Source organism: Halioglobus sp. D3-4 (assembly GCF_055809315.1).
Genome location: NZ_CM147907.1, coordinates 5,007,818 through 5,106,006 on the forward strand (window position 1 = coordinate 5,007,818; position 98,189 = coordinate 5,106,006).

79 protein-coding genes, 1 other RNA gene and 1 pseudogene (1 of these 81 cut by a window edge) are annotated in these 98,189 nt (G+C 54.5%); 53 read left to right on the top strand and 28 right to left on the bottom strand.

The genetic code is table 11. The features are described 5' to 3' along the window. Positions 1 to 882, top strand: the 3' portion of a protein-coding gene (locus AC0L6S_RS22125) for a DMT family transporter (protein ID WP_473426273.1). Its footprint begins 39 nt before the window's first position; only the last 882 of its 921 coding nucleotides appear in the window; the start codon falls outside the window, past its left edge; it ends in the stop codon at positions 880 to 882. A gap of 49 nt (positions 883 to 931) precedes the next feature. Here the strand turns inward: AC0L6S_RS22125 and AC0L6S_RS22130 are convergent, their stop codons facing one another. Together AC0L6S_RS22130 and AC0L6S_RS22135 are read right to left on the bottom strand one after the other, a co-directional pair. Beyond that, the gene (locus AC0L6S_RS22130) at positions 932 to 1,786 is read right to left on the bottom strand and encodes a glutaminyl-peptide cyclotransferase (RefSeq protein WP_473426274.1); all 855 of its coding nucleotides are present in this window, start codon (positions 1,784 to 1,786) and stop codon (positions 932 to 934) included. A 109-nt stretch (positions 1,787 to 1,895) separates the two neighbouring features. Beyond that, a complete protein-coding gene (locus tag AC0L6S_RS22135) occupies positions 1,896 to 2,744 on the bottom strand; it encodes a GNAT family N-acetyltransferase (protein ID WP_473426275.1) in 849 nt (282 codons plus the stop codon). 261 nt (positions 2,745 to 3,005) lie between these two features. Between AC0L6S_RS22135 and AC0L6S_RS22140 the strand changes: the two genes are divergently transcribed. Next, positions 3,006 to 4,100: a nucleoside hydrolase gene (locus tag AC0L6S_RS22140; RefSeq protein ID WP_473426276.1), complete on the top strand. Its 1,095-nt coding sequence runs from the start codon at positions 3,006 to 3,008 to the stop codon at positions 4,098 to 4,100. A 16-nt stretch (positions 4,101 to 4,116) separates the two neighbouring features. Here AC0L6S_RS22140 and AC0L6S_RS22145 read toward each other — a convergent pair whose 3' ends face one another. Continuing rightward, entirely contained in the window at positions 4,117 to 5,778 is a 1,662-nt protein-coding gene (locus AC0L6S_RS22145; RefSeq protein ID WP_473426277.1) for a c-type cytochrome, read from the bottom strand. 452 nt (positions 5,779 to 6,230) lie between these two features. Here AC0L6S_RS22145 and AC0L6S_RS22150 point away from each other — a divergent pair, with 452 nt between their 5' ends. Together AC0L6S_RS22150 and AC0L6S_RS22155 are read left to right on the top strand one after the other, a co-directional pair. Further along, the gene (locus tag AC0L6S_RS22150) at positions 6,231 to 7,310 is read left to right on the top strand and encodes a phytanoyl-CoA dioxygenase family protein (protein ID WP_473426278.1); all 1,080 of its coding nucleotides are present in this window, start codon (positions 6,231 to 6,233) and stop codon (positions 7,308 to 7,310) included. A gap of 335 nt (positions 7,311 to 7,645) precedes the next feature. Further along, a complete protein-coding gene (locus AC0L6S_RS22155) occupies positions 7,646 to 8,830 on the top strand; it encodes a Fic family protein (protein WP_473426279.1) in 1,185 nt (394 codons plus the stop codon). 114 nt (positions 8,831 to 8,944) lie between these two features. On the opposite strand, the gene AC0L6S_RS22160 is transcribed toward AC0L6S_RS22155, so the two are convergent. From AC0L6S_RS22160 to AC0L6S_RS22180, 5 genes and pseudogenes are all read right to left on the bottom strand, one after another. After that, entirely contained in the window at positions 8,945 to 10,153 is a 1,209-nt protein-coding gene (locus tag AC0L6S_RS22160) for an IS256 family transposase (protein WP_473424331.1), read from the bottom strand. Positions 10,154 to 10,266: 113 nt separating this feature from the next. Further along, positions 10,267 to 12,930, bottom strand: coding sequence for a type I restriction endonuclease (locus AC0L6S_RS22165; RefSeq protein ID WP_473426280.1), 2,664 nt, complete (start codon positions 12,928 to 12,930; stop codon positions 10,267 to 10,269). A gap of 31 nt (positions 12,931 to 12,961) precedes the next feature. Continuing rightward, positions 12,962 to 13,858 (bottom strand): tyrosine-type recombinase/integrase, encoded by an 897-nt coding sequence (locus AC0L6S_RS22170; RefSeq protein WP_473428678.1) that lies wholly within the window; start codon positions 13,856 to 13,858, stop codon positions 12,962 to 12,964. A gap of 39 nt (positions 13,859 to 13,897) precedes the next feature. Further along, positions 13,898 to 14,044, bottom strand: a pseudogene (locus AC0L6S_RS22175) (Arm DNA-binding domain-containing protein); the annotation flags it as partial. After that, entirely contained in the window at positions 14,020 to 14,199 is a 180-nt protein-coding gene (locus AC0L6S_RS22180; protein ID WP_473426281.1) for a hypothetical protein, read from the bottom strand. The pseudogene AC0L6S_RS22175 and the gene AC0L6S_RS22180, both read right to left, overlap by 25 nt. Before the next feature lie 130 nt (positions 14,200 to 14,329). On the opposite strand from AC0L6S_RS22180, the gene AC0L6S_RS22185 reads away from it, so the two are divergent. Further along, positions 14,330 to 15,319 carry a hypothetical protein gene (locus AC0L6S_RS22185; RefSeq protein ID WP_473426282.1) on the top strand — a complete coding sequence of 330 codons (990 nt, stop codon included), beginning with the start codon at positions 14,330 to 14,332 and terminating at the stop codon, positions 15,317 to 15,319. 366 nt (positions 15,320 to 15,685) lie between these two features. Here AC0L6S_RS22185 and AC0L6S_RS22190 read toward each other — a convergent pair whose 3' ends face one another. The 5 genes from AC0L6S_RS22190 to smpB form a co-directional block, all read right to left on the bottom strand. Beyond that, entirely contained in the window at positions 15,686 to 15,949 is a 264-nt protein-coding gene (locus AC0L6S_RS22190; RefSeq protein WP_473426283.1) for a hypothetical protein, read from the bottom strand. A gap of 89 nt (positions 15,950 to 16,038) precedes the next feature. Then, the gene (locus tag AC0L6S_RS22195; protein WP_473426284.1) at positions 16,039 to 17,361 is read right to left on the bottom strand and encodes a replication endonuclease; all 1,323 of its coding nucleotides are present in this window, start codon (positions 17,359 to 17,361) and stop codon (positions 16,039 to 16,041) included. Between the two features lie 440 nt (positions 17,362 to 17,801). After that, positions 17,802 to 18,193, bottom strand: a transfer-messenger RNA (tmRNA) gene (ssrA, locus tag AC0L6S_RS22200). A gap of 41 nt (positions 18,194 to 18,234) precedes the next feature. Further along, positions 18,235 to 22,011 carry an AsmA family protein gene (locus tag AC0L6S_RS22205; RefSeq protein ID WP_473426285.1) on the bottom strand — a complete coding sequence of 1,259 codons (3,777 nt, stop codon included), beginning with the start codon at positions 22,009 to 22,011 and terminating at the stop codon, positions 18,235 to 18,237. Positions 22,012 to 22,481: 470 nt separating this feature from the next. Next, positions 22,482 to 22,964, bottom strand: a complete 483-nt coding sequence (gene smpB / locus AC0L6S_RS22210; RefSeq protein WP_473426286.1) for an SsrA-binding protein SmpB — start codon at positions 22,962 to 22,964, stop codon at positions 22,482 to 22,484. Between the two features lie 120 nt (positions 22,965 to 23,084). Between smpB and AC0L6S_RS22215 the strand changes: the two genes are divergently transcribed. From AC0L6S_RS22215 to AC0L6S_RS22225, 3 genes are read left to right on the top strand one after another with little or no spacing between them, the layout of a single operon-like run. Then, on the top strand, positions 23,085 to 24,437 hold the full coding sequence (locus AC0L6S_RS22215; RefSeq protein ID WP_473426287.1) for a sodium-dependent transporter: 1,353 nt from the start codon (positions 23,085 to 23,087) through the stop codon (positions 24,435 to 24,437). Positions 24,438 to 24,461: 24 nt separating this feature from the next. Further along, positions 24,462 to 24,893, top strand: a complete 432-nt coding sequence (locus AC0L6S_RS22220) for a type II toxin-antitoxin system RatA family toxin (RefSeq protein WP_473426288.1) — start codon at positions 24,462 to 24,464, stop codon at positions 24,891 to 24,893. 4 nt (positions 24,894 to 24,897) lie between these two features. Then, positions 24,898 to 25,215: an RnfH family protein gene (locus AC0L6S_RS22225; protein WP_473426289.1), complete on the top strand. Its 318-nt coding sequence runs from the start codon at positions 24,898 to 24,900 to the stop codon at positions 25,213 to 25,215. Between the two features lie 25 nt (positions 25,216 to 25,240). On the opposite strand, the gene AC0L6S_RS22230 is transcribed toward AC0L6S_RS22225, so the two are convergent. Next, positions 25,241 to 25,648 (bottom strand): outer membrane protein assembly factor BamE, encoded by a 408-nt coding sequence (locus AC0L6S_RS22230; RefSeq protein WP_473426290.1) that lies wholly within the window; start codon positions 25,646 to 25,648, stop codon positions 25,241 to 25,243. Between the two features lie 74 nt (positions 25,649 to 25,722). Here AC0L6S_RS22230 and fur point away from each other — a divergent pair, with 74 nt between their 5' ends. Continuing rightward, complete coding sequence (fur, locus tag AC0L6S_RS22235) at positions 25,723 to 26,148, top strand: ferric iron uptake transcriptional regulator (RefSeq protein ID WP_473426291.1); 426 nt, start codon at positions 25,723 to 25,725, stop codon at positions 26,146 to 26,148. An 89-nt stretch (positions 26,149 to 26,237) separates the two neighbouring features. Here fur and recN read toward each other — a convergent pair whose 3' ends face one another. Beyond that, positions 26,238 to 27,887, bottom strand: coding sequence for a DNA repair protein RecN (gene recN / locus AC0L6S_RS22240; protein WP_473426292.1), 1,650 nt, complete (start codon positions 27,885 to 27,887; stop codon positions 26,238 to 26,240). A gap of 148 nt (positions 27,888 to 28,035) precedes the next feature. Here recN and hrcA point away from each other — a divergent pair, with 148 nt between their 5' ends. From hrcA to AC0L6S_RS22290, 10 genes are all read left to right on the top strand, one after another. Then, positions 28,036 to 29,073 (top strand): heat-inducible transcriptional repressor HrcA, encoded by a 1,038-nt coding sequence (gene hrcA / locus AC0L6S_RS22245; RefSeq protein ID WP_473426293.1) that lies wholly within the window; start codon positions 28,036 to 28,038, stop codon positions 29,071 to 29,073. 148 nt (positions 29,074 to 29,221) lie between these two features. Continuing rightward, positions 29,222 to 29,833 (top strand): nucleotide exchange factor GrpE, encoded by a 612-nt coding sequence (gene grpE, locus AC0L6S_RS22250; protein ID WP_473426294.1) that lies wholly within the window; start codon positions 29,222 to 29,224, stop codon positions 29,831 to 29,833. Between the two features lie 168 nt (positions 29,834 to 30,001). Next, the gene (gene dnaK / locus AC0L6S_RS22255) at positions 30,002 to 31,933 is read left to right on the top strand and encodes a molecular chaperone DnaK (RefSeq protein WP_473426296.1); all 1,932 of its coding nucleotides are present in this window, start codon (positions 30,002 to 30,004) and stop codon (positions 31,931 to 31,933) included. A gap of 115 nt (positions 31,934 to 32,048) precedes the next feature. Continuing rightward, a complete protein-coding gene (gene dnaJ, locus AC0L6S_RS22260; RefSeq protein WP_473426298.1) occupies positions 32,049 to 33,179 on the top strand; it encodes a molecular chaperone DnaJ in 1,131 nt (376 codons plus the stop codon). Beyond that, positions 33,176 to 33,979 carry a 4-hydroxy-tetrahydrodipicolinate reductase gene (gene dapB / locus AC0L6S_RS22265; protein WP_473426299.1) on the top strand — a complete coding sequence of 268 codons (804 nt, stop codon included), beginning with the start codon at positions 33,176 to 33,178 and terminating at the stop codon, positions 33,977 to 33,979. The genes dnaJ and dapB overlap by 4 nt, the downstream gene beginning before the upstream one ends. 199 nt (positions 33,980 to 34,178) lie before the next feature. After that, positions 34,179 to 35,033 (top strand): thioredoxin, encoded by an 855-nt coding sequence (gene trxA, locus AC0L6S_RS22270; protein ID WP_473426300.1) that lies wholly within the window; start codon positions 34,179 to 34,181, stop codon positions 35,031 to 35,033. 194 nt (positions 35,034 to 35,227) lie between these two features. Further along, the gene (locus AC0L6S_RS22275; RefSeq protein ID WP_473426301.1) at positions 35,228 to 36,268 is read left to right on the top strand and encodes an LLM class F420-dependent oxidoreductase; all 1,041 of its coding nucleotides are present in this window, start codon (positions 35,228 to 35,230) and stop codon (positions 36,266 to 36,268) included. Positions 36,269 to 36,286: 18 nt separating this feature from the next. Then, positions 36,287 to 38,077, top strand: coding sequence for a bifunctional isocitrate dehydrogenase kinase/phosphatase (gene aceK / locus AC0L6S_RS22280; RefSeq protein ID WP_473426302.1), 1,791 nt, complete (start codon positions 36,287 to 36,289; stop codon positions 38,075 to 38,077). Continuing rightward, positions 38,077 to 38,784 carry a histidine phosphatase family protein gene (locus AC0L6S_RS22285; protein WP_473426303.1) on the top strand — a complete coding sequence of 236 codons (708 nt, stop codon included), beginning with the start codon at positions 38,077 to 38,079 and terminating at the stop codon, positions 38,782 to 38,784. The genes aceK and AC0L6S_RS22285 overlap by 1 nt, the downstream gene beginning before the upstream one ends. A 17-nt stretch (positions 38,785 to 38,801) precedes the next feature. Continuing rightward, positions 38,802 to 39,353: a histidine phosphatase family protein gene (locus AC0L6S_RS22290; protein WP_473426305.1), complete on the top strand. Its 552-nt coding sequence runs from the start codon at positions 38,802 to 38,804 to the stop codon at positions 39,351 to 39,353. Here the strand turns inward: AC0L6S_RS22290 and AC0L6S_RS22295 are convergent. The 4 genes from AC0L6S_RS22295 to AC0L6S_RS22310 all read right to left on the bottom strand — a co-directional run bounded on the left by AC0L6S_RS22295 (position 39,350) and on the right by AC0L6S_RS22310 (position 43,618). Continuing rightward, entirely contained in the window at positions 39,350 to 40,207 is an 858-nt protein-coding gene (locus AC0L6S_RS22295; protein ID WP_473426306.1) for an acyl-CoA thioesterase, read from the bottom strand. The genes AC0L6S_RS22290 and AC0L6S_RS22295 overlap by 4 nt on opposite strands. 15 nt (positions 40,208 to 40,222) lie before the next feature. Continuing rightward, the gene (locus AC0L6S_RS22300) at positions 40,223 to 41,527 is read right to left on the bottom strand and encodes a TetR/AcrR family transcriptional regulator (RefSeq protein WP_473426307.1); all 1,305 of its coding nucleotides are present in this window, start codon (positions 41,525 to 41,527) and stop codon (positions 40,223 to 40,225) included. Between the two features lie 105 nt (positions 41,528 to 41,632). Continuing rightward, positions 41,633 to 42,991: an MATE family efflux transporter gene (locus AC0L6S_RS22305; protein ID WP_473426309.1), complete on the bottom strand. Its 1,359-nt coding sequence runs from the start codon at positions 42,989 to 42,991 to the stop codon at positions 41,633 to 41,635. 54 nt (positions 42,992 to 43,045) lie between these two features. Further along, a complete protein-coding gene (locus tag AC0L6S_RS22310; protein ID WP_473426310.1) occupies positions 43,046 to 43,618 on the bottom strand; it encodes a DNA-3-methyladenine glycosylase I in 573 nt (190 codons plus the stop codon). A gap of 174 nt (positions 43,619 to 43,792) precedes the next feature. Here AC0L6S_RS22310 and AC0L6S_RS22315 point away from each other — a divergent pair, with 174 nt between their 5' ends. Then, entirely contained in the window at positions 43,793 to 44,551 is a 759-nt protein-coding gene (locus tag AC0L6S_RS22315) for an enoyl-CoA hydratase/isomerase family protein (RefSeq protein WP_473426313.1), read from the top strand. 5 nt (positions 44,552 to 44,556) lie between these two features. Here the strand turns inward: AC0L6S_RS22315 and AC0L6S_RS22320 are convergent, their stop codons facing one another. From AC0L6S_RS22320 to AC0L6S_RS22330, 3 genes are all read right to left on the bottom strand, one after another. After that, entirely contained in the window at positions 44,557 to 45,459 is a 903-nt protein-coding gene (locus AC0L6S_RS22320) for an FAD:protein FMN transferase (protein WP_473426314.1), read from the bottom strand. Positions 45,460 to 45,576: 117 nt separating this feature from the next. Continuing rightward, positions 45,577 to 48,666 carry a ligand-binding sensor domain-containing protein gene (locus AC0L6S_RS22325; protein WP_473426316.1) on the bottom strand — a complete coding sequence of 1,030 codons (3,090 nt, stop codon included), beginning with the start codon at positions 48,664 to 48,666 and terminating at the stop codon, positions 45,577 to 45,579. A 216-nt stretch (positions 48,667 to 48,882) separates the two neighbouring features. Next, positions 48,883 to 53,382: a two-component regulator propeller domain-containing protein gene (locus tag AC0L6S_RS22330; protein WP_473426317.1), complete on the bottom strand. Its 4,500-nt coding sequence runs from the start codon at positions 53,380 to 53,382 to the stop codon at positions 48,883 to 48,885. A gap of 278 nt (positions 53,383 to 53,660) precedes the next feature. Here AC0L6S_RS22330 and AC0L6S_RS22335 point away from each other — a divergent pair, with 278 nt between their 5' ends. Both AC0L6S_RS22335 and AC0L6S_RS22340 read left to right on the top strand, forming a co-directional pair. Further along, positions 53,661 to 54,584, top strand: coding sequence for a glycosyltransferase family 2 protein (locus tag AC0L6S_RS22335; RefSeq protein ID WP_473426318.1), 924 nt, complete (start codon positions 53,661 to 53,663; stop codon positions 54,582 to 54,584). A gap of 160 nt (positions 54,585 to 54,744) precedes the next feature. Next, positions 54,745 to 55,635, top strand: a complete 891-nt coding sequence (locus AC0L6S_RS22340; RefSeq protein ID WP_473426320.1) for a glycosyltransferase family 2 protein — start codon at positions 54,745 to 54,747, stop codon at positions 55,633 to 55,635. Positions 55,636 to 55,665: 30 nt separating this feature from the next. Here AC0L6S_RS22340 and AC0L6S_RS22345 read toward each other — a convergent pair whose 3' ends face one another. Further along, positions 55,666 to 55,980, bottom strand: coding sequence for an MGMT family protein (locus AC0L6S_RS22345; protein ID WP_473426321.1), 315 nt, complete (start codon positions 55,978 to 55,980; stop codon positions 55,666 to 55,668). A gap of 128 nt (positions 55,981 to 56,108) precedes the next feature. Here AC0L6S_RS22345 and AC0L6S_RS22350 point away from each other — a divergent pair, with 128 nt between their 5' ends. The 21 genes from AC0L6S_RS22350 to AC0L6S_RS22450 all read left to right on the top strand — a co-directional run bounded on the left by AC0L6S_RS22350 (position 56,109) and on the right by AC0L6S_RS22450 (position 79,304). Further along, complete coding sequence (locus AC0L6S_RS22350; protein WP_473426322.1) at positions 56,109 to 56,537, top strand: FxsA family protein; 429 nt, start codon at positions 56,109 to 56,111, stop codon at positions 56,535 to 56,537. Between the two features lie 210 nt (positions 56,538 to 56,747). Continuing rightward, the gene (locus AC0L6S_RS22355; protein ID WP_473426323.1) at positions 56,748 to 57,038 is read left to right on the top strand and encodes a co-chaperone GroES; all 291 of its coding nucleotides are present in this window, start codon (positions 56,748 to 56,750) and stop codon (positions 57,036 to 57,038) included. Between the two features lie 63 nt (positions 57,039 to 57,101). Continuing rightward, the gene (gene groL / locus AC0L6S_RS22360; RefSeq protein WP_473426324.1) at positions 57,102 to 58,775 is read left to right on the top strand and encodes a chaperonin GroEL; all 1,674 of its coding nucleotides are present in this window, start codon (positions 57,102 to 57,104) and stop codon (positions 58,773 to 58,775) included. Positions 58,776 to 58,924: 149 nt separating this feature from the next. Continuing rightward, complete coding sequence (locus tag AC0L6S_RS22365; protein WP_473426325.1) at positions 58,925 to 59,545, top strand: urate hydroxylase PuuD; 621 nt, start codon at positions 58,925 to 58,927, stop codon at positions 59,543 to 59,545. A 106-nt stretch (positions 59,546 to 59,651) separates the two neighbouring features. Then, on the top strand, positions 59,652 to 60,434 hold the full coding sequence (locus AC0L6S_RS22370; protein ID WP_473426327.1) for a hypothetical protein: 783 nt from the start codon (positions 59,652 to 59,654) through the stop codon (positions 60,432 to 60,434). 105 nt (positions 60,435 to 60,539) lie between these two features. Beyond that, positions 60,540 to 62,063, top strand: a complete 1,524-nt coding sequence (locus tag AC0L6S_RS22375; RefSeq protein WP_473426328.1) for a fumarate hydratase — start codon at positions 60,540 to 60,542, stop codon at positions 62,061 to 62,063. Beyond that, entirely contained in the window at positions 62,056 to 63,504 is a 1,449-nt protein-coding gene (gene sbcB, locus AC0L6S_RS22380; protein ID WP_473426329.1) for an exodeoxyribonuclease I, read from the top strand. The genes AC0L6S_RS22375 and sbcB overlap by 8 nt, the downstream gene beginning before the upstream one ends. 107 nt (positions 63,505 to 63,611) lie before the next feature. Next, entirely contained in the window at positions 63,612 to 64,625 is a 1,014-nt protein-coding gene (locus AC0L6S_RS22385) for an aspartate carbamoyltransferase (RefSeq protein WP_473426330.1), read from the top strand. Further along, a complete protein-coding gene (locus AC0L6S_RS22390; protein ID WP_473426331.1) occupies positions 64,622 to 65,242 on the top strand; it encodes an NUDIX domain-containing protein in 621 nt (206 codons plus the stop codon). Before AC0L6S_RS22385 ends, AC0L6S_RS22390 begins: the two co-directional genes overlap by 4 nt. A gap of 23 nt (positions 65,243 to 65,265) precedes the next feature. Next, positions 65,266 to 66,861 (top strand): murein biosynthesis integral membrane protein MurJ, encoded by a 1,596-nt coding sequence (murJ, locus tag AC0L6S_RS22395; RefSeq protein WP_473426332.1) that lies wholly within the window; start codon positions 65,266 to 65,268, stop codon positions 66,859 to 66,861. A 110-nt stretch (positions 66,862 to 66,971) separates the two neighbouring features. After that, complete coding sequence (ribF, locus tag AC0L6S_RS22400) at positions 66,972 to 67,904, top strand: bifunctional riboflavin kinase/FAD synthetase (protein ID WP_473426333.1); 933 nt, start codon at positions 66,972 to 66,974, stop codon at positions 67,902 to 67,904. A 17-nt stretch (positions 67,905 to 67,921) separates the two neighbouring features. Continuing rightward, positions 67,922 to 70,723, top strand: a complete 2,802-nt coding sequence (gene ileS, locus AC0L6S_RS22405; protein ID WP_473426334.1) for an isoleucine--tRNA ligase — start codon at positions 67,922 to 67,924, stop codon at positions 70,721 to 70,723. Beyond that, the gene (gene lspA, locus AC0L6S_RS22410) at positions 70,716 to 71,222 is read left to right on the top strand and encodes a signal peptidase II (RefSeq protein WP_473426335.1); all 507 of its coding nucleotides are present in this window, start codon (positions 70,716 to 70,718) and stop codon (positions 71,220 to 71,222) included. The genes ileS and lspA overlap by 8 nt, the downstream gene beginning before the upstream one ends. Further along, the gene (locus AC0L6S_RS22415) at positions 71,222 to 71,671 is read left to right on the top strand and encodes an FKBP-type peptidyl-prolyl cis-trans isomerase (RefSeq protein ID WP_473426337.1); all 450 of its coding nucleotides are present in this window, start codon (positions 71,222 to 71,224) and stop codon (positions 71,669 to 71,671) included. Before lspA ends, AC0L6S_RS22415 begins: the two co-directional genes overlap by 1 nt. 61 nt (positions 71,672 to 71,732) lie before the next feature. After that, positions 71,733 to 72,683 carry a 4-hydroxy-3-methylbut-2-enyl diphosphate reductase gene (ispH, locus tag AC0L6S_RS22420; RefSeq protein WP_473426338.1) on the top strand — a complete coding sequence of 317 codons (951 nt, stop codon included), beginning with the start codon at positions 71,733 to 71,735 and terminating at the stop codon, positions 72,681 to 72,683. Between the two features lie 123 nt (positions 72,684 to 72,806). Beyond that, positions 72,807 to 73,370: a GspH/FimT family pseudopilin gene (locus tag AC0L6S_RS22425; RefSeq protein ID WP_473426339.1), complete on the top strand. Its 564-nt coding sequence runs from the start codon at positions 72,807 to 72,809 to the stop codon at positions 73,368 to 73,370. Further along, positions 73,355 to 73,996, top strand: coding sequence for a type IV pilus modification protein PilV (gene pilV / locus AC0L6S_RS22430; protein WP_473426340.1), 642 nt, complete (start codon positions 73,355 to 73,357; stop codon positions 73,994 to 73,996). Before AC0L6S_RS22425 ends, pilV begins: the two co-directional genes overlap by 16 nt. Next, a complete protein-coding gene (locus AC0L6S_RS22435) occupies positions 73,996 to 75,003 on the top strand; it encodes a PilW family protein (RefSeq protein WP_473426341.1) in 1,008 nt (335 codons plus the stop codon). The genes pilV and AC0L6S_RS22435 overlap by 1 nt, the downstream gene beginning before the upstream one ends. 3 nt (positions 75,004 to 75,006) lie before the next feature. Then, positions 75,007 to 75,552: a PilX N-terminal domain-containing pilus assembly protein gene (locus tag AC0L6S_RS22440; protein ID WP_473426342.1), complete on the top strand. Its 546-nt coding sequence runs from the start codon at positions 75,007 to 75,009 to the stop codon at positions 75,550 to 75,552. Positions 75,553 to 75,566: 14 nt separating this feature from the next. Continuing rightward, positions 75,567 to 78,824, top strand: a complete 3,258-nt coding sequence (locus tag AC0L6S_RS22445; RefSeq protein WP_473426343.1) for a pilus assembly protein — start codon at positions 75,567 to 75,569, stop codon at positions 78,822 to 78,824. Positions 78,825 to 78,860: 36 nt separating this feature from the next. Beyond that, the gene (locus AC0L6S_RS22450) at positions 78,861 to 79,304 is read left to right on the top strand and encodes a type IV pilin protein (protein WP_473426344.1); all 444 of its coding nucleotides are present in this window, start codon (positions 78,861 to 78,863) and stop codon (positions 79,302 to 79,304) included. 80 nt (positions 79,305 to 79,384) lie between these two features. Here AC0L6S_RS22450 and AC0L6S_RS22455 read toward each other — a convergent pair whose 3' ends face one another. Together AC0L6S_RS22455 and AC0L6S_RS22460 are read right to left on the bottom strand one after the other, a co-directional pair. Next, a complete protein-coding gene (locus AC0L6S_RS22455; RefSeq protein ID WP_473426346.1) occupies positions 79,385 to 80,767 on the bottom strand; it encodes a sigma-54-dependent transcriptional regulator in 1,383 nt (460 codons plus the stop codon). Further along, on the bottom strand, positions 80,767 to 82,392 hold the full coding sequence (locus tag AC0L6S_RS22460; protein WP_473426348.1) for a sensor histidine kinase: 1,626 nt from the start codon (positions 82,390 to 82,392) through the stop codon (positions 80,767 to 80,769). The genes AC0L6S_RS22455 and AC0L6S_RS22460 overlap by 1 nt, the downstream gene beginning before the upstream one ends. Before the next feature lie 137 nt (positions 82,393 to 82,529). Here AC0L6S_RS22460 and AC0L6S_RS22465 point away from each other — a divergent pair, with 137 nt between their 5' ends. Then, a complete protein-coding gene (locus tag AC0L6S_RS22465; protein WP_473426349.1) occupies positions 82,530 to 84,161 on the top strand; it encodes an NAD+ synthase in 1,632 nt (543 codons plus the stop codon). A gap of 28 nt (positions 84,162 to 84,189) precedes the next feature. On the opposite strand, the gene AC0L6S_RS22470 is transcribed toward AC0L6S_RS22465, so the two are convergent. Then, positions 84,190 to 85,059 (bottom strand): outer membrane protein assembly factor BamD, encoded by an 870-nt coding sequence (locus AC0L6S_RS22470; RefSeq protein ID WP_473426350.1) that lies wholly within the window; start codon positions 85,057 to 85,059, stop codon positions 84,190 to 84,192. A 106-nt stretch (positions 85,060 to 85,165) separates the two neighbouring features. Here AC0L6S_RS22470 and rluD point away from each other — a divergent pair, with 106 nt between their 5' ends. From rluD to clpB, 3 genes are all read left to right on the top strand, one after another. Next, positions 85,166 to 86,146 (top strand): 23S rRNA pseudouridine(1911/1915/1917) synthase RluD, encoded by a 981-nt coding sequence (gene rluD / locus AC0L6S_RS22475; protein WP_473426352.1) that lies wholly within the window; start codon positions 85,166 to 85,168, stop codon positions 86,144 to 86,146. Next, complete coding sequence (pgeF, locus tag AC0L6S_RS22480; protein ID WP_473428680.1) at positions 86,127 to 86,882, top strand: peptidoglycan editing factor PgeF; 756 nt, start codon at positions 86,127 to 86,129, stop codon at positions 86,880 to 86,882. The genes rluD and pgeF overlap by 20 nt, the downstream gene beginning before the upstream one ends. 111 nt (positions 86,883 to 86,993) lie before the next feature. Beyond that, a complete protein-coding gene (gene clpB, locus AC0L6S_RS22485) occupies positions 86,994 to 89,579 on the top strand; it encodes an ATP-dependent chaperone ClpB (RefSeq protein WP_473426353.1) in 2,586 nt (861 codons plus the stop codon). A 68-nt stretch (positions 89,580 to 89,647) separates the two neighbouring features. Here the strand turns inward: clpB and AC0L6S_RS22490 are convergent, their stop codons facing one another. Next, positions 89,648 to 90,103, bottom strand: a complete 456-nt coding sequence (locus AC0L6S_RS22490; RefSeq protein ID WP_473426355.1) for a DUF4124 domain-containing protein — start codon at positions 90,101 to 90,103, stop codon at positions 89,648 to 89,650. A gap of 481 nt (positions 90,104 to 90,584) precedes the next feature. On the opposite strand from AC0L6S_RS22490, the gene AC0L6S_RS22495 reads away from it, so the two are divergent. Both AC0L6S_RS22495 and ilvN read left to right on the top strand, forming a co-directional pair. Beyond that, positions 90,585 to 92,330 carry an acetolactate synthase 3 large subunit gene (locus tag AC0L6S_RS22495; protein WP_473426356.1) on the top strand — a complete coding sequence of 582 codons (1,746 nt, stop codon included), beginning with the start codon at positions 90,585 to 90,587 and terminating at the stop codon, positions 92,328 to 92,330. Between the two features lies 1 nt (position 92,331). Next, complete coding sequence (gene ilvN / locus AC0L6S_RS22500) at positions 92,332 to 92,823, top strand: acetolactate synthase small subunit (RefSeq protein WP_473426357.1); 492 nt, start codon at positions 92,332 to 92,334, stop codon at positions 92,821 to 92,823. Between the two features lie 133 nt (positions 92,824 to 92,956). Here ilvN and ilvC read toward each other — a convergent pair whose 3' ends face one another. After that, positions 92,957 to 94,429, bottom strand: coding sequence for a ketol-acid reductoisomerase (ilvC, locus tag AC0L6S_RS22505; RefSeq protein WP_473426358.1), 1,473 nt, complete (start codon positions 94,427 to 94,429; stop codon positions 92,957 to 92,959). Between the two features lie 119 nt (positions 94,430 to 94,548). On the opposite strand from ilvC, the gene ilvY reads away from it, so the two are divergent. The 4 genes from ilvY (at position 94,549) to AC0L6S_RS22525 (ending at position 98,032) form a co-directional block, all read left to right on the top strand. Continuing rightward, the gene (gene ilvY / locus AC0L6S_RS22510; protein ID WP_473426359.1) at positions 94,549 to 95,457 is read left to right on the top strand and encodes an HTH-type transcriptional activator IlvY; all 909 of its coding nucleotides are present in this window, start codon (positions 94,549 to 94,551) and stop codon (positions 95,455 to 95,457) included. Positions 95,458 to 95,493: 36 nt separating this feature from the next. Continuing rightward, positions 95,494 to 96,357 carry a CDP-diacylglycerol--serine O-phosphatidyltransferase gene (pssA, locus tag AC0L6S_RS22515; protein ID WP_473426360.1) on the top strand — a complete coding sequence of 288 codons (864 nt, stop codon included), beginning with the start codon at positions 95,494 to 95,496 and terminating at the stop codon, positions 96,355 to 96,357. An 86-nt stretch (positions 96,358 to 96,443) separates the two neighbouring features. Next, positions 96,444 to 97,430, top strand: coding sequence for a protein-methionine-sulfoxide reductase catalytic subunit MsrP (gene msrP / locus AC0L6S_RS22520; RefSeq protein WP_473426361.1), 987 nt, complete (start codon positions 96,444 to 96,446; stop codon positions 97,428 to 97,430). A 2-nt stretch (positions 97,431 to 97,432) separates the two neighbouring features. After that, positions 97,433 to 98,032 carry a protein-methionine-sulfoxide reductase heme-binding subunit MsrQ gene (locus AC0L6S_RS22525; protein WP_473426362.1) on the top strand — a complete coding sequence of 200 codons (600 nt, stop codon included), beginning with the start codon at positions 97,433 to 97,435 and terminating at the stop codon, positions 98,030 to 98,032. The last annotated feature ends 157 nt before the right edge of the window (positions 98,033 to 98,189 follow it).

Here is a 98,189-nt window from a genome sequence, read left to right on the forward strand (position 1 = left end):
GGCAACTTCTTTCTGGCCAGCAACTTTGTGGTTGGAGATTTTGCATCATCATTGATGCCACCATGGCAACTGGCATTCGCGCGCTTCTCAATTGCCGCATTGGTACTTATCCCATTTTCCTGGCACCTTTTCAGGACGCATGCGAGGCAGCTCTATGAGTTGCGCTGGCCGCTTTTCTTCCAGGCCTTCTTTGGCGTCACGCTTTCGGCAGGTTTTGCGTTTGAAGCACTGGATTCGATCACCGCTATTACTGGCGGATTCATTTTTGCGATGGCGCCGATGGTCACAATGATTATGGCGCACTTCTTTTTGCGCGATCACCTCAGTCCCATTCAAGTTGTTGGAATACTTGTCAGTATCGTTGGTGTGATGGGGATTGTGTCGCAAGGTAACCCCGCGAATCTGCTGAAATTGGCATTCCCGGTGGGTGTCTGGTGGATGGTTGCCAATGTCTTCAGCTATGCCATTTTTATGATACTGGTAAAGAAATACTACACCAACCTGCCTTCGCTACTGGTGATTAATACTATCCTGATGATTGGCGCCATACTGCTGGTGGCACCTGCGACACTGGAGTATCTGTTTGGATACCACGCGGAAAATACCCTGAAACTGGACCTGACGATTCTCTATGCGGGTGTTGTAACGGGAGCACTGGCATACGGGCTTATCATACGCGGTACGCATTTATCAGGAGCCAGGTTATCCGGCCTGTTCATATATTCACTGCCGGTGTTTTCAACCTTGCAAGCGGCTGCTGTTCTGGGAAGAAAGCTCTACGGCTATGACTACATCAGTATCGCTATCATTTGCATCGGCATGGTGTTGTGCTTGCTGCCGATGCTCGGCAAGCAGCAAGAGCAGGCGCACGAGGCGGCCTGATCAGTTCCATCTTGCATTGTCGTCTGCGATTGAACCTGCAGTCCTGTTGTTATTGATTGGATGCTGCCACATTTCTGTCAGGCACCAGTTCAATTTCAAATAACAACGGCCAACACTTTCCGGCGACAATCAGGTTTCCCGTATCGCTGTTATACGTGATGCCGTTAAGTACGTAAGGGTATATCAATGTCTGTGGATCGGGGTTGATGCCCGTCAGGTCGATCCATGCGGTCACCTTGCCTGTCTGTGGAGAAATTCTTGCGATCAGGTCAGTCTGCCAGACGTTTGCAAATATTTCCCCGTCGACATAGACAAGGTCATTCAGGAAGCCGACTTCGCCGTAGTTGTCGCTAACGGTGATATAGCGCGTTTGCTCCAGTGTGTCTGGGTTCATGAAAATCAATGCTGCAGAGCCATCACTCATGATTAACTCATTGCCATCGGTTGTCAGTCCCCAGCCCTGGGCCGGATACGAGAATGTTTTCTCAAGCTTGAAACTCTGGCTGTCGTACACAAAGCCGATATTAGACTTGTAGGTGAGCTGAAATATCCGGCCCCCAAGTATCGCCAGGCCTTCACCAAAATAGTCCGGGCTCAGGCTGTGCTCCTGAATGATGCGTCCGGACTGCATATCCGTCTTCAGCAATTTGGATTGGTTGTAACGACCGGTACTTTCATACAGATAGCCATCGTGCAACTGCAGGCCCTCGGTATACGAGCTTACGTTGTGAGGGAAGGCGTTGATAACCTTGTAGCGGTACACCGGAATGCTCTGCTGAGCCAGTACCTGCTCTCTACTCACCTGCTGTCGGTTGCGGGGTGAATCCGCCCGCTTGATAGTGTCCGCCGCACAACTGGCTAAAACCAGCAGCGACAAGCCAGCAGCAAATAATCTATTCAACATACTCCTTCCCCGAATTGCCCAGAAAAAACGCCCAAGTGGCAATGTCCCGTGGCTCGGTTCCGCCCGGGAGAGTGATCATAGCGCCCCGAAAACTGCACTTGGCAGCGCGTTAACCCAATTCAAATGTTGTAATGCCGAAGACTTTTTCATCCGCCATGACAGGCTGTTCTTTCTGGTACATTCGAGCTGTCGCAAACACTTTTTTCATGTTGTAGTGTTTTGCGATATCAAGGGCCGGGGAATTGATCTCAGGAACATCAAGAAGAACCGCTTCACCGATGATATCGGATTGGATGCCGCGCAGTAGTTGATCTGCAATGTCGGCATTGTCAGCAAAGAGCGGACCAATTTTGTGACCATCAACACAACGACGGCGCAGTACAAAGCCCCTTAACTCGCCATCATCCACACAGGCCAGAAAGCGAGAATCCGGCTGATGTATCCAGTTGTACAAAAAATCCGATCTTATGGCCGGAAAGCACTGCTGGTCATAGCGATCAATGTCTTCAAAATCGAGGTTGTCCAGCGTTACCAGGTTCGACTCTTCATACGACAATGGAGCAGCCTCAAACTGATACCGGTGATTCTCATAGTAGGGGATGTATCCGATATTTTGGTAGATCCCGACATTCTCCAGTACACCGTCAATCCCCACGTTCCTGTCGCCGCAGTAGGCTAGCCGCGCCCGGGTCAATTCAAGCCCATAGCCCTGGCCGCGGTGCTCCGGGGCAACAATGTATAGTCCACAGAAGGCGAAATTGGCACCGTAAGTAACGGCGCTTCCAACCGCCACGATTTCACCATTTAAAACGCCTTTGAAAAATCCATTAGGGTGAGCACTGTAAAACAATGCCGCATCATGCAAGCCCGGGTTCCAACCCTCTCTCCTGGCCCACTCGATGGCCAGCGCGGCATCTTCCTGAGACATCTGGCTTATTAACAAATCACTCTCAGGCATATCATCCTCGGCAGTTATATCGACGGTTGGACATCAGAAGCAGGTGGCCTTTGGCAAAATAGAAATCTGGAAGGTATTTGTCAACACTGGCCAGTATTTGCACTTCCGCCGGAAGCCCGAGGTTGTTGTGGCGAAACACACTGTCAGCGATCAAGTTCTAAAGCGCGGCAATACACTGCCAGCCACTTGCGGCTTGGGCGTGAAATTGCTGTGTGGTATCGTATTTCGTTGAGTCTGCCACTAGTTTTGGAGCCTAATAATATGAAGCAACTACTCGCGAGCTTGACCCTGTCACTCGTTGCAATTGTCACGACAGGGTGCAGTTCTTCCAATGGCGCCGGCCCGGGCGATGTGCTGCTGTTTTCTACCGACTATGGTCTTGGGCTCATCAATGGCGCTACCAATGGGCCTGATAGCCACGCGGCGGATGTTGATGACGCGTACGCAGTGACACTGGCGCTTGATGGCAATCTGGATGTCCAGGGTATCGTGACACTGTTTGGCAACGACAAAGCCAAACCCTCTCACGAATCTGCTTATCGGGGCTTGAGTGCACTTGGTTACACCGCGGACATTCTGGCACTGGGCGCTCAGGGCTTTCTGGATGCTGAGGCTGTCCAGTTCGACCCGCCCGGGGAGGAACTCCCACCCTTTTGTATCAATGATGGTGTGCAATTGATGAAGGATGTACTGGACCGCAACGCCAGTGACACCGTAACACTCTTTGCCCTGGGGCCCTTCACGGACATTGCCTGCCTGTTGAGAGCGTACCCAGACAGCTTCAACAAGCTGAAGCAGATCATCGGCCTGGTGGGCTCCGGGGATGGCAAACCGGTGCTGCAGGGTATAGATGTGGTCGATTTCAATTTCGCCATGGACCCGACCGCGCTGGGGCTGGTGATCCAACAGGAGCAGGTGCCCTTTGTGGCGATAATGTTTGAAGTCTCCCAGCTCGGGACATTGGCCAATGATGTAATCGATAGCTGGGTGAGTTCAGGTACGCCCGAACAACAATACTATGGCCAGGCAACACAGCAGCATGCAGCCTACTGGGATGCCATCTTTACGGAGACAGACGGGCAGGCGCTGTTCGACGCCCACACGGTTTACTACTTTCTCAACCCCCAGCTTTATGACTGTGCCGACCATATGGTTGCCACGGCGATTGTAGGTGGTTATCCCGATACCAGTGCGTCCACCACAAAGAACTTTTTTACAGTAACAGCATCGCCAGTAACGCCGCCCGAGGGGGCGACGGTCTATACCGGGTCGGTCCGCGGTTGCTCCGGCTTTGTGGATGTCGATTCAGTGAACTCGCTGGAAGAAACTGTGCAAGCGAGTATCCGTCGTTACTAGCAATGCCGGTTTATAGCTATAGCGTCTTCAGATACGCCAGCAGATCCCACAGGGCGTCTTCGTCTTCACCCCAGTCGTAGCCGCCGTTGTACACAAGGCCAGTGTGACCGCTGTTGCCGTATCCGGCTTTGCGGGTGTCATAGAGCATGGCCCTGTCGGTATCCACTGCGCGGTCCCACACGAAGCCCACATAGTCTTGATCGTAGGCAAAGTTGCCTCGATAGAAGGTCTCGGGGCGATCGCCTGTGAGTAGGTGATACAGAGTAGGCACAGAGCCGTTGTGCAGGTAGGGCGCCGATGCCCATATGCCATTCAGAGGCAGAGCGGCATAGCCACCGGTGGGGCTCACGATCTCGTCATCTGGATAGGGGGAGCCATCACTTTGGTAACATTCCGGCTCACCAGTACATGCATCGCGCAGCTGGGTAATCAGCGAACTGACTGTAAAATCGGTCAGGACCTCGGCGCGGTTTGGATCTGTCCCAACCTCTACTGGGTCTACTACAGCCGTGTTTCCCGCAAAGTGACAGCTTGCACACGCCTGCTGGTAGATGGCTTCACCACGTTGATAACGCTCCTCAGAAACATCAAACGGATACGGGTAGGCGGGCAGGTCATTGGTAAAGGGCGCTGCCTCCAGCACGTTATCCATATTGACAGCCGTTGGGTCGCCACCGCTTACCGTCAAGGATGCTGCGACTTCGCGGTAATACAGATTCACAATGCTGAAATCCCACTGATAGCGATAGTGGTCAGACATTTGCCAGACAGAGGGGATATCAGCCGGTGCCGGTGCAGGAGGTAGCGCTTCTTCCAGTGTGGGATCTGTCGTTGTGCTCAAATTCGCGGCTGATGCACTTGTGGCAGACGCGAAAGAGAAGACATCCAGTGACCCCGGCATGCCTGACAGTAGTCCAGGATCCGGCACGTTATAGGTGTAAAGATCGACAGTTTCTTCAAGGATTTTTTCTACAGCCTGAGCTGGAATGGATATTTGTTCCATGAAGAACTCAGTCAATGCGGTGCTCTTGTAATATTCGCGTTCCTGAATCTCCTGCTCCAGATAGTCCGGATCGAAGCCGTAAAACCAACCTAGCGGTTTCGCCTCGATGGCGGCCTGAATATTGGCTGCGGTAAATGCTGCATCATTCACGGTGTCCAGCGTAGACTGTGAAAACATCGTCTGGGGAGTGGGTGCACCGATCATTCGCAGCAGTTCACCGTTGTTATCGGTGACGCCACCGGTATGGCACCCCATGCAACTCAAGGTGACATAATTCGCACTGGGGTCAGCAAACCCTGTAGCAGGCAGTGAAAAGGCAAAACCCAGTGGCAGGAAATTGTCGGGGTCGTAAGGATCGGGCCCGAGACCAAAGCGACTGAACTGTTCATCTGCTGTGCCCCAGTACTGCGGAAACAGTTCCGGCAGTAGACGGAAAATTAGCATCTGGTAACCGACGAAATTGGTCAGGTCATGCTTGATCGCCAGCGGCGCGAGCCTGAAGGACTCAAACTCAGCCGCGTTGTCGCTGAGAAAAGTATCGAGCGCCTCCATACGCTGGCTCCGCTCCTGCTGCCACCAGAAGTAATCACTCTTGTTACTGCTATCGGTGTCACTGCATGCAGCGATTACGGTAACCGTTGCCGCCAACAGTGTGTTCCTTCCTAAAGCGATCACAATCTGCCCCCTTGTCCTATATTTATATTATGCCGGTGTTACAGCTGTATGCTGGTCGGGGTTTCAGGTGCTGTGATCTTTGTCCCGGAGCATTATCGCTGTGTGGTTATCCTCAATATCGTAGCGCAGAACTTACGTGTATTCCGTGAAAAAGTGCTGATATGTGAAACGTGTCAATCTCAGGGGTTTCCTGGGCTAAGGAATAGATTTGTTAGCCTGGGCGGCCTGGGTATACTACGCCGATACTCGTTTTCTAGTCGCTCTGCATATCAAATCTTTGTCAGGGCTGTCAATCTGGAACGGCGTGATCCTTTCAATGGGCTCGTCGAGGAACATTCCAGCATGCCGATTGGCTCCAATCCGTTGGAAATGTTGCCTTCATCCCGCTTATACTTAGACTGCCCTGTATACTCCCGCGACTGTAAAGACCAGCGCTCAAAGACAGTTACTTTATGAATTTTGTCTCACGCATCCAGACATCCCGCGTACTGAGTCGCGCTAGAAAACTTGCTGCTAATGGCCGCACAGACGAGGCTCTGCACCAGCTGAGCCAGCTCGTCCGTCAGCGGGACAACCCCGTTTTAGAGCGCGCACTGGTCGATCTTCGCCTGCAAAACCGCTATGGGCGTGAGGCTGTTATCAGTGAGGTCGGAGAGTCTGGGGGCGATATCTCGGGCAATGTGGAGATCCGCGAAGGCATCATCCCGGAAGTCCATGTCGCCGATTTCTCGGTGCCGTTGCTTAGGCGTGCAATCAGTGAAGCGGGCTACCTGATCGTACGCGGTTTTTTTGACCAGCAAGATGCCGCCGAGTTGCGTGGCTGCGTCGACGCATCGCTGAATGCCCGCGTCGAAATCGAGTCTGATAACGAGGCCAAGCCAGCCGACAATCCCTGGTACTATCCATCGCCTCATTTCCCTGGCAAGCACGTCTCGTTTGCCGGCGAAGTTAGCAAAAAAACCTATATGCGTACCGGTTCGATCAGGGTCATCGATTCTCCACGGGGTTCCTTCAAGGTGTTGGATATCTATCGAAAACATCGCATGAAAGCGATCGTCGACGCCTACTTCGGCGAGCCAGCAGTGCTGGCTACGCGCAAGTGGGTGTTCCGGCTGATCACCTCTCGCGACGATGTTGGCAAAGGTATCGGTGGAGGTTGGCACCAGGATGGACGTTTTATGGGCAAAGACATCCGCGCACTGAATATGTGGGTTGCGTTGAGTGATTGTGGTGACGGGACGGCCGCGCCAGGCATGGCGATAATACCCAAGCGTATCTCGACCATACTGGAAACAGGTACACGCGAAGCGCAGTTTAACTGGGTGGTGCCGCCGTCGCTTGTCGAAGAAATAGCGCAGACCGCGCCACTCAAAAAGCCACACTTCGCGGCTGGAGATGCCCTGTTCTTTGACCACTACAGCCTGCACCGTTCTGGCCACGATGAAGGCCAGAGCGAGAACCGCTACGCGCTGGAATCCTGGTTCTACGCCAGCTCAGCCACTGCTGATAATGCGGTAATCGATTTAGTTTAAGGCGGGTTGCGATTACACCAGCAAGGCGTCCCAGCCTCTCCATTGGCAATAGAATTGCGCGTGCATCAATCTTGCCATGCGAGACATGAGTGCTTATGCAATACGGAGGTATACCACCCGCCAGGCGTGGTGGATCCAGACAACCAGGCGTTACTTGTTTCCTGCAATATTCGTAATAAGGTATATAAAACCGGGTGTAAATTGAAAAGAGGTCATTAAAGTGGCCAAAATATTGGTAATAGTTTCTTTTTGGTCTATCTTAAATTGCTGATTATATTGAATAATATCTGCTCTTGGATGTGGCCAAATATGTGGCCATAAAAGTGGCCAGAAATATGGATAGAGACGAAGATACAGCGTTAATGGAACCCATGAAGGTTTCTTCTGGAACTGCCGGATATATGGAGTTGGTCGATCTGGCGATGGACTTGGCTAGAAAGTCCGAGGGGTTCAAGCGAAGCATGCCGGATGGGATGGTCAGGGCCCTGTCAGATATGGTCCGGTCGATGAATTGCTATTACAGCAACCTGATAGAGGGTCACGACACACATCCGGTAGACATAGAGCGAGCGCTCGACGCTGACTACAGCGAAGATGCACAGGAGCGTGAGCTGCAATTGGAGGCCAGGGCGCATATCGAGGTACAGCAATGGATTGATACGGGTGGGCTGGCGGGGCGCGCCGCTTCGTTGGATGGTATTCGAGAGATGCATAAGCGCTTCTGTGAGCAGTTGCCGGAGTCGTTGCTATGGGTGAAGAATTCTTCTTCGGATGAACGAATATCGGTGGTGCCAGGAGAGCTTAGAAAAAGGGATGTAAAAGTCGGGCAGCACGTTGCGATCAGCCCTGGCGCAGTCCCGCGCTTTCTCAATTACTTTGAAACCTCATATAGGGGGCTGGGGAAAACGGAAGCGCTCATTTCTCTCGCGGCCTCCCACCATCGTCTATTGTGGATCCACCCGTTTGTTGACGGCAATGGCCGAGTAGCGCGTTTGATGTCTCACGCGCTGCTACTGGATTTACTAGACACCGGGGGGGTGTGGTCTGCGGCCCGGGGCCTTGCCAGATCATCGCAAGAATACAAAGTTAAACTGCAGAACTGTGATTCTGAGCGAAGAGGCGACCTTGATGGTCGTGGCACTTTGAGCCAGTCGGCCCTGATAGACTTCACGCGATACTTTTTGTCTACGTGTATCGATCAGGTTGAGTTCATGGAGGGATTGGTTAGCCCGGGTAAAGTTCGAGATCGAACTCAAGTATGGTGTAGGGCGCAGATTGAAAAGGGAGCCCTACACAAGAAATCTCCAATATTGTTGGATTCAGTGCTATTTCAGGGAGAAGTGAAAAGAGCTTCGGTTGAAGATATATTGCAAGTGGCTCCCCGCACGGCCAGGAGAGTTGTATCGGATTTGCTCGGAGCTGGAATATTGGCATCTGATGGCGTGAGAGCGCCATTGAGAATGGCGTTTCCGGCAAAGTTGGCATCAGAGATTATGCCCGGTTTGTTTCCTGAAGTTTGATTGCAGGAAACATACCGGAAGTTTTGAATTGGTGGAGGCGGCGGGAGTTGAACCCGCATCTTTGCTAATATTTTCAGGCATGACCCTGTAAATAATTCTGTGTAACTGCCAGGGTTAAATGTAATCCGCCAAGCGCTCTTCGAACTCGATCATAAATCTATTCAGTGCCAGTTTCCAATTACGGATCGGCATAGTCCATTTTTTCGACGCCTGCTGGATTGCCAGGTAGATCACTTTCAGTGCCGAGTCATCAGTCGGAAACAGCTTCCGCTTTTTGACAGCCTTTCGTATGACACTGTTGAACGACTCGATGGCGTTCGTCGTGTAGATGGCTTTGCGGATGTCTTCCGGGTAGCTGAACAATGTGTTGAGATTGTGCCAGTGTGAGCGCCACGACTTGCTGATTTGTGGGTATTTTTCATCCCAGCGCTCGGCAAACTGATCCAGTGCCAGCAATGCCTCATCCTCGGTCGTCGACTGGTATATGCGCTTCAGGTCGGCAGTGACCGGCTTGTAGTCTTTCCAGGGTACGTACTTCACGGAGTTGCGTACCATGTGGACGATGCAGAGCTGGATCTGGGTGTCCGGGAAGGCGGTGCTGATGGCGTCCGGAAAGCCCTTCAGGCCATCAACGCAGGCAATCAGAATATCCTTCACACCGCGATTCTGGAGCTCTGTGAGTACGTTAAGCCAGAACTTGGCACCCTCATTTTCCGATAGCCAGAGCCCTAACAGTTCCTTGTGGCCCTCCATGTTCACACCCAGGGCGAGGTAAACGGCTTTGTTGATTACCTTCTTATCCTGCCGGATTTTGATGACAATACAGTCCAGATAGACGATGGGGTAAATGGCATCCAGAGGCCGGGATTGCCACTCGACAACCTGCTCTATAACCGCATCAGTGACCTTGGAGATCAGGGCTGCCGACACATCGGCCCCGTACATTTCCTTGAAGGTGGTGACGATCTCGCGAGTAGTCATGCCCTGGGCATACAGGAACAGGATCTTGTCATCCATTGAAGTGAATCTGCGCTGGTGCTTTTTGACGAGCTTGGGCTCGAAGCTCCCGGCCCTGTCGCGTGGAGTGTCTAACTCGAACTGGCCATCTTCGGTTTGCAGGGTCTTGCTGGTATAGCCGTTGCGGTTATTATCCCCGCTGGAAGGTGCGTGCTTGTCGAAGCCAAGATGATCATCCAGTTCTGCGTTCAACGCCGTTTCGACGGTGATCTTCGTTAGCATCTGGCGGAACTCATTGAGATCCGCTTCCGTCTTGATATTTTTGGCAGCTGCCTGAGCAATCGCCTGTAGTTCTTTCTTGTTCATAGTGCCTATCCTCTCCCAATGGTTGGGTTTATAATAGGCAGTTACACAGATTTAGTTACAGTCTCTCAGGCATATAAGACTACTTGTGTCATCTCTGTGATATTCAATGCAACTTAGATTTCAATTAACTTCAACCCGAACCTATTGTGATCGAGGTGATACTGTATAACTTCAACGATAACACTGTCACCTACTTCCATTTTATCCAACACTCTGTCAGGAACGTTGCCATAATTTGACTTGTGTATCAAACCAGTTCCCTTTAAGCCAAATTGCACGAAGAAACCATAACGTTTGATAGATACTATAGTCGCATCAATTTGATAACCAGGAGGGTAATCTTGCTGGAGAGAGGCGGCGTTGAAATACCTTGGATCATTTTCAGCTGCAGTTTGAATATAATTCTTTAGTGTTTCGATGTCGACTAGACTCTGTAGCTGTCTTGAATCAATAGCCTCATTGGTTTCCGGAAAGTATTCGTCATGATACTTGTCCATGTATTCTATAAGTAGTTCACAAGTTCTGATGGCTGCAGCCCGACTGCCAACCTGAAATGCACCTTCTCCAGTCAAATTTTTTGCTATCTGTTTGGCGTAATCAGGTTCTCTAAAAAGCGTATCCTCGGCGACTGCGGATAGGTATTCAATATTTCTGAGTAAATCGAGATGGACAAAACCACCAGAAGAAATAGATAGTAAGTCCATTTCGTCAAATGTATCTAGTTGGCTCTCAGTGACGATACAACCTGCTTGTATCAAGGTTGTGAGTTCTAGTTTTATTCTATCTTCAGAATGACCTAATGCTTGTAGATCTTTCAAAAGATCTTCTACTTGGTGGTATCCTTTCGCCCTATTTGGACCGAGTTCCCTAAATCGCATTTTCAACCAATTTAGAATTGAAATTCTGACGAATGGGTCTGGGAGTGCATCGCCCTGGTCGGAGAAGAATAGATTTTTTATGTTGGCAGAAGTATCGTCATAATACCTCCGCTTTGAACGCAATAGTATCTTGTAAATTATCTGCTTTTGTAATCTGTAGCTGCCGCTGGAAGCACGTATTTGAAAAATTTCGTCGTCAGTAATGTAGCCGCTTTTGCAAAAATCCAAAAATATCTCTAAGCCCTTTCGAATGTTTCTTCCAGCGAGTCCCTTTATCAGGCGGCTAAAAATCTGTTCTTGAAAGAGAGAGGTATTAATACTTCTGAGGTAGCTTTCGACTTCATGCGGAGAACAATCAACCCTCATACCATTAGATAGAGTGTATCGAAATGACCTATCGATGGTTGTAATTTGTCTGGAGAGATAGTTTAGCCTTGCTTGTATCACTGACTCCAAAAGTGGGGGGTCAATTCGAAATACCAAATCTTTGATGACTGTGTCTAGCGGCGGTTCAGAATGAAATAGGTCGTAAGTTGTATCTCTTAAAGGAAGAAATATTACGCATGTAAAAGTATCTTTGATCCACGTGGCAACCTGAAACATCAAAAGCTGGTCATCTCTGTTTCTTTTGTCGCAATTATCCAAAACAAGAATCGGTAATTTGCTCTCAGTTTGATAGATGTATTCGAATCGCGACTGAAGACGCCTAATCTCGTCAGACTCAAGTTCATTCAACTTATTGAAAATTATTTCAGCATACTTTTCAGAACCCTCCTCGAACAGCGCGGCAGGCCCCTTACTTAGCTCGGCCAATTCTCTCCCGTATATGCTCTTGAGTTTTTGCAAACTGCTAAAATCAATTTCCGGATGATTTTCTTCTAATTGTTTTGTAGCTTGCCGGACTACCCATGAATAGATTAAGTCATTACTCATTGGAGCATTATTCAAGTTTATATTGAACCAATCAGTGGATGCCTTAATGTCGTCTGATAGCGCTATTGATTTCAGGTAATCAGTAAATGTGGATTTCCCGGAACCGACGCTTCCCACTAACAGAATGATCTCGTTCTTTATGTTTTCAAGCTCACTGAGCTGACTTAATATTTCTGACGGTCTTCTCGTGTCTTTGAGCTGAGTTGCATCAACCATATTTGGAGGCATAGCTGCTCGTATAATTTTATCTATAGGAGCGATATGGGATTGCTTTCGCTTGGAAAACACGTATGCATTTTCGGCAATGGATTTTCGGTCCTCTTTACTATCTGGATTAAATACATACTTGAATTCAAGAGACAAATTTGAACCGAATGAGTTTTCGCCAACAGTTTCTTGTATTACAGTTTTTCCTCCTAGCATATGCACAGGCTTGAAGTATCTTGCATTCCCTCCCCGAACCGTGGTTAATGCTTTGGCATAGTTTTTGAGTGTATATCTACCCGCAAACTCTATAAATTCAGAAAATTTCGGCGATAAGGGGTCCAGGTCGCATTGCTCCAATTCTAGTTCTGCTTGGTCTTGATCCCAATAGCCAACTAGAAACCTGGCGCCATCAGTGGAGATAATTTTTTTGCATGGGTTATAGCCTTCAGGGTATTTTGAGTTTAGCTCGGCAGCATATAGCCTCGCTTCTCTTAAAGCCTCAGAAATATTCTCTCCAGGGGACTTCGCTTCAATAATTAAACAGGGGATGCCATCCAAAACTATAGCGTAATCAGGGTAGTACAGCTTTCCGCCTGAACCTTTGTCAATTGGGAGTTTTCGGATGTCGTGTTTAGTTCGAACATCAGTAGGATTGAATCCCAAGCCAAAAGGCTCCGCACTGGTTAGGATTGGAAACACTAATTTTTGCTCTACATCACTTTCATTATGTAGCTCAAGATCTGCATATGGGTTTGACATATATCATCCGATTCTAATGTAGAATATTTTTTCAGTCGCCGTCGATCCAGCGACCATAAACTTTTCTTATCATGCCCCAATCTTTATGTCCAAGCTGCTTGGCGACCCACATTGGATTGCGGTTCCGCATCAGCATAGTAGATGCGTAAGTATGGCGCATTTGGTACTGTTCGCGATATGTTACACCTGCATTTTTCAGGGCCGGTATCCAAACTCTTTTACGAATAGGTTGATCAGATTTCCAGTGCCTAAGGTATTTGGGATCGAGGAACACATGTTTATCGAATCGATTAAGTGATCTTTGAAGTCTTAGAATTCTAATCCCCTCTTCGTCTAGTTCAACTACTCGGGTGCTAGCATGGGTTTTCGGTTGTTTCGCTTTTCCTTTGACAATAGCTTTGCTCACATGAATTCGGCTTGTATCGAAATCTATGTCTTCCCATTCTAGAGCAATAAGTTCCGAGGTCCTCAGTCCAGAGCAAAAGCCGAAGTGAATGAGCGTTTTATATTGTCCCTCAAGTGAGTTCAGTATTTTCTTAACCTCCTCCTTCGAAAATGGTCTCGGTTGTCTAGGTGTGATTTTGAGATTCCGTACTCGATCCATAATATTGTGTTCGATGTCTCCGGACAAAAAGGCTTCCCTATAAACCATTCGGAGCGGCGTTAGCACATTATTTATTCTTTTGTGGGAAATTGATTGATCGCAGATCCAGTCGTCAATTTTCTTTTTAGTAAGCTGACTCAAAGGAATACATCCGAAGTTGGGGATCAGATGTGTATTTATCGCCGAAATGTAATCCTTTAGTGTACTATGAGACCATCTTTTTTCGTTGTTTTTAATCCAGAAGGCCAGAGCCTGCTCGATGGTTACACGGTCTCCCGCAGCACCATATTTCCTGCCTCTGGTGCTGTTGGGGAAGTGATCCAAGTACTTGAATCTACCGAGATCTATATCACGCAGTGCGGAACAGCGCGACTCCCATGCTAGCCTTAGGTCCGAGTTTGTTGGATTTCTACCACACCGTATATATTCTCTGTGCCTAGTGCCTTTGTATGTAAAAGCTATTTGAATTCCGTTTCCTCTAATGGTTACCCCTGGATACTTTCTACCCATTTCTCAATCTCCTCAATGTTGATCAAAATTCGACCATCTGGTGCTTTGCGAAAATGCACCTTGTATTTCCAAACACCCTTTTTGGTTTTTGCTCTCACTGCCTCCTCCGAATAACCGGATAGCTCAGCGAAACGTCTTATCGTGACCCACTTCATAGTTCCTCCTAATTGGTCCACATTGGGTTGGCCCGGTCCCAATAGTTGGCTAGTCTCTGTCCATCAAACAGCCGACCTACCCGGTAGATACCCGGTAGATTGATCAAAAAATGAGCGGTTCTGGTGAGATATGATTGAGAAAACTGCGATTCAGCCAGATGCTGATGAAATTGTGCGAGCCTCTGAGGTGCTGCTCGACCAACTGAAGCAGTCAGAAATAGGTAGTCAGGTGTGTGTTTCGCTGTTTGAAGAGTTGCTAAGCGCTACGCGCGAGTACTTGGAGAACGGGGTGGCTGTTGAAAATGCGCAGTACACAGCCGTTGAGTGGGCGCAGCGCTATGATCGGACTACCGAGCCTGCCAAGTCCTCGGGTTACATCAGGAGGCATCTGAAGGTTTTCCGGGCCTACCTAGACAGCCACGCAGCAGAACTGGATGAAGCTTTTAAAGAGTCGGGTTGTCGGTATCGTATAAAAATTGCCAACACGCCAACAAAGGGCCGCCATCAAACTTACTATTATCTAGAGTTGAATTCTTTTGAATCGGGGGAGGATCTGTCGAACCAGGTGCCGGGGTCGAATGTAAGGTATCGAGTCAGTCACTTCGAGAAGCCTCTTCCATGGGCCAAGCCTCTACTCAGTATCGACCTCCAGGGATTTCGGTTCCTGCTTCCTTTGGCGATCCTGCTTTCGGGAGTGGCCATGATTGCCGGTCTCATTTCGCTGATCGTTGCCGGAGCTTCTACCCCCGTTTTGATACTGGCTGCTGTGGTTGCGATGCCTGTTAGTAATTTGTCCTGGGCTCTTTGGAGAATGTTGGAGGATGGGATTGCCCCTGCGCCAACGTGGCTATACGGTCTTCACCACCCCACTGCCTTTTTTGAGCTTCGGCCTACCGAACGGAAACGGGCTAATGGAACCAGCATCAAACAGATGCGACTGGTCGCCTACAAGGGTGAATGTAACGTATGTGGCTCGGCTCTTGAGATCGTGCCCGGAAAGCGTGAACTCAGAGGACGACTGATAGGCAAATGTCACCGGTCAGGCCTCGAGCATCTTTTCAGCTTTGATCATGTTTCGAAGCAGGGTGTACCGTTACGCGATACCGCGCAATACAGATAGGTTTCGCTTGCGTAAGAAGGCACCGCCCTCCGGAAAGATATTGGAGGGCGATACAATAACCAAATTGTTAAAAATCAGCTTTAAGCGGGTAGCCAAAGCTTTTCGTGATTCGCAACAATCTCGATGTTTTGTTTCACGAGGTCTCCCGTCTTCAGGGAATACAAATTACAGAGAAAGCGGTGGTGCCAGGTGTTTGTCTCTTGGCTGAGATATACCTCGACTGGGAACCATTGCTTAGGCGGTAACGTGCCTACAAAATAGCCGTAGCTGATGACTTCGACCTTATAATGTACGGGGCGCCAGTTCGTGACGAAAAAACCAAACTGGCAGTCGTTGCTCTCATAAAGCTCGAATATGGAGTAGCAATCATCCATCGCTGGGAATGACCAGGTAGTTGCCGACAAATTCCGATTTACCGACCTGCTCCAGAGCGTTGTGGAATTTGAGAAGTATCTCGACTTCGTCGTTCAAGGTGATGACTCCCGCGACAAACCCAATCGTTTCGACAGCGTGTTCATCATTCAGGTGCTCTTTGCGAATGACATGACAATTCAGCATCTTTGTAGCTTCGTGCAGGACAAAGCAGTTCGTGGAATCGGAATTTCCAATCTGATGTATGTTTACTTTCACGTTGCTCTCTCGTTGGTCAGTTCGTTGTTTTTCATTTCCGTACAGTTATTTACACAAGTCCAAGGCGGGTGCTTCGCACCCTTTACCACTCAACCGGGTCGGATTTCAGGCAGCGCCTGCGGCGATGCCTGAAACCCTCGCCGGCAGAGCGGTGAGATTGGGGGGCTGTGTGACCAGATTCGGGTTCGGGTGATAAACGTGCGGCCATCGAATACGAGACCCTTGATCTTCTCCGATGTCGTTTGGATGATCTCGCCAGTGGCAGGATCAACAGATTCTGTCTGGACTTTGTACGCCTTGATGGGGCGTAGTCTCCGGGGTAGGTGGAAGCCGCCCATGAACCTGACGTAGTCCCGCCATTCACCCTGATCGGCAGCAACCCGCGCAAGCTCCAGATCGTCTGTCAATTCCTCACGAAGCCTCCGGAGTTCCCGGTAGACTGTCACACTCGGTTGGCCTATCGCTGTGAACTGCCTGATGCGCCACAAGCTCGCCCATGCGCGAATCCGTCTAGAGGATTCTCCTGCATCCTGCCCGTAAAGGTCTGTCTCCAGGTGACGGCCATCGATATTCTTGGAGATATATTTGGCTATATACCCGGCAGCAGAGCCCTTAGCTGGGTCAATCTCCTCCATTTTCAAGCCGTGCTTGATGTAATGTCGGCCCTCACCTCTAAAGAGGTATTTCTTGAATATCTGTTTTAGATCCCCCAGCTGCCCCCGTGGAACGAATAGCAATAGGTGCCAGTGTGGGGTGCCGTCGTGGTGAGGCTCTACAATGCGAAAGCCGTAAGGCGCTATGGACTGCTTACCGTAGGCACTGCGAATCAGTCTCCAACGATGGTTCAGGAACGCTTGGGCATCGGCTGGTGAGCTACTATCGAATTTGGGATTGGGTTTAGCTTTGGTATTGTAAGCGTGAAATCGCGATGGCGTAGTCATCGTAATAAAAAGGCCGGTATGACCAAGGGCTTGGCTTTCTTCCTCCACACCGCGAATCCTTACCATCAATTCTGTTCGCCGAATTGCAGGGTTGGAAACACTTGTCTCATAGAGCTGAAGCAGTGAATACGATTCGCCTGAATCGTTGTAGATCTTCTTCTCCGAAAGGTACTGCATTGATGAGACTTGGCGTAGATCGAACAGTCTGGCTGCTCGCTCAGAGCAATATCGGCCATTTTTCAGATTGACCGAACCAACTTGGCGTAGGGTGTTCTCTATTGTCTGATTTTTTAGTCGGACCAGTTGGCTAGTCCACCAGCGCTCCTGCGTCAGTCGAGCGAGCTCGGTCTCTGCGTATTTTCCGCCACGCAGAGTGACATTCAGTCGGTGTTCAGTAGCCAGGTCATTGCTCATATGCCATGCGGCTAAGTTGTCTCCCCGGTGGCGTGCAGCTTCACATTGCTTCGCCATATTTTTGGCGTACCGTTGTACAGATTTAAGGCTTCCGGTCAGTTTGAGCTTTCCTGCGTATAGCTCCTCATTCTTTTCGCGTAGCCAGGTGTTCGCTGCAATGTGGTTCTGGCGCGTAGCTATCGAGGCGTAGTGCCGTCCAAGCGTTTCTGCGAGGCTGGGGTGCCGATGAAAGATGCCGTATCGGAACGCAGCACATTCACGAGTACCAAACCTGAGCGTCCGCTGGCAGGCATTCTGAACTGAATCGTGAGGGAGTGGAGCAGGGAGGTCGCACGGGGTCTGTGTCCGTGCTGTGTCATTCTGGTGCCCAAATGGAGCCCCATCAGGACCATTGGAGACCAATTCAGCAGGTGCAGCTAACCCGGGGAAAGTGCCCCTAAGTTGCTGTTTATCATGGTGATTATTGGGTCTCCGTGGGTCTGGAGATCCATGCAGCTTGGTGGAGGCGGCGGGAGTTGAACCCGCGTCCGCCAGTACTCTGCCTTCGGCTCTACATGCTTAGATTCCGTTTACTAATTTAACCGCACACAGCCCAACGGGCAGGACGTGTTTGGCGAGCTCTGTAAGTTTTTAGCAGCTTGGCCCAGAACATACCTCGCAGCGATCCAGTTCTATATGACAGTCAGTAGCGCGGGGCTGGCACCTTGCTAGAGACCGCTGGTGGACGAATCCGCCAGAAGTGCTTCACTTGGCTGCTTACGCAGCTAGTTGAGCACCATAGTTGTCGTCATTGGCAACTAATAGTTTGCAGCTTTTGATTAACGTGATTGGCTACCATCACGGCATGCACCTCAGGGTTCGCAACCGTCGTCGAATCCAAATCGCCCCCGTTAGTGGCGCGGAGTATACCGCAAATTCCAAAAAAAATCCTTAGGAGGGGCAAACCAGGGGCGAGGAAGCCGCAATCGTGTTGGTGGGGCACACCTCCTTACTGATTAGCTTTTCGATGGACTTGCAGGGGTTTTCGCTGGCCAACACACGTTTGAGCAAGCTTTCACCCAGCACGGACAGGCCGCCTGTCATCACTGCGGCCCAGCCCCGCCACAGCAGGCCGGTGGCATCGGGAACGATGCCGGGGTCGCTGAGCGGACCCTTGATCTGTACCGTGTTGGAGAACACGCTGCCCACCGAAATCCCCACGCCTTCGCGGCCCCTGGAGTCGAAGCTCATTTGCATGGTCTCCTTGGCGAGATCCACATGTAGCTGGCCCAGCAGGTTGGCCTGGTTGGTGCGAGCGGCGAATCCGTAGGGGGTAACGCCCTTGCCGTCCTGGAACAGCGCCAGCGCCACGCCGCATTGCACTTCCTGCTTTTTCTTCTCGATACCGGGTATCAGGGTCTGGAACACGGTGGAGGCCAAATTGGCGGTCAGAAGCACGGAGTTGGCGTAGTCGAAGGGCCCCTTGCCCAACTTCAGGAAGACGAGGCCGCTGGTGGTGGCTGCCAGTGCCGCCTCGCTGTCACCCTGGCCCTCCAGCGAGACAAAGCCGCTGCGGGGATAGGTGTTTTTACTGGAGAGTCCGTGCACATTTTCGAACGTGCTGGTCAGTTTGAGGGAGGGTGGTGCAGTTTTGGCATTGAAGGCGATTTCGACGTCGCCGCTGCCTTGATTCAGTTCGCCGCTGCTGGCCTTGAGGTTTAGCTCCCCCGCGGCGAGATCGCCTGTCAGTGTTATGTTCTTGGCGGTAACGGCTGTACTTAGCAGCGAGTCCAGCTTGGCAGATACTTTTGCATCGAAGCTTTCCAGCGCATCCAGCGGCAGAGGGTCGCTGCTGAATATTTTGTCCCCGGGCTTGGTGGTATCTTCGTCATCCGACAGGAATCGCAGGGGGGCAAGCAGCACATCGCCGACATAATCTGCGCTGGTTTTTGCGACGGAGGTGAGTGTTGATGATGTAGAGGTTTTTTTCTTCGTCTTGTCCTTTTTGTCTTCCTCCAGATAGGCATTTTCCCAGGGTAGCAGCGATAGCGTGCCACTGTGTATGCTCACGTCCAGCATCGGCGGAGTGCTCTTATAGTAGCGCACAGTGCCGGTCAGCTCTGTCTCGCCCCATTGCAAACTGCTGATGTCGGCCTCCATGCCGTTGGAGAGCCGAGTGGCCTTCATGGTCAGTTGGCGGCGTGCCTGCGGTGAGCTGTTCTTTGTCGCATTGACGGCCTGCAGGTTGATATAGCCGGTGAGGTTGCTCACTAGTTCTCCAATATTGCGACCTTCACTACTCAGCTTTGCCGAGCCGGAGACAGGCACGTGGGCTTTGTCGTCGCTGTGAATCAGGAACTGGTCCAGATCGATATTGGCGACTTGTGCGGTGCCCTCCAGCTTCGCATTACCGTCCTTCCAGCTGATTTCCCCCTGGCTTGTCAGACTGCCGTTATTGGAGTTGAAATTCATTTTTTTGAGGTCGATGAGGTCACTGCCGGAGACAACCTCCACCTCAACATCTGTCAGTGGCAGTTCAAACAAGTTCAAGGCTTTGACACTGAGAGTGGCTTGCGCATCGCCGAGTTTTTCCAGCGTGGGTTGCAGCGTGGTGTCCTTGCTTTCCTCGGTGGATTCCGGGAGTAGCGCTATCAGGCTGTCGACATCCAGTTTGTCCGATTCCAGCGTGGCTACGAACCAGGGTGTGCGCCCGGCCACGAGGGAGAGGTTGCCGGTCAAATCCTGCTCGATAGAGTCGATGTCGAGTTTCTCAATTTCAACACCCACGATGCGATCATTCTCAACCACCAGACGCGAGCTACCGGTGAACTCCAGCTTTTCTACCGCGTTTGGCTGTCGTTTCCAGTTATTGTCCGGGCGGACATCTACCGAGACTTTTGCCGCTCCACGCATCGCAGTAAATACCTCCTTCATGCCATCGCCCTGGCTGCTGAAGTTCAAAGTGCCGGAACTGCGACTGTAAAACAGGCCCTGCTGGCGGAACATGTCGGGGATATCGAGTTTGCTGAATTGTGCCTTCAGTTCAAAGTTGGAAGGCTCGTTGGGCGATGCCTGGGCCTGCAGGGTCAGGTTTAGGACGCCGTCGTCGGTACCCTTTCCGGTGGCGACCAGCTTGCCGCCGGCCGAGGTGCGTTCCAGTGTGGCGGTTGCCTCGCGCAGTTTCAGGGCGGGTGATTGCAGATCTTCAATATTAAGTGCTACGGCCAGTTGCAACTCAGGCAGTATATTCAGGTACTCCGGTAATGCGAGCCCGGGAAGGGGCTCGGAGTCCGGTCTGTCAAAAAGAAACCCCAGGTCGAGGTGGGAGCCTTTCAGGTCGATGCTGAGCTTGCGCTGCTCCTCGCCGGACAGCACGACAGAGCCGCTGAGCTGGCCCTTGCCGAGAGAAATAGCCAGCTTTTCCAGTGCAAATTGGCCGGGACGCTTGTCCAGTTCGGCGGTGACGGCGATCGGTACATCGGTGGTGCCGTGATGGTGCCCCGCCAGTGCGGCATTCCCCTGCAGTGAGTTGAGCAGTGTGTCCCAGGTATCTCCCTGTCCCTTGAGCGTGGCGTGCCCACTACTCAACAGCCATTCGGTGCCGGTGTACTGAGGCACGATAGCGCCGCCTGATTCGCGGGCTTTCAGGGCGGCGTCGACATTCACGCCCCAGCCCTGCGCGTCGCTGACAATGCCGAGTTGCCCCGTCAGGATGCCTGCGGTGCCATAACTGGTAAGGTCGGTAACCTGCACACCCTGCGCGCCAGTGGTGAAATTGAAGCTGGAGTCCTTGTCGATCAGGTCCAGAAGGTGCAGTTCATCAATCGCCACATGGCCGTTGTGTGCTGGCAGGTCCAGTCGCGGCGGGGCCGATGCCAGCAGTGTGGCGAGATCGGTTTTGTCATCGGTATCGCGATAGCTGTCGAACAGGGGCTCCAGTCTCGCGGCATCCAGCAGGGGAATAGATGTTTCTGAGGTCTCCGGCAGTGTCCAGTTGCTCGTTCCGGTGGCGGTTGTCTGCGCGGTCATACCGGCGGCATTCAGTGTGATATCCATGACATAGCCGGACGTTTTGCCCGGCTGGATTTTGGCCTTCATTGCAATGGCGGAATCCGCCTTGCCATCCACGCCGATGTCCAATTCAACGTTCAGTGGTGCGAGTTGCAGAAGGTTGTTCAGTGACGCCACCTGCAGCTGCAGTGTGATGTCACCGGCACCGCGTTTTTCCACCCAGGCGGCACTGGCGCCGCCGAGAAGATGGCGTTCCCATTGGAACTGGTTGACGGGGTAGTCCTCGCCGCTGTTGCTGACGTAGCGCCCCGTCTCGAACACAAGGTTTCTGGGTAGATAGGGGTCGAGAAACTCATAGCTGTCCGGTAGCGGGGAATCGCTGCTGGGCCATTTGGAGGGGCGCACCATCAGGTCGTCGGCACTGGCATATACCAGCCGGACATCGCCGCGCAACAAGGAGGGCCAGGACAGCGTGACCACCACTGAGGTCGCTACCACTGCAGGGTCTTTCGGGTCGCCCATCACCAACTTGTCGCTGCTGGCTTTCAGCTGCAGTATGCCGGCCTTGATCGGCGCGAGTTGCACGGGTAGTCCGAGCTGCTTGCTCAGCAGTGGTGCGAGTTCTGCATCGAGAGTGCGCGCGAGAATGCGGTCACCCCAGATCATCAGAACTCCGGCGATGACAATCACTACAGCGGCAAAAATTAATCGTTTCACAGGCACGGCCGACCAACAGTATAGGGAATGCTATGGTATCAGTGGGATGCGCTGCTTGCTACGCGCCCGGCATGTTGCGATCGGTTGATGGGTTATCTCCTGTGGGGGGAGTCGCAGGTACTAATTCATGTATTGAAAAAGCCGCCTCCGACTGGCGAATACCAGTCGATTGCGGCCTGTCGGTATGAGCCCGGTGGTGCGGGAACGCATCGCGCAGTTCCCTGCATCGGGCACTTTCCTTCATGGGAAAGTATGGCGGTATTAAACCGTATACCAATGTGCAAATGACTGTATGTCAGGCCATGTCTGGTGTGCTGACATTCAGCGCATCGGCTGCAGCCACTCGCACTATTACTATGGTATCGAATGCACAAAAGCGCAAACGGGTTTTTAGACTTTGTGCTTCTATTAAAGGCTTTTTTTGGTTGTTGTGGTGTTCGTGGTTGCTGTATTTGAGCGCGGAAGTACGCCTACTGCTTGACGTTGTCGCGTATGATGCGCTGCTTCTGGCGCACCCAGTCGCGGTCTTTTTCGGTATCGCGTTTGTCGTGTGCTTTTTTACCGGAGGCGAGCGCGATTCTGGCCTTCACCAGATGGTTTTTCCAGTACAACTGTGTGCACACACAGGTTAGGCCTTTCTGTGAGGTGGCCTCCAGAATCTTTGCCAGCTCCTTTTTGTGTAGCAGCAATTTGCGGGTGCGGGTCGGGTCGGTCACATAGTGTGTTGAAGCAGTGTCCAGCGGCAGAATATGGGTACCCAGCAGCCACGCTTCGCCGTCTTTCATCAGCACATAGGAATCCGTCAGGTCGCCTTTCCCCATGCGCAGGCTTTTTACTTCCCAACCGCTGAGGGCAACGCCCGCTTCAAAGGTGTCCAGCAGGTGATAATCGAAGCTGGCGCGCTTGTTTCGCGCGATCACATTGCTGTTTTTGTCTACTTTCTTTTTGGCCATGGCGCGCATTATACGGAGAAGGCCACGTGGGGAAAGCGAATCCTGCGCTTTTCAGGCTTGTCAGGCTCTCTGGGCTGCGGCACTCTTGAGCAATGACAATCCGCTATCTCTGCACTGCCCGTGGCTGAAGCCGACACCTCAGGCCGGTGGCTGCACCGCACCACCTTTGTGCTGGCGTTGTCGGCCTCGGCGGTGGGGCTTGCCAACCTCTGGCGTTTTTCCTATCTCACCGGCGAGTACGGCGGCGGTGCCTTTGTTATCACCTATGTGTTGTGTCTGTTGCTGATCGCCGCGCCAGTGATGGTGGCCGAGGTGGTATTGGGCCGTTACGGCGGCCCCAGCCCGGTGGCGGCGATACGGCGGGTGTGTGACGGTTCGCTGCGGTCGCGGGGGTGGATGCTGGTCGGTGCACTGGCCTGCCTCACGGGCGTGCTGGTGTTGTCGTTTTATATTGTGGTGGCCGGTTGGGGGCTGGCCTACGCCGGCTTCATGCAGGACGGGTTGTTCTCCGCCGCGCGCCCCGCCGAAGTGGGGGCGCACTTTGCGCAGTTTCTGGCCGAGCCGATGCAGCAGGTGTACTGGCAGAGCCTGTTTCTGCTGGTGACGGCGGGTATCGTGGTGCTGGGCGTGCGCCGTGGCTTGGGTGCGCTGGTCTGGCTGGCGGTTCCCGCGTTGCTCGCGCTGCTGGCTTTTCTGGTGAAGTACGCATTCGATTATGGCGATATGACGGCTACGCGAAATTTCCTGTTCTCCACGCGGCTGGTGGATTTTTCGTTTGAGTCGGCGCTGGTTGCGCTCGGCCATGCCCTGTTTACACTGGGGGTGGGCGTCGGGACTGGTATCAGTTACGGTGCTTATGCGCCGCAACGCCTCCCCATCGCACGCTCGATTATGGCGGTAGCGGTGTTCGATACGGTGATTGCACTGCTGGCCGGGCTCGCCATTTTCCCCATTGTGTTTGCCAACAATATCGAGCCCAATGCGGGGCCGGGTCTGTTATTTATCAGCCTGCCGTACGCGTTCGGCAATTTGATGCAGGGCGAGTTGGCCGGTACGGTGTTTTTCGTGCTGATGGTGCTGGCGGCACTGGGGTCAGCCGTGGCCCTGATGGAGCCTGCGGTGGCCATGGTGATGCGAGCGGCGAACCTGGCGCGCTTTACCGCTGCGCTGATAGTGGGTGGCGTGGTCTGGCTGCTGGGCCTGGCGGTAGTCTCGTCGTTTCAGCCGCACTCGGGTTTAGCGTGGTTCGGCAATCAGAACTTACTGGGGTTTTTGGACGCGCTCACTGCGCGAGTGCTGCTGCCTCTGGTAGCATTGCTTACCACATTGCTGGTGGGGTGGCGCTTGCGGCCGGAAACGCTGCGCCTGGAACTGGCGCGCGAGTCTGAGTTGTTTTTCTCGCTCTGGCGCTTTCTGTTGCGCTATATTGCGCCGCTGGCGATAGCGCTGCTGATTTTGGCGCCGCTCGTCTAGATTGCCACAGGATAACAGGGAACCATGACAGTCATTAACCGCAGCGCCTTGCTGCCCTACAGCGCGCGACAGTTGTTCGATCTGGTAAGCGATGTGGAGTCCTATCCCAGCTTTATGGAGGGCTGCGTGGGCGCGAGCATTCTACGCAGTGATGAATATGTACAGGAGGCGCGCCTCGATCTCGCTCGTGGCGGTATTAAACAGAGTTTCAGTACCCGCAATCGCCTGAGCGACGCGCGGGAGATCACGCTGGAATTGCTCGACGGCCCATTTGAGAAATTTGCCGGGCACTGGGATTTTCACGCGTTGGGAGACTCCGCCTGCAAAATGAGCCTGTATCTGGAGTTTAAATTCAACAGTAAATTGCTGGGCGTTGCGGCGTCCCGCTTGTTCGATAAAGTAACCAATAATCTGGTGGACGCCGTCAGTCGTCGCGCCACGCAATTGTATGGCTGATCCAATGAGCAATGAAACTATGATAACGGTGGAGGTCGCCTATGCGCTGCCTCACAAACAGGCCCTGTTGAAAGTTGAACTGCCGGCCGGCGCAACGGCGCTGGAGGCGGCGCAGCGATCGGGTATTGCCGAGAAATTTGACGGGCTGGATCTGGATAACGCGAAGCTGGGTATTTTTGGTCAGGTCGTCGGGCCTACGCAGGAATTACGTGATGGCGACAGGGTGGAAGTTTACCGGCCCCTGATTGCCGATCCCAAAGAAGTGCGCAAGGCCCGCGCGGCGCGCGCGAAAGAGCGGCGCGCTGGCGACAACACAGGGTAGGGTGATTTCGTAGAGATACCCTGACTCAGGGTGCGGGTATTCCCGGTGTGGGCTCACTGGGCTGCGCTGGCGCGGCAGACGGTTGCTCTGCGGCCTTTTCGGCACCCCAGTCAGACGGTGCCAGATCGCCCGACACGTTGGCTAGATAATCGCCGTCGAACTCGACAGTGAGTCGCGACTCACTCAGTATCTTGGTGCCATTGCGCTTGGAATACAGGTAATCCCAGCGATTTTTGTCAAAAGTGTCTTCCACCAGTGGCGTGCCCAGAATGAATTTTACCTGGCGGCGGGTCATTCCCGGTTTGAGCTGAGCGGCCATTTCGGGCGTGACGATATTGCCCTGCTCGACATTAATTTTGTACACACCGGGGAAGCCGACGAAGCCGCAGGCGCTAAGTGTGGCAATTGCCAGAGAGATAAAAAAAATCCGCATGGGATATAACTTCCACTTGCTCTATTGGGGTGGCATCATACATCCACTGGACAGTACAGAGAAGCCCTATAGCTATGCCTGAACAAAATCAGGAACTACGAAAAGCCGGATTGAAGATCACGTTGCCGCGCGTGAAGATTCTGGAAATCCTGGAATCTTCCGGCGACGGGCCGCAGCATATGAGCGCTGAGGATGTCTATCGCGCACTACTTTCTGCGGGTGAAGATGTCGGTCTGGCCACGGTGTACCGCGTGTTGACGCAGTTCGAGACGGCCGGCCTGGTGACGCGTCACAACTTCGAGACGGGCCATTCCGTGTTTGAACTGGCCACCGGTGAGCACCATGACCACATGGTTTGTGTGAGTTCTGGTGAGGTCGTGGAGTTTACTGATCCCGTGATTGAGCAGCGTCAGCGCGAGATTGCCAAGGAACACGGCTTTGAGCTGATGGACCACTCGCTGGTGCTCTATGTGCGCAAGAAGGACGAGGCATCGGATTAGGCCCACGTTGTCGGCTCGGCGGCCGCACAGCTGCTTCAGCGCGGCCTCGCTAGCTGCCCTCGTTTAGCAGAGCAGCTTTATCAAGACGATCAGCTTTCCAGCATTTCCCGCGCGTGTGCCAGCGTCTGCGGCGTGATTTTGACGCCACCTAGCATGCGCGCTATCTCCTGCACCTTTTCTTCGGTATCCAGGCGGGACAACCGCGTTTCCACGGATTTGTCGCGGCTGGTTTTGCTGACCTGCAGGTGATGCGTGCCCTGTGCCGCCACCTGTGCGAGGTGGGTCACGCACAGTATCTGGGCGCGCTCCGACAGTGTGCGCAGCAACTTGCCCACCACTTCGGCCACCGCGCCGCCGATGCCCACGTCAACCTCGTCGAACACCATGCTCGGTGCCGTGGCCGTATTGGCAGTCACCACGCTGATGGCGAGACTGATGCGCGAGAGTTCACCGCCGGAGGCGATTTTGCCGAGCGGCCGCGGCGGTGCGCCTGGGTTGGTGCTGATGAGGAATTCGACTTCCTCACTGCCGTGGGGGTGCGGGTCATCACTTTTGAGCGCTGTAAGCCCGATTTCAAACTGACAGCCCTCCATGGCCAGTGATGCCAGTACCTCGGAGGTATTCTTGACCAGTTTTTTCGCGGCGCTGCGCCGTTTTTTGCTCAACTGCGTGGCATCGGCAGCGTACTGCTGCGCCAGCGCAGTCATTTCCTCTTCCAATTGGTCGATACGCTGGCCGCCGTTTGTCAGGCCCAGCAGCTCTTCGCTCAATGCTGAATGCAGGGTGGGCAGTTCCTCCGGCAGCACCCGGTGTTTGCGGGCGACATCATAGATGCTCTCCAGTCGCTTCTGGACATCGGCCAGGCGCTCCGGGTCCACCTGTACGCTGTCGATATGCCGCTGAATTTCGCTGTGGGCCTCGTTCAGGGCGATGGCGGCGGAATCGAGCAATTCCCGGGCGCTGTTGGCGGCGGGGGTGGCGTGAACGTCCGCGTTCAGTAATTTCAGCGCCTGGTAGGCACCCCTCTCGTGTTCCTCACTCAGTTCGAGTGCGCGGTGTGCGGCGGTGAGAATGTCCTCGGCGTTGGAGAGCAATACCTGTTCCTGCTCCAGTTCCGCGAGTTCGCGCTCCTGCAGGTTCAGGGTATCCAGTTCCTCCACCTGATAGGCCAGCAATTGCAGGCGGCTGGTGTGCTCGTCCCTCGAGCCGGCCAGCAATTCCAGCTCGCGTCGTTTGCGCAGCCAATCGGAGGCGTGTTGTTCCACGGCCCGGGTGAGGGCCTTGTGGCCGGCGTAGGCGTCCAGCAGGTCGCGCTGTGTCGGTTTGCGCAGTAGCGACTGGTGGGCGTGCTGGCTGTGAATGTCGATCAACAGGGCGCCCAGCTCCGCGCAGTCCTGCAGGGTGCTGAGGCTGCCGTTGATATAGGCGCGGCTGCGTCCGTCGGCGCTAATTACTCGCCGCAGCAGGCACTCATTCCCGGTCTGCAGATCGCGGCTCTGCAGCCAGGCGACCGCCTGCGGTATCGCGGCAATATCGAAACAGGCAGTAATCTCGGCGCGGTCACTGCCGTGGCGGATGGCTTTGGGGTCGGCGCGGTCGCCCAGACAGAGCCCCAGCGCATCCAGCATGATGGATTTGCCCGCCCCGGTCTCGCCGGTGATCACCGTCATCCCCTCGGAAAACTCCATGTCCAGAGCGGACACGATGGTGTAGTTGCTGATAGTGATCTGGGCGAGCATGGACATCTACCTTGGATTTCGTCTTTTATACCCCAGAAGTGTAATGCGATAAACACCCTTGGCGCCAAAGGAATATGTAGCTGCTGCGACTTTGTAATTATTCGCGGCTGTGATAAAACCGTAGGCTCATCAATACGGGTTGGAGGCAATGGGGACAGGAGAAATATCAGAGCGTGCCAGTATCTTGCTGAAGACGCTGGTCGAGCACCATATACGCGACGGACAGCCTGTGGGCTCCAGCACCCTGATGCGATCATCCGGCCTGCCCGTCAGCGCGGCTACGATTCGCAATGTGATGTCGGATCTGGAAGAGCGGGGGTATCTGCACTCGCCGCATATCTCTTCGGGCCGTGTGCCCACCGCGCAGGGGTATCGCCTGTTTGTCGACTCCCTGCTGCAAGTGCAGCCGCTGGAAGAACAGGCGATATCCACGCTGCGCGCGGAGCTGAACCCGGATAAATCCTCGACCGAACTGGTACAGGCGGCATCCCTGTTACTGTCCAATATCACCGCTCAGGCCGGTCTGGTCACGGTGCCGCGTCAGGATGCGCATCAACTGCGGCAGGTGGAGTTCCTGCCGTTGTCTGGTGAGCGCGTACTGGTGATACTGGTGGTTAATGAGCGCGAGGTGCAGAACCGCATCATCCACACGCGGCGCGCATTTACCGAGGCTGAGCTGCGCGCGGCTGCGGCCATGGTGAATCAGCGCTATGCTGGTCAGCCACTGAATCAGGTGAAGGGCCGAATACTGCGTGAGATGGAAGAGGCGCGCAGCCAGATAGACAGCTATATGGAGGCCGCTCTGGATCTGGCCAACCGCGCGTTGGAACAGGACGATAAAAAAGAAGACGAGTACGTGATGGCGGGTGAGTCCCGTCTGCTCGGTGGGGCCACGGTTGAGGAGATGGACCGGTTGCGCGAACTGTTTGATACTTTCGAGCAGAAAAAGGATCTGCTCCACCTGCTGGAGCGCAGCACGCGCGCCGAGGGCGTGCAGATATTTATCGGCGAGGAGTCCGGTTTTGAGGTGTTTGGCAACTACAGTGTGGTCACCGCGCCCTATAGCGACGGTGCGAAAACGCTGGGCGTGCTGGGCGTGATCGGCCCCACCCGCATGGCCTATGCCGAAGTGATTCCCATCGTTGATGTCACGGCCCGCATGTTGAGTTCGGCGCTGTCTGCCTAGCGGTGCCGCGTAAGCCCGGGCGGTGCGCCCGGCCCAGGTGATCAATCACCGCCAATTTCATTCGCACAGGCCTTGAAATAGTCCGTGATGGCCCCATATCCGCCTGAAGATCGGGATAGCGCGCCTGCTAGCAGGCCGCGCGTGAAGAATGCACACACGAATATGGAGTCCTAGCGTGGCCAAGCAAGACAACAAGCAGCCTGAGTCGAACGAACAAACTGAAGCCGTAGAAAACCGGCCGGATGAGGCGATGCAGGCGGCACCAGACGAAGCTGCTGAGCAGACTGAAGCGACCGGGGAGGTCACACTGGAAAGCCTGCAGGAGGAGCTGAAACTCGCCAAGGAGGACGCGCTGCGTGCCCAGGCTGACGCGCAGAACGTTATGCGTCGGGCTGAGCAGGATGTCGAGAAAGCCCGCAAATTCGCGCTGGAGCGTTTCTGTGCGGAACTGCTGCCGGTGGTGGACAATCTGGAGCGCGCGCTGGAGGCCTCTTCCGGGGACGACGAAGTCGTCAAACCGATAGCTGAGGGTGTGCAGCTGACACTCAAAAGCTTTCTGGACGCGCTGAAGAAGTTTCACATTGAGGCGATCGACCCCGTCGGCGAGCCTTTTGATCCGCAATTGCACCAGGCCATGAGTATGGTGGAAAACCCCGATGTGGAGCCCAATACGGTGACGATGGTGATGCAGAAAGGTTACACCCTCAGCGGGCGTCTGGTGCGACCGGCGATGGTAATGGTCAGCAAGAGCCCCGGTTGAGGGGCCACAGCCCAATCAGGGCTTAGGCGGCAGCCCGCCGCAGGGTGGGCATTAATTGGCGCAGAGTGACAAATATGCCCTTGAAATCAGTCAAATAGGGCCAATATACAGAACAACGAACAATGGTAACCGTGGGTACGGCCCGCGAACAAAAACTGGAGAAAGAGAATGGGTAAGATAATCGGAATCGACTTGGGCACGACCAACTCTTGCGTATCCGTAATGGAAGGCGGCAAGCCCAAGGTCATCGAGAATGCAGAGGGCGATCGCACGACTCCCTCTATCGTCGGCTACAGCGAGGACGGAGAGATCCTGGTTGGCCAGAGCGCCAAGCGTCAGGCAGTGACCAACCCGCACAACACAGTGTTCGCGGTGAAGCGCCTGATCGGCCGTAAGTTCAAGGATGATGTGGTACAAAAAGACATCTCCATGGTGCCTTATAAAATTATCGCAGCAGAAAACGGCGACGCCTGGGTACAGGTGAAAGACGACAAGATGGCGCCTCCTCAGGTGTCAGCTGAAGTGCTGCGCAAAATGAAAAAGACTGCTGAGGAATACCTCGGCGAGCCGGTAACCGAAGCGGTTATCACGGTACCTGCCTACTTCAACGATTCACAGCGCCAGGCGACCAAGGACGCCGGTAAAATCGCCGGTCTGGAAGTTAAGCGTATCATCAACGAGCCGACAGCAGCTGCGCTGGCCTATGGCATGGACAAAGCAAAGGGCGATCACACTATCGCGGTGTATGACCTCGGTGGTGGTACCTTTGATATATCCATCATCGAGATCGCCGAAGTGGATGGCGAGCACCAGTTTGAAGTGCTTTCCACCAACGGTGACACCTTCCTCGGCGGTGAAGATTTTGACATGCGGTTGATCGAATACCTCGCCGCAGAGTTCAAGAAAGAGAGCAGTATCGACCTGCACAATGACCCGCTGGCATTGCAGCGTCTCAAGGAAGCGGCAGAAAAAGCCAAGATCGAGTTGTCCAGCTCGCAGCAGACTGAGGTCAACCTGCCGTATATCACGGCTGACGCTACCGGGCCCAAGCACCTTGTGGTCAAACTGAGTCGCGCCAAGCTGGAATCGCTGGTGGAAGATCTGGTGACCCGCTCTATGGAGCCGGTGAAGCTGGCATTGAAAGATGCAGGACTCAGCCCCAGCGAAATCAACGAAGTCATCCTGGTAGGTGGTCAGACCCGTATGCCAATGGTGCAGAAAGTGGTCGCGGATTATTTCGGCAAAGAGCCACGCAGGGATGTGAACCCCGACGAGGCCGTAGCTGTGGGTGCTTCCATCCAGGGTGCAGTGCTGGCCGGCGACGTGAAGGACGTATTGCTGCTGGATGTCACACCCCTGACTCTGGGTATTGAAACCATGGGTGGCGTGGCGACACCGCTGATCGAGAAGAACACCACGATTCCGACCAAGAAATCGCAGATATTCTCCACCGCGGAAGACAACCAGACTGCTGTGACCATTCACGTGGTACAGGGCGAGCGCAAGCAAGCCTCTGGCAATAAATCGCTGGGCCGTTTTGACCTGGCCGATATACCGCCGGCGCAACGTGGTATGCCGCAGATAGAGGTAACCTTCGATCTGGACGCCAACGGTATCCTGAATGTGTCAGCCAAAGACAAGGCGACTGGTAAGGAACAGTCTATCCGCATTACTGCTTCAGGCGGTCTGAGTGACGAAGACATCGAGAAGATGATTTCCGATGCCGAGGCCAATGCCGAGAGCGATGCCAAGTTCGAGGAGCTGGTAAGCGCACGCAATACCTGTGATGGTCTGGTGCACGCAGCCCGCAAGACGCTCGAAGAAGCAGGCGAACACGGCACCGATGAAGAAAAAGCCGCGATTGAATCAGCGATAACAGAGGCCGAAGAGGCGCTGAAAGCTGACGACAAAGAGGCTATCGATGCCGCTGCCGCCAAGCTGACCGAAGTGACCGGCGTGGTAGCGCAGAAGATCTTTGCTGCGCAGGCGGCCCAGGATGAGGCCGCTGCCGGTGGCGCGGAAGACGCTGACGCCAAAGCTTCCGGTGGTGACGATGTGGTCGACGCTGAGTTCGAGGAAGTGAAAGACGATAAAAAGTAAGGCTGGCGTTCTGCGCCAGCGGGATGGAGGTTTTCTCCATCCCATACCATGATCAGGACTACGCGGGACTTCAGAGCCCGCGTAGTCATTTACGGAAGAGCTGTAAAAAAGGCCTATGTCAAAACGCGATTACTACGAAGTTCTCGGTGTCAGTAAGGATGCCGACGAAAGAGACATCAAGAAGGCGTATCGCCGGGAGGCGATGAAGCACCACCCCGATCGCAACCCCGACGATCCGGCCGCCGAGGGTAAGTTCAAGGAGGCCACCGAGGCCTACGACATCTTGATGGACAGCCGCAAGCGGGCAGCCTACGACCAATACGGCCATGCCGGTGTAGACCAGAGCATGGGCGGAGGAGGCGGCTTCGGCGGCGAAAACTTCAGCGATATCTTTGGCGATGTGTTCGGCGATATTTTCGGCGGTGGCGGCGGTCGCGGTCGCGGCGGTCCACAGCGTGGGTCCGACCTGCGTTACACGCTGGATATTTCGCTGGAAAATGCCGTCAAGGGCACCACAGTTGAAATTCGCGTGCCATCGCTGAGTAGTTGTGATGCCTGTGATGGGTCCGGTGCAAAAGAGGGTACCTCTGCTACAACCTGCGGTACCTGCGGCGGCGCCGGTCAGGTTCGCATGCAGCAGGGCTTCTTCCAGGTGCAACAGACCTGCCCGGCGTGTCGTGGTCGCGGTAAGACGATTACCGATCCTTGCGGCACTTGTCGTGGCCAGGGTCGCGTCGAGAAGACCAAGACACTGTCGGTCAAAGTGCCGCCAGGCGTGGATACCGGTGACCGGATTCGTCTTTCTGGTGAAGGTGAGGCCGGTCCAGAGGGTGGGCCTCCCGGCGACCTGTTCGTGCAAATGTCTGTTCGCCAGCACCCCATCTTTGAGCGCGATGGCAAAAACCTTTATTGCGAGGTGCCCATCACCTTTGTCGATGCCGCGCTCGGCGGTGATCTGGATGTGCCGACGCTCGATGGCCGCGTTAAATTGAAAATTCCGCCGGAGACACAGACCGGCAAACTGTTCCGACTGCGTGGCAAGGGCGTTAAACCTGTGCGCGGTGGCGGCGTCGGTGATTTACTGTGCCGCGTTGTGGTAGAAACGCCGGTAAAACTCAATAAGGAGCAAAAGACCCTGCTAGAGGAATTGCGCAATACCCTTGGTGAGGGTGGCAAATCGCAATCGCCGCGCCAGACCAGTTGGTTCGAAGGTGTAAAGAACTTCTTTGACGAGTTAAAGCCATGACAGTACGAATTGGTATTACCGGCGCAGCCGGGCGCATGGGGCGCACCCTGATAGAGGCGATTAGCCAGGCACAGGGCATGACCCTCACCGCCGCGATAGAACGCCCTGAAAGCACCTTGCTGGGCGCAGACGCAGGCGAACTGGCCGGGCAGGGCAAGAACGGCGTCGCGGTTGTGGATACACTGGCGACAGCGATTGATAACATCGATGTGTTGATTGATTTCTCCGTACCAGATGCCACGCTGGCCAATCTCGCCGTGTGCCGCGAGCACAACACCGCGATCGTGATAGGTACCACCGGGTTTACCCCTGAACAGCAGGGCGAGATCGACAGTGCGGCGAAGGTGATTTCCATCTGCAAAGCCTCCAATTTCAGCACCGGCGTCAACCTGTGCTTTAAACTGCTGGATATGGCCGCGCGTGTGCTGGGAGACGACGTCGACATCGAAGTCTATGAGGCGCACCACCGGCACAAAATTGACGCGCCTTCTGGTACTGCCCTGAGCATGGGTAAGGTCGTTGCCGATGCACTGGGGCGCGATCTCGATAAAGTGGCGGTATACGGCCGCGAGGGACAGACCGGCGCAAGAGCGCGAGACACCATCGGCTTTGCAACTGTGCGCGCCGGTGACATCGTCGGCGACCACACGGTAACATTCGCCGCCGATGGTGAGCGCGTAGAGATTACCCATAAGGCGTCCAGCCGAATGTCCTTCGCCAGAGGCGCCGTGCGCGCCGCCGGTTGGCTGAAGGCGCAGGACGCGGGCCTTTACGACATGCAGGACGTCCTCGGCCTGTAAACAACGTAATGAAGCGAGCCTGCAGTACCCGCCGAGGGTGTGCAGGACCGTCGGCGGCCATGGATGGCCGCCGTCGAGCCTACATGGACGTACTTGTGGCGTGTCCAGCACACCCTCGGCGGGTGCTGCAGGCGGGGTCCTGGGGATAGCTATCCCCAGACACAGTGAACGCCGAACTGATTAGTCACAGGGGGAGCCAGTGACCGACTACATAGTCAACATCGACGAAACCAACGCCTCCGCACTCCTCATCGAGGAATCGCACAAACGCCCCGTAGTCGTAGACTTCTGGGCCGAGTGGTGCGAGCCCTGTAAAACCCTTATGCCGCTGCTGGAGAAAATCGCCCAGGAATACCAAGGGGCGTTTCTATTGGCCAAGGTAAATGCCGATGAGCAGCAGGGCATCGCCCAGCAACTGGGCGTGCGCAGTTTGCCCACTGTGATGGTCATTCAGGGTGGGCAGCCCGTGGACGGTTTCGCCGGTGCCCAGACGGAATCGTTTGTGCGCGAAATGCTGGAAAAATACCTCCCCAAACCATGGGATGGGCTGTTGCAACAGGGGCTGGCTGCGATGGAGCGAGGTGAGTTCAACGAGGCCTTGACGCCGCTGCGACAGGCCTGGCAGGACTCCAAGCAGCAGCATGATATAACGCTCTCCTATGCGCACGCGCTGATTGAGGCACTGCGTCTGGATGAGGCGGAAGCCCTGCTGGACGGCGTTCGCATGGCCGATCAGGACGCTGGTTACGAACAGCTGCGCGCGCAGTTGGAGATCAAGCGCGAGGCGGCCAAATCGCCCGAAATTACGGCGCTGGAAGAGCAGTTGGCGGCGAACCCGGACGATTTGGACTTGCGCTATCAATTGGGTGTGCAGTACACCAATGCCGGACAATTTCGGGAAGCGATGGAGCAACTTGTTACGATTTTGCGCAGCGATGTCGACCACGGCGATGGTGCTACCAAGCGCATGCTGCTGGACTCTATCGCCTCACTGGGCAAGGGCGACCCACTCGCGGTTGAATACCAGCGCAAACTCTACAGTCTGCTGTATTGAGCTTGTACCTGGTTGGACAGGCAGGGGCTATATCGCCCCATCTGTCGGTTGGTTGGGCCGCGGGCGCTTGCTCTGCGGCGACAATTTTTTTGGTAATACCGTCTGGCATCAGGCAGAATTCACCGCATGGCGCACCCACGCGCTGAACCTTTTCACACGGGCCGTGTTGGCCCTGTAAGTACTGGAGATTATCTATGAAACTGGGCTTTCTGCTGGGCTACTCCGGCAAGCAAATTCATCTGCCAATGGAGCTGATTCATCAGGCGGAATCCATGGGTTTCGATTCAGTCTGGACAGCCGAGGCATATGGCAATGATGCTGTCTCCAGTGCGTCCTGGATACTCGCCCAGACCAAAAAAATCCGAGTGGGCACTGCGATTATGCAGATGCCGGCGCGTTCTCCGGCAATGTGTGCGATGACGTCCATGTCGTTGCACCAGTTGTCGGGCGGACGTTTTATCGCCGGGCTCGGTGCGTCCGGTCCCCAGGTCGTCGAGGGTTGGCACGGTGTGCCCTACGGCAAGCCTGTCACGCGCACCCGCGAGTATATCCAGATCATGCGCAAGATTATGGAGCGCGATGGTCCGGTTGAGTTCGACGGCAAAGTCTACCAGTTGCCCAATAAAGGCGAGGGTACGACAGGGCTTGGCAAACCGCTGAAGTCCATTCTGGAGGGCTGCCCTGAGCTGCCTATTTACACCGCCTCCATTACACCGGCAGGTTTGTCCTGTGCCGGTGAGGTCGCCGACGGTGTGTTTCCAGTGTGGATGGACCCAAACAAATATAGCATTCTGGGTGAACACCTCGAAAAAGGGTTTGCCAAAGCGGGTAACGGCAAGAGCCTGAAAGACTTTGACGTGGCGCCTTTCGTGATGGTGTCACCGAACGATGATCTGGCCGCCGCGTTTGATGGGCTGCGACCCTGGTTGGCGCTGTACATCGGTGGCATGGGTGCCAAGGGCAAGAACTTCTACCACGACTACGCTACGCGTCTGGGCTATGGCGATGTCGCTACCCGGATACAGGATCTGTACCTGGAAGGCAAAAAGGACGAGGCTACCGCACTGGTTCCCAATGAGTTGCTCGATGAAGTGGCACTGGTGGGTTCACATGGTCGCATTGTCGAACGGCTGGCACCGTGGAAGGAGGCCGGTAAGCGCGGCGAGGTTGGCTCCATGTTATTGAACATCGCTAATCCCGCTATTCTGGAGCTGTTTGCCAAGGAATTGCTGTGAGGCAAAATGCAGTCGCCGATGGGCAGTAGCAATTCGGAGATCGATAGCGAAGCTTCAGTAGCACAGGTTGATGTGCGTGAGCGCTTCGCTCGCGCCATACTGAATGGCTTTGAATCCTACTTTGCGGAATTCCAGAATATAACGCTGGCAGCCAAGACCCGTTTTGAAAATGCCGACTGGCAGGGCATCCGGCAGGCCTCGATTCAGCGTATTGATCTGTACAAGGTCAAAACGAAGAAGGTCTTCGAATACGTTGAACTGATAGCCGGTGATGAACTGCGCGACCTCAATTTCTGGCGGGAGGCACGCCAGATCTACGCGCAGTTGATCGACGGGCACAATAATTTTGAGATTGCCGAAACCTTCTTCAATTCCGTCTACTGTACGGTATTCAAGCACCGCAAAATTCGCGATGAATACGTGTTTGTGTTCTCGCCACATGGGGATATGCCGCCGGCGGATGTCAGTAAGGTCTACCGTACCTATCGGCTTGAGGGCTCCCTGAATACCCTGCTGGAGAACCTGCTCACAGACTTTGCATTTTCGATTCCCTATGAGGATCTACTGCGCGATATCAACAATATCCGCGATGCGATCATCGACAGGCTGGCGCTGCAGTTTGATCTGAACCACGACGACACCCAGTTCCAGATTCTCGGGCACCACTTTTTCCGCAACAAGGGGGCGTACCTTGTCGGACGTATTCTGTCCGGTGGACAGTCCATGCCTATCGTCCTACCCATCCTGCACAACGAGCGGGGTGCTGTTTACGTCGATACGATACTGTTCGGTTCGGATATGGTTAGCGTGCTGTTCAGTTTTACCCGCTCCTATTTTCTGGTGGATGCCACCATCCCGGCCCAATGCGTCTTGTTTTTGCAGCAGCTGATGCCGGCCAAGCCGATCTCGGAAATCTACAGTGCAATGGGGCATAACAAGCACGGCAAGACGTATTATCACCGCTGCGCGTTTCGCCATATGACGAGCACCAACGACCAGTTCAATATCGCGCCAGGTATCAAAGGGATGGTCATGACGGTATTTACCCTGCCGTCCTACGATTTTGTGTTCAAGGTGATCAAGGACAAATTCACGCCGCCCAAGGATATGACGCGCGAGCAGGTGAAAGCCAAATACACTCTGGTGAAGCGTTGGGACCGCGCCGGACGCATGGCCGATACACAGGAGTTTAACAATCTGGCGTTTGCCAGAGCGCGTTTCTCCGATGAACTTATGGAGGAACTGCGCAAGGTGGCACCCTCTGTTCTGGAGGAGCACGGCAAGACGCTGATTATCAAACACGTGTATGTCGAGCGCCGCATGACACCGCTGAACCTCTATTTACGCAACGCCACCGATGAGCAGGTGGCGGCGGTGATGGATGAGTATGGCAACGCCATTAAACAGCTGGCGGCAGCGAATATTTTTCCGGGCGATATGTTGCTGAAAAATTTTGGTGTTACCCGACACGGCCGTGTCGTTTTCTATGACTATGACGAAATCGTCCCGCTGATGGACTGTAATTTTCGCACCATACCCAAGCCCCGCTCTGAGGAGGAAGAGATGTCCAGCAAGCCTTGGTACACGGTTGCCCCCAATGATATTTTTCCCGAGGAGTTTGCGCTCTTTTTTTCCGGCAACCAGCGCGCGCGCGAGGTGTTTGACACCTTGCACAGCGATATCTACGAGGCCTCCTTCTGGCAAGGTCTACAGGAAAAAATAGCTGCCGGCCATGTAGAAGACTTTTTCCCCTATCGGCGCGAACTGCGATTCGACCGTGACAACGACACTGTAATACGGAGCGCCTGATGGCTACGATTTATTTGGTCCGCCATGGACAGGCTTCTTTTGGCGCTGAAAATTACGACAAACTCTCTGAGTTGGGTTGTCGACAAGCTACAGTCACCGGCGAGTATTTTCGCGATTGTAGAATTCAGTTTGATGCGGTATATAGCGGTGATTTGTCGCGCCAGCGGGAGACGGCCCGCCTGGCGATTGCCAGTCAGGCGGACGGCATTCCACATCATATAGACCCGCGTTTCAATGAGATCCAGAATGAGGAGCAATTGACCTGCCTGTTGCCAGAGGTGACAAAGCAAAACCCGGCAGTGCAGGCGCTGGTTGATAAAGGTCTCAGTGCGAGCAAGGATTACCAGAAAGTCATCGATGCCGTGTTCAACTACTGGGTGTCTCCGGCCTGTGATGATGCGCGCATCCAGAGTTGGGCGGACTATTCCGGCAATGTGCGCCAGGCCTTGGCCGATGTTATGCAGGAGCAGGGCAGTGGCAAAACAGTAGGTATATTCACCTCCGGTGGTACGCTGGCGACCATTGTCGCTCAAGCACTGGGACTTGGCGGCGACCAGACTTATCAACTCTATGAACCTGTTTTTAATTGCTCCATTACGCAGTTGTTTTACAGTGGGTCGAAAGTTTCGCTTTCGTCTTTTAATGACAGCTGCCATCTCAGGTTGCTTGGCGCGCAGCGCGGCGAGAACCTGCTGAGCTACCGGTAGGCGCTGCCGCCCGGCCCATGGATATTTTTCTGGTCAGGCATGGTGAAGCTGCCGCCAGCTGGGGGCAATCACCCGATCCGGGACTCAGTGAGTTGGGGCGTCAACAGGCGCAGTCTGCGGCGCAGGAACTCAGCCAGCAGTTGGGCGACGGTGATGCGCTGTTGGTCAGTAGCCCGCTGCAGCGCGCCATTGAGACGGCAGTACCGCTTTCGACATTGTTGCAGCAGAGCGTTCAGGTAGACGCCGCGTTTCGTGAAATCCCCTCGCCGGTACCGCTGGCACAGCGTCAGCCGTGGCTTAGGCAGTTCATGCAGCAGCAATGGCACGAGCAGGCGGATGAACTCAAGACATGGCGTAACAACGCGTTACAGCAATTGTTGGGGCTGCGCCAAAGTGCCGCTATTTTTACCCATTTTCTGGTGATAAACGCCGTCGTAGGCCAGTTGCTTGAGCGCTCCGAGACGCTGTGTTTCTGGCCTGCCAATGGTTCAATAACGCATCTGCGCCACAATGGTAACGCTCTGGAACTGGTCGCCCTCGGTGAGGAACTGCAGACGACGGTAAATTAATTATTGCGCAGGCGAATAAGCGATTCCTGTGCCGTAGAGGCAACCAGCACACCGTCGCGTGTATAAAAGCTACCGCGACTGAAACCGCGACCTCCGCCGGAGATTGGGCTGTCCAGACAGTACAGGAGGTGCTCGTCGGCCCGAAACGGCTGGTGGAACCACAACGCATGATCCAGACTCGCCGATTGCAGAGCTTTATCCATGCCTGTATGCGGGTGCGGCAGCAGTGCGGAACCGAGCAATCCAAAATCTGACATGAACGCCAGCAGGGTCTGGTGTATTCCCAGATCATCGCCCAGATCCCCCTGTGCACGGAACCATATCTGCTGTTGTGGCTCCTGCGGCTGCGGGTTGAGATGATCTCGCGGTTGTACCGCCTTGCGCTCAATTGGGTTTGAGACAGGCGGATCGATATTCTTGTCGGGGTTTTCTTTAGCGATGCGAGTCCATCGATCGAAATCGGATTCCAGTTCTTCCGGTGGGGGAACCTGCATCATGTCAAACTGGTGTTCAAGTCCCGGTTCCTCGATATGAAAGGATATCGAGGAACTGAAGATAGCAATACCATCCTGCTTGGCGATGACGTTGCGGGTAGTAAAGCTTTTGCCGTCGCGAATGGGGTCGACCTCATAGACAATCTGTTTACTGGGATTTCCCGGCCGCAGAAAATAGGCATGCATGGAGTGCGTGATACGCGTTTCGTCCACCGTGCGAATGGCTGCATTCAGAGCCTGCGCGAGAACCTGCCCACCGAACACCCGCGAGGGGCGTTTCGGGCTGCGCCCGCTGAACAGGTACTTGTCTATCTGGTGGACCTCTAGCAGCTTGACGAGTTTTTCTATATCACTGGCCACGAAGTTACTCCTAAATTAGGTTTTCTGCCCATTTGCGCGCGGCAACAGGCCGTTGAAGAAAATATCGAAGTAGTCAATGGCCGCGCTGTCGATGTTGTCGACTTTTCGCCACTGCTTTAGATTCATCGCGGCGTTGATGGCACCGGCGACGAGTTGCTGGGCAACATAAATGTTGATCGGGCGCACACTGCCATCGGCGATACCGGCATTCAGGAAATTTCCGAACTCATCATTGGCTTTATCAGTGCGTTTGAGAATCTCGCGCCTGCGCGCCATCGGCAGGGCGGTGATAGTGTTGTAGCGAATCAGCGGGCCGACTTCGGAGTTTTGCACATAGAAGGTGCGGCGACAGGTCATCTCGGCCTTTTGCAGACCACTACCCGTGGATTGTGCCGCCTGCTCGTGAATGTTTTCCATGATCTCAAGCGAATGGCCATAGCAGCGGAACAGCAGGTCTTCCTTGTTGTTGATGTGGTAGTAGAACGCGCCTTTGGAGACATTGAGGTGTTCTGCGATCTCGTCCAGTGACGTGCCGTTGAACCCCTGTCGGTTAAAAAACAGCGTGCCAGTCTTCAGGAAGGCGATCTGCTTGAGGCGATTTTGTTCAGCGCGGTCAAAGCCTCGCAACAGCGCGACCTGTTCGTTCTCGTGACTGATATCGGCTGGCACATAGTCGTCTTCTCCGGCAAAAATACCGTGCGCGATAATATCCCAAGCCTCCTGTGCGGTGGCATTGACTGCATCCAGAGGGATGTTGTGCAGCCAGGAGAACGTCCAGTCTACCGAGCCCAAAATGGCGCGAGTGGTGGCACTGGGTTCGCAGGGTTGCATGGAGCCATCGGCAATGCCCTGGCGGATGTATTCCCGCAGGCGCTTGAACATCTCCACATAACGCGCCTCGACTTCTTGGCGATGCGTACCTTTTAGCGCTGCTATTTCAAGCAGTGCCGCAATATGCGGCCCCCTGTGTTCCTGCGCGGCCAGCCAGTTTTCAAAATGCTGCAGGAAAAAAGCCGATGCACGCTCCATGGGCTGGGAGTGCGTGGCCTCGATCTTGTCCAGATTCTGGTGGTGCTGGTCCAGCGCCGCCATATAGCACTGGTAGATCAGGTCTTCCTTGGTTTTGACATAGTAGTAGAGGCTGGTTTTGGTCAAGCCCAGGCTCTCCGCGATATCTTTTAACGTGGTCGCTCTCGAGCCCTTGTAGTTAAACAGCTTGGCAGCCTGCGACAGAATCGCAGCCCGTTTGGCATCGTGCTGGACCGTGCGGTTAAACGGTGACGCATCCCGGCCTGTAATGGTCGTATTATCTGCTGGCATGAGAGGTGGCTCCTGTCTGTGGAGCGGATGACCTACTGGCAATTCTATAATTTCAACTTTAAGTATTTATTTTGTCGCTGTCTACAGCAAGCAGGCAGAAAATTGTCAGTCGGCTGCGTTGAACTGGATGTGGCACCACTTTCGGGAGCGAAAACGGCGGAAGAGAATGGCTGCCTTGATGATGTAATCGAGGAGCATTACCGAGAAGATCCAGTAGACGGAGAGCCCCAGCCAGAGAAAAACCAGGGCTGGAATCAGTCGCCCCATAATGATGCCGCAAAAGGTGGCGACCAGTGGAAATCGCGTATCACCGGCACCGCGAAGCGCGCCACCGAGGGTAAATTCAAACGCCATGAATGGCTGCGCCACCGCTATGATGTACATAAATACGACTGTGAGGTGAATAACCTCCGGGTCGTCGATCATGAAGCGAGCGAGATCTTCTGCGAACCAGGCCAGTGTGATCGAAAGGCTGATCATGGCAATCAGCGCCATGCGCAGCGAACGCGAAGCTGCCAGCACCGCCAGCTCCACCTTGCCCGCACCCAACTGCTGGCCGACAAGGGTGGCTGTTGCAATACCGAAGCCAAACCCGATCACGATGGGGAACGCCACGAGGGTGATTCCAATACCGTAGGCGGCATAGGCGACTGTCCCGTAATGCGCCACGATGGTGAAAAAGGCCAGAAAGGCGACCTGTACGATGCCCTGTTCAAGGACAGCGGGCCCGCCGATCGACAGGATCTGGCGACACAGGCGCCAGTCCACGGCAAGCGATTTGGCCGGCTGAAGGTTAAAATGGCCGCGCCACCACACGACGACGAACAGGATGGTGATCAGAGCCGCACCCACACTGCCTCCCAGCGCGACACCGGCAACGCCGGACTGTGGGATAGGCCCAATGCCGAAAGCCAGTAGATAGGAGAACAGAACGTTCAGCACGGAACTGAAAAGCAGGTACCACAGTGGTGTGATCACATCCCCGGTGGCCCGCAACGCAGTTCCCAGCATCATATTGATGGCCGCGAAAACATTGAACAGGGCCATCCAGAAGATGTAGCTTGCGGCGAGGCTGGTGGTTTCCTCATCGAGACCGAATATGCCGGCAATTGCCCGGGGGGCAAGAAGGACGGGTATGCTGACTACAACAGCCAACACCACCGACATGGTGAGGGCAGTCCAGGAGACGATTTCGGCCTTCCTGTAATCCTGGGCGCCCCAACTCCTGGCAATCAGTGCGGTGGCGGCGACTGATACCCCCATCAGCAGGGCTTGAACCAGAAAGAATATTCGCTGCCCGGTGGTTACGGCCGCAACGGAACTGGTACCCAACTGCGCAACAATTTTGATCTGCATGAAACCGACTGTAGTGAACAGCAGGTTGGAGATAATGGTCGGCCACGCCAGCCGCCATACATGACGGCTGGTAGAAGCAGGTTTTTCCGGGGCGGTGGTGGTGGACAAGTGACTTTCTCGCAGAACGGCAGCGTATGTTAGCACTTCAGGCCATGGAAGGGGTTAGCCCAGCGCGGCGCATGCCTTGTGTCGAAAGCAGTCCGTTGTGTGATCGTTTACCATGCCGGTGGCCTGCATATGGGCGTACAGGATCGTGGAGCCGACAAATGTAAAGCCACGCTTTTTCATATCTTTGCTCAGGCTGTCTGAGATCGGGCTTGTGGCCGGCACTTGAGCCATGGACTTCCAGCGGTTCTGGATGGGTTTGTGATCGACGAAGCCCCAGATATAGTCAGAAAAAGTGCCGTACTCCTCCTGCACGTCCAGAAACGCGCGGGCGTTTTTACGGGCCCCGTATACCTTCAGCCGGTTTCGAATGATTTGCGGGTTTGAAAGCAATTTATCCAGCTTTTTGTCGCTGTAGCGGACGATTTTTTGCGCGTCGAAATTATCGAACAGCTTGCGGTAGCCTTCGCGTTTGCGCAGGATGGTAATCCACGACAGCCCCGCCTGTGCGCCCTCCAGAATCAGGAATTCGAACAAGGTTTGGTCGTCGCGTACAGGTACTCCCCACTCCTCGTCATGGTACTCAACATAGAGGGGATCATCCCCGCACCAGGTGCATCGCTTTGTCATCTTGTGAGTCTCCTTGTCGCTGGGGTATGCTGCCCGCGAAAACAGTAAGTGTCCAGCCCGCTCAAGCTTTGCCGAAAGGCAGGGTGAGTGAAGCCGGTTGACACCCGGATGTGTTGGTAGCGGTTTCTCAGCTGCAGTACGGCACGGTAAGCGATCATTGACGATGGGTATCCGATGACAGATACAATCCTTTACAGCCGCACAGACCACATCGGCTGTCTCACTTTGAATAACCCCGAGCGACACAACTCACTTGGCCGGGAGCAGTTGCAGGGCATTCATGCCGTGCTTGATCAGGTTGCCGCTGATCCAGATGTACGTGTGCTCGTCGTCACCGGAGCCGGCGACAAGACGTTCTGCGCGGGAGCAGCACTGCAGGAGTTAAGTAGCGGTGAAATAGGTGATGATGCTTTCCAAAAGATGACAGCTCAGCTCGCTGACCTGGCGATCCCCACGATCTGCGCGATGAATGGCAATGTCTTTGGTGGCGGTGTAGAACTGGCCGTCAGTTGTGACTTTCGAGTGGGAATTGAAGGCTCCCGTATGCGTGTTCCGGCGGCAGCAATCGGGCTTTGCTACCCGCTAGCGGGCATCAATCGCTTCATCGAGTGTCTGGGCGTTAATCTGACGAAGCGCATTCTGGTGGCATCAGAAGAGTTTCACGCCGATGCATTGCTGGCAATCGGCTTTCTGGATCATCTTGTGCCGACGCAGGATCTGGAGCGGTTTACGCGCGGCTATGCGGAGCACATAGCCACACTCGCACCCTTGTCGGTGCAGTCAATGAAGCAGATTTTACGGCAGGCGGCAGCGGGGGGGGTAGACCAGCAACTGGCGGCAGAACTGGTGGAAAAATGCCTGCAATCTGACGATCTGCGTGAAGGATTTGCCGCCAAGCAGGAGAAGCGCGCTGCCAGTTTCGAGGGGCGATGAGATGATCAATGCGCGGGTGCCAGCGGGCCGTGGCAACTGAGTTGTCGATCGATGGCCATCCAGGGCAGACCAAGTTTCTCCAGCCATTTGATGCCTGTGGCTTCGGTTTTCAGGCGCGCTATGCTGGCGGCACTGCAGGCGGTGAGGCAGTTTTCAGCAATCACGGTAACACTCAGCAGTCCGGGTAGCGGTTGTCCGTCTATTGGGCTTAACGCGCGGCCAAACCGCTCGCCGTTTTGGAGTGCGGCCTTCTCGAAGTCGCCACGCACTGCAAACCCCTGATGATTTACTTTAAGTCGAACGATAGCGGCCCGTGAGCCTTTTGGGATTCTTACCCCAGTCAGCCAGTTTGCACCATCCGGTTGTTTGCCGATAGATGTCGCATCCTGCCCCATCTCAATATACGCATTGCTGACGCCGTGGCCCAGTAGCAGTTTACGAAGTGAGTCCAGCGCATAGGGGCGCACGCAGCTATTTAGGTCGATCAACATACCTTTGTTTTCCAGGTGTGCGCCTGAATCTGCTAGCGCCAGCTTGCCCCAGCCGACCAATTTGAGCATTCTGTGCAGTTGTTCGTGGGAGGCTGTCAGATTGCCAGAGGCATCGTAGCAATCCTGCAAAATTCGGGTTGTGGGATCGAAGAGGTGATTACTTTCTTTCCAAAGTGCGCTGACAAAAGTGAAGAGACTGCGGGTCTCCGCGTCTAGAGGTACCGTGCATCCCGTTCCGGCTCCCTGATTAATTCGGCTAGTGATACTTTCGAACTGGTAGGAACAGAATTTTTGCTCCAGCCTCGACAGCTCCTGCTGGCAAAGGGATAACAGGTCCTCTCCCCGGTCATCGGCATCCGCGATAACCAGATGGCAGGCGCTGCCAAAGGCATTCAGGCGTAGTTCACTTTTCTCCACTATCTGCGGCCAGTAATCATTATTCTCAAAATTGTCTTTGCTGAAATGTCGATATCGAGTGCAGCCGATTATCCCGCGTACCAGTCGGATAATGTACCACTGAGCAAGCAGCAGTGACTAGTAGGTCTCACCATCATAGGGAATAGTAATAGTCACGCGGGTGCCTGTAGCCCCGGAGAATTCCAGTGTCCCTTCAAGCCTGGTAATAATGGAGCCTACAATGTAAATGCCTGACCCTTCATTGGTTAGCTCCTCAATGTCGTCAGGAACGCCTATCCCGTTATCACTGAAAACCATCTCGAGAATATTCTCAGAAGATTTCTTATCCGTCGCGAGAGATAGCGACACCTGAATGTAGTTGGCTGGCGAATTCTTGTCGAACGCATGTTGAACACTATTCTCTAGTATCTCGTAGATGATAAGAGCAATGTGAGATGCCAGCTCGACCGGCAGACCCATTGATGACACCTGATTGATGGTGACTATTGTTTCGGGATTCACTGGTGCGAACTGAAGTAGATCGGCAAAAATGCTGTCAGTGTACTTTTGCAAATTGGCTACAGGTGTACCTGCATGGAAGCTCAGGCATTCTTCCAGGTGGGCTAGTGCCGATATGCGCCTGACGCTGCTCTCTGTAACATTTGATTTCAGTTCGTCCGTGAGGTTGATACCTTTCGACGAGATGAAGTCGCTTACCAGTGACAGTGTTGTCAAGCTGTGTTTATAGGACGAGAAAACAATTTCATCCTGAATTTCCATCTGCTCCTGTAAATCGTCGTCGGCCCTGTTCTCCGCTTCGAACATTTCCTTGGCGAGTTCAGTTGATCTCCTTTCCACTACATAGCTTCGATAAACGCGCAGTGAAGCCCAAGCGAGTATTATCAGCCCGACGCAATAGGTCAGATAGGCCCACCATGTACTCCAGGGAGCAGGAAGCATCTCAACATTGAGGGTGATACCTTCCCGATTCCATATTCCTGCTGAATTTGCGCCCTGTACACGAAGAACATACTTTTCAGGGGGCAAATTCGTATAGGTCGCAGTGTTTCGGGTGCCATTCTCAATCCATCCATTATCGAAACCTTCGAGTTTAAAGCGATACTGGTTTTTCTCAGCATCGATAAAGTCGAGCACACTGAATTGAAAAGTAACGGAATAATCCTTGTGCGTTAACTGCAATGATGTGAGCTTGGAAAACTCTCCCAAATGCCGGCTGTGCTGTCCGGGTAAACTTATGTCAGTTAGCCTCATGGGCGACGCAGTGTTATCGATCTCGACCAGCGTTGGATCAAACCTGTTGTATCCGTTCATTCCTCCAAAGTAGATGAGGCCTGATTTACTGGTGAAGGATGCGCCAAATGAAAAGTCGCTGCCTTGAAGTCCGTCTGCTAAAGTAAACTTCTTAACGAGTTGGCCGCTAGAATTCAGTTTGAAAATACCACTTTGGCTTGAGCACCATAAATTTCCTGACAGATCAGAAGCGATTCCATAAATCGTTGAGTACTCTATTTCGGTATCTTTACCTATCCGAATTGGATGGAAGTTTCCTGAAACCTGATAAGAGATTGGCCACAGGAATAATCCATGGTCTTTCGTTCCAAACCATATATCGCCATTTTCTAGTTCAAGCACACTGAAGACAGAAGTTTTATCCGCGCCAAACCCAAAATCTATAGGCAAAATCGAAAAGCTATCACTACCAAAATCATACTCATACACTCTGTTTGTGGTAGATACAATGAGTAGGGAATGTGCCCTTCTGTGCACGAGTATAATTCCTTCCTCCAGCAGGGACTTGTCTTCGTAGTAGTTGTACGTTTTGTCTGGAGTGACTCGAATGAGGCCATGCTCTTGTGTCGCAACCCACACACCCATGCTTTCATTATCAACCAAGATATTCATCGAGAATATTTCGTTACCATTTTCGATATAGGGGATACTAGAGGCACCAGTCTTGGTGTCCATTACTTGAACTCCTCCACGAGCAAAACCGATCCAAAGTTTATCCTTGAATGTCGCTAGTGAGGTAATTCGCCTGTCTATGAGGTGAAAATTTTCGAAATGCCTATCTGAACTTGTATGAGTGTTGGTTGATTCGTCATAAATGAACAGACCATTGAAAGTACCTACCCAGATATTGCCTTCTTCGTCCTGCTCAATGGATAGAACGTCGTTGTGTACTCCGCTATTTCTACTATTGAACAATTCGAAGGGAGCCGAGGATAGTATGTCCAATCCATTGTATGTACCTACCCAAACAAGATCGTCATCCAGATTGAGGCTAAGCACATCACTGCTAGATAGCCCAGCACCTTGATGACTTATATCTTCTATACTTGAGAGGTCTGTTCTAGCTAGGTATAACCCGCTGTCTGTAGCTATAACGAGTTTTTCATCGTATAACGAGAACGCTGATATAGTTTTTGAGTGATCTCCATCTAGAACTACTTGGCTGATAACTCTGCCTTCAGGGATCTCCAGAACAGCAATAGTCGCAGTATCGGTTCCAATAATTAGATTGCCCTGGTTATCCATCGCGAGGGCAGTGACGCCAAAACTTTGGGCATCGTCCAAGTCAGAAAGATCATACTTATTTATTGTTCTATTGCTTGTCGAAACTTTTGAAAGACCTAGGTTGCTTCCTACAAAGAGCTCGCCAGGCATAGGTTCAAGAAAGGCATAGGGCTTACCGATTGCCTCCGTAAATATCGGTGAAGAGAGCCAATTTCCTACCTCTTTGTTAAAGCCATCGTAGAGTACAACTTTTTCTTTGGTGCCAATCCATACATTGCCCTGTTCGGCAGCGTAGATTGTTGTAAGTTGAGGATTGCCTGTTGAATCGAAATTTGGAGCAGAAGCAAATACTTGAGACTGGGGGTCCCATTCTAAAAGGCCACCTCCATATGTCGCGACAAGGATGTTGCCTTCAGCGTCCTCCGTTATTCCCCGTATATTGGATGCCGGTATCCAGTTTTTGTTATTTCCGTCTGAATTGAATACAACAAGATTTGCCCCGTCAAATTTATAGAGCCCTTCTTGAGTCCCCACCCACAAAAGTCCCATTTTGTCGCGAAGAACAGCTGAAATAACGGGCTGTGCTATCAGCTTAGAAAGCGGAGAGCTGGATACTCGTGGTTGAGCACCCCAGAGAGGTGGTGAGATGGCAATGCAAAATACAAGAAAATGGGCTTTCAACGCGGGTGTCATTTGTATTGTCCCATTTTGGCTGTCGACATAGCTTGCTAGTCTAATTTGGTTGAGCAACTGGCGGAGCTGACGGGATTACATTTTTCTTTCTGTATCCTCTGTCCTTTACCGGCCGAGATGGGAAAAAAGTTTGGCCTCGACTAATGTCTAATAGTAGAGCATTCGCGACTAGTTTAGCGTTGGTATTGCTGGCCGTTTAGAGTGCATAATTCTTTGCTAACTAGTAAGGCTGTGGTCAAACTCGATCAAAAATTCCTGATAGGCCATGGTGAGCGTATTCAAGGTGTCTGATAATCCCGACATATCGTTGTCTCTACCCCGTTTTTCAATTTGCGCGCTGATAGTGCGAACCTTCTCTGCGCCAATGTTAGCACTCATTGATTTTATAGCGTGGGCTGTGCGGTAGACGGATGTACTATTCTGGCTACGAAGGTCTCGTTCAATTTCGTGAAGCTTTTCTTCCATTTGGGCGACATATCCTTCAAATATGGCAGGAAGCAATGGTTTTCCCGTTTGCCGTTCTATTTCCCTAATGTTCTCAATCGCTGTTAGGTCTAGCACGTCAGATTCAAAATTACTGTGGTCGCTCTTTGTACTGCCGCGACTTCTAAGCTCAAGTTGAGCTACCGGTCGACTGTCGAAGGGGCTAAGGTGGAGGTGTTTTTCGATATGCTTTTGAATATCTGAAATCGAAAAAGGTTTGGTCAGGTAGCCATCCATGCCTGCTTCACGGCACCGGTCTTTATCATCCATGTCGGAACCAGCTGTCAGAGCGATAATTGGTGTGCGTTCGATATTTTGCTCCAACTCGATTCTGCGTATCATTCTGGTAGCTGTATATCCGTCTACCACCGGCATTTGACAGTCCATAAAGATAAGGGAATATTCCCCTGAGCTGCATTTATCGATTGCGATTTGGCCATTGTTGGCAATCTCTACGTCGTGACCAAGCATTCCTATCATCTCAACGACGATTTGTTGATTAGTGATCACATCCTCCGCAACTAGTATTTTCTTTTTCGTTGAGCTAGTAGCTTTGGTCGTATCTTCGTCAATGCTCTGGGGTGGTTTGGGTTGATCGAACTTATCGCTTATTGCTTCCTGGAGAGCGTTTGATGTGATCGGTTTCGATACCGCTGTCCAGCCGGGGAATGCAGCCACAGGGTCAGTTTCGATTAGAGGTGTCAAGTAAATGCAGACTCTCGCCTTGACCGAGTCTAGTCTCGATTTGAGTTCAGGGGAGAGTGTGTCGCTATCATAATCGAATACCAGTATATCCATGTGCAAGCTTGAGTCAGCACTGATATCCTCTTCTACAACAGGAAAAGAAGTAATCCCCAGACGTGACAGATGACTGGAAATCATCTGATAGACGCTAGTGTTTGAAGTCAGTATTCCTGCTGTCAAGCAGTTGAGTGGTCCATCTGGGCGATCTGCATTTGGGTCAAAGTCCATTGGGATGGATAGTGTTATCTTGGTTCCTTCTCCAGGCGCTGAGTAAATTGCGATATCCCCACCCATGATATCTATGTAATGCCGGGATATAGTTAGACCCAGCCCCGTTCCTCCGTATTCTCTTGTTGTACTGGTATCTGCCTGTGTAAATGGCTCGAAAACTCGTTGCTGCGTTGCTTCATCCATGCCAATACCTTCGTCTTCCACGCAGATATGGACGAGCGTTTTTCCTATATTGTTTGGACTAAACTTTGGCTCAACTCGAATATTGATGTTTCCGCTGTGTGTGAATTTAATAGAGTTACTGACTAAGTTCATTACAACCTGACGGATCTTCGTAGGGTCACCGATTAGAATCTCTGGGGTTTGTGGATGGCAGATATTGTTTAGCTGTAATCCTTTCCTGTTAGCAGGCTCCCCCTGGAGATAACATATATCGTCGATAAGTTCGGTGAGATTAAAACCGATTTGTTCTAACTCAACCTTCGAAGCTTCGACTTTTGAAAAATCCAAAATTTCGTTAATGAGATTGAGTAGTGACTCCCCACTGTTGCGGGCGGCAAGTGCGAACTGCTGCTGTTGACCGTTGAGCGTGGTGTGCAGAAGCAACTCTGTCATTCCTATAATCCCATGCATTGGCGTGCGAATTTCATGGCTCATGGTGGCCAAAAACTCTGACTTGGCCTTGGTGGCTTCTTCCGCTACTTTTCTAGCAGCCTCAAGGTCCCGTGTTCGCTCTTCCACACGACTTTCTAGTTCTCGCTGACGGAGTAAGGAAATACGTCTTTGCTCAGCTTGGCGATAAAAGTAGAAAGCGATCATCGCGCCTGCCAGCACGATATATGCGCCGTAGGCCAACGGACTTAACCAAGGTGGCGGTGCCACTACCACAGGTATGCTTAGCGCATCCCAGTTCCAAGTGCCATCTGGAGTGGCTGCCGCCAACTTCAAATTATAAGTACCTGGAGGCAAAGTTGTGAATGATGCGATCCGCGCGTCTGGTGATACTACCCAGTCCGGGTTTACTCCCTCGAGTTTATATGCGTAGTTTATAAGGTCTGGGTTAGAAAAATCTGCTGCAAAAAACTCTACTGAGAGCATTCTGTCTTGATACCCAAGTTCTATAGACTTCAGGGCATGGTAAGGCACATCAAATTCGCGTCTTACGTTCATAACCTTTATCTGTGAAATCGCAACTTTGGGGGAGACTTTATCTATCGTCAAAAAGTTTGGCTTGATTGCGTTGAACCCATTAATGCCGCCGAAATATATCATTCCATCCTTAGATTTAAACGACGCACCGAGCGTAAACTCCTTCGCTTGTAATCCATCTCGTACTCCATACTGTCTTGATTCTAGTGTTTGTGGATTAATTCTTGTTAATCCTGAATTGTGCGACACCCAAACCCAGCCAGTGTCATCGCCCTGTATTCCGTAGATGTTTGAGCTGGGAAGCGAGATGGTGTTGGAGAAATGCTTGATATTTACATTCCCCACTAGCCTATCTTCTGCGGTCCACAAATTTAGACCTCCACCGGCAGTCCCAATCCACAGGGTTCCCTGCGCATCCTCAAAGAAGCACATTGTCATGTCACTGGAAAAACTATTTGCGTTATCTCTGTCGACGAAGTACCGCTCGAACTTGAGCGTGCGAGGATAAAATCGATTCAGCCCCTTCTCGGTTCCCACCCAAACAAAACCTAGAGAGTCTTCATAGAGTGACAACACCATATTATTACTGATAGTTGAGGCGTCATTGGGGTCATGGCTGAGATTGGTAAAGTCATCACTTGAGTCATCATAGATACTGAGACCCCCTCCGTAAGTGCCTATCAATAACTTGCCTGAAGAGAGCCGAAGAATCGATGTTATGCCGTTCGCTGCAATGCTCGATTTTTGAAGGTTGTCACGACGGTAATGTGTTATCTCGTCGGAGGCTAAATGAATTTTACTCACTCCATCCTCAAATGTTCCAACCCACAGTTTATCCCCATCGCTGAATAGGCTCATTATCTTAGGGTTAGAAATTGCGGGTACTGAGGATTCGTTTATCCACTCGAAATCTTCAGTGCCAGGGCGAAGCCGATTCAAACCATCATCAGTTCCCACCCATAAGCTACCATCTTCTGTTTCTGAAAATGCATTAACGGAGTCGTTAGAAAGGTTAACCTTTGTGCGGTCAAATTTTTGAAAGTCAGTTTTCATTCCTGATGCAAGGGCCGATAGGGTGCCAACCCAATATTTACCCTCCCGGCTCTGGTAGACACTGATGACTAAGTTTTCAGGTAAGCCGGAGTTGTAGCTGGTATAGCGGACAAAACCATCACTTTTAGTTACAAAAAGGTTAAGCCCTTCAGATGTTGTAATCCAAATCTGGCCGTCGTTGTCTTCATAAACATCGGAGGTCTGATTCGAGGATAGGGAACTCGCATCTGATTCTATGTGCTTAAAATTCATGGATCTATGGGTGATTGGGTCGAAACGGCTCACGCCAGCATCGGCCGTAGCCACCCAAATAAAGCCCTCTTGGTCTGTTGTTATGCTCCATATCCAGTTTGAGGAAATAGTCTCTTCGTCATCAGCCCTATGCGAGTGAATGCTTATTTTGCCTGTAGCGACTTCTATTCCGATGAGCCCAGCTTCTTGGGTTGCGGCCCAAATCTTTCCATCTGGCGTTTGAGTAAAGCTGCTAATTCTCCCGGTAAAAGGAATATCTGCAGACCCGGAAATATAATGATGGAATTTGAGTTCTTTCGGATCGAAGCGACTAAATGCATTGGCATAACCGAGCCACAATGCCCCGTCTTCAGCTGTAAAAATAGTGCTGATCTCATTGGAGTATGGCGTATCTGGATTATTAGGGTCAGAAATCAGTGATTTGAAGTTGTCTGAAACTGCGTTATATAGCACGAGGCCGCCACCGCGAGTCGACAACCAGAGGTTGCCAGCATGATCTTCAGTTATTCGAGTGATGCTGTCTGTAGGTAGAGACGTGGAGTCATTCTCTGTAGATCTGTAGTTTTGAAGCTCATAGCCATTATAACGATTGAGGCCTTCATGGGTTACGAACCACAGCGCACCTCTGGAATCCTGATACGATTGTCTGACACTTTGTTGAGTGAGTTTTTCAGAAAATACAGATCGATCAAAGTTTATGCTCAAAAGCTCAATATCCGCACCATAAGCCCCCCCTCCCTCACAAAGAAGGAACACGACAGCAAATGCCCAGGCACTCAAAGATTTGCGGTATTGTGTGAACATTGCGCTCAACTCTACTGGATATGTATGCTCTTAGCTAGAAAGAGGTCGACATTTCCGCTTATAATTCAGTGACATAACTCCGCAGTGGTGGCTTGTTATTTACGGAGCATAGCGGCCTCTCAGCTCCTCTCTAATCCACAGAAAACTAAATGCCTTTGTTTCATGATTGCCAGCCTCGTCAGCGGCTTTGCCTCAGCCAACACGGTCATTTTGTTATTATAATCATAGCCCCTCAAGCGAGAAATCTCGTCATGGAAAGGGTGCCACAGGATAACTAAATGAAATTATCTGTCATTCTCATTTCCTACGATATGGCGCGTGAGATTCCACGTACATTACAAAGCTTGGCGCGAGATTATCAGCATGGTGCGCAAGACCTGTCCTACGAGGTGCTATTGGTCGATAACGGCTCCCCGGTGCCGCTTGACGAGGCAACCTGGTCGGATATTGATGTTCCTGTGCGATTGATTCAACTACGGAGCGCATCCCCATCGCCAGCACAAGCGATAAATATAGCACTGGAGCAGGCGCGAGGTGAAATAATCTGCCTGATGATTGATGGCGCGCATATTTTAACACCGGGAGTGTTCAAGATGGCGTTGTCCGGGTATAGAGCGTTTGGTGAGGCGGTCGTAGCGATTCGATATTTTTACCTGGGCATGGAGGAGCAAACAGTCTCGGTCGCGCGAGGGTATGACAAAGAGGCTGAAGACAAGCTGTTGAAACGAATAGAGTGGCCGCATGATGGCTACCGCTTATACGAAATCGGCACGCCGCTGCGTTCCGGCGCGAAGCAGCTCGCGTGGTTTAACAGGGTGTTTGAATCCAACTGCCTGTTTTTGACCAAATCGCTTTTTACTAGCCTCGGTGGTGTGGAAGAAGGCTTCGACTACCCCGGGGGAGGCTTCTTGAATCTCGATACTTTCAAGCGCGCGGTTGAATCCCCGGGAGTTACACCTATCCAGATTATTGGTGAGGGCAGTTTTCACCAGTTGCATGGTGGCACTACCACCAATGGAGAAGCTGACAAGCGGGAGGGGTTATTGGATAAATATCGAGAACAGTACATGCAGATTCGCGGTCATAGCGAGTTGGTTGCCAAAGGCTCATTCATTTACATGGGGCACATGCCCACGGTGGCCTCAAATATCACCGCCGTCGAACGCCGACGCGCGAGGCTCGCGGGCAAACTGGTCGAGTAGTTTGGGGTGTTCATTGAGTATGGTCTTTACTGCGTAATATGATTTTGTCGGGGTCTGGCGGGCATTTTTTGCCAACCAAAGCGCACATCAACTATTATGGACGCCGAACTGAGTCTGCAAGCTGCGTCCGCATTTTGGCGCCCCAACATCCGGGAAATCAATGAAACTGTCCATTATCCTTATAGCCTACAATATGGCGCGGGAAATCCCGCGAACCCTGCAGGGCTTGGCGCGTAATTATCAGCACGGAGCGCAGGCATTGGAGTACGAGGTGCTGCTTGTTGACAACGGGTCGCCACAGCCATTGGATTCGGCTTCCTGGGCGCATCTGGATGTTCCCGTTCGTATGATTCGTCTCGACAACGCCTCGCACTCGCCGGCCAGAGCGATCAATGTCGGTTTGAATGAGGCAGTTGGTGAAATAGTCTGCCTGATGATTGATGGCGCGCATATATTGACGCCCGGTGTGTTCCGGATGGCAATGGCATCCTATGCGGCATTTGAAAACCCTGTTGTCGCAACGCGTTATTTTTGGCTTGGGCCCGACACACAGAACGATTCGATCACGCAGGGCTATAGCAAGGCTGTTGAGGATCAACTGCTCAGCGACATCAATTGGCCTCAGGATGGTTATCGGCTATATGAAATTGGCGTTCCACTGCGTGCCGGTGCTGAAAATATCAACTGGTTAAATCGCATGTTCGAATCCAATTGCCTGTTCATGAAGCGATCTTTATTCCAGGGTATGGGAGGGGCGGATGAGCGGTTCGCTTCCCCAGGCGGAGGCCTCATCAATTCCGATATCTTCAAGCGGGCAGCGGATGCCAGTGATGTTACCCCGGTGCAACTTATTGGCGAGGGCAGTTTTCACCAGCTCCATGGTGGCACAACGACGAATGTGAGCGCGCAGGAGCGCAATGCGAGGGTGGAGCAGTTCCGGCAGGAGTACGCCGAGATTCGCGGTCACGATAGAATCATGACGGAGAAATCCTTCCACTTTATGGGGCATTTGCCCACGGAAGCTTCCAAAATACATCGGCTGAAGCGGTAATTTGTGTTGAGCGCTCCCGAGCCAGCCCAATCACCAGTGGTATTGGCTCAAGTCAATCCTGCCGCGGGTACTGAACAATATACCCTCCTGCTCTAACCGCTCCCGTTGGGTGCGATGTGAGTCCGAGCCTTCGGGGAGAGAAATCGCGCCCTTTGCGTTTACGACTCTATGCCAGGGGATACGCGTGTTGCTCGGCAATCCCCGCAAAGCCTGCCCAACACGTCGGGCAGCGCGAGCCAGTCCCGCTTTTTGTGCGACCTCGCCGTAGGTCGCTACTTTGCCTGGCGGAATGGCAGCAACGACCAGCCAGATTCGTTGGTTCAGGCCCGGGCTGTGGTCTGTCATTTCCAAGCTCCCTGGATACACTTGATATAAGTGTGTCAGACGCTGTGTTTTGCGTCGAGTCGATGCGCCGACCTTGAAAAAGTAAGCGCTGCCCCCATACCTTTTAGTACAACGGAGATTTCCCCAAAATGCGATTTGTATTGATGCTCCTGCCTTGGCTGGAGCTGTTCACCCTCATTGAGTTGGGTATTGAAACCAGCGCACTGACGGCCATAGCCTATGTTTTCTTCACACTATTTCTTGGCTTGGCGATTCTGCGTCGGCAAGGCAGGGGAATGGTCGAACGACTGCGGCAGCAGGGGCAGAACGGACAGATCATTGGCCCCGAGTTATTCCTGGATGACATGGCAATGGGGTTTGCTGGCCTTTTGTTGATTTTCCCAGGCATGATCACCGATTTTATTGCTGTGATTGTGATGATTGGGCCATTGCGCCGCCGCCTTGCCCGAGCGGTGTTTGGTCCGCAAGCCACAGTTCACAGAACGGGCTCGAGCAGCGATTCGCACGAGACTATCGAGGGTGTATATCGTCACGTGGATGACGATGATAGAGTGTAAGTCATTGTAAAATAATAATAAAATATACTTTTCATGGAGTCGTGTGCCTGCATGGCGCAGACTTGACGCATCCCTGATCCTGACTAGAATTAGCACTCTCTTGAAAAGAGTGCTAATTGGGCCTTGAAATCCCAAATCGCGCCCCAATTAAGCAGCCTAACCCCCCGCTTCGGGGTCCACATAACATAGTTACTTTGGAGAGCTACACAAATGAAAATCCGTCCGCTGTACGACCGTGTGGTCGTTCGTCGCAAGGAAGAAGAGCAAACCTCTGCAGGAGGCATCGTGCTGCCAGGTTCAGCCAAAGAGAAGCCCAATCAGGGTGAAATCGTCGCAATCGGTGACGGTAAGGTGCTGGACAGCGGTGAAATGCGGCCCTTGTCAGTGAAAGTAGGCGATAAGGTTGTTTTTGGCCAGTACGCTGGTAGCAACACCATTGAAGTCGATGGTGAAGAACTGATCATTATGGGTGAGAACGAAATCTTCGCAGTGGTCGAATAAGACCCCGAAGCAGTCGATTCTCTATTGAGTTAAAAACAGATTCAAACGTAAGGAATTTTCATCATGGCAAAAGACGTAATCTTCGGTAATAGCGCTCGCCAGCGCATGCTGAAAGGCGTGAACACACTGGCTGATGCAGTCAAGGCAACTCTCGGGCCCAAGGGTCGTAACGTTGTTCTGGACAAGTCCTTCGGTGCCCCCACGGTAACCAAGGACGGTGTTTCCGTAGCAAAGGAAATACAACTGAAGGACAAGATTGAAAACATGGGCGCACAGATGGTCAAGGAAGTTGCTTCCCAGGCCTCCGATGTCGCAGGTGACGGTACTACAACGGCCACTGTGCTGGCACAGGCTATTGTCAACGAAGGCCTCAAATCTGTTGCAGCGGGCATGAACCCGATGGACCTAAAGCGTGGAATCGATAAGGCCATTGCCGCCGCAGTAGAGAAAATTTCTGCCGCAGCAATCCCCTGTGAAGACGGTAAGGCCATCGCTCAGGTCGGCTCAATTTCGGCAAACAGCGATGTAGCCGTGGGTCAGATCATTGCCGAAGCAATGGAAAAGGTCGGTAAGGAAGGTGTTATCACAGTAGAGGAAGGTTCCGGGCTGGAAAATGAGCTGGATGTGGTCGAAGGTATGCAGTTTGATCGCGGCTACCTGTCTCCCTACTTCATCAACGACCAGGAAAGCATGAGTGTCAATATCGACGATCCGTTCATCCTGCTGGTTGAAAAGAAAATCTCCAATATTCGCGAATTGCTGCCCCTGCTGGAGCAGGTAGCCAAGTCTTCACGTCCGCTGGTAATTATTGCTGAAGACGTTGAAGGTGAAGCACTGGCTACGCTGGTTGTTAACAACCTGCGCGGCATCGTAAAAGTGACTGCGTGTAAGGCACCTGGATTCGGTGACCGTCGTAAGGCTATGCTGCAGGATATCGCTATCCTCAGCGGTGGTACCGTGATTTCCGAAGAAGTTGGCCTGGATCTGGAATCTGCGACTCTGGAGCACCTCGGCAGCGCCAAACGTGTCACCATGGACAAGGATAACAGCACCATCATTGATGGCGCTGGTGATCCGGATGCTATCACTGCCCGCGTCAACGAAATTCGTACTCAGATCGAGAATACTTCTTCCGATTACGATCGCGAGAAGTTGCAGGAACGCGTGGCCAAATTGGCTGGCGGTGTTGCTGTCATCAAGGTGGGAGCTGCCACTGAGATTGAGATGAAAGAGAAGAAGGCACGTGTTGAAGATGCGCTGCACGCGACTCGTGCTGCTGTCGAGGAAGGCGTTGTCGCCGGTGGCGGTGTTGCGCTGGTTCGCGCTCTGCTTGAAATCGAAGGCCTGAAGGGCGACAACGAAGACCAGACACACGGTATCAATGCCGCACTGCGCGCGATGGAAGGACCTCTGCGCCAGATCGTTGAAAATGCCGGTGATGAAGGCTCGGTCGTGCTTGACAAGGTGAAAAACGACGGCAAAGGCAACTACGGCTACAACGCTGCCACCGGCGAGTACGGCGATATGATCAAGATGGGTATTCTGGATCCCGCCAAAGTCACTCGTACTGCACTGCAGGCGGCTGGTTCTGTCGCTGGTTTGATGATTACCACTGAGGTGATGATCTGCGATGCGGTCGAAGAGTCCGACGGTGCTGGCGCTGCAGGCGGCGGTATGCCTGATATGGGCGGCATGGGCGGCATGGGCGGCATGGGCGGCATGGGCGGTATGATGTAAGTCCAAACGTCAGGTAGACCTAAAACCCCACCAAATGGTGGGGTTTTTTTTGCCCCAAGACAGGGCGCTCAAGGATTCGATTTGCAGGGTGAAGCGATGGTTTTTTATGTACAATGCTTGCAGGTCATTTAACAACAAAGGATAAAATTATGATTCTCGACTTCATTTTCAGATGGGCGCATGTCCTGTTCGGTATCGTCTGGATAGGGATGCTTTACTATTTCAACTTTGTACAAACTGAGTACTTCAAAGAGGCGGAAGCCGGAGCAAAGGCTGATGCAATGAAAAAGCTGGCCCCCAGAGCGCTCTGGTGGTTCCGTTGGGGGGCGATGTTTACATTCCTCACAGGCCTTGTTCTGCTGCACCTGATAGGGGCCACCACTAACTTTATGGGCATGCCGCTGATTACGATAGGCGCTCTGGCTGGCACATTTATGTTCCTCAACGTCTGGCTGATCATATGGCCAAAACAACAGGTCGTTCTCGGCTTAAAAGAGGGTGACGGCCCCTCCAGTGCGGCAAAAGCCGGTTTGGCCTCGCGTACCAATACCCTGCTTTCGGCTCCGATGTTGTTCGGTATGCTGGGTTCCAAGCACCTGGCTATCAGTGGAGCCGGTGGCGCTGGCCTTTATGCCTGTCTGGCTATCATCATACTGCTCGAAGCCAATGCGCTGTTCGGCAAGACTGGTCCCATGACCAGTGTAAAGGGTGTTATCCACTGTAGTATTGGTCTGACTGCTGTGTTGTGGGCGCTGCTCGCTTTTCTGTAGGCGGGGCGTTTCGCACTGAAAGCCGGGGATTCCCCGGCTTTTTTTGTTCCGATCCGGGAGGCGATATGTATAATCGTCTCTTCTCTATACGCAGCGTATTTCTTTCATGTCGCACGATGATCTCGACTACATACCCTCTATTGTTGCTACCCGTGACGGTCAGCCCGCGCCAGGAGAGAGTCGGGTGCGGGCAGGCAAGGGCGAGGGCAATCGCCCCGCGGCACCGCAGAAGCCCGGTGGCGGTGGCACGGGTGCACTGGCCTGGTTGTGCATCGTAATATCCCTGTTAGCTGTGGTTGCCGTGGGATGGTGGGCGTGGCAACTGCAGGCCCAGTTGTCCGAGGCGAACGGCCAGATAGCAGATTACGCCAAGCGCATCGGTGATCTCGAGGCCAGGCTGTCCGATACCGATGAAGGCATGAACCAAAACGCCCAGCTGCAGGCCGTCAAGATCAAAGAACTGGAAAGCGAGGTACGCAAGCTTTGGGACAATGTTTGGAAAGATGCCAGTGCGCGTCTGGAGAAACTGGAGACAGCCAGTGCCAGTCAGGACAAAAGCGTCAAGGGCGTGCAGGGTACGCTCACTGGCACCCAGTCTCAATTGAAGTCAGCCACCGGTGATATTGCCGGTCTGAAAGCTGATATCGCCGACTTGAAGAAAATCGAGGGCGACCTCGAGCGCCTGATCAGCAGCGCCAAAACCAATCAGGCGGAAGTGGAGCGCGTGGCGGATAACCTGAACCAGATCAATCTTGCGCTGGCCAAACTGGAGCGACGGGTGGTCAGTAACGAGGAGTGGGTAGCATCCATCAACACCTTCCGCAAACAGGTGAATACCAGCCTGAGCCAGATGCAGACTGCCATTCGGGCGCAGTCGACCGCACAGTGAGGGCTGACGCATAACGCGGCAGGCCGGTTTCGATGTCTGCTGTAAACCATCGGGGGTGTATGATGACGCGCCCTTTCTTATCTTCGCACGACAAGGACAAATACCATGACCGTTATTCGACAGGACGACTTCATCGATAGCGTGGCCGATGCCCTGCAGTTTATCTCTTATTACCACCCTCTGGATTTTGTAAAAGCGGTACACGAAGCCTATAAGCGGGAGCAGAATCCCGCGGCTCGCGATGCCATGGCTCAGATTCTGATCAACTCGCGGATGTGCGCGCAGGGGCATCGCCCCATCTGTCAGGACACCGGTATCGTGACAGTGTTTCTTAAAATAGGTATGGACGTACAGTGGGACGCCGAGTTGTCGGTGGCGGATATGGTGAATGAGGGCGTGCGCCGCGCCTACACACATCCGGATAACGTATTGCGTGCGTCGATTCTGGACGACCCGGCAGGTGCGCGCAAAAATACCAAGGACAATACTCCGGCGGTGATTCATATGGAGGTGGTTAAGGGCGATATCGTGGATGTGCAGGTCGCCGCCAAGGGTGGCGGTTCCGAGAACAAGTCCAAACTGGCGATGCTCAACCCCTCCGACAGCATTGTCGACTGGGTTGTGAAGACCGTCCCCACCATGGGTGCGGGGTGGTGTCCGCCCGGTATGCTGGGCATCGGCATCGGCGGCACCGCGGAAAAAGCTGCGGTGCTGGCGAAAGAGTCGTTGATGGACCCGATCGATATCCATGAGTTGCGCGCGAGAGGCCCGTCAAATCGGGTGGAGGAACTCCGCCTGGAGATTATGGAAGCGGTCAACAAGCTCGGCATCGGCGCACAGGGGCTGGGCGGCCTCACCACTGTGATGGACGTCAAAATAAAGGATTACCCCACACATGCAGCCTCGCTGCCCGTAGCCATGATTCCCAATTGTGCCGCAACCCGGCATGCACACTTTGTACTCGACGGTTCCGGTCCCGCCCTGCAGACGCCTCCCGACATCAACGATTGGCCCGACATCACCTGGGAAGTCGGTGAGAATGTGCGCCGTGTCAATCTGGATACCATAACCCGGGAGGAGGCGGCGCAGTGGCAGCCGGGCGATACACTGTTGCTGTCGGGCAAAATGCTGACCGGGCGCGATGCCGCACACAAGAAGATGAAAGAGCTGATCGAGAGCGGCGAGGGGCTGCCCGCCGAGGTGGATCTGAAAGGGCGGTTTATCTACTACGTGGGTCCGGTCGATCCGGTACGCGATGAGGTTATGGGCCCCGCCGGCCCGACGACCGCTACCCGCATGGACAAGTTCACTGACTTCATTCTCGAGCACACCGGCCTGCTAGGCATGATCGGCAAAGCCGAGCGCGGACCGATGGGTGTTGAGGCCATCAAGAAGCACCGCGCGGTGTATCTGATGGCCGTTGGCGGCGCTGCGTATCTGGTGTCCAAGGCGATAACCTCCGCCCGTGTCGTCGCCTTTCCCGAGATGGGGATGGAGGCGATTTACGAATTTGAGGTGAAAGACATGCCTGTGAGTGTTGCAGTGGACGCCAATGGTACTTCTGTCCATGAGATTGGGCCGAAGATCTGGCAGGCGAAGATTGCCGAGCAGGCTATAGACGTTGTCTGAAACCTTCTATTGGCACGATTACGAAACTTTCGGTGCCAACCCCGCGCGCGACCGGCCAGTGCAGTTTGCCGGGGTGCGCACCGATGCCGATTTGAATATTATTGGCGAGCCGCTGGTCATCTACTGTCGCCCGGCCAATGATTTTTTGCCTCACCCACAGGCCTGTCTGGTAACAGGTATTACGCCGCAGAAGGCGCTGGCCGAAGGTCTGCCAGAGTGCGAGTTCATCGCCCGCATTCACGACGAGTTGTCGGTGCCGGGAACATGCGGGGTTGGTTACAACTCGCTGCGCTTTGATGATGAGGTCACCCGCCACACCCTCTACCGCAACTTTTTTGATCCGTATGCACGCGAGTGGCAAAACGGTAACTCGCGCTGGGATATCATTGATATGGTACGCACCGCCAAGGCGCTGCGCCCCGAAGGTATCGAATGGCCGCAGCGCGAGGACGGCCTGCCAAGCTTTCGTCTGGAAGACCTTACCCGCGCCAATGGCATAAGTCATGCCGCTGCTCATGATGCACTGTCCGATGTGCACGCCACTATCGCCTTGGCGCGGCTGATTCGGGATCGGCAACCCAAATTATACGAGTATGTGCTGAAGTCTCGTGACAAACGCACGGTGATGGCGCAACTGGATATAGCGGGGATGAAGCCCGTGCTGCATGTGTCAGGCATGTTCGGAGCCAGTCGCCACAATATCGCACTGGTGGTTCCGCTGGCGATTCACCCGCAGAACCGCAATGAAATAATCTGTTTCGACCTGAGCGCGGATCCTCAGCCGCTATTCGACTTGCCGGCTGAAGAGCTGCAGTCATTGCTGTATATGCGCACAGAGGATCTGCCCGAGGGTACTGAACGGCTGGGTTTCAAGTCAGTTCATATTAATCGCTGCCCGGTATTGCTGACCCCCAAAATGGCCGACCCGGCCACCGCGCAGCGCCTCGGTATCAGCGGCGAGCAGTGCCGCAGACACCTCGATGCGCTGCGCAGTCACCGTGAAAAAGCCGGGGCAGAGTTTGCAGCCAAGGTGCAGGCTGTCTACACCGGGCGTAAATTTGACACACCCAGCGACCCGGATCTGATGTTGTACAGTGGCGGATTTTTCTCCGAGGCTGATAAGCGTGTGATGGAGCGGCTGCGTGCGCAGACCCCCGAGCAACTCGCTGTGGAAAAACCCGTTTTTGAGGACCAGCGCCTGCCCGAGATGCTGTTCCGCTACAGAGCGCGTAACTATCCGGATAGCCTCTCACTCGAAGAGCGGGCGAACTGGGAAGAGTACCGTTTTGCACGCCTCACCGAACCCGGGTTTGGTGCCGGGTACTGCATGGAAGAGTTTCAGGCTGATATTGAGGCGCTCACTGAAAGCGGGGAACTCGCGCCTGAGAAACTGGTACTGCTGGAACAGTTACTGGAGTATTCCGACACCCTGCTGGCCTGAGCGCAGCCAGTTTCTTTGGTATTACGCACATGGGCAGAGCCCCGTGTCGCCCTTATACTATACGGCGCTAAATTCGTGCCACACCTTGTCAGCACAGGAGAACCAGCGTGCAGTTTGCCGGCAGCCATATCCTCTCAGTTTCCCAGTTTGAACGGGAAGATGTTGAACGGATATTCTCCGTTGCTGATCGAATGATGCCCTATGCGCAGCGTAAGCGCGTAACCGAGGTGCTTAATGGCGCTATTCTGGGGGCGATGTTCTTCGAGCCCAGCACGCGCACACGCGTCAGTTTTGGCAGCGCCTTTAACCTGCTTGGGGGTGAGGTTCGCGAGACTACCGGGTTCGAGAATTCTGCGATAGCCAAGGGTGAATCGCTCTACGATACCGCCAGGGTGCTTAGCGGTTACTCCGATGTTATCGCGATGCGGCATCCGGATGTCGGCTCGGTCAACGAGTTCGCCGCGGCCAGCCGTGTGCCCGTGATTAACGGGGGCGACGGTAGTAACGAGCACCCCAGCCAGGCGCTGCTTGATTTGTACACTATTCGCAGCGAGTTAGCCGCCAGTGGACGCAGCATCGACCAGTTGCGCATTGCTATGGTGGGCGATCTGCGTCATGGTCGAACCGTGCACTCGCTCTGTAAGCTCCTGTGTTGCTTTCGTGGCGTCCAGGTTGTGCTGGTGTCACCCGAGGCACTGAGAATGCCGTCGGAGATCGTCGAAAGCCTGCGCAGCACCGGGCATAAGGTGGTCGAGTCCGACAAGCTGGAAGAGAGCATCTCGCATGTTGATATCGTCTATTCCACGCGCCTCCAGGAAGAGCGTTTCAGTTCCCCGGAAGAGGCTGATTTGTACCGCGGTCGATTCCGTCTGAACCAGAGTATCTACACCCATAACTGTGAGCCAAACACGGTGATCATGCACCCGCTGCCGCGGGACTCGCGCGCCAATGCCCGGGAACTGGACGACGATCTGAATGACAATCCGAATCTGGCAATTTTCCGCCAGACTGACAACGGTCTGCTGGTACGTATGGCATTGTTCGCGCTGATTCTCGACGTGGCCGATCAGGTGGACAAGCATGCGCGCGATGTGAATTGGTACACCGGCGGGCGCTTTTGAAACCGCTTGAATTACAGTTTGGTGCGCGGGATGTGCGTGTGCTCGAAGATCAGACGGTCTGGTCCGGTCACTACTCCATGCGCCGATTAACCCTGCAGCACCGACGGTTCGCAGGGGGCTGGAGTGAACCCATGATGCGCGAGATTTTCGACCGCGGTGATGCTGTGGCGGTGCTGCCCTATGACCCGAACACGGACAGCCTCGTAATGATTGAACAGTTTCGCCCTGGTGCCCTGCGCGGTGACGACAGCCCGTGGATGCTGGAACTGATAGCCGGTGTGGTGGAAGAGGGTGAGGCTGATGAAGAGGTGGTCCACCGCGAGGCTATGGAAGAGGCGGAATGTGAGTTTTCTGAACTCGTCCCAATCGCGACAGTTTTTCCCAGCGCAGGCGCCTGCACCGAGCAGGTTCGACTGTATTGTGGCAGGGTGAGCAAGGCTGCGATTGGACAACTGCGTGGTTTGCCAGAAGAGGGAGAGGATATCCTGGTACATTCGATTTCTCGCGCCACAGCGTTGCAGATGCTAGCCGAAGACAGGATACCCAATGGACACACGCTGATCGCGTTGCAGTGGCTGCAGATTAACGGCCCGGCCCTGCGCGAGCGCTGGAGCTGAGGCCTGCCGGCGCTTGATCGCACATGACTGACAGTAACGAGAGCACCCCTACCCGAAAGTCACCCGGCCTGCTGCGTTCCAGCGTGCTGGTCGGCAGCATGACGATGACATCGCGGGTGCTGGGATTGGCGCGCGATGTGGCGGTAGCCGCGTTTGTGGGTGCCAGCGCCAACGCAGATGCTTTCTTTGTCGCCTTCAAGATTCCCAATTTTCTGCGTCGGCTGTTTGCTGAGGGTGCATTTTCACAGGCTTTCATCCCGGTGCTGGCGGATTACAAGGAACAGGGGAGCCAAGTCGCGGTAAAAGGATTAATTGACCGTGTGGCCGGCGTTCTTGGCGGGACATTATTATTTGTTACCGCCCTCTCGATGCTGGCAGCGCCGGTTATCACAATGATATTTGCACCGGGGTTCGTCAGCCAGCCCGAAAAGTTTACCCTGACGGCAGAAATGATCCGAATCACATTCCCGTACTTGATGCTGATTTCCATGACGGGGTTCTGTGGCGCAATACTCAACAGCTATGGGCGCTTTGCCGTGCCGGCGTTTACGCCGGTATTTCTGAATATTTCGCTGATTTTTTCTGCCCTGGTAGCAGCGCCGTGGTTTGACGAGCCGGTATTTGCGTTGGCCTGGGGGGTGCTATTTGCGGGTGTGATCCAACTGTTGTTTCAGTTCCCGTCGCTGTACCGCTTGCAACTGGTGCCGCGTCCCCGCTGGGATACCAAGGATGAAGGCGTCCGGAGAATCCTCAAACTTATGGTCCCGGCACTGTTCGGCGTTTCTGTTAGCCAGATAAATTTGCTGTTGGATACCGTGCTCGCGTCATTCCTGCCCACCGGCAGCGTGTCTTGGCTATATTACTCCGATCGCCTGGCGGAACTGCCTCTGGGCATCTTTGGTATCGCCATCGCGACAGTCATCCTGCCAAACTTGTCAGCCCATCGGGCGGCGGCGCGTGAAACGCAGTTCAGTCACACGCTGGACTGGGCACTGCGCTGGGTTCTACTGATCGGCGTACCCTCGGCACTGGCACTGATGCTGCTGGCGCAACCTATCCTGATCACGCTTTTTCAGTACGGTGAGCTGACAGCCAGCGATGTTGCCATGTCAGCCCTTAGTTTGCAGGCATATAGCCTGGGCCTGGTCGCGTTTATGTTGGTGAAAATACTAGCGCCCGGGTTCTATGCACGCAAGGATACGGCCACCCCGGTAAAGATCGGAATAGCGGCTATGGTCGCCAATATGATTTTGAACCTGCTGCTGGCATTTCCCCTGATGTATCTGTGGAATATCGGTCATGTGGGGCTTGCGCTGGCGACCAGTCTGGCGGCAATGCTCAACGCCGGGCTGCTGTTGCGGGGCCTGATGCGACGCGGTTTCTACCGGTTTCAACCGGGATGGGCAGTGTACCTGAGGCGTTTGCTGCTGGCCTGTGCCTGCATGGTTGGTGTTGTGCTTTGGCTGATGCCGGAGGCTGGCATCTGGCTGGAATGGCAATGGCAGCGTCGTATTGGGGAGTTGTTGCTGCTCTGCTCTGCAGGGGTTGCTGTTTACTTCGGCGCTCACGGGCTGCTGGGTACCCGAATGTCCCACCTGCGCGCGCCACCGGTTAATTAAACAGCCCAGTCCGGTTGTATATCCCGGCACAGGAAGATGCGCAAAACGTAGGTTATGTAGCGCAAGTTCGTTATACTGCAGCGTTTGGTCTGATCGGTCTATCATACCTCATGGAATTGATTCGAGGCCTGCATAATCTGCGGCCCAGACATCACGGTTGTGTAGCCACAATCGGTGCGTTTGATGGTGTGCACCTCGGCCACCAGGCGGTTATCCGTCGGCTGCTCGAAAAGTCGGCTGAGTTTGATCTGCCCTCGCTCATTATTGTATTTGAGCCGCTGCCGCGAGAGTTTTTTGCGCCACTGAAGGCTCCGGCCAGAATTATGAGTTTTTGGGAGAAATGCCGCGCACTGGATGCGCTCGGTGTGGATCGCCTACTGCGAATCCGCTTTAACGAGCAATTTCGTGGCATGTCGGCACAGCGGTTTGTAGACGATATCTTTGTCGCGGGGCTGGGCGTGCGTTACGTGATGCTGGGCGATGATTTTCGCTTCGGAGCAGATCGACAGGGGGATATAGAACTGGTGCGGGAGCGCGGCCAGCGGTTCGGTTTTGAAGCCGGTTCCACTCCGACATTTGCAATAGACGGTGAGCGGGTCAGCAGTACGCGTATCCGCGAGGCGCTGGAAAACGCCGATTTTGAGACTGCCCAGGCATTGCTTGGTCGCCCCTACAGTATCTCCGGGCGGGTGATTTACGGTAGGCAGTTGGGCACTACCATTGGCACACCCACGGCTAATCTGGAACTGCGGCGGCTGCGAGCGCCTCTGTCCGGGGTCTACGCCGTGGAGGTCAGTGGCGGCGGCTTGGACAAAGCGCGCGGCGTCGCAAATGTGGGCGTGCGACCCACAGTGAATGACAGTATCAAGGCCAATCTGGAGGTGCATTTGCTCGATCGCGATGTCGATCTCTATGGCCGGTATATTGAAGTAACGTTTCGCAGTAAGTTGCGGGATGAGATCAAGTTTGGTTCCGTGCAGGAACTGCAGGAAAACATTGCGAGGGATATAACGAAGACTCGGGCCTGGTTTGACCAGACCTGAAACTCGATTTAAAAGCTATGAGTAACTACAAAGACACATTGAACCTGCCTGTGACGGCCTTCCCGATGAAAGCCAGTCTGGCACAGCGTGAACCGCAGCGCCTCAAGCAGTGGCAGGATATGGGTTTGTACGAGCAAATCCGCAAAGCCTGTGCCGGCCGTCCCAAGTTTATTCTGCATGATGGCCCACCCTACGCGAACGGTGATTTACACGTGGGGCATGCGGTTAACAAAATTCTGAAGGATGTGATTGTCAAATCTCGCACTCTCGATGGCTTTGACGCGCCCTACGTACCCGGTTGGGATTGTCACGGCCTGCCCATTGAACTCAATGTCGAAAAGAAAGTGGGGAAGCCTGGTGGCAAGGTCACCCCGACTGAGTTCCGGCAAAAGTGTCGCGAGTATGCTGCGCGCCAGATTGATGGTCAGCGCGACGATTTTATGCGCATGGGGGTGATCGGCGATTGGTCGCGCCCCTACCTCACGATGGATTTCAAATTTGAGGCCGATATCGTCCGGGCGCTGTCGCGGATCGTGGAAAACGGTCACCTGCACAAAGGTTTCAAGCCGGTGCACTGGTGTACAGATTGCGGTTCAGCGCTGGCGGAAGCTGAGGTGGAATATCAGGACAAGCGATCACCTGCCATCGATGTCGCTTTTGTTGCGGTCTCACCCGAAGCGTTTAACGCCGCCTGCGGTTCGAATTACGCAGGAGAGATTGCCGTTCCCATCTGGACCACAACCCCGTGGACACTACCTGCCAATATGGCGGTGAGCTTGAATCCGGAACTCGACTATGTGCTGATCGAAGGGCAGGGCCGGGCGCTATTGGTGGCGCAGGAACTGGCTGAGAGTTGCGTCGCCCGCTTTGGGTTGGACTCACTCAATGTGCTGGGGCAATGCAAGGGTGGAGCGCTCGAGCACCAGCTGCTACAGCACTGTTTTCTGGATCGACACGTGCCGGTCATCCTCGGTGACCATGTCACCACTGAAGCTGGTACCGGTGCGGTGCATACGGCTCCGGCGCACGGGCAGGACGACTTCGTGGTGGGCCAGAAGTACCAGCTGGAGGTTTACAACCCCGTGGGTGCCAATGGTGTCTACCTGCCTGAGACCGAGTTTTTTGCCGGACAGCACGTGCTCAAAGCTAATGAAAATGTGATCGCGCTGCTGCAGGATAGGGGGGTGCTATTGCACAGTGAAGACTACGAGCACTCCTACCCACACTGCTGGCGGCACAAGACCCCGATCATATTCCGCGCCACGCCGCAGTGGTTCGTGAGTATGCATCAGAACGGCTTGTTGGAAAGCGCGCTGTCGGCCGTTGAGGGCGTGCAGTGGCTGCCAGAGTGGGGTCGTGCGCGTATCGATTCGATGCTTGGGCAGCGGCCCGACTGGTGTATATCACGCCAGCGTACCTGGGGTGTACCTATCGCGCTGTTTATTCACCGCGAGACAGGCGAACTGCATCCGCGCACTGCGCAACTGATGGAGCAGGTCGCACAGCTTATGGAGCAAAGCGGGGTCGATGCCTGGTTTGATCTCGATAAAACGGAATTGCTGGGTGATGAGTCCGGTGATTACGACAAAGTAACCGATACCCTCGACGTCTGGTTCGATTCCGGTGTCACCCATGCCTGCGTGTTACAGGAACGCGAGGAATTGCAGTTCCCGGCAGATCTGTACCTCGAAGGCTCGGATCAGCACCGAGGCTGGTTTCAGTCCTCTCTGCTGACCAGCATCGCGATTAATGGTGTCGCGCCCTATAAAACGGTGTTGACCCACGGGTTTACCGTGGATGGCGACGGGCGGAAAATGTCCAAATCACTGGGCAATATCATCCCGGCGAAGAAAGTCATGGGGGAACTCGGTGCCGACATCCTGCGCCTATGGGTTGCCGCCACAGATTACCGTGGCGAGCTGACAGTCAGTGATGAAATTTTTAGTCGTACTGCGGATTCCTACCGCAGGATTCGCAATACCGCGCGCTTTCTGCTCTCCAACCTGAATGGTTTTAATCCCGCTGATGCACTGAATTTCGCCGAGATGCTGCCGCTGGATCGCTGGGCGGTAGATCGCGCAGCGCAGTTGCAGGTGGACGTGATTGAGGCCTATCGCGGCTTTAATTTTCACCAGATCTACCAGAAGCTGCATAATTTCTGTGCCATCGATCTGGGCGGCTTTTACCTGGACGTGATCAAGGACAGGCAGTACACCACGCAGGCCGACAGTGCGGCCAGGCGTTCAGCGCAAACAGCGATGTACCACATCGGCGAGGCACTGGTGCGCTGGGTAGCCCCCATCCTGAGCTATACGTCCGAGGAGATATGGGAAAACCTGCCGGGTGAGCGCGGCGCGTCTGTGATGCTGGAGCAGTGGTACGACGGGCTGCAGAGCCTGACATCTGACGATGCCATGGGGCGCAGCTTCTGGCAGCGCGTGATGGAAGTGCGAACGGCCGTCAACAAGGCGATGGAGGCACAGCGCGCCGCAGGTGTGCTGCGCGGTTCACTCGATGCGACAGTCGTGCTGTACTGCGCCCCGGAACTTCAGGACACGCTGCTCGCGTTGGAAGACGAGTTGCGCTTTGTATTGATAACGTCCGCAGCGACTGTGATGCCGCTGGAGGCTGCCGGGGGAGACGCACTCAGTACGGATATTGCCGGACTGCAGTTACAGATTTCCGTGGCTGACGCCGAGAAGTGTGACAGGTGCTGGCATCGCAGTCCTTCTGTCGGAGCCAGCACAGCGCATCCGACGCTGTGCGATCGCTGCATAGAGAATGTCGATGGTGACGGGGAGAGACGTCGTTTTGCGTAATGGAATACGGGCACTCCCCTGGTTTGTACTGGCCGCGGTGGTTGTTCTTTTGGACCAGTATACCAAGGCGCTGGCCTCCAGTAGCCTCCAGTATGCGCAACCCGTACGGGTGTTCTGGTGGTTTGATCTGACGCTGCATCACAACGAAGGCGCGGCCTTCAGTTTCTTGAGTGATGCCGGCGGCTGGCAGCGCTACTTTTTTTCGGTGTTGGCAGGCGTTATCAGTATCGCACTGGCGATCTGGCTGACAGTAATACCTCGCGAGCAGCGGTTGCTGGCTCTGAGCCTGGGGCTGATTCTGGGCGGTGCGCTGGGCAATTTGTGGGATCGTGTCGCGCTCGGTTATGTCGTGGACTTCATCTCGGTGCACTATGAGAATCATTATTTTCCGACGTTCAATATTGCAGACTCGGCAATTTCAGTGGGAGCGGTATTGATGCTGCTGGACAATTTCATACATCGCGACAGGCCGGCTGTCGCTGGAAGGGATGACACTTAATGACTACGGTACCTGTCAGTGAGGGCACCCGCGTATTTCTGAATTTTTCTGTCAGCCTGGAAGATGGATCGGAGGTCGATAGCAATTTCGGTGGAGATTCAGTGAACTTTGTTATCGGTGATGGCAGCTTGCTCCCCGGTTTTGAGCGTCTGCTGTTCGGCATGTCTCCCGGTGAGCGCCAGATGTTTGTTGTTGAGCCCGAGAATGCCTTCGGTCAGCCCAATGACAACAATGTTCAGTACTTGCCGCGTGATGAGTTTGAGGACGATGTGGAACTGGAAGTGGGTTTGGTGTTTTCTTTCGCGGATGCCAGCGGCGGAGAATTACCGGGAATGATAATTGCGTTCGATGAAGACGAGGTGACGGTGGATTTCAATCATCCCTTGTCCGGGCGTACAATTCTATTCGATGTTCTGGTTCACCGTGTAGAACCCGCGGAACTGCATTAACCGTGAGCATAGGGTGCGGGGCCCCGGCCCTTTAATGGCGCAGCAGGAGAACTGTTTGGGAATGGAAATTCGATTGGCAAATCCCCGTGGTTTTTGTGCCGGGGTTGATCGAGCGATAGATATAGTAAACCGCGCACTCGAAGTGTTCGGTGCGCCGATTTATGTGCGCCATGAAGTGGTTCATAACAAGTTTGTGGTTGAGGATTTACGCGCACGCGGTGCCATTTTTGTGGATGATCTCGATGAAGTACCCGATAACTGTATCGTGATCTTCAGTGCGCACGGGGTGTCACAGGCGGTGCGTCGGGAGGCGGGAGAGCGCTCGCTGAAGGTCTTCGACGCCACCTGTCCGTTGGTGACAAAGGTGCACGTGGAAGTGGCGGGCTATAGCATGCAAGGGCGTGAGTGTGTGCTGATCGGGCATCGTGGCCATCCCGAGGTGGAGGGTACCATGGGGCAGTACGATCGCAAGGCCGGTGGCGATATCTACCTGGTTGAGGATGACGAACAGGCCTCAATGCTGGAAGTAAAAGACCCGGATAACCTCTCCTACGTCACGCAGACGACGCTTTCGATGGATGATACGGCGAAAGTGATTGATACCCTGCGGGCGCGCTATCCCAATATAGAAGGGCCGCGCAAAGACGATATTTGCTATGCCACACAGAACCGCCAGGATGCTGTGAAAAAACTTGCCGCCGACTGTGACCTGATGCTGGTTGTCGGTTCTCCCAACAGTTCCAATTCCAACCGCTTGCGCGAACTGGCTGAGAGAATGGGGGCTGAGGCCTATCTCCTCGATGGCGCGGAGGATATCGATCCCGAGTGGTTGACGGGCAAATCGCGCATTGGCGTAACTGCCGGTGCCTCGGCGCCGGAGGTACTGGTGCAAGAGGTGCTCGACGGTTTATGTGCTCTGGGTGCCGGCGAGGCTGTTGAACTTGAAGGCCGTCCCGAGAACATCACGTTCTCGCTGCCGCGCGAATTGCGTATCGCCGCTAAGAATATCTAGTCGCTACGCGTTATTATTCCCGCCTTTGATTCACCAATAGGCGTCCACCTTCTGGCATATTCGGCCATCTTCTTGGCGTATTGATCGACGTTTTCTAAGCTTGTCTCAGCAAGGAGAAAAGCTGTGGACAGGACGTCGCTGCGTGGCCCTGCCAAGGGTTTTACATTGATAGAGATGATGATAGTGCTGGTCGTGCTCGCCGCACTGCTGTCAGTCGGTCTGCCGATGATGCGGGGGCAGTTGGCCACGAGTCGTCTTCAGTCCGAGACCAGTCGGTTTCTGGGCGCCATAAACCTGGCGCGCAGTGAAGCTGTAATGAGAAACCAGCCCGTGAGTATCTGTCCCTCTGCGATGGCGGAGACAGGCGTAGCGCAATGTTCAGGTATCTATGCTTCGGGGTGGATTGTATTCACCAATGCAGGCAGGGATAACGTGGTAGATGCGGGTCTGGATGAAGTGCTGCAGATATTCAGCGGTTTGCCACCGGGCTACCAGTTGACGAATCGCACTGGCACCCGTGATGCATCGAGACTTATCAACTATCTCCCCAACGGCTCGTCACACAGTCCACGTACGTTTTTGTTTTGCGCCCCACCTTATTTCGCCGTCTCTCCTCTCAGCATTGTAATGAACATCGTTGGTCGGGCGCGCCTGGCAGAGGGATGGGGTGAATGTCCAACTGCCTGACAGATTTTTGTTCGGATACCAGCTCGGCCGGTTTTACCGGTGAGGGAAGGTGTAACACCAGTCGCGGCGTAGGAATGACGGAGTTTCTTATCGCGCTGTTGATTTTTTCTGTCGGCATGATGTCCCTCCTGTCGGCGCAGCTGGTGGGAAAGAAAGCTGTGTTCGAAGCGAGCCAGCGCTCTATTGCCACGGCGATGGTGCGGGACATTCTTGAACGTATCAGTGCCAATCCGGAGCAGGTGGCGGCTTATCGGGTCTCAGGTATTGGCGACGAGGCCAACCGTCTACCCATGCCGGATGTCGATTGCATCGTGATGGCTTGTTCTGCGCAGCAATTGGCAGCCTTTGATCTCTGGCAGTGGGAAGCCATGTTATTGGGGCACGCAGAGCAGGACACAGCAGGTTATGCAGGCGGCCTTCTGACACCGCGTGCCTGTATCACCGGAAGCGGTTCTACGGTGGCGGTGACTCTCAGCTGGCGAGGTCTGCTGACAGTCTCGCCGCCAGTAGAAACCAACTGTGACATCAACCTGGAAGAGCAGCAGCAATACCAAGAGGAGGAGCAATCGCGTGAGTTGCCACAACGTCACCAACTGACCGTCTCGACGGTGCTGGCGATGCCGTAATGCGATATCGGGAGAGCTCGTCGAGCAGGCCGATCATTTCGCAGGGCCTGACACTGGTAGAACTGTTGGTTTCGCTGCTGCTGGGATTGCTTCTGAGTGCCGGCATGGTCAGTGCTTATCTGGTCGCCAAGCGCAATTACTACTATGAGGAAGAGATGGCACGCATGCAGGAAAACGGCCGATATGCGATGCGTATACTGTCGCGAGAGTTAGCCATGGCCGGATTCTATGCCGGCCTTCCCGCTGCATTGAGCATCACTCCTGCGGCTGTGGCCGCCGATTGCAGCACGGACAACTGGGCACTGGACAGGTCCATTACGCTGGATTTGGTAAACGATTACGCAGGTCAGATACCACCGTTGTCACAGCACGGTATCGAGTTTACTTGCCTGGACGGTGCAGCGATAGTGCACAACACAGACGTGATCGCGATAAAGCGTACCGCTGCCGAGGCGAGCCTGCTGCGTGGGATTCCTGCTCCGGCGCTGACATCCTCTACGGTGGAGAGTTGGTATCTTCGGCTGCTGTATGGATCTGTGCCTGATTGGGAACAACTGCGGCCCCTGGATTTGCGCGATGCTTCCAGGGCGCTGCCGTCACTGGCGTATTGGGAGGCGATAACACGTGTCTTCTTCATCAGGGCCTATTCCAGTGAAAGCAGCGACAACCTTCCCAGCTTGTGTATGGAAGCGCTCGCCGGTAATGAAATGACCACGCGATGCCTGGTGGAGGGAGTGGAGAATCTTCAGCTTGAATTCGGTATCGATACCGATTCTGATGGTGCTCCCAATCAATATGTTCCGGCGCCTACGACAGCACAGCTGGAAAATGCCGTGGTGGTGCAAGTTCACTTGCTGTTGCGCAGTATTGGGCAGTTGTCCGGTTATTCAGATGACCGAGATTACCACCTTGGCCAAACAATACAGCCCGCCGCGCATGATGCCTATATGCGTAGAGTGATTAGTTCGACGGTTGTCCTTCGAAACCAACTGACACCTCTGGGATGATCCATGCGCAGCTCAAAGCCGTCCCTTAGATTCTCCCACAGACTGCCAAGTCGCGGCGCGGTAGCACTGCTGGCACTGTTGTTTATGTTGTTGCTTTCAATCGTCGCCGCAACAGTACTGCAGTCGGGAACGCTACAGCTGCGCATGGCAGGCAATGATCAGTTCAAGGAAGAGGCCCTCTACCAGGCGCAGGCCATTGCGACGGAACTCTCTCTGCAGCGGGACAACTTTTCACTGCAGGATACTGTGGGCAGTACCACCTGTCTGCTAGGAGACGAGGCACCGCCATGCGATAGAAGCAGCCTGCCTGTACCTGCCTCGGCACAGAATTTAGAGGGATACATGCTAGATATTCGCATTACACGGCAGGACCCGTTGCTGTGGCGGGGCTTCCCTGTGCGGGAGAGTGAGAAGAACGCATCCAGTGCCCGCAGTTTTGACGCAGCGATTTTTGAAGTGGATGTGCACCTCGATGGCAGCGAGGCTCGCCTCGGCAGTGCCCACGTTGTACAGGGCGTTGCGGTGCGTGTACCGGCTGTCCATCAGTGAGCGCTGGAGGATCTATGACACATCGTTTACAAGTTCTGTTGCTATCTGCGTTGATCAACACAAATACGGTATGGGCAGACGATATCGAAGCGTATATGTCTGGAGCGCACGCACAGGGCGTTTTTGTACAGGTGGTGCTGGGTCTGGGTGATAGCAATGTAGATGCCACACTGTGCACGTACGGCGTCGACTGCGGGCCACCCTTCTTGTCAGAGCAGGCGTATCGCCATCTCGGCGACTCGTATCAGCAGGGCGAGTCCGTCACTGCTCCCGGTGTGTTTACGGCGGTCTTGTCAGCTGTACTGGAAAACCCGTTGTTGAATGATGTATTTGTATCGCTGCTTATCTCCAATCACCAGGATAATGCAGTCGACGAAGGCGGCGCCGGCGTGGGCGGCGGTACGATCCTTGAGGGCTATCGACGATTGCGTACGCACCGTGCGCAGTTGAGCGCAACACTCAAGGCCATTCCAGCTCTCAGTGCGGAGTCGACGCATCTGATGCAGCCTCGTGAGACCTATCTGGAATGGCTGCGATACCTCGCTGGCGGTGATGTAGCGTTGGGCCAGAATACATCCGGTAATTTCGGCAGTGCAGAGCCCTCACCCGATTATGATGAGTCGATTATTGACGATGGCAGGTACCTGACCCCCTTCACAGGTCAGCATGCGTGTCCCAAGCTGTACTCCATACTGTTCACGCTTGGCGAGGCCGACCGCGATAGCGATCTCGATGCAGTGATCGCAGCGCAATTTCCGGACCAACAACTGGATTCTTTCTCTCAACTGTTGGCCTATCTGCACGATAGCAGCACAGATTTATTGCCGCAGTTGAGTATCGGGGCGCCCTTGCAAACGAGCTGGGTCGTTACCAGTCGTGATCGCCCAGGGGATGCGCTCAGCTACGCAGCGGCCAGTGGCGATGAAGCTGTGCTGTACGTCAACGAGCCACGGGCATTGCAGGCTGGCTTGACCCACGCACTGCTGACAGGAGTTTCTGTCGCAGGGCAATCGCATGCGGCAACCTTTGCCGATGACGTGCTCTCACAGGGCAGGGTGCTGGATACGCTGCTGGTTGCGCTTTTCCTGCCGCAATCTGGCACCGGTTGGCCCGGAAATCTCAAGAAGCTGAAGTTATCAAGTGACACTGATAACGACCGTGGCCACACTCAGGGTACCTATGATCGGGTAGTAGATGCGCGCGGTGTTGCTGCTTATGAACTATCAGGAGAAAACAAAGGGCGTTTGCGTCAGGATGCACTGACATTCTGGACAGATGTCACAAGCTTGTCTGCGGGGAACGGCGTGAACATTCCCGATGATGCCGATGGACCGGTGGTAGCGCGAGGCGGCGCCGGACAAAAAATTGACGGCTTCGTCAATTACCGGAGCGCTAACGATGGCGATGTTGAGTATTTTGTCGGTGATACCAATATGGATCCCGCTATCAATGGTTACGGCCCGCGACAGCTCTATTACATACCGGACAGCGGACAGACACTGTTGCCCTTCAATGCCGATGGGGCGACTGTCGACACGCTCGGTGCACTGCTGGATTCTGAAAACGCGCTGACCGTGGAGCAGCGCCTGGACCTGATCAAGTGGGCAAGAGGGCAGGACGTCGATAGCGGAAGGGCCGGCGCACGTAACTGGATACTGGGCGCGGTGATACACTCGCATCCGGTCGCCCTCAATTACGGTGCTACTGCCGGTTACAGTGCGGAAAACCCCAATGTCCGGGTGTTGTTCGGCAGTCAGGATGGCCTGTTTCACGTGCTGCAGAGTACCGATAGCGATGGCCATGAGTCTGGCCGAGAGGTGTTTGGGCTTTATCCGCGTGAGTCGCTTGACGCCTTGCTGGAGCGGCGCACCGATCAGGCCACAGGCCTGCCGCGACACTATGGTGTAGACGGTGCTCCGGTGGTGCTACGTGTTGATCACAATGCCGACGGGACACTCGATGCCGCAGCTGGTGATGAGGCATATGTGTATTTTGGATTGCGCCGTGGCGGTTCCAGCTACTACGCTCTCGATATCAGTGCGCCGGATGAAGTGCCCACACTGGCCTGGAAGGTCAGCCGCACTGTGGGCGGTGATTTTGATGAGTTGGGCCTGACATTTTCGACGCCCGTGGTTGGCAAAGTGAACTACAGCGGCAGCCCTGTGGATGTGCTGTTTTTTGCCGGGGGGTATAACGGCGGTTGGACCGATGACTTTACAGCGAGGCGCGGCAAAGATCTCAATGCAGACGACGATAGCGTCGGCAACGCTATCTACATTGTCAACGCGCGTACGGGAGAGTTGATTTGGAAAGCTGTACAGGGAGAAACCGGCAGCAGTACCAACACCCGTTATACCCACGCCGGTCTTGTCGATAGCATTCCCTCTGCCGTGTCTGCGTTAGTAACGCCCGAAGGTGTTGTTCACCGTTTATACGTTGGGGATAGTGGCGGTGCCGTATGGCGGGTCGACTTGCCACCGAATCGAAATGGCAGCGCGGGTCATCGCAGGGCCAAATGGTTTATCACCAAGCTGGCCGACCTTGGCGCGGATGCAGCCGAAACCGGCGGTTCGGAGCGCGATGACAGGCGTTTTTTCCATGCGCCGGATATCGTGCAATCCTACGATGGCGTCGGGCGATTTGACGGGTTATTGATACAAAGCGGCAACCGCGCCGACCCAAATGAAACAGTAGTAGAGAATGCGTTGTTCTATATCAAGGACCGGGAAGTACTGACGGGTAGTGCAGCGGTGCGGGGCGAGAACGATCTGAGCTCACCTCCCGGTAGATACCGGATGTCAGACTTACATGATCAAACACTGTGTATTGACGGCTCGGAGGAGGTCTCCGAGGGCGGGGGCAGGGTCGCCTGTGTGGATCGGCGCACCGAGCGAGGGTGGTATATACGCTTTGGGCAGCCTGGCGAGAAGGGGTTGTCCACCCCCCTGACAGATGGTGGCAGAGTATTGGCGTCCACATATACGCCCGGCGACGTCTCTCCCTGTGCCGTTGGAAAGGGGCAGGGTACCTTATATGTTGTGCAGCTTCGCAGCGGCGCGGCAGTGGCAAACACGGTACGGCACTATGAATTGGGTGAGGATATTCCCGCGGCCCCCGTAGCGGTGGCCGATGCCATTTTTTTACCCGGGGGAGGAATAGAACTCCATGATCCGGATCGCGATGACTCGCGCGATGTCACGCAATTGGTGCCCAGTCATGCGTCGAAGCTCTACCGTATCTACTGGCGGGAGCCGGGTGCCGACCCTCTGTAACAGAGCGCTTTCAGCAGGAATGGAGGATATCGATCGATGGTGGTTCAGCGAAGAGGCGGTTTTAGCCTGATCGAACTACTGGTGGTGATCAGTATTCTGTCCGTGCTGCTAGTACTCGTTCTGCCTGCCTATCAGCGCCAACTCAGGGAGACCCGACGCAGCATGGGAGTCGCGGCCTTGCAGGAGACCTTGATGCGACAAGAGCAGTTCTTTGTGACGCACAAACGGTACGCCGAGACGTTGACTGAGCTGGCCTACCCCACGCATCCCTATGCAGTTGATGCGCGCGGTGCAGTGGTCGCCAACACAGATGGGAACCGGGTGTATCTTATCCAGCTGACAACGCATACCAATGCGTTCACGCTGCACGCCGCGCCGCAGCTCGATCAGGCCGCTGACCGCGAGTGCGGGACTCTCAGTCTCGACGCGAATGGTGCCAGGCATGTTTCCGGTGATAACTCCGGGCTGCGCTGTTGGTAACGGCGACAGGAGCCAATAGGTGGGCGGTTTATAACGCCATTTGGCAAGGGAGCAGTAGATAACGCACCAGCAGGGTTGCGCTAGTCATCCAGCCCCAGTTTTTTCTGTCGATAGCGAAGGCTTCTGAAGCTGATTCCCAGTAGTTTGGCCGCCGCTGTTTTGTTCCAGCGGCACTCCTCCAGCGCGGCGCTGACGATCTCCCGTTCAAGATCTTCCAGGTAGCCCTCGAGATCGCCAAATGCTTCGTGTACCGAGCGCCCCTGTGCTGTGCTTGCACGCTCTACCGGTTCCTCTATGGGGGTGGCGGCCTTACCCGCGACTCCGGTGCTGGAAAACTGCAGGTCGTCGGCAGTGATTCCTTCGCCATCGGACAGCGCTAGCGCCCGTTCCAGCATGTTCTCCAGCTCCCTCACATTGCCGGGGAAGCTGTATTTACTCAATGCCGCCAGCGCAGATTTGTCCAGGTTGGCAGCTTTTTCGTCCGCCGAACATATCCGGTTAAGAATTGCAGTGGTCAGCGCCGGCAAATCTTCAAGCCGTTCTCGTAAACTCGGCACCATTACGTCGATGACGTTGATTCGATAGTAGAGATCCTGACGGAATCGACCAGCCTGTACTTCTATCTCAAGGTTTTTGTGGGTGGCGCTGAGCAGCCTGATGTCGGTGTGTTGCTCTTCGCTAGCACCCACCGGGCGGATGGTTTTTTCCTGGATAGCCCGTAGCAACTTGACCTGCATGCTCAGCGGTAGGTCGGCGACTTCATCGAGAAAAAGTGTCCCTCCCGATGCTGACTGAAACAGGCCGACCTTATCCTGATTGGCGCCGGTAAAACTGCCTTTCATATGCCCGAACAACTCGCTTTCCATCAATTCGGGAGGAATAGCGCCACAGTTTACCGCGACAAAGGGGCCACTGGCCCGGGCGCCTGTGCTGTGAATCAGGCGCGCGACGACTTCCTTGCCGCTGCCGGATTCACCGTGGATATGTACGGGCGCCTGACTGCGCGCGAGTTTGGAAATCTGCTTTCGCAGACCCTGGATAGCCGGTGCCGACCCTATCAGTTGTTGATCTACGGCATCCTGCGCCCGGCTGGTGTCGCCCTCCAATTGCAGTGCCGAACTGACCAATCGGCGCAAATTTTCCAGCTCAATGGGTTTGCTGATGAAATCAAACGCTCCGGCTTTGAGGGCTGAGATGGCTGTTTCCACACTGCCGTGCGCGGTGATCATCGCCACCGGGATATGGGAAAACTCCTGCTGGATAAACTCCACCAGAGTGATTCCATTGCCGTCAGGTAGCCGCATATCTGTCAGGCACAGGTCGGGCTTGATGCGATCCACCATCTCTTTCGCCTCGCCCAGTGTGGCGGCACTGTGCGTGTCGAGTCCCATGCGGCTGAGTGTGATATCCAGCAACTCGCGGATATCTGGTTCGTCGTCCACTATTAAAACAGTCTGGGTCATTAGTGCGCTCGTTGGTTCATGGAGATACGGAAACAGCTCTCACCTTTGCGGGTTGTCTGGTAGAACAGATCCGCATTGTTGATTTCACAGAGTTCCTTACACAGGTACAAGCCCATGCCACTGCCTTCTGCCATAGTAGTAAAAAAGGGTTCAAACAGTTTCGCCTGATCGGCAGACGGGACGCCGGCGCCGGCATCAATAATGTCGACCTGACATTGATGAAGCGAGGAGTCGAGGTCGACCTCTATGCGCGCAGACTCCTTACCGGTTGCCAGTTTACTGTGACGCAGTGCGTTATCGAGCAGGTTTGCGAACACGCGTTGCAGGTTTTCAGGGTCAAATTCCACCAGCAATTCCTTGTAGCCGCAATCGATTGTCACTTCCGCTTCGCGATTGAGGGCATTGAGGTAGCTGCTGACGAACTCGGTCAACCACGGCGCGAGTAACAGGTACTGCGGTTTTGGTGGCTCGCGGCGTGAGATCTGCATAACGCTTTCCACAATCTGGTTTACCCGTTCGCAATGATTCTGGATGATATCTGCCATACGCTTGTCAGAGGCTGTCAGGTCCTGAGATTCCTGTAGTAACTGCGCGGCGTGGCTGATAGCTCCGAGGGGGTTGCGAATCTCGTGGGCAATACTCGCTGTCAGCCGCCCCAGCGAGTTAAGCTTTAGAGACTGAGCGTATTGGGTAACGGGCGTGTAGTCCTCTACGAATACCAGGGCTTCCTCATTGGCATTAGGCTGCAGTTCTCGAAAATTGGCGATCATCGGCAGTGCACCTTCCATCACCGTAAATGGTTTGGCTCGGTGTATGCCAGAATTTTTCCAGTGTTCGAACTGGTAGGCGAGCTCCGGACAGTAGTCGGCGAGCTGCCGTCCCTGTTCGACCGTGACGGGTCTTTCGGGTGCGAGCAGGCTGATTGCTGCCTTGTTCATGATGCGCACAACACCATCACTATTGACCAGCAGGATGCCGGTTTGCATGTGCTGCACGATTTGCTCATTGAGGCGCTGTAAGCTGTACAGATCGCTCGCCCGATTGCGGGCCAGTTCTTCTGCCCTGCCGAGGCGATGCGCAATGGGCTGCACAATGAGCGAAACACCGAAAATTAGCAGCCCCAGAATACCGGCGGGAAACAGTGAACTACTGTCCAGGACGTCATGCAGTATAAGCCACACCGTATCGAGCAGAATTGCCATTACACTAATTGCGGCAATCAACGTCGCTAGGGTCCGGTTGGAGATCAGCACCGCGCTGGCGGCTACCGTGATCACCAGCAATACAGGTAGACCGCTGATCATGCCGCCACTGCTGTCCGACAGCAGCGTAATCGCGATAATGTCGACCAGGAATACCAGCAACATCAGTCTCTGGCTCTGGTTCAGGCGGGTGGAGAGTGAACCTACCAGCGGAATACTGGTGGCCAGATAGGCTAGTGCGATGGTGGTGTAGAGGGCGGGGTTAAGCGTGCCCACCAGCTGCCGGGTATTGGGACTCACCAGCATGATCAGCAGGACGATAGATAGCAGCGAGCGGTAGCCCACGTAGACGCGAAACATTGCCAGATTCTGGTGGCTGGGAGAGTGAGCCTCCGGTTTTGTGAGAATGGCTGTGCGATTCACCGTGCGCTGGCCTTATGGCTTTTATTTAGAGTCCGTTTGCGGGGCATTGTATCAGGTATTGTTCTGTTCAAGGACTGGCTATAGAGCGCACTTTTTCGGACAATGGCGTTCCGCCAAACCAGAGCGTCTGAAGTTACATGAGCACCCTGAATATCCTGATGGCCCAGATGAACACCCTCGTGGGTGATTTTGAGGGCAACACCCAGAAAGTTATCGAAGCAGTAGCACAGGCCGAGAACGAACATGAATCGCCGGTAGTGGTCTGTCCCGAACTTACCCTCAGCGGCTATCCGCCTGAGGACTTGTTACTGCGGCCCAGTATCGCCGTGCGTGTGGAGCAGTCTCTGGCGGCCATCTGCGCGGCGATGAAGGGCTCTGCGTATCTGGTTATCGGATACCCGCTGCGCGTGGACGGTGCGCTTTACAATGTCGCCGGTGTACTGCACCGCGGCCGCGTTGTGGCCGAATACCACAAGCAGTGTCTGCCCAACTACCAGGTGTTTGACGAGAAGCGTTATTTCACGGCGGGTAGCGAACCCTGCACTGTCACCATCAATGGAGTCGTCGTGGGGTTGAGTATCTGTGAGGATATCTGGGAGCGCACGCCCGCAGTTCAGGCCGCGGCTGCCGGTGCCCAACTGCTGCTCAATATCAACTCCTCGCCATATCACCAGGGTAAGAGGCTCGAGCGTTGGGATACGGTCGCTGCGCGCGCTCGCGAGGCCGGTATTCCCATCGTCTATGTCAACCAGGTGGGAGGGCAGGACGAATTGGTCTTCGACGGTGGTTCATTTGCTGTGGCCGCCGATGGCACTGTGGCCGCCGCTGCTCCCGGTTTTGAGGAGGGCGCGTACTGGCTGCAGCTGGATTTTACGCAACAGCCAGCGAGTATTGTGGGCCCCGAGCCTGAGCCGCAGCAGCAGGAACTGGCGGCGACGTGGCAGGCACTGGTGTTGGGTGTTCGTGATTACGTGAACAAGAACGGGTTCCGGGGCGCGGTGCTGGGCTTGTCAGGCGGCGTTGACTCTGCCCTGACACTGGCGGTGGCGGTGGATGCGCTCGGGCCGGATCGGGTCGAGGCGATCATGATGCCGTTCCGCTATACCTCGCAGATGAGCGTCGAGGATGCGGCGGAACAGGCCAGCCTGCAGAATGTGACGCACAAGGTGATTTCCATCGAGCCCATTTACGAGGCGTTTATGGCCAGCCTCGCCGAGGAGTTTGCCGGGACTGGCCCGGACACAACCGAAGAGAATTTACAGGCGCGCTGTCGCGGTGTGCTGTTGATGTCCATATCCAACAAGAAAGGCTATCTGGTGCTGACCACGGGCAACAAAAGCGAGATGGCCGTCGGTTATTCTACGCTTTATGGCGATATGGCCGGTGGCTTTGATGTGCTCAAGGATGTGCCCAAAACACTGGTATTCGATCTGTGCCGCTACCGCAATTCCCGCGGGCCGTGTATTCCCCAGCGGGTGATTGATCGCCCGCCCTCGGCAGAATTGGCGCCGGATCAGAAGGATCAGGACAGCTTACCGCCCTACGATGTGCTGGACCGTATCCTGGCGCTGTATGTGGAACAGGATTACAGCGCCGAGGCAATCATCGCCGCAGGCATGGACCGAGAGCAGGTGCACAGGGTCCTTCGGCTGGTTGATATCAATGAGTACAAGCGCCGACAGGCGCCGATCGGTGTGCGAATTACACGACGTGGTTTCGGCCGCGACCGACGCTATCCGATTACCTCGGGCTGGCGTCTGGGGGATTAGCGGCCGGCACGCTCAGGCCCGCAGGCAGTTACACTTCCGGGCGGTGGTCGAATTGGGGTGGCGTGGGCGGATCAAACAGGCCGAATGATACCTTGTTGATCCAGGAGTTCTGTTCGCCATCCATCGTGTAATTGCTCACGAACTGGCCCTGCTTGTTAATAGCCGGGTAGTTGGGGTAGTTGGCGGCCAACACGGTAATCGATTCCTGGGCGAGGTCTTTCATCCCCAAAAAGAGATAGCCCTGCGCCATAATCGCTAGACCATCTGCCACAGCGGGTGTGCGTTGGAAGTTTTCCACGACAAATCGCCCCCGATTGACTGCGGCGAGATAGGCACCTCTGCGGAGATAGTAGTTGGCGACCATGATTTCGTGGCGGGCCAATAGGTTGCGCAGCGCTAACATGCGGGCTTCGGCATCAGCTGCGTAGGGGCTGTTGGGGAATCGCGACACCAACTGCGCAAATTCACTAAAGGCTTCCTTGGCCTGCGAAGTATCGCGCTGGGCCTGATCTGTGGGCACAAACCGCGCAAAAATGTCCTCATTGACGGTGTAGGCGGCCAGGCCTTTCATGTAGTAGGCGTAATCGACACTGGGATGCTGCGGGTGCAGCCGGATAAAGCGATCAGCTGCTTCTACAGCTGCCTCGTGCTCGTAGGCATTGTAGTGGGCGTAGATAAGCTCCAGTTGTGCCTGTTCGGCGTATTTGCCAAACGGGTAGCGTGATTCCAGCAGCTCCAGGCTCTTCACGGCCATGTCGTAGTTGTCGCCGCGCAGATAGCGCTGGGCATCCTCATAGATCTGCTGTTCTCCGGCATCTGCAGCTATGTCGGGTAACTCTTCGGTGCTGGAGCAGCCAAAGAGAGTCAGGCTGAATATAATGACAAGTATGTATTTCATGCTTCCACCTAATGGTTCACGCCAGCGTGTTAACATTCTACTCAGCGTGGCTGCCGTTGCTGCGGTATTTAAACACAGGCGAGCGGGCGCATAAACAGGAATTGTGATGATTGATAGAGTGGAGCTTCAGGCCAGTGTGCCACAAGAGATGCACGGCAGCAGATTGGATCAGGTCGCGGCCCGGCTTTTCCCGCAGTATTCCAGGTCTCGCCTGCAGGAGTGGATAAAGGCGGGTGCCGTATCGGTGGACGGAAAACAGTGTCGCCCACGCGATAAAGTGCCTGTGGGCGCGAGCGTGCAGATAGACGCGCAGCTGGAGGCGGAAGTGGCGTGGCAGGGCCAGGATATCGCTCTGGATGTCGTGTACGAGGACGATACCCTGCTCGTCGTCAACAAACCCGCCGGCCTGGTCGTGCATCCGGCTGCCGGGCATGCACAGGGTACGTTGGTGAATGCACTACTGGCCCATGCGCCCGAGCTGTCAATGTTGCCGCGCGCCGGAATCGTCCATCGCCTCGATATGGACACTTCCGGGTTGCTGGTGGTCGCCAGAACCCTGCCGGCACATCACCACTTGGTTGAGCAATTGCAGGCACGGACCGTCAAGCGTGAGTACTGCGCGCTGGTGATAGGCGCGATGACGGGGGGAGGCACCGTCGATGCGCCTATGGGGCGCCATCCCCGCCAGCGCAAGAAAATGGCAGTCACGGCCGTGGGGGGCAAGCCGGCCATCACCCACTACCGCCTGGCGCAGCGCTTTGGTCATCACTCCCGGATCACCGTCAACCTGGAGACGGGGCGAACACACCAGATCCGGGTGCATATGTCCCACCGGCACTACCCGCTTATCGGTGATCCCCTCTACGGCGGTCGGCCGCGTATCCCCAAGGGCGCGTCAGACGTACTGGTGGAGACCCTGCGGCACTTCCCGCGGCAGGCTCTGCACGCTCGCTCGCTGGGGTTTATCCACCCCGCCAGCGGCGAGCATGTGCAGTTCGAATGCCCGTTGCCCGAGGATATTGTGAAGTTGATTGCCGTTCTGGAGGCGGAAGACCCGCCTTTTGCCTGTGATACCACCCTGTATTAAACCCGAGTGGCCCGCCCCCGCCAGCGTGTACGCCCTGTCGACAATGCGCCGTGGCGGGTGTAGCGAGGCGCCCTTCGATAGCCTCAATCTGGGCGATCATGTGGGTGATGACGCACGTGCTGTAGACAGAAACCGAAGGATACTGTCCAGCGCGCTGCCAACAGATGCGGGTGTTCACTGGTTGTCCCAGGTTCATGGTTCCGCTGTTGTGGAAGCTGGGCAGGGTGGTCCAATGCCGGCCGCAGATGCCCAGTGGAGTCGCACACGCGGCGCTGTGTGTGCGGTCATGACGGCAGACTGCCTGCCGGTGTTGTTGTGCTCTCTCGATGGAGATGCGGTCGCCGCCGCCCACGCCGGCTGGCGTGGCCTGATGGCAGGTGTTCTGGAAAATACTGTGGCGGCGATGGCCGCGCCCCCCGAGCGCCTGCTGGCTTGGCTGGGCCCCGCCATCGGGCCGGCAGCCTTTGAAGTTGGCGCCGAGGTGCGCGATGCGTTTTTATCGTCGGCAGGGCCCGCCGATCTTGCAGCCGTCAGAGGCTGCTTTGTGCCTGCTGCGAACCGGCCCGGGCACTACCTTGCCGATCTCTATACGCTGGCCCGTGCGCGGCTGGCGCGGTCGGGCGTAACCCGCGTATTTGGCGGAGGCTACTGCACTGTCAGCGACTGCGATCGTTTTTTTTCCTATCGACGGGACGTGCAGACCGGGCGTATGGCCAGCCTGATCCTGCTGCGTTAAATCTCCTCCTGATGCAATCACCCTACTTGAAATGGGGTGATTTGCCCCCATTGACTACTGCAATGAACACAATGTGCCTCCGCAGGGGGTATTCAGTGAGGAGAATCACGAATGAGAATGGATAAATTAACCAACCAGTTGCAAACCGCTCTGGCTGATGCTCAGTCGCTGGCACTGGGTAAAGATCACAATTTTATAGAGCCGGTGCATCTGTTGAGTGCCTTGCTGGAGCAGCGTGGAGGTGCGTGTAAACCGTTGTTGCAGAAAGCGGGTGCGGATGTTGCCGCGCTGCAGGCGAGTACCAATGCCGCGATTGCAGCATTGCCAACCGTATCGGGTACGCAGGGCGACATTCATATGTCGAACGATCTCAGCCGTATCCTGAATGTCACGGACAAGCTGGCGCAGCAGGGTGGCGACACTTATATTTCCAGTGAGCTTGTGCTGCTGGCGATGTTGGAGAGCAAAACATCCGCAGGCGAAATACTCAAAGCCAGCGGTGTGCAAGCGCTGAATCTTAAAGCGGCAATCGAGACAATGCGCGGAGGAGATGCTGTGGACAACCCGGAGGCGGAGGAATCCCGTCAGGCGCTGGAAAAATACACGATTGATCTTACCGAGCGGGCAGAGCAGGGCAAGCTCGATCCGGTGATTGGTCGCGACGACGAGATTCGCCGCACTATTCAGGTATTGCAGCGCCGCACCAAGAATAATCCGGTACTGATTGGCGAGCCCGGCGTGGGTAAAACCGCGATCATCGAGGGTCTTGCACAGCGCGTGGTCAACGGCGAGGTGCCGGAAACAATGCGCAACAAGCGCGTACTGTCGCTGGACCTCGGTGCGCTGTTGGCCGGTGCCAAGTTCCGGGGAGATTTTGAGGAGCGCCTCAAAGCGGTGCTCAACGAACTCGCCAAGCAGGAGGGTCGCATCATCCTGTTTATCGATGAACTGCATACCATGGTCGGCGCTGGTAAAGCCGAGGGTTCCATGGATGCCGGCAATATGCTCAAGCCGGCGTTGGCGCGCGGCGAGTTGCACTGCGTTGGTGCCACAACCCTGAATGAATATCGTCAGCACGTGGAAAAAGACGCGGCGCTGGAACGTCGCTTTCAGAAAGTGTTGGTGGATGAGCCCAATGAGGAAGACACCATCGCCATCCTGCGCGGCTTGAAGGAGCGCTACGAAGTACATCACGGTGTGGATATCACCGACAGCGCGATCATCGCGGCAGCGCGGTTGTCGCAGCGCTACATCACTGATCGCCAGCTGCCCGATAAGGCCATCGACCTGGTCGATGAGGCCGCCAGTCGTATCCGCATGGAAATAGACTCCAAGCCGGAGGTGATGGACAAACTGGAGCGCCGACTGATCCAGCTTAAGATTGAGCGTGAGGCGGTGAAAAAAGACAGCGACCCGGCTGCGAAAAAGCAGGTGGAAATGCTGGATACGGAGATTGAAAAAGTTGAGCGGGAGTTTTCCGATCTCGAGGAAATCTGGAAGGGTGAGAAAGCCTCCGTGCAGGGTGCGGCGCAGATCAAGAGTGATCTGGAGCAGGTAAAACTGGACCTGGAAGCGGCGCGACGCGCAGGTGATCTCACGCGTATGTCAGAGCTCCAGTACGGGCGGATCCCCGAGTTGGAAAAACAGCTGGAGGTGGCGCAGGAGTCGGAAACTACCGATACCGTGCTGCTGCGTAACAAGGTGACCGATGAAGAGATTGCCGAAGTCGTTTCGCGCTGGACAGGCATACCTGTCTCGAAAATGATGGAGGGCGACCGTGAAAAACTGTTGCGTATGGAGGATGCGCTGCGTGAACGCGTGGTGGGTCAGGACGAGGCGATTACCGCCGTGTCCAACGCTGTGCGCCGTTCCCGAGCCGGCCTTTCCGATCCGAAACGCCCCAATGGTTCGTTCCTGTTCCTTGGGCCAACCGGTGTTGGGAAAACCGAGCTGTGCAAAGCGCTCGCTGACTTCATGTTCGACAGTGATGATGCGATGGTGCGCATCGATATGTCGGAGTTCATGGAGAAGCATTCCGTGGCACGGCTTATTGGTGCCCCCCCGGGTTATGTTGGGTATGAAGAGGGCGGCTATCTGACCGAAGCCGTGCGGCGCAGACCCTATTCCCTGCTGCTGCTCGATGAAGTAGAGAAAGCTCACCCGGATGTGTTCAATATCCTGTTGCAGGTGCTGGAAGACGGCAGGCTGACGGACGGCCAGGGACGCACAGTGGATTTTCGCAACACGGTGATCGTGATGACGTCCAACCTCGGCTCCCACCTGATTCAGGAAATGGCGGGGAATGACGATTACGAGGCGATGAAAGCAGCGGTGATGGAGGTTGTCGGTACACACTTCCGCCCCGAGTTTATCAACCGTGTCGATGAGTCAGTGGTGTTCCATCCGCTGCGTGAGGAGCAGATTCGCGGCATAGCCGTGATACAACTGCGAGACCTGCAGGACAGGCTGGCTGAGCGTGAACTAGAGCTGGAAATCAGTGATGCCTTCATGGCACGCCTGGTATCAGTTGGATTCGATCCGGTTTACGGCGCCAGGCCGTTGAAGCGAGCGATCCAGAAGGAACTGGAAAATCCGCTGGCGCAGCGACTGTTAGCCGGTGAGTTCCAGCCTGGCGAGGTGATACTGGCCGACGTTCAGGGTGCGGACACTGTGTTCAGCCGACAAAGCAAGTCGTGATTGTTGAGCATCGTAGCAGCAACCGACTGCGATAATCTGACCGCCAGTTGAGTGTATTCAACTGGCGGTTAGTCGCAGTTGACCTCGATGGAATCCTTCGCTTTTTTGCGCTGGATAGCTCTGTCTTCCTCGGAGAGGAAGTACACCTCACCGTTCTCGTCGCGCATTTGAATTCTGACATTCATATTCAGCGTTTCGAGGTTCTCTCGGGCGCGCTGGCAATATTCCGGGTTCTTCTCGATTTTGGGCGGGCTGGCATCCACCGGATCGAATTCATTTGAGGGGCTGGGTTTGACTTGCAGTGGCACAGCGCCTTCCTCGGCATCGACCGGACGCACCATGCTGGAATTGGTGGAAATCACCTCATAGTCGACCCCCTTGGGTGGCGGGCGATCACTGTTCACGGGGTTGCCGCGATCATCGGTCCAGCGGTACACAACCTGCCCGGCCTGGGCAAGTGGACCGGCAAGTATCATGACAGCCAAGGCCAGAGTGGATGCTCGGGCGAGTGATATGCGCTTCAAAGTAGTGTCCCCACAGTCAAATAGAGCTGCCGCAAAAATACCCCACATCCCCGCTTCTGGCAATGTGACTAATGCCTCATTGTACTGGGTGACCAGCCCCTTGCGGTTGACTTGGACGCCCCACAAGCGCGACAATACGCGCGTCTTGCATATGGCAACGGCTAACGTCGAGTACCCTCGGCCTCTGGCTCACTGCTTCAATCCCATTATTTGTTGCAACCGTATGTAAGTCCCGTATTCAATCTGTGCCGCATCGGCCGGGTTGAGGGCCAGACACTGCGCTACCCCGCAGGGCGACCGATACACAGGCAGTTCGTGATCGTATTCCCCGTGTGGAAGATTGCGAGCGGTGTATTGAGCTTTTAGGGGGTGGTGTGGCTTGGAAATACCTGTTCAGGTATTTCTTCCAGCGATATCCACACATGACTTTGGAATGTCTCGGCGAGGGTTACGCGTCGGACGTTTTTAGTGGAGAAAAACTGTGGAGTTGTTATCCGGCGGTGAAATGATCGCCCGCGCACTCGAAGATGAAGGTGTTGAATACATCTTTGGCTATCCAGGTGGCGCGGTTCTGCATATTTACGATGCGCTTTTCAAGGACTGTAAAGTTCCCCATGTACTGGTGCGCCACGAGCAGGCTGCTACCCATGCTGCCGATGGCTATGCCAGGGCGACTGGCAAGCCCGGTGTGGTGCTGGTGACATCCGGTCCCGGCGCAACCAATGCGGTCACCGGAATTGCGACAGCCTACATGGACTCGATCCCGATGGTAGTACTTTCCGGCCAGGTGCAGAGCCACCTGATCGGTGAAGATGCGTTCCAGGAAACGGATATGATCGGGATCTCTCGCCCCATCGTAAAACACAGTTTTATGGTGAAGCGCACCGAAGACCTGCCCGCGATTATCAGGAAGGCCTTCCATATCGCCTCCAGCGGTCGGCCCGGTCCTGTGGTTATCGATATTCCCAAGGATCTCACGCGGCCCGATGAGACGTTTGAATACCATTATCCCAAAACGGTCAAAATGCGCTCCTATTCGCCGGCGCAGCGCGGTCATACCGGGCAGATAAAGAAAGCGGCCAAGTTGTTGCTGGCTGCCAAGCGCCCCGTTATTTATAGCGGTGGTGGGGTGATACTCGGCGAGGCCAGCGATCTGTTGACACAGCTGGCGCGCAGGTTGAACTACCCGGTAACCAACACGCTGATGGGGCTTGGTGGATATCCCGGCAGTGATCGCCAGTTTCTGGGCATGCTGGGTATGCACGGGTTCTACGAAGCCAATATGGCCATGCACCACAGTGACTGTATTCTGGCTGTGGGTGCCCGCTTCGACGATCGCGTGACCAATACCGTATCCAAGTTCTGTCCCGGTGCGAAGGTGATTCACATCGATGTGGATCCTGCGTCCATTTCCAAGACCGTGATGGCGGATATCCCCATCGTGGGGCCTGTGCAGTCAGTGTTGACCGAATTGCTGGCACAGATTGAGTTGTTAACTGAGAAAGACAGCAGTATTCCGGATCAAGCGGCGCTGGATCGTTGGTGGAAGCAGATCGACGAGTGGCGAGCAGCGCACGGATTGTATGCCGGGCGACGCTACGACGAGAGCGATATGATCATGCCGCAACAGGTGATCGAGAGCCTGTATCGCGCCACCAGGGGCGATGCCTATGTCACCTCAGATGTTGGTCAGCACCAGATGTTTGCCGCACAGTACTATCGGTTTGATAAACCCCGACGGTGGATTAACTCAGGCGGTCTGGGAACCATGGGTTTCGGCTTGCCCGCTGCCATGGGTGTGAAGCTGGCATTTCCGGACAGCGACGTTGCCTGTGTGACAGGAGAAGGCAGTATCCAGATGAATATTCAGGAACTGTCCACCTGCAAGCAATACAACACACCGGTGAAGATCATCAACTTGCGAAACAACTATCTCGGTATGGTGAAGCAGTGGCAGGACATGCAGTATGAAGGTCGTTATGCGATGAGTACCTACGAGGACTCGCTGCCCGATTTTATCAAACTGGTCGAGTCCTATGGGCATGTTGGAATCCAGGTAACAAAACTCGAGGAGCTCGACGGTGCCATGGAGGCGGCGTTCGCGATGAAAGACAGGCTGGTATTCCTGGATATTTTCATAGATCCAATGGAACACGTTTATCCGATGCATATCGCGCCCAATGGCTCGATGAAGGATATGTGGCTCAGCAAGAACGAGAGGACCTGACATGCGACGCATTATTTCTATGTTGATGGAGAATGAGCCCGGCGCGTTATCACGCGTGGTCGGATTGTTTTCGCAGCGCGGGTACAACATCGAGACGCTGAATGTGGCTCCCACAGACGATCCCACGTTGTCTCGCCTCACGTTGACCACGGTAGAGAACGATCTGCGCATCGAGCAACTTACCAAGCAGCTCAATAAGCTGGTCGATGTCGTGAAGCTGGCCGATCTGACCGAGGGCGCCCACGTGGAGCGGGACCTGATGTTGATCAAGGTAAGGGCCACCGGCGCAGCGCGTGAAGAGGTCAAGCGCACGACCGATATTTTCCGCGGGCAGATTGTGGATGTCGGCCCGACGGTCTACACCATCCAGCTCACCGGAACGAGTGATAAACTCGATTCGTTTGTGGCGGCGATGGCGGGTGCAGAGATACTTGAGGTGGTGCGTTCAGGTGTTGCCGGCATTTCGCGCGGTGAAAAGGTGCTCAGCCTCTAGGCAGTGTTTTTCTAGCGCAAGCTATTTCGAGGTTTGCGCGAACATCAAAGCATCTCGGCGAGTCGCCGATTTGTAGATGTGAGCAATAAAAAAGGGGCCATAGGCCCCTTTTTTACATCGTGCACAAAGTGACTTAAACGATACGCTTCATCGCAGTCATGTAACCGCGCAGTTTTTTACCGACAGTCTCCACCGGGTGGCTGCGAATCGCTTCGTTGACGGCAATCAGTTCGACATTGTCGACGCCGTTATCGCCCTCAATACCTTTGCCGATCACATCGGTGTCGATCTTGCTCATGAAATCTGCCAGCAGCGGACGGCAGGCGTGATCGAAAAGGTAACATCCGTATTCAGCAGTGTCGGAAATAACCACATTCATTTCGTACAGCTTCTTACGCGCAATCGTGTTGGCGATCAGCGGCGTTTCGTGCAGTGACTCATAGTAAGCTGATTCGGCAATGATGCCGGCCGATACCATCACCTCGAACGCGAGCTCAACGCCGGCCTTGATCATCGCAACCAACAGTATCCCGTGATCGTAAAACTCCTGCTCGGTAATTTCCGCGCTGGTGTTTTCTGATTTTTCAAACGCAGTTTCTGCGGTCGCGGCGCGCCATTTCAGCAGGTTGGCGTCATCGTTTGCCCAGTCTTCCATCATGGTGCTGGAGAATTCGCCGGTCATGATGTCGTCCTGGTGCTTTTCATACAGCGGACGCATGATGCTCTTAAGTTCCTCGGCCAGGTGGAAGGCGCGCACTTTGGCAGGGTTGGACAGTCGGTCCATCATATTGGTGATGCCGCCGTGTTTCAGGCCCTCTGTCACTGTCTCCCAGCCGTACTGGATCAGCTTGGAGGCGTAGCCGGGCTCAATGCCTTTCTCTACCATTTTGTCGAAACAGAGAATCGCACCGGTCTGGAGCATGCCGCAGAGGATTGTCTGCTCGCCCATCAGGTCGGATTTCACTTCAGCGATAAAGGACGATTGCAGAACGCCGGCGCGATGACCGCCGGTGCCGGCAGCGTAGGCTTTGGCCAGTTCCAGACCGTCGCCGTTGGGATCGTTCTCTGTGTGTACCGCAATCAGTGTCGGTACGCCGAAGCCGCGCTTGTATTCCTCGCGCACTTCAGTGCCGGGACACTTGGGGGCGACCATGATAACGGTGATATCGTCGCGAATTTTCATGCCTTCCTCGACGATGTTGAAGCCGTGGGAATAGGACAGGCATGCGCCCTTTTTCATCAGTGGCATCACGGCATTCACAACGCTGGTGTGTTGCTTGTCCGGTGTCAGGTTCAGCACCATATCGGCCTCGGGGATCAGTTCCTCGTAGGTGCCCACGGTGAAGCCGTTCTCGGTGGCGTTTTTCCAGGACTGGCGCTTGCCCGAGATGGCGCCCTCGCGCAGTGCGTAGGAGACATCCAGCCCGCTGTCGCGCAGGTTCAGCCCCTGGTTCAGACCCTGTGAGCCACAACCAACGATAACCAGTTTCTTGCCGCGCAGCATATCGACGCCATCGGCGAATTCAGAGCGGTCCATAAAACGGCATCTGCCGAGTTGATCGAGCTGCAGGCGCAGCGGCAAGGTGTTGAAATAGTTGTGTCCCATGACAAAGGTCCTCGGGTGAATGGTTGCGGGTGGGGGCGAACAATACGGCATTTAATTTCTTGCGTAAAACGCTATATAGTTAATACTGTGTTGCGTATTTTGCAATAAAGGTACTCTTTATGGACATCCGGGCCCTGTCGGTCTTCCTCAGTGTCTCCGAAACGCTTAATTTCAGCCGCAGTGGCGAGCTGCTGCATATGAGTGTCTCCGCGGTGAGCCGGACGGTGCAGCGCATTGAAGAAGAACTCGGTCAGCCGTTGCTGGAGCGGGACAATCGCAGTGTCCGCTTGACGAGTGCAGGCCGTGAGTTTCGCGAGTACGCCCGCCATTCCCTCGCTGAGTGGCAGCAATTGCGGCGCAAGCTGGGCAATGAGGATGAATTGGCGGGGGAAGTTAGCCTGTACTGCTCGGTGACGGCGACCTACAGCGTGCTGGCGCCCATATTGGAGGCGTTTCGGGCCACGCACCCCGCGGTCGAAATCAACATGCATACTGGTGACCAGGCCGATGGTATCGGCAGGATTCTGGAGGGTAGGGATGATGTCGCTGTGAGTGGGCGCCCCAGCCAGATGCCCAGACGCATGGAGTTTCTGCCACTGTTAGAGTCCCCGCTGCAATTCTGTGTCCCCGCTGCGGACTGTGCGGTGCGCGATATGGTGGAGGCAGCAGATACGAGCAGCGGTGATATCGATTGGAGTGGTATACCGTTTATCGTGCCGGAGCGCGGCATTACCAAGGAGATGCTGGACACCTGGTTTCGGGAGCAGGGCATTCGTCCGCGTATTTATGCGCAAGTGGCGGGGCATGAGGCAATTGTGGCGATGGTCAGCCTCGGCTTGGGTGTGGGAATCGCACCGCAGTTGGTAATTGAAGCCAGCGGAATGACGTCGCGTGTCAGGCAGGTGGCTGTGCGCGATGGCCTGCCGCCATTGGTGGTTGGGTTGTGCAGCCTGCGGCAGCGATTGGCCAGCCCTCTGCTAAAATCCTTCTGGGACGTCGCGGGGCAGACCTACGGTTCCAGTGTTTGATACCATACGCCGCTAACTGACACAGTGGAAAACAGCATGGGCGCAAAAGACGACAAAACCGGACAGCAAACTGATGCCGGTGCAGTTGAGCAGGATTCAGCCAGCGGAACCGTTGCCCCGCGTCTGGACCTGTTGGTCGACGAGCACGAGGAGGAGGTCTCGGAGAATGGACGGACCGTTCGCCACCGGGGTATCTATCTGCTGCCGAACCTGTTCACAACGGCAGCATTATTTGCTGGGTTCTACGCCATTATCTCCGCCATGCGCGGCGATTTTGAGAATGCCGCAATAGCGATTTTCATTGCGATGTTGCTGGATGGCCTCGATGGCCGTATCGCGCGCCTCACCAACACCTCAAGTAAATTTGGGGAAGAGTTCGACAGTCTGTCGGATATGGTGTCATTTGGCGTTGCGCCAGCGCTGGTGGTTTTCAGCTGGGCGCTTGGAGATCTGGGCAAGTTCGGCTGGAGTACCGCTTTTATCTATGTCGCGTGTGCAGCGCTGCGACTGGCGCGTTTCAATACCCAGATTAATACGGCAGACAAAAACTACTTTACGGGGCTGGCCAGTCCGGCCGCGGCGGCGATTCTGGCCAGCGCCGTCTGGGTTTGCCACGACATTGGGCTGGTCGGAGGCGACCTGCCGCGCGAGCTGTCCGTTTTTGTAGGGATTCTCACCGCGACTGTCGGCTTCCTGATGATTGCCAATTTCCCTTACTATAGCTTTAAGGGTATCGATTTCCGTGGCCGCGTGCCGTTTGTCGTGATGATTGCGGTAGTGCTGGTGTTTGGCCTCATCACACTCGATCCACCGAGTATCCTGCTGGTCGCCTTTCTCGCCTATGCGCTGTCCGGACCAGTTATGCAGATTCTCAAGCGTCGCAAGCACCTTCAGGATTAATACTCAGTTCGGGCGGCGCCGCACGGAACCAATTGCCGGTTTGCCGTTCTGAACAAGAGAATGCACTGTCAAGCGGATGCGAGCCCATGAGCCAGCGTTTTGTAGTACCCGCCATAGCGTCATCTGAAATCACACCTGAATCTGTGTACCTGAAACGCCGGGACTTTATGCGGGCGGCCGGCCTGGCGGCCCTTCCGCTATTCGCCAGTGGTTCAGGTCTTGCGTCCGCTGATGTTGCCACTGGCGGTGAGCCGCTGGTTTATAGTGAACCGACCTCAAGCGCTGGCGGGTTTAGCACCACGGAAAAAGCGACACCGTATTCAGATGTGACCGCCTACGGAAACTTTTACGAATTTGGCACCGACAAAGGCGATCCGGCGCGCTACGCGCATGAAATGACGGTAGACCCGTGGTCGCTGGAAGTTGATGGTGCCGTAAACAAGCCCGGCACACTGCATCTGGAGGACATTCTTTCAGGGTTCGATTTACAGGAGCGTATCTACCGCCTGCGCTGTGTGGAAGCATGGTCTATGGTTGTTCCCTGGGTGGGTTTTTCGCTGGCTGATTTGCTCAGCCGGTTTGAGCCGAAAAACGAGGCAAAGTATGTGGAGTTCCAGACTTTGTATCGCCCTCGCGAGATGCCGGGAACCCGTTCGTTTACCAGTACGATAGACTGGCCCTACACTGAGGGGCTGCGCATGGACGAAGCGATGCATCCCCTGAGCCTGATGGCAGTGGGGCTCTATGGTAAAACACTGCCCAATCAGAACGGTGCGCCTATCCGCCTTGTGGTGCCGTGGAAATACGGCTTCAAAAGTATCAAGTCGATTGTGCGGATTCGCCTGACAGAAAAGCGACCAAAGACGACCTGGGAAACACTGGCGCCGCGGGAGTACGGGTTCTATGCCAACGTGAACCCCAATGTCGATCACCCGCGATGGAGTCAGGCCTCCGAGCGAAGACTGCCGTCGACGCTGTTCCGCCCCAATCGAATCCCTACGCAGATGTTTAATGGCTATGGCGAACAGGTGGCCAGCCTCTACAAAGGGATGGACCTGGCGCGGAACTATTGAGTATGTGGCGATTCACCAGCGCGGCTGTTATCGCACTGTCCCTGCTACCGTTTATCTGGATCGTGTACTCGGCCGCTGCCGGCCACCTCGGGCCGGACCCGGCTGAAGCGTTGATGCACTCTACCGGCGAATGGTCACTGCGCTTGTTGGCATTGTGTCTGTTGGTCTCGCCGCTGCGGGCATGGACAGGGTGGTCGGGTGTTATGAAGCAGCGCCGCACGCTGGGGCTGTTCGCCTTTTTCTACGGCTGCATACACTTTGCGTCCTTTCTGCAGTTTTATATTGGCTGGCATGCCGCTGCACTGGGCGAAGAGTTGGCGGAACGCCCCTACATCGCGCTCGGGTTTATCGCATGGTTACTCATGTTGCCGTTGGCCGTGACGTCCACCCGCAGTATGCAACGCCGGCTGCGTGGCAACTGGGCGAGACTGCATAGGCTGGTCTACCCCGCAGCAGTGCTAGCCTGTTTGCATCTACTGTGGCAGGCGCGGTCTGATGTGGGGGAGGCGCTGTTCTATCTTGCAATATTCGGTGTATTGCTGGCTTGGCGCATACGGCGATACCGTTTGAAATCCAGGCCAGGGACCGCAGCGCAAACCTGAAATTGATCAGTCTTTGTACACCTGATGTAGCCATATTCTGGCTAAGTTTTAAGCAGTAAAACGGCCTGTTGAAATAACTTTGAAATATTTCAACGAAAACCCTTGCAGGGGGTTCCGCTATACGTATAATGCGCTTCCCCGATGAGGCAACCCTCAC

What these genes read in the sequence shown, in the direction of transcription:
- AC0L6S_RS22300 (WP_473426307.1), bottom strand. Translation starts at nt 41,527, where the DNA reads ATGCCAGCAGATAATACGACCATTACAGGCCGGGATGCGTCACCGTTT.
- AC0L6S_RS22285 (WP_473426303.1), top strand. Translation starts at nt 38,077, where the DNA reads ATGGCTACGATTTATTTGGTCCGCCATGGACAGGCTTCTTTTGGCGCT.
- AC0L6S_RS22325 (WP_473426316.1), bottom strand. Translation starts at nt 48,666, where the DNA reads ATGACACCCGCGTTGAAAGCCCATTTTCTTGTATTTTGCATTGCCATC.
- rluD (WP_473426352.1), top strand. Translation starts at nt 85,166, where the DNA reads ATGATTGATAGAGTGGAGCTTCAGGCCAGTGTGCCACAAGAGATGCAC.
- ispH (WP_473426338.1), top strand. Translation starts at nt 71,733, where the DNA reads ATGGAAATTCGATTGGCAAATCCCCGTGGTTTTTGTGCCGGGGTTGAT.
- ilvN (WP_473426357.1), top strand. Translation starts at nt 92,332, where the DNA reads ATGCGACGCATTATTTCTATGTTGATGGAGAATGAGCCCGGCGCGTTA.
- AC0L6S_RS22195 (WP_473426284.1), bottom strand. Translation starts at nt 17,361, where the DNA reads ATGGCGAAGCAATGTGAAGCTGCACGCCACCGGGGAGACAACTTAGCC.
- ileS (WP_473426334.1), top strand. Translation starts at nt 67,922, where the DNA reads ATGAGTAACTACAAAGACACATTGAACCTGCCTGTGACGGCCTTCCCG.
- AC0L6S_RS22470 (WP_473426350.1), bottom strand. Translation starts at nt 85,059, where the DNA reads ATGAAATACATACTTGTCATTATATTCAGCCTGACTCTCTTTGGCTGC.
- AC0L6S_RS22455 (WP_473426346.1), bottom strand. Translation starts at nt 80,767, where the DNA reads ATGACCCAGACTGTTTTAATAGTGGACGACGAACCAGATATCCGCGAG.
- AC0L6S_RS22225 (WP_473426289.1), top strand. Translation starts at nt 24,898, where the DNA reads ATGAGCAATGAAACTATGATAACGGTGGAGGTCGCCTATGCGCTGCCT.
- aceK (WP_473426302.1), top strand. Translation starts at nt 36,287, where the DNA reads ATGGGCAGTAGCAATTCGGAGATCGATAGCGAAGCTTCAGTAGCACAG.
- ilvY (WP_473426359.1), top strand. Translation starts at nt 94,549, where the DNA reads ATGGACATCCGGGCCCTGTCGGTCTTCCTCAGTGTCTCCGAAACGCTT.
- AC0L6S_RS22435 (WP_473426341.1), top strand. Translation starts at nt 73,996, where the DNA reads ATGCGATATCGGGAGAGCTCGTCGAGCAGGCCGATCATTTCGCAGGGC.
- AC0L6S_RS22375 (WP_473426328.1), top strand. Translation starts at nt 60,540, where the DNA reads ATGACCGTTATTCGACAGGACGACTTCATCGATAGCGTGGCCGATGCC.
- grpE (WP_473426294.1), top strand. Translation starts at nt 29,222, where the DNA reads ATGCACACACGAATATGGAGTCCTAGCGTGGCCAAGCAAGACAACAAG.
- AC0L6S_RS22355 (WP_473426323.1), top strand. Translation starts at nt 56,748, where the DNA reads ATGAAAATCCGTCCGCTGTACGACCGTGTGGTCGTTCGTCGCAAGGAA.
- hrcA (WP_473426293.1), top strand. Translation starts at nt 28,036, where the DNA reads ATGGGGACAGGAGAAATATCAGAGCGTGCCAGTATCTTGCTGAAGACG.
- AC0L6S_RS22180 (WP_473426281.1), bottom strand. Translation starts at nt 14,199, where the DNA reads ATGAAGTGGGTCACGATAAGACGTTTCGCTGAGCTATCCGGTTATTCG.
- AC0L6S_RS22160 (WP_473424331.1), bottom strand. Translation starts at nt 10,153, where the DNA reads ATGAACAAGAAAGAACTACAGGCGATTGCTCAGGCAGCTGCCAAAAAT.
- AC0L6S_RS22365 (WP_473426325.1), top strand. Translation starts at nt 58,925, where the DNA reads ATGATTCTCGACTTCATTTTCAGATGGGCGCATGTCCTGTTCGGTATC.
- AC0L6S_RS22220 (WP_473426288.1), top strand. Translation starts at nt 24,462, where the DNA reads ATGACAGTCATTAACCGCAGCGCCTTGCTGCCCTACAGCGCGCGACAG.
- groL (WP_473426324.1), top strand. Translation starts at nt 57,102, where the DNA reads ATGGCAAAAGACGTAATCTTCGGTAATAGCGCTCGCCAGCGCATGCTG.
- clpB (WP_473426353.1), top strand. Translation starts at nt 86,994, where the DNA reads ATGAGAATGGATAAATTAACCAACCAGTTGCAAACCGCTCTGGCTGAT.
- AC0L6S_RS22155 (WP_473426279.1), top strand. Translation starts at nt 7,646, where the DNA reads ATGGATAGAGACGAAGATACAGCGTTAATGGAACCCATGAAGGTTTCT.
- dnaJ (WP_473426298.1), top strand. Translation starts at nt 32,049, where the DNA reads ATGTCAAAACGCGATTACTACGAAGTTCTCGGTGTCAGTAAGGATGCC.
- ilvC (WP_473426358.1), bottom strand. Translation starts at nt 94,429, where the DNA reads ATGGGACACAACTATTTCAACACCTTGCCGCTGCGCCTGCAGCTCGAT.
- msrP (WP_473426361.1), top strand. Translation starts at nt 96,444, where the DNA reads ATGAGCCAGCGTTTTGTAGTACCCGCCATAGCGTCATCTGAAATCACA.
- ribF (WP_473426333.1), top strand. Translation starts at nt 66,972, where the DNA reads ATGGAATTGATTCGAGGCCTGCATAATCTGCGGCCCAGACATCACGGT.
- AC0L6S_RS22335 (WP_473426318.1), top strand. Translation starts at nt 53,661, where the DNA reads ATGAAATTATCTGTCATTCTCATTTCCTACGATATGGCGCGTGAGATT.
- AC0L6S_RS22310 (WP_473426310.1), bottom strand. Translation starts at nt 43,618, where the DNA reads ATGACAAAGCGATGCACCTGGTGCGGGGATGATCCCCTCTATGTTGAG.
- AC0L6S_RS22450 (WP_473426344.1), top strand. Translation starts at nt 78,861, where the DNA reads ATGGTGGTTCAGCGAAGAGGCGGTTTTAGCCTGATCGAACTACTGGTG.
- dapB (WP_473426299.1), top strand. Translation starts at nt 33,176, where the DNA reads ATGACAGTACGAATTGGTATTACCGGCGCAGCCGGGCGCATGGGGCGC.
- pssA (WP_473426360.1), top strand. Translation starts at nt 95,494, where the DNA reads ATGGGCGCAAAAGACGACAAAACCGGACAGCAAACTGATGCCGGTGCA.
- AC0L6S_RS22340 (WP_473426320.1), top strand. Translation starts at nt 54,745, where the DNA reads ATGAAACTGTCCATTATCCTTATAGCCTACAATATGGCGCGGGAAATC.
- recN (WP_473426292.1), bottom strand. Translation starts at nt 27,887, where the DNA reads ATGCTCGCCCAGATCACTATCAGCAACTACACCATCGTGTCCGCTCTG.
- AC0L6S_RS22445 (WP_473426343.1), top strand. Translation starts at nt 75,567, where the DNA reads ATGACACATCGTTTACAAGTTCTGTTGCTATCTGCGTTGATCAACACA.
- AC0L6S_RS22345 (WP_473426321.1), bottom strand. Translation starts at nt 55,980, where the DNA reads ATGACAGACCACAGCCCGGGCCTGAACCAACGAATCTGGCTGGTCGTT.
- AC0L6S_RS22370 (WP_473426327.1), top strand. Translation starts at nt 59,652, where the DNA reads ATGTCGCACGATGATCTCGACTACATACCCTCTATTGTTGCTACCCGT.
- AC0L6S_RS22150 (WP_473426278.1), top strand. Translation starts at nt 6,231, where the DNA reads ATGAATTTTGTCTCACGCATCCAGACATCCCGCGTACTGAGTCGCGCT.
- AC0L6S_RS22165 (WP_473426280.1), bottom strand. Translation starts at nt 12,930, where the DNA reads ATGTCAAACCCATATGCAGATCTTGAGCTACATAATGAAAGTGATGTA.
- AC0L6S_RS22135 (WP_473426275.1), bottom strand. Translation starts at nt 2,744, where the DNA reads ATGCCTGAGAGTGATTTGTTAATAAGCCAGATGTCTCAGGAAGATGCC.
- AC0L6S_RS22315 (WP_473426313.1), top strand. Translation starts at nt 43,793, where the DNA reads ATGACAGATACAATCCTTTACAGCCGCACAGACCACATCGGCTGTCTC.
- murJ (WP_473426332.1), top strand. Translation starts at nt 65,266, where the DNA reads ATGACTGACAGTAACGAGAGCACCCCTACCCGAAAGTCACCCGGCCTG.
- dnaK (WP_473426296.1), top strand. Translation starts at nt 30,002, where the DNA reads ATGGGTAAGATAATCGGAATCGACTTGGGCACGACCAACTCTTGCGTA.
- AC0L6S_RS22440 (WP_473426342.1), top strand. Translation starts at nt 75,007, where the DNA reads ATGCGCAGCTCAAAGCCGTCCCTTAGATTCTCCCACAGACTGCCAAGT.
- AC0L6S_RS22350 (WP_473426322.1), top strand. Translation starts at nt 56,109, where the DNA reads ATGCGATTTGTATTGATGCTCCTGCCTTGGCTGGAGCTGTTCACCCTC.
- AC0L6S_RS22415 (WP_473426337.1), top strand. Translation starts at nt 71,222, where the DNA reads ATGACTACGGTACCTGTCAGTGAGGGCACCCGCGTATTTCTGAATTTT.
- pilV (WP_473426340.1), top strand. Translation starts at nt 73,355, where the DNA reads ATGTCCAACTGCCTGACAGATTTTTGTTCGGATACCAGCTCGGCCGGT.
- AC0L6S_RS22330 (WP_473426317.1), bottom strand. Translation starts at nt 53,382, where the DNA reads ATGTTCACACAATACCGCAAATCTTTGAGTGCCTGGGCATTTGCTGTC.
- fur (WP_473426291.1), top strand. Translation starts at nt 25,723, where the DNA reads ATGCCTGAACAAAATCAGGAACTACGAAAAGCCGGATTGAAGATCACG.
- smpB (WP_473426286.1), bottom strand. Translation starts at nt 22,964, where the DNA reads ATGGCCAAAAAGAAAGTAGACAAAAACAGCAATGTGATCGCGCGAAAC.
- AC0L6S_RS22185 (WP_473426282.1), top strand. Translation starts at nt 14,330, where the DNA reads ATGATTGAGAAAACTGCGATTCAGCCAGATGCTGATGAAATTGTGCGA.
- AC0L6S_RS22275 (WP_473426301.1), top strand. Translation starts at nt 35,228, where the DNA reads ATGAAACTGGGCTTTCTGCTGGGCTACTCCGGCAAGCAAATTCATCTG.
- AC0L6S_RS22230 (WP_473426290.1), bottom strand. Translation starts at nt 25,648, where the DNA reads ATGCGGATTTTTTTTATCTCTCTGGCAATTGCCACACTTAGCGCCTGC.
- AC0L6S_RS22465 (WP_473426349.1), top strand. Translation starts at nt 82,530, where the DNA reads ATGAGCACCCTGAATATCCTGATGGCCCAGATGAACACCCTCGTGGGT.
- AC0L6S_RS22290 (WP_473426305.1), top strand. Translation starts at nt 38,802, where the DNA reads ATGGATATTTTTCTGGTCAGGCATGGTGAAGCTGCCGCCAGCTGGGGG.
- AC0L6S_RS22130 (WP_473426274.1), bottom strand. Translation starts at nt 1,786, where the DNA reads ATGTTGAATAGATTATTTGCTGCTGGCTTGTCGCTGCTGGTTTTAGCC.
- AC0L6S_RS22140 (WP_473426276.1), top strand. Translation starts at nt 3,006, where the DNA reads ATGAAGCAACTACTCGCGAGCTTGACCCTGTCACTCGTTGCAATTGTC.
- AC0L6S_RS22525 (WP_473426362.1), top strand. Translation starts at nt 97,433, where the DNA reads ATGTGGCGATTCACCAGCGCGGCTGTTATCGCACTGTCCCTGCTACCG.